Genomic DNA, 112,221 nt, shown 5'->3' with positions numbered 1-112,221 from the left:
TGCCGGGCACCGGCCTCAAAGGCCCGCAGCGCGTTCAGGGGAGGCAGTTCCTTCACCGACCTATACCTTAGATAAATTAATGCATTGGATGAGAAAGTGTCAGTTGTCGAATTCTGAGTAATCTATATTTTATTGATATACAGAAGAAATCAAGTAAGTAGACGACAGAAAACTCCATATCACGATTGATATAAGTGAGAAATTCTATGTCTGAAATCTTGCTCTACAGCATGACCCGGGCCGGCGGCAAGCTGCCGCCACCGGGCATCAGCGATCCCTTCGCGCCCCGAGCTCGGCCGTTGTATCGTCGCCGCAAAAGGCGGCCAAGCCGAACCCTGGCTTGGCTGCGCCGCTTCGCCGGTCGTCGCCTGCTGGGACTGGGCGCCGGTGCCCTGCGGCTCGGCCAACGCTGGGCCACGCCGGTCTGCGAGACCGCCGCTGTGCCTCGGCTCAGGGCCCTACCTTGAAGGAGTTCAGGCCAGCCAGCGTGTCAGGAAGCCGCGCAGCCAGGCCTCCATGGGCGCGTCGAACCGGGCCGCCGCCGCCAACTGCGCGACCTTGGACTGGGCGCCGGGCTCTTCCAGCATGTGGCTCGCTTCGCGCATCCAGCGCTCCATGACCGGGCGCGAAACCTCGGGGTGAAACTGAATGCCGTAGGCATTGGCACCGTAGCGAAAAGCCTGATTGCGAAAGACCGGGCCGGAGGCCAGCAGCTCCGCACAGGCCGGCACCTCAAAGCCCTCGTTGTGCCATTGGTAGACATGCATGGCATCGCCCAGAAAACCTTTCGACGCCGGGGTTGGATCGATCTTCACATAGCCGATCTCGTGCAGGCCCTCGTCGTGGCGCGAGACCGTCGCCCCCAGTGCCCGGGCCAGCATCTGCCCGCCCAGGCAGATGCCGAGAAAAGGGCGTCCCGTCTCCGCCCAGCCGCCGATCCAGTCGGTCTCGACACGCAGATAGGCCTTATCTTCGGTATGGTTCGCACTCTCGGCACCGCCATAGACGATCGCCGCCTTAAAGTCGCTGTCGAGCGGCGGCAGAACGTCGCCGCGCCCGGGCGAACACCATTCGATGGCGTATCCCATTTCCTGAAGCATCCTGGAGGCTCGGTCATCCCGCTGGCCGATGGGATGATCGATCAAGAGAACGGTTTGTTTCATCAAGGCTCCGTCTTCGCAGTCTGTGAGGTAAGAAAAGCACTCATATGAAACGCTGCCTGAGGCGCTTCGTAGCAGAACTCCGCTGCGACCGGACAGGCCCGGCGCGCCAGGCAGCCGCCCGACAGGCAGTCCGCGCCCGCCGGTGTCTGCAGATGAGCCGTGCAGGCCGCCACGTCATAGCCGGCCGCCGTAGAGGCTTTTACCTGGGTAAAGGCGTCTACCGGACAGGCCGTTAGACATGGTTGCCCGGCGCAGGTTTCGCAAGGCGATGCAACGTCAATCGGTTCATCAAGCGCCAGGTGCTCCCCCAAGGCGACAGCGCCGCGGTAAGCGTGCCAGAGACCGTAGTCCGGATGGATCAGCATGCCCAAGGGCGATGGACTGAGCGCTTCCGCGCGGCGCGCCCAACGCAGAAAGGGATGATAAGGCGCGCCCCCGAAGGGAAAAAGCGCAAGACCGTCCAGGCGCACCGCCAGACCGCCGATGATACGGATGCTCCAGCGGTTCATCGGGTCCGGCCGCCCGTCGCCGGCCTCCGGCGATGCAGCGAACTGCTGCCAGAGACTGCCCCCAAGATTGCCGAGCAGGATCAGCGTGCGGCTTTCGCCGCCGTCGCGCTGCGGCGGCACGCCATCGCCGGTTTCGCAGTGAAAGGCGCCGCGCAACCGCAGCCCCTCTTCTCCCGCCAGCCGCGCGATGTCGCTGAGATCGGCTGCCCTCATGCTTCGATGATTTCCTGGCCCGGCCAGTCCACGATATGGTCTTCCAGATCCTCGTCGGCGATCAGCGTCTCGGAGACCACGCGGCCGCGCACCGAAATACCCGCTTCATGGACCGAGTTCGGATCGCCGGACACCAGGGGATGCCACCAGGCAAGATCCCGCCCCTCCGCCAGCCGTCGATAAGCGCAGCTCGGCGGCATGAAGTTCAGTTCGGCGACGTTCTCCGGCGAGAGCTGCACACAGTCCTCAACGACGGCCTTGCGGTTGGCGTAGTCGCCGCAACGGCAAGCCTTTGTATCCAGCAAATGGCAGGTGACCTCGGTATGCACGATCTCGCCGTCATCCGGGTCTTCCAGCTTGATAAGGCAGCAACGTCCACAGCCATCGCAGAGAGCTTCCCACTCCGCCGAGGTCATCTCAAAGAGCGATTTTCGCTGCCAGTAGGGAAGCCGATCCATGGCCCCAGCCTAGAGCAGATCCGGGTTGGATGGAATCGCTGAAAGCAATCCATCCAACCCGGTGAATCTGCTAACTGTTTGATGTCGATCGGATTCACATGTTTTGTCGGAACCACGAAGTGGTTCCGACAAAACATGATCCGGTCTGGCACGAGAAGGATCGCGACAGAGCGTCAGGCCGCGGGACGCATGGCCCTTTCCGGCAGCACGATCTCAAAGCGCCGGCGGATTTCAGCGTCCAGATCCGCCGGAATGGCCTGCGGCCAGTGTTCGGCCAGGACCTTGCGCGCCTGCTCCCGCGCAGCTTCGCGAATATCCCGCGCGCCCTTCATTTCCCAGTCGTCGCGGTTATCGCGGTCCAGCAGGCTGGGATAGAGATACTCGCTGTTCATCAGGGCGAGGGTCTGAGGATGCCCGAGGAAATGCCCGACGCCTTTGCAGACCTCGTCGATGACCGGAATGGAGAGCGACTCCTCCGTAACCTCGATACCTTTGAGCATACGCATGATCTCGCCGTTCACATCGTTGTCGATCACGAACTGCTCATAGGCGACGGTCAGCAGGCTCTCCAGGAAACCGGCCGAGTGATGGATATAGTTGGACCCCGCCAAGGCGGCGGCCAGGCCGGTGATACCCTTCTCAGCGCCGGCCTGGGCGTCGGGCACCTTGGCATCCGATATGCCCGAAGAGTTGTAGATCGGCACATCGAGATACTGGGCGATCTGGGCGCAGGCGGCGTTCAGCAGCGCGAATTCCGACGATCCGCCGACAAAGGCACCGCTGCGCAGATCGGCCTGGGCCGGCACGCAGCCCATCAGCAGGGGATGGCCGGGGCTCAACAGGTTCACATAGACGATGCCGGAAAGCTGCTCCGCGATGATCTGCACCAGGGTACCCGCCAGGGCCGCCGGCGAGGTGGCCCCTGCCTGGGGGGCGGAGGAGATCGCCACCGGCAGGCCCTGGGCGACGATCTGGTCGAGAATCTCCACCGTCTCCGTCGCATAGCGCAGCGGGCTCACCGTCCAGCAGTTGCTGTAGGAAATGATCGGACGGCGGTCGAGCGCCTCGGCGCCGCCGGCCAGGATCTCGGCCATCGCCCGCTGCTCGGCAACCTTCTCCGGCAGATAGGCATTGGCCATGACATGCTTTTCGGTCGCCGCCAGGCAGGCATAGAACTGATTGAGATCGATCTGCTCGTTGGGCAGGTCGCGCGGCACCACCGGGCGCATGTAAAAGTGAATATGTTCCAGGGTATCGCAGAGGCGGCCGATGTCGTAGTTGTCGGAGAGCCTGGTTTCGCGAACCTCGCCGTCAAGATCCAGAATCTTCACCGCCTGCCCGCCGGTGCCCATGTAGACCCTTTGTCCGCCGAGCTTCAGGTCATGGGCCGGGCTGCGGCCGGCCAGCAAAACTTCACGGGCCGCCGTCTGCAACCCGGACTCGATCAGTTTTTGGCCGATGTAGACGCGGTTTGCATCGTCGTCGATACGGCAGCCGGCGGCGCGGAAGACCTCGCGGCAGGGACTGGGCGCAACTTCGATGCCGGTTCGCTCCAGAACCTCTACAGCCGCCGCCACGATCCGCGGGACATCACCTTCTCGCAGAGGGCGGTAGGTCCCGCCGCTCAGACCCGCGGGCGCCACATTGCTATGGGGACGCTCGGCGGCGCGCCCGCGGCCCCGTCTGTTGCCGGCCATCGCTCCTCTCCCGCACTGTCCAATCGGCCGCGGTCGTCGGCCCTCGAACCCCAAGCTTGGCGCCTTCCGGACGAACGGCTTTTCTTAATCCGACCAAAAGTGTCGCAGGGAACGGTCTGGTGAAGGGCCAGAAAAGAAAGAGCCTCGGCGTCAACCGGTCAAACCGGCTGACGGCCAGGGCTCCTGCCAGGACCCATGTGCGGCATCCGGCGTTGTCAGGCCGCGCGAACCTTTTCGATGAACTGCTCCACTTCACGGCGGAGATTCTCGGACTGCTCCGAGAGCTGGCTGGCGGCACTCAGCACTTCGCCTGCCGAGCTGCCGGTCTCGCCCGCCGTTTTGGTCACGGACGCGATGTTGCCGGTCACTTTGTTGGTGCCCTCCGAGGCCTGCTGTACGTTGCGGGCGATCTCCTGCGTTGCGGCGCCTTGTTCTTCCACAGCCGCAGAGATACTGCCGGCGATCTCGTTGATCTGCTCGACGGTTTCACCAATGGTACGGATCGCCGCCGCCGCATCGGTCGTCGCCGATTGTATCTCGCCGATCTGCTGAGAGATTTCCTCGGTGGCCTTGGCAGTCTGGGTCGCCAGCGACTTGACCTCGTTGGCGACCACGGCAAAACCCTTGCCGGCTTCACCGGCGCGCGCCGCTTCGATGGTCGCGTTCAGCGCCAGCAGGTTGGTCTGCTCGGCAATGTCGGAGATCAGGTTCACCACCTCCCCGACTTTTTGCGCCGCATCGACCAGACCTTCGACCTTGCCGTTGGTGCCCCGTGCATGTTCCACCGCCTTGTTCGCCGTCTCCGACGAGCGCGAGACCTGACGGCCGATCTCCTCGATCGAAGCGGCAAGCTCCTCCGCCGCCGAGGCGACAGTCTGAACGTTGCCCGAAGCTTCTTCGGAGGCGCCGGCAGCGGCCTTGGCCTGCTGCTCGGTCTCGTCGGCCGCAGAAGACATGGACTCTGCCGTCGTCTGCATGGTCGTAGCGGTCGATGAGACGGAATCGACGACCGACTTCACGCTGACTTCAAAGCCATCGGCCAGTTGGCGCATGGCCTGCTGTTTTTCCTGCTCCGCGCGCTTGGCGGTCTCCAGTTTTTCCTTTTCCAAGCGGCGCTGCTCTTCAGCATTGCTGCGAAACACCTGGACCGCATCGGCCATATCGCCAATCTCGTCATGACGGCCAACACCGGGAATCTCGACCGCAAGATTGCCGGATGCCAGCTCTCCCATGCTGGCGATCATCCCGGAGATCGGCCGGGTGATGCTGCGCGCGATCAGCATCGAAATCACCGCAATACCCAGTAGAATGGCGGTGATGATACCACCGAGCACCGTGGCCTTCTGCCAGAAGATTGCATCCAGATCATCGATGTAGACGCCAGTGCCGACGATCCAGCCCCAGGGCTCAAAGCCCTTCACATAAGATTCCTTCGATACCGCTTCTTCGCTGTTCGGCTTCGGCCAGAGGTAGGTAACATAGCCGGCTCTCTCGGCACTGACGACCTTGACAAACTCGACGAAGATCTGCGTGCCGGCCTTGTCTTTCAGGCCGCTCAAATCCTTGCCGTTCAGGGCCGGTTTGATCGGGTGCATGATCATGGCCGCCTGCATGTCGTTGACCCAGAAATAGTCGGAGCCGTTGTAGCGGATATCGCCAATCGCGGTCAGGGTCAGGCGCTGGGCCTCTTCGAGCGAAAGCTCACCCGCCTCCGCGCGCTTGTGGTTTGCCTCGGCAATTGCCACCGCGCTTTCCACCAACTGGCGCAGCTCATTGCGCTTCTGCTCGACCAGCGAGCTACGCAGATCGACCAGGATCACACCGGCAACGATAACCAGGCCGACGGCTGACAGCGCAATCAGCGTCAATACACGATGGGCGATCCGAAAGGACCGAAAGGCCTTGAGCCGCATGGGATTTCCTCTTGATGCAACAACTACCCAGAAGCGGAAGCTAATCGCTCAGGCCTTAAACTTTCGTTTAATCTAAACGCTGGAATCCTTTAGTTATTTGGCATCGAGCAAAGCCGATTAAGCTGATTTAAAGTGACCAGCCCCCGACCTTTCGTCAGCGTAAAACCATGGTGCAAGAGTCGATCAGCGTAGGTCTTATACACTTTATAGGTGTATTTTATCAATCTTTTTCTATCAATACTACAGCCCGGAGAAATCGAAGGCGGTCAGCAGCTCCTGCTTTGTGGCCTGCCAAAAGAGTGCTAAAGAGGAATAAAGTTGTATATACAACTTCATCAGAGAGGCACGACAGGTGACCGGAGATCGCTACATACTGAAGGCTGGAACGCTGACGCTGGAGAGGCTCTGCGGGATTTGGCGGCAGGCGCAACCGATCACCCTGGACCCTTCCTGCTACGCGGCCATTAACGCTTCGGCCGGCTGTGTCGCAGCGGTGGTCGCCGAGGGGCGCCGGGTCTACGGCATCACAACCGGTTTCGGCAGCCTGGCGCGGCAGACCATCGCCGCCGACCAGGTCGCCGAACTGCAGAGCCGACTGGTGTTGTCGCACTGCACCGGCGTCGGCGCGCCCTTGGATGACCGCGTCGTCCGCCTGATCCTGCTGATGAAAATCAATGCCCTGGCGCGCGGGCACTCCGGCATTCGCGCCGAGGTGATCGACCGCCTGATCCTGCTTTTGAACGAGGCGCTTTATCCGGTCATTCCGGCGAAGGGTTCGGTCGGCGCCTCCGGCGACCTGGCGCCCCTGGCCCATCTCTCGGCCGTGCTGCTGGGCGAAGGCCATCTCCGCCATGGCGGAGAGGCCCGCCCCGCGCGCGAGGTCATGGCGGAGCGCGGGCTGGAGCCGATCGAGCTTGCCGCCAAGGAAGGGCTCGCCCTTCTGAACGGCACCCAGGTTTCAACCGCCCTGGCGCTCCACGGCCTGTTCCTGGCCGCCGATATCTTCAGCGCCGCCATCACCGCCGGCGCCCTCTCGGTCGATGCGGCCCTGGGCAGCGATACCCCCTTCGACCCCAGAATTCAGGCACTACGGGGACACCACGGCCAAATTCAGGTGGCGGCGTGGCTGCGCGATCTGCTGGCGGACAGCCAGATCCGGCAGTCTCATCTCGACTGCGACCGGGTTCAGGACCCCTACTCGCTGCGCTGCCAGCCACAGGTCATGGGCGCAATCATGGATGTCTTTCGGAACGCGGCCCGCAGCCTCACCATCGAGGCCAATGCGGTTTCCGACAATCCCCTGGTTTTTGCCGACACCGGCGAAGTGATTTCCGGCGGAAACTTCCATGCCGAACCGGTGGCCTTCGCCGCCGACAGCATTGCCATGGCCCTGTCGGAAGTGGGCGCTCTGTCGGAACGCCGGATGGCGCTGCTGGTGGATGCCCACATGAGCACCCTGCCCGCTTTCCTGGTTGCCGAACCCGGCCTCAATTCCGGCTTCATGATCGCCCACGTCACCGCGGCGGCCTTGGCCTCGGAAAACAAAATGCTCTGCCATCCCGCCAGCGTCGACAGCCTGCCGACCTCGGCCAATCAGGAAGACCACGTCTCCATGGCGACCCATGGCGCCCGCCGCCTGTCGGACATCGCCGAGAACGCCGGCTACATCGTGGCCATCGAGCTGATGGCGGCGGCCCAGGGTATAGACCTGCGCCGCCCTCTCAAAACCTCCCCAAAACTCACCCGGGCCATGGACGCCATTCGCGGACGGGCGGCCTTCCTGGCCGACGACCGCTTGCTGGCACCGGATATCGAGGCCCTGGCGGAACTGGTCAACAGCGGCTGGTTCACCACCGAACTTCTGGAGCGCAATTGCCTGACCGACGCTTAATCGCCAAAAGCTAATATGGCGCCGAGGTTTAGCCGCTGGACGCAGGCGGAAAAGCATCTGTATACTGATGGTGGCAGAGGATTTGTTGGCACTCGGACGAACCGCATAAGACGGTCTTCGAGTGGCTTAATCGAGGTTTCGATCTCCTTCAGGGGTGACCAACTTGTCCAGCTTATCCGAACAGACACAACTATCCGATCCGAACGAGAGCGACGAGTCGCAGCCGGCGGAAGGCTTCATCCTGGACCATCAGGTCCAGCATCTGCTGCGCCGGGCGCATCAGCGTGCTTCCTCCATCTTCCTGACCGTGCTCGCCGACGCCCAGCTGACGCCGACGCAGTTCTTCGCCATGGCCCGGCTTCACGAGACCGGCAAGCTTTCGCAGAATCGCCTGGGCCGCATGGCGGCAATGGACCCGGCAACGATTCAGGGCGTCATCCGGCGCCTGCAGGAGCGCGGCTTCATCGTTCGCCTGCCCGACCCCAATGACCGCCGCCGCATGGTTTTGAGCCTGTCGCCGCTGGGCCAGGAGACCGTCTCATCGATGCTGACGGACGCCAGACGCATTGGCGGCGAGATTCTGGCGCCCCTCGATCCCGAGGAGCGCGAGACCTTCATGAGCCTGCTGAAAAAGCTGGTCTGACTGGTCGGCTTGGGGCACCTGGAAGGGGCTTAGGGCACCGTCCAGGTGTTACCCTTCTTGAGCAGCTCGGCCAGGGTGCCGGGATGGGCGCTGTGGGCTGCCTCTACCTCGGCCAGCACGCCGGCTTCGTAGCTGCTGGGTGCCGGGTCGCAGAAGACCACACCCATGGCGACCGGAAGGCTGGGCGGCTGCATGGCCACCAGCAGGGTTGCCATGGCCCGGTCGGTTTCGTCGTGCACCAGAATGTCCGCCTCGGTAATCCCGTCTTCACCCAGCGTCACCGCCTCCAGGGCCAGGCGGCCGGGCTTCAGACGCAGACCCTTGTCGCGCTCCTTGCCGAAGAGCATGGGCTTGCCATGCTCCAGATGGATCTGGGCATCTGCCGCGACCGAGCGGTCGGTGAAACTGGCAAAAACATCGTCGTTGTAGACGATGCAGTTCTGAAAAATCTCCACCAGCGAGGCACCGCGGTGTTCGCGCGCCCGCTTCAAGACCACCGGGAGGTCCTTCTGCTGGGTATCCACCGAGCGGGCAAAGAAACGTGCACCCGCGCCCAGGGCGAAGGCGCCGGCAGACACCGGCGTGTCGAGCGATCCGCCCGGCGTGGAGGGCGAGCGCGTACCAACACGGGAGGTCGGCGAGGCCTGCCCCTTGGTAAGACCGTAGATCTCGTTATTGAACAACAGAAACTGCAGATCGACGTTGCGCCGCAGGACATGCAGCAGATGATTACCGCCGATCGACAAAGCATCGCCGTCGCCCGACACCACCCAGACGTCGAGTTCCGGGTTGGTCAGCTTCACCCCGGTGGCAAAGGCCGGCGCGCGGCCGTGAATGGTGTGGAAGCCATAGGTCGAGAGATAGTACGGAAAGCGCGCGGCGCAGCCGATGCCGGAAATGAAGACCGTCTTCTCGGTCTCGACCTGCAGTTCGGCCAGGGTTTTCTGTACCGCTTTCAGGATCGCATAGTCGCCGCAGCCCGGGCACCAGCGCACCTCCTGGTCAGAGGCATAGTCCTTGGCGGTCTTCGGTGGGGGCGTCGCGATATTCATGTCAGGCCTCCAGGCGGGCGCGCACCGCCGCCTCTATCTCAACAATCTTGAACGGCTTGCCGGTGACCTTGTTCAGGCCCTCCGCCGGCACCAGGAATTCACTGCGCAACAGGGTGACCAGCTGTCCGTCGTTCATCTCCGGCACCACGATCTGCTCGAAACCGGCCAGCAGCTCGCCCAGGTTCCGCGCCAGCGGCCAGATATGGCGCAGGTGCAGATGGGCAACCGGCAGGCCCTCTTCGCGCAGGTTGTCGACCGCCCGGCTGATCGGCCCGTAGGTCGAGCCCCAGCCCACCAGGACCAGCCGGTCATCGGTGCCGCCCTGTTCTAACTGCTGAGGCGGAACATCCTTTGCGATACCCAGAACCTTGTCGCGGCGCAGGTTGGTCATCAGTTGATGGTTGTCCGCGTCGTAGGAGATGTTGCCGCTGTTGCTGGCTTTCTCGATCCCGCCGATACGATGCTCCAGCCCGGGCGTTCCGGGGACCGCCCAGACACGGGCCAAGGTCTCCGGGTCCCGCTTGAAGGGGTGGAAGCCCTCCGTCTCGGTTTCAAAGGCGACCGGAAAACGCGGCAGCGCATCGGCATCGGGCAGCGCCCAGGGCTCCGCCGCATTGGCGATGTAGCCGTCGCTCAACAGGATGACCGGGGTCATGTATTTCGTCGCCAGGCGCACCGCCTCTATCGCCACGTCGAAGCAGTCGGCCGGCGAACGGGCGGCCAGGACCACCAGGGGGCTGTCGCCGTTGCGGCCGAAAACCGATTGATAGAGGTCGGACTGCTCGGTCTTGGTCGGCATGCCGGTCGACGGCCCGGCGCGTTGGGAGTTGACGATGACCAGCGGCAGCTCGGCGGAGATCGCCAGGCCGACTGCCTCGGTCTTCAGGGCGACCCCGGGCCCGGAGCTGGAGGTGACGCCGACGCCGCCGGCATAGGACGCACCGATGGCCGCACAGACCGCAGCAATTTCGTCTTCGGCCTGGAAGGTCACCACGCCGTGGTTCTTCAACCCGGCCAGGGTATGCAGCAGCGAGGAAGCCGGGGTGATCGGATAGGAACAGAACACCAGCTTCAGATCGGCGCCGCTGGCGCCGGCCACCAGGCCCCAGGACAGGGCTTCCGCCCCGGTGATGTTGCGATAGAGGCCGGGCGCGATCTTCGCCGCCGGTATGGAAAAGGCGGCCAGGTCCTCACCCATCTCCGCCGTCTCGCCAAAGGCATGGCCGGCGTTGAGCGCGGCGATATTGGCAGTGGCGATTTCGGGCCGCTTGGCGAATTTGCTGGTCAGCCAATCCTGGGTCGGCTTGCGCTGGCGCCCGAACATCCAATAAACCAGCCCCAGCGCCCACATGTTCTTGCAGCGCAGGGCCTCCTTTTTTGTAAGGCCGGAATCCTTCAGCGCGTCCTGAGTCATCTGCGACATGTCGACTTCGACGATCCGATAGTCGCCGAGGCTGCCGTCCTGGCGCGGATCCGCGCTGTACCCTGCCTTGGTGAAGTTGCGCTCGTTGAACGAACCGGAATCGATGATCAGCAGCCCACCCGACTTCAGCTCCGGCAGATCGACCTTGAGCGCCGCCGGATTCATCGCCACCAGGACGTCCAGGTCATCGCCGGAAGTCTTGATGACCCGGGCGCCGAAATTGATCTGAAACGCCGAAACGCCGAAGGTGGTCCCAACCGGTGCGCGGATCTCGGCCGGGAAGTCCGGAAATGTCGCCAGGTCATTGCCAGCCAGCGCCGTGGACAGCGTGAACTGGCTGCCGGTCAACTGCATGCCGTCACCGGAATCCCCGGCAAAACGCACCACCGCAGAGTCAAGAACCCGGCGGCCTGAGGGCCCGGCCTTAAGAGCCGTCGAACCTTCCATTCCTAGAACCTCTCACTGGATAGGGGCAGAACACGCTTCAGCCTGCCTGCTCGGCGTGAATATGGCCCTGAGGCTCAGGTTTTGCCATCGCCATCTTTGAAAACATCATATTCGGCCGTAAAATTTTTAAAATCACAATTTTTGTATGTGTATAGCTCAATCCGCCCGCCGCCGGGCGGATCGCCCGGAGCGGTCCAGAACCGCCAGCATTTCCGCGACCCGGCTGAGTTTCTTGCGTGGCATGCCCGGGGCGGCGGCATCGACTTCCGCCGCCTCGATCTCCTTCCAGCCGTCATAGCCGATCCAGGCCGCGCCGCGTTCATCCAGCAGGTCCTCCAGGGCCACGCGTCCGGGCTTGGCCGTCTGCGCGCCGGCCAGATCGGTTTCGATATGCCTGGCGATCTCATCCGCGTCGGGCTTGTTGGTCCCGATAACCCCGGTGGGGCCGCGGCGCGCCCAGCCGACCACGTAGAGCCCCTTGGCCACGCGCCCGTGACGGTTGGTAACGACGCCCTTGTTCCGGTCAAAGGGAATGCCCTCCAGCGGCTGTGCCCGCGTTCCGATCGCCGCCATCACAGCGCCGCACTGCAGGTCAAAGGTCTCGCCGGTGCCGACCGCGTGGCCAGCCTCCACCCGGGTCTTTTCCAACCGCAGCGCCTCAACCCTATCACCGCCCAATACTTCAAGCGGACGGGAGAAAAACTTGAAATGAACGCGCTTGCGTTTGCCCGCCGCACTGAGCCCGGCAAAGCCGCGCAGGGTGTCCAGGTTCTTGGCCTGCAGACGTTGTTCCCGCTCGCCCGCCTCCGGGGCGGGACCCTCGGGCAGTTGCCCGGGATCGACCAGCGGCACGCAATCCTCTAGCCGCGCCATCTCGCGCAGTTCGACATTGGTGAACTTGGAATCCAGGGGTCCGCGGCGGCCGATCAGGTAAACGTCGCGAACCGGTGCGGAATGCAGCACTTCGGCGGCATAGTCCGGCAGGTCGGTGGTCGCCATCTCCGCCGGGGTTTTGACCAGAACCCGGGCGATATCCAGGGCGACGTTGCCGTTGCCGATGATGGCAACGCTGTCGGTGTCCAGATCCGGCGCCAGGTCCCGGTGCGCCGGGTGGCCGTTGTACCAGCCGACAAAGGCCGCCGAGCCATAAACGCCCGGCTTGTCGCCGCCTGGAATCTTCAGTTCGCGGTCCAGCGGGGCCCCGACCGCAACCACCACCGCGTCGTAGAGGCTGCGCAGTTCCTCCAGGCGGACATCGCGCCCCACCTCTACATTGCCGTAGTAGCGCACCGCCTCGTCTGCAGCAGTACGATCATAAGTGCGTGCAACACGCTTGGTGGATTGATGATCCGGCGCGACGCCGAAGCGAACCAGGCCAAAAGGGGTGGGCAGACCCTCAATAAGGTCGATCCGGTAGTCCAGGCTGGACTTTAGCAAAGCTTCTGCTGTGTAGAAGCCGCTCGGCCCAGCGCCAATAATCGCCACGCTATATGGCATGCCATCCCCGAAAGCGACGCATCCAACCTCCCTGGGAATTGATCCTTCCATCGGCACCCCGCAATGGCAAGCGGCTTGGAGCCGGGAGCCGGGAGACCGATTAGGAACACAGTCCGCACCGCAACTGCCTGAAGACGCCGCCCTGCCCACTGCCGGCCGGGAATGAGGGGAGAAAGCCTCGGCCCGGAACAGGGAAAGACGACGCAAGTCGTTGACTTCGCTTCTTTTTCTACGATGTCGCGATTCAGACACGATTTGTCGCCGAAGGTGAAGCCGATCAAGGCCCGCAAACGCCACTAATGATGGGGTGGGGCGGCTGGCTGCCCATTTGCCACAGGGCCTTTTGTCACGGGGCCTTTTGCCACAGGGAAACGAGCATGGCAGACGACGACGATCTTGATCTCAACAGCCTTGACGATGACGAACTCGTCAAGCAGATGCACGACGACCTCTATGACGGCCTCAAGGAAGAGATTGAGGAAAGCGTCAACATTCTGCTCGGCCGTGGCTGGACACCGTATCGGGTTCTGACCGAGGCCCTGGTGGAAGGCATGCGTATCGTCGGCATTGATTTCCGCGACGGCATTCTGTTCGTGCCGGAAGTCCTGCTCGCCGCCAACGCGATGAAGGGCGGCATGTTTATTCTGCGCCCCCTGCTCGCCGAAACCGGTGCTCCGAAACTCGGCACCATGGTGATCGGCACGGTAAAGGGCGATATCCACGACATCGGCAAGAACCTGGTCTCCATGATGATGGAAGGCGCCGGCTTCGAGGTTATCGATCTGGGTATCAACAATCCGGTCGAGAACTACCTGGCCGCCCTGGAGGAGCACAAACCCGACATCCTGGGTATGTCGGCCCTGCTGACCACCACCATGCCCTACATGAAGGTCGTTATCGACACCATGAAGGAAATGGGCATTCGCGACGACTATGTGGTCCTGGTCGGCGGTGCGCCGCTGAACGAAGCCTTCGCGGAAGCGGTCGGTGCCGATGCCTACTGCCGCGATGCCGCGGTGGCGGTGGAGACGGCGACCGAGTTCATGAAGCGCCGTCACAACCAGACGCAAGGCGTCGCCTGAGCGCCCGCGCCGCCGGTAAGGGAAGCTGATCATGCCCGCCCCCGCCCTCCAAGCTGTCGCGCACTGCCCGGAACGCACGCTCATTATCGCTTGCGGAGCCCTGGCCCGAGAACTGGTGGAACTGGTGCGCGTCAACGCCTGGCGGCATCTGACCATCTCTTGCCTGCCGGCCGCCTGGCACAACACGCCGGAGAAAATCCCCACGGCGGTGCAAGAACGCATCCAGACCGCCAAGGAACGCTACGACCGCATTTTCGTTCTCTACGGCGACTGTGGAACCGGCGGTGAACTGGACCGAGTCCTGCGGGCCGAAGGGGTGGAGCGGATCGACGGCCCGCACTGTTATTCCTTCTTTGCCGGCAGCCAGGTCTTCGATGCGCTGGCAGAGGCAGAGATCGGGACCTTCTATCTGACCGACTACCTGGCGCGGCACTTCGACCGCCTGATCGTCCAGGGCCTCGGCCTCGACCGGCATCCCGAACTACGGGACCTTTATTTCGGGAACTACAAAAAAGTGATCTATCTGGCCCAGACCGAGGACCCGGACTTGCAGGCGCGCGCCGCGCAGGCTGCGGCCCGCCTGGACCTTGCCTACGAATACCGCTTTACCGGCTATGGCGAGATGGCCCAGTTCCTTGAGCAGAAAGTCGACGTGCCGAAGGAGCCGGCTTCATGGCTCAGCTGACCATCGTCTACTGGCGTGACATTCCGGCCCAGGTCATCGTCAAGGCCGGACGCAAGAACGCCAAAATCCAGCTGACCGAGCGCTTCGAGAAGGCTATCGACCGGGCCGCCATGCGCGCCAAGCTGCACGGCAGCGACGCCTATCTTGAGGAGTGGCGCCGCGGTACGCCGAGCGACTGCGGGGACGACCTGGAAGCAGAGGCCGCCGCCGCCGCCGGCCGGCTGGAAAACGAATACGACGATACCCGCCTGGCCGAACTCGTGGCCGCCGGCGGGCTCAACAGTCTATGATCTGGTAAAGGAAGTTTGGGATGTTTGCCGTGAGCAAGGCTGATGCGGTTGATACGGCCGCCGAAGAGACCCGCCAACAGATCATCGATCTGCTGCAGGGCTTCACCATCGAAACGACGCCGGGATCGGCCGCCAAGATTCCCGACTACCGTGAACACCTGCGCCCCGGCGCCCGTGTGGCCGTCACCTTTCTGCCGGGATCGGACTTCGCCGATACGGTGGCAACGGCCAGGCGCCTGAGGCAAGAAGGCTTCGAGCCGATGCCGCACTTTGCCGCGCGCTCGATCCCCAGCCGTGACGCGCTGGAAGGCTATCTGCAGGCCCTGAAAGACAGCGTCGATATCAAGCATGTGGTGGCGCTGGCTGGGGCGGTGGACTCGCCTCTGGGGCCCTTCGAAAGCTCGATGGATATTCTGGAAACCGGTCTCTTCGATAAGTACGGGATCGAAACCATCGGCATTGCCGGGCACCCGGAAGGCAGCCCCGATATCTCGCCCAGCGGTCTTCAGGAAGCGCTGACCTGGAAGAACACCTTTGCCGAACGCAGCGATGCCAGCCTCTATATCGCTACCCAGTTCTGCTTCGAGGCCGCACCGATCATCGCCTGGGACAAGGCCATCCGGGCAGCGGGCAACCACCTGCCGATCCATATCGGCGTGCCCGGCCTGGCGACCATCAAGACCCTGATCAACCACGCCAAGGCCTGTGGCGTCGGCCCCTCGATGCGCTTTTTGACCCGTCAGGCCCGCAACGTGGCCAAGCTGATGACGGTGAACGCGCCGGACAAGCTGCTGCTCGACCTGGCGCGCTACAAGGCCCTGGATCCGGACTGCGGCATCGCGCGGGTGCACATGTACCCGCTCGGCGGGCTGCGCCGCTCGGCCGCCTGGAGCTATGCCGTGGCCGATGGCCATTTCGACCTGAAGCCCAAGGAAAAAGGCTTCAACGTCACTCTGCACATAGAATAGGCGCACATCGGATAAACGGCGGGAAACGCCGGCCGGATGCCGATCTAGCGCGAATCGGCCAGTCCCTGTCGCCTCTGCGTCAGCCGGGGGAAGCGGAAAAAGCGCTAATCGCGCCTGAGTTACGGCATTCCGGCGCGGATTCCCCGACAAAAGCGGCACACCGCCCGGGTGAACAGGAGTAAGGGAACTATGGCAGATACGGTTGTAAGCTCGGCAACCCGGGAAATGGTGATCGGTTTCGACCGCCCTTTCCGGATCATCGGTGAGCGCATCAATCCGACAGGGCGCAAGCTGCTGGCCGCCGAGATGGCCGCCGGCGATTTCAGCCGGGTCGAAGCCGACTGCCTGGCTCAGGTTGCCGCAGGCGCCCACATGCTGGACGTCAATGCCGGCATCCCCCTTGCGGACGAGCCTGCCATCCTGGCCCAGACCATCAAGCTGGTGCAGTCCCTGACCGATCTGCCTCTATCCATCGATTCCTCGATCGTCGAGGCCCTGGAAGCCGGCCTCAGTGTCTACCAGGGCAAGGCGCTGGTGAACTCGGTGACCGGCGAAGAGGAACAGATGGAGCGGGTTCTGCCTCTGGTCAAAAAGCACGGCGCCGCCGTGGTCGCCATCTCCAATGACGAGACCGGCATTTCCGAGGATCCGGAAGTGCGCTACGCAGTCGCCAAGAAGATTGTCGAGCGGGCCGCCGACTACGGCATCCCCGCCGCCGACGTCGTCGTCGACCCCCTGGTCATGCCCATCGGGGCCATGGGCACGGCCGGCCGCCAGGCCTTTGCCATCGTCCGCAAGCTGCGCGAGGAGCTGGGCGTCAACACAACCTGCGGCGCTTCCAACATCTCCTTCGGCCTGCCCAACCGCCACGCCTTGAACGCGGTCTTCCTGGCCATGGCAGCCGGCGCCGGCATGACCTCGGCGATCATGAATCCGCTGCACCCGGAAGAGTTGACCGGTATCATGGCCGCCGACGTGCTGAACGGCCATGACAAGGACTGCCGCGCCTGGATTAAAAAGTTCCGCGAGCCTGCCGCCGAAGGCACTGAAGGCGAAGGCGCGGGACGCCGCGAACGACGACGACGCCGGGGATAAACCGCCCTTGATCGATCAAGCCCTCGTTGTTTTTACACCCTCGGGAAAGCGCGGCCGCTTTCCTGTCGGGACGCCGCTGCTGAAAGCGGCTCAAAGCCTGGGCGTCGATATCGATTCGGTCTGCGGCGGGCGCGGGCTCTGCGGCCGCTGCCAGGTGGTGGTGGGCACGGGCGAGTTCGCCAAGCACGGCATTACCAGCCGGACCAACCATGTCTCGGACTGGAACAAGATCGAGGAGCGCTACAAGTCAAAGCGCGGCATGCAGGACGACCGCCGGCTGTCCTGTCAGGCGGTCCTCGTCAAAGACGTCGTCATCGACGTCCCGGAGGCAAGCCAGGTCCACAAACAGGTGGTTCGCAAGCGCGCCGAGGTGCGCGACATCGAGCTCGACCCCGCCATCCGCCTGCACTACGTCGTGGTGCAGGAGCCAGACATGCACAACCCCAGCGGCGACCTCGAACGCCTGCTGGCGGCGCTGGAAGATCAGTGGGGGCTAACCGCCCTGGAAGCGGACCTTCGCATCCTGCAGAACCTTCAGCAGTCCCTGAGGGCCGGCAACTGGCGGATCACCGTTGCGGTGCACCGCGGCCAGGTGATAACCGCCATCTGGCCGGGCTTCCACGACCGCTCCTACGGCCTGGCCGTCGATATCGGCTCCACCACCGTCGCCGCCCATCTCTGCGACCTGGCTTCCGGTGAGGTCATCGCCTCCTCCGGTCTGATGAACCCGCAGATCCGGTTCGGCGAGGACCTGATGAGCCGGGTGTCCTACGTCATGATGAACCCCGGCGGCGACCGCGAGATGACCGACGCCGTGCGCCGCGCGATCAACGAACTGGCCGATGCGGTCTGCGAGGAATCGGGGATCGACCGCGAGGAGATCCTCAACGCCACCTTCGTCGGCAACCCGGTGATGCACCACCTGCTGATCGGCATCGACCCGACGGAGCTGGGCGGCGCCCCCTTCGCCCTGGCCGCCAACTCCGGCATCACCCTCTGGGCCAGCCAGCTCGACCTGCGCTTTCATCCCAACGCCAGGGTTTATGTCCTGCCCTGCATCGCCGGTCACGTCGGCGCCGATACCGCAGGCGTGATCCTTTCGGAAACGCCGCACCTGACCGAAAAGATGACGCTGGTCGTCGACGTCGGCACCAACGCCGAAATCATCCTGGGCAACCGGGACCGTCTGTTGGCCTGTTCCTCGCCGACCGGTCCGGCCTTCGAAGGCGCCCAGATCTCCTGCGGGCAACGGGCGGCGCCCGGCGCCATCGAGCGGGTGCGCATCGACCCCGAGACCCTGGAGCCGCGCTTCAAAGTGATCGGCAGTGAGCTCTGGTCCGATGAAGAAGGCTTCGTGGAGGAAACCAGGAAGACCGGTATCACCGGCATCTGCGGTTCCGGCATCATCGAAGTCCTGGCCGAGATGTTTCTGGCGGGGATCCTGGCGCAGGACGGCACCATCGACGGGACAGCCGCAAGCCGCAGCCCCCGCATTCAACCCGACGGCCGCACCTTCTCCTATCTTGTTCACGACGGGACGCCGGAAATCCGCATCGTCCAGAACGACGTACGCGCCATCCAACTCGGCAAGGCCGCGCTCTATGCCGGCATCCGCCTGCTGATGGACCGCCTGGGCGTCGAGCAGATCGAGCAGATCATGCTCGCCGGCGCCTTCGGCAGCCATATCGACACCAAATATGCCATGGTCCTGGGCATGATCCCCGACTGTCCCCTGGAGAACGTCTACTCCGCCGGCAACGCCGCCGGCACCGGCGCGCGCATCGCGTTGTTGAACCAGAATGCGCGCGACGACATCGAAGAGGTTATCCGTCAGGTGGAGAAGATCGAAACCGCGGTGGAGCCGAACTTCCAGGCCCACTTCGTGGAGGCCATGGGGCTGCCTCACTCCTCCGCCAGCTTCCCCAACCTTTCGAAGGCCGTCACCCTGCCCGCCGCGTCCAACCCCTCGGCCGCGAACGATTCAGCCGCCGGCAAGGGCCGCCGTCGGCGGCGGCCCGCCTGAGCCATACCTCCGCCCAACGCAGATCAAAGGACCAAGCCGCCTACTCGGCGACGCGTGACTGATCCTCGTCCGCCTGCAGGGGAAGACCCCGTTCCTTGCGTGGCGTGCGGCCGAAGAAATCGCGATAGCACTTGGAGAAGTGCGAGGCCGAGACGAAGCCGCAGGCCAGCGCCACATCGATCACCGACATATTGGTCTGCAACAGCAGAAGCCGGGCCTTGTTCAGCCGCAGTTCCAGGTAGTAGCGGGCCGGGGAGCGGTTCAGGTATTTGCGGAACAGGCGCTCCAACTGGCGGGTTGAGAGATCGGCCTCCCGCGCCAGCTCGCTGCGGGTCAGCGGCTCCTCCAGGTTCTGCTCCATCAGGGAGATCACCGAGAGCAGCTTGGGGTGACGCACGCCCAGGCGCGCCGGCAGGGAGATCCGCTGGCGGTCGTGATGGTCGCGAATACGCTCGTGCATGAACTGGTCGGCCACGCTGGCGGCCAGCTCGTAGCCATGCTGGCGGGCGATGACGTTCAGCATCATGTCGATCACCGCCGTCCCGCCGGAACAGGTGAAGCGGTTGCGGTCGATCTCGAACAGTTCGGTCGTTACCTCAATGTCCGGGAACTCCTCGCAGAAGCCGGCCAGGTTCTCCCAATGGATCGTACAACGGAAGCCCTCCAGCAGGCCGGCCCGCGCCAGGATATAGCTGCCGGTGCAGATCGCCCCGACATCGGCGCCGCGCCGGTCGACCTTGCGCAGCCAGGCCTGAAGGCTCTTGTCCTGATGGAGGTGCACATCCAGGCCGCCGCAGATGACCACCGTTCCACAGGCCTCCGCCAGGGAGAGGTCGCCCGCGACATCCAAAGTGATCCCGTTCGAGGCCGTGACCGGGCCCCCGTCGCTTGAGACCAGCACCCGGTTATAGAGCTCCTGGCCGCTCAACCGGTTGGCCAGGCGGAAGGATTCGATCAGCCCGGTAAAGGGCAGAAAGGAAAAGCGCGGCACCAGGACCAAGGCGATCTTCTGGGGCACTTCCCGGGGAACATTACCAAACATTGCGCGACGCAAATCCTATGTCACGGGAACCATCGAGAACATGAGGACTTTGGCATGAAAGGCCGTGTCGCGAACAGATAATTTTCCGCCGGGGAACAGCAAGCCGTCAGCTTGCTTATCGAGTGCCCTGGCGCCTTGCCGCTGGCGTTGGGACGTCACTGACAATGCAGCCTGCCGTTGCCAAACAGCAGGCCGGATGCGAGCATGGTCAGAGGCTTAAGGGCGCCTTGGAAAGAGCGCCGGGACAGGGCCTCCGCCAAGGGGCATCGGTTAACAGGGGAAGCCGGACAGGCATGACATCGCGCTATTCAGTCTTCAGCCTTCTGCGTAACGCCCTCTCCTATCATGAGAACTGGCCGCAGGCCTGGCAAAACAAGGAGCCGAAGCCGCGCTACGACGTGGTGATCGTCGGCGGCGGCGGGCACGGCCTGGCGACCGCCTACTATCTGGCCAAGAACCACGGCATCACCAACGTCGCGGTGGTGGAGCGCGGCTGGCTGGGCGGCGGCAACACCGGGCGCAACACGACGATCGTGCGCTCCAACTATCTCTGGGACCAGTCGGCGGCGCTCTACGAACACGCCCTGAAGCTCTGGGAAGGGCTGTCCCAGGATCTCAACTACAATGTCATGTTCTCCCAGCGCGGGGTTCTGAATCTCGCCCACAGCCAGCACGACCTGCGCGAGGTTTCCCGCCGCATCAACGCCAACCGCCTGAACGGCGTCGATTCAGAGTTCCTGACCCCGGCCCAGGTGCAGGAGATGGTGCCGATCATGGACCTGCGCGCCAAGGGCCGCTACCCGGTGCTCGGCGCCAGCCTGCAGCGCCGCGGCGGCACGGCACGCCACGATGCGGTTGCCTGGGGTTATGCCCGCGCCGCCGATGCCCTGGGCGTGGACATCATCCAGGAATGCCCGGTGAACGGGTTCCGCCGTGAAAATGGCCGCATCACCGGGGTCGAAACCGGCAAGGGCTTCATCGAGGCCGGCAAGGTCGGCGTCGTCACCGCCGGCCATTCCAGCGTCATGGCGGAGATGGCGGGCTTTCGCCTGCCGGTGCAGTCCCTGCCCCTGCAGGCCCTGGTCTCCGAACCCGTGAAGCCGGTGATCGATACCGTCGTCATGTCCGGCGCCGTCCATGCCTATGTCAGCCAATCCGACAAGGGCGAGCTGGTGATCGGCGCCGGCGTCGACAGCTACATCGGCTATGGCCAGCGCGGCAGCATGCCGGTGACCGAGGAAACCCTGGCGGCGATCTGCGAGCTGTTCCCCCTGTTTCGGCGCATGCGCATGCTGCGCCAGTGGGGCGGCATCGTCGACGTCTGCCCGGATGCCAGCCCCATCCTTTCCAAGACACCGGTCGAGGGCCTTTACTTCAACTGCGGCTGGGGCACCGGCGGCTTCAAGGCGACACCCGGCTCCGGCTGGGTCTTTGCCCATACCATCGCCCAGGATGAGCCCCACGCGCTGAACGCCGCCTTCAGCATCGACCGCTTTCGCAGCGGCTTCCTGATCGACGAACACGGCGCCGCCGCCGTGGCGCACTAGAGAGTGAGAGCCCCGCCATGCTGCTGATTTCCTGTCCTCACTGCGGGCCGCGCTGCGAGAGCGAGTTCGCCAACGGCGGCGAAGCCCATATCGAACGGCCCAAAGACCCGGAGACGCTGAGCGATGCCGACTGGGCCGAGTTTGTCTTCTTCCGCGACAATCCCAAGGGCCTGGTGCTGGAGCGCTGGAACCACGCACAGGGCTGTCGCCGCTGGTTCAACGCCGCCCGCGACAGCGTGACCTATGAGATTCTGGCGGTCTATCCCATGGGGTCGCCGCCGCCGGCGCTCGACCCCAAGCGCTACGTCTGAGGAGGACGACAGCCTTGTCCGGACGCATGCGCCTGCCGCACGGCGGTCAGATCGACCACAACAAGCCGCTGAGCTTCACCTTCAACGGCCGGGCCTATAAGGGCCTGGCCGGCGACACCCTGGCAGCCGCCCTCTTGGCCAACGGCGTGCACCTTGTCGGCCGCAGCTTCAAGTACCACCGCCCCCGCGGCATCGTCACCGCCGGGCCGGAAGAACCCAACGCCCTGGTCCAGGTCGGCGAAGACCCCCGCACCGACCCCAACATCAAGGCAACCCAGCTGGAACTGGTCGAAGGCCTGAGCGCCCAGCCCCAGAACGCCTGGCCGTCGCTGGAGTTCGACGTCGGCGCGGTCAACACCCTGGCGGCTCGCCTGATCCCGGCGGGCTTCTACTACAAGACCTTCATGTGGCCGGTCAGCGCCTGGAAAACCTACGAGCACATCATCCGCCGCGCCGCCGGCCTGGGCCGGGCGCCCAGCCAGCGCGACCCGGACCGCTACGACAAGACCTATGCCTATTGCGATGTGCTGGTGGTCGGCGCGGGCCCGGCGGGCCTTGCCGCCGCCCTGGCCGCCGGGCGCAGCGGCGCCAGGGTGGTGCTGGTCGAACAGGACCACCTGCTGGGCGGCGCCCTTCTGAGCGCCGCCGAGGAGATGATCGACGGCCAGGCGGCGCTGGACTGGGTACGCGCTGCCGAGACCGAACTCTCCCAGATGGCCAACGTCCGCATCCTGCGCCGGACCATCGCTTACGGCGCCTTCGACCATGGCTTCTTTGGCCTGATGGAGAATGTAACCGACCATCTGGCGGAACCGCCGGCGGAGCTGCCCCGCCACCGGCTGTGGAAGCTGCGGGCAAAGCAGGCGGTGTTCTGCGCCGGGGCCATCGAACGCCCCCTGGTCTTCGCCGACAACGACCGTCCGGGCATCATGACCGCCTCGTCGGTGCAGAGCTACATCAACCGCTATGCCGTCAGGCCAGGCAAGCGCGCGGTGGTCTTTACCAACAACGACAGCGGCTATGGCGCCGCCCTGGATATGACGGCGGCGGGTATCGAGGTCGTGGCGGTGATCGACCTTCGCTCCGCCCCCAGCGGCCCCTTGACCGAGCGGGCCGAAGCGGCGGGCCTGCGCATCCTGGCCGAGCACGCGATCATCGGGACCGCGGGCAGGAAGCGCGTCACCAAGGTGCGGGTTGCCGAACTGGCCGTCGAGGGCGATGCGGTGGTCGGCGCGGTCGAGGAGATCGACTGCGATCTGATCGCCAACTCGGGCGGGTGGAGCCCCACGGTCCACCTGTTCTGTCACGCCAAGGGCAGCCTGAACTGGGACGAGGAGCACGCCTGCTTCGTGCCTGATAAGGCCATGCAGGCGGGCCAGCGTTGCGCCGGATCCGCCAATGGCGCCTTCGGCCTGGGTTCTTGCCTTGCCGAAGGTGCGGAAGCGGGCACCGCAGCCGCGGCCGAGGCCGGTTTCCAGGCCGGCGCGGCCGTGACGGTGGAGAGCGAGGATCGCGACTTCCTGCCCGGCCGCTGGATTTGGCTGGTGCCCTCGGACAAGCCCCTGGGGCAGAAGGCAAAGCACTTCGTCGATCAGCAGAACGACGTCACCGCCGCCGACCTGAAACTCGCCCTGCGCGAGGGCTATGTCTCCATCGAACATGTGAAGCGCTACACCACCACCGGCATGGCGACGGATCAGGGTAAGCTGGGCAACGTCAACGCCATCGGCATCGTTGCGGAAGAATTCGGACGGCCCTTGCCGGAGGTGGGCGTCACCACCTTCCGCCCGCCCTTCACCCCCGTCAGCTTCGGCATCTTCGGCGGGCGCGACGTGGACGACCTGCTCGATCCCCTGCGGCGCACGCCGATGCACGCCTGGCACGAACGCAACGGCGCCCTCTTCGAGGATGTCGGCCAATGGCGCCGCCCCTGGTACTACCCGCAGTTCGGCGAGGACATGCACACGGCGGTGAACCGCGAGGTGAAGGCGGTCCGCCAGTCGCTGGGCATTCTCGATGCCTCGACCCTCGGGAAGATCGACATCCAGGGCCCGGACGCCGCCGAGTTCCTCAACCGGGTCTATACCAACGCCTGGAAGAAGCTCGACATCGGGCGCTGCCGCTACGGCCTGATGCTGGGCGAGGACGGCATGGTGACCGACGACGGCGTCACCACGCGCCTCGGCGAAAACCACTTCCTGATGACCACCACGACCGGCAACGCCGCCGCGGTTCTGTCCCATTTGGAAGACTATCTGCAGACCGAGTGGCCCGACCTGAAGGTCTTCCTGACCTCGGTCACCGAGCAGTTCGCGACCATTACCCTTTCCGGCCCCAACGCCCGCAAACTGCTGGCGGAGCTGAGCGACGCGGAGCTTTCGCCCAATGCCCTGCCCCACATGGGCTACACCGCCGCCCGGGTGGCCGGGGTGCCGGCGCGGATTTTCCGGATCTCCTTTACCGGCGAGCTGTCCTACGAGATCAACGTACCGGCCTCCTTCGGCATGGCGGTCTGGCAGACCGTGATGACGGTGGGGGAGCGTTACGGCATCACCCCTTACGGGACCGAAGCGATGCACGTGCTGCGCGCCGAAAAGGGCTACATCATCGTCGGCCAGGAAACCGACGGCTCGGTGAACCCTCTGGACCTCGACATGGGCTGGGCGGTCTCCAAGACCAAGGACTTCATCGGCAAGCGCTCCCTCACCCGCGCCGACATGCTGAAGCCGGACCGTAAACAACTGGTCGGTATCCTGACCCAGGACCCGCAAGAGGTGCTGCCGGAGGGCGCCCAACTGGTCGAGCAGGTCCTGCCGCAACCACCGATGCCGATGCTGGGCCATGTCACCTCAAGCTACTACAGTCCGAACTGCGGCCGCTCCATCGCCATGGCCCTGGTGAAGGGCGGTCTGGCCAGAAAGGGCGAGACACTCTATGCCCCGCTGGAGGGCGGCAAGACGGTGGCCTGCGTGGTCGCGGAGAGCCCGGTATTCTTCGATCCGGCGGGAGAGCGGCTGAAATGATCGAGACCTATCTGAGACAGAATGCGCTTGCCCATCTGGGCCTTGAAGGCCGGGAGCCTTCATCCGACGCCGCGGTGCGCCTGCATGAAAAGAGCCTGCCGACAGCGGTGAACCTGCGCGGCGAGAAGGACGATCCGACCTTTCTGGAAGCGGTGAATGGGGCACTGGGCCTCGGTCTGCCCGTTGAGCCGAACACGGCGGCACAGAACGAAACCCTGGCCATCCTCTGGCTCGGCCCCAACGAGTGGCTGCTGGTCCGGCATGACGTATCGCCTGAAGCAGAAGCACAACTGTCGGCCAGCCTGCGCGACGCCCTGGGCGACATCCACAGCGCCGTGACCGAGGTCGGCGAGAGCCTGGTCTGCATCCACATTTCCGGGCCGAGGGCCGCCGATGTGATCGCCAAAGGCTGCCCGTTGGATCTGCACCCCAGCGCCTTCGGCGGTGCCGGCCACTGCGCCCAAAGCCACCTGTCGAAAACCGCCATCACCCTGCATCAGCTAAGCAACGAAGATGAAGGCGGGCCGGACTACGACCTCTACACCCGCCGCTCCTTCGCCGACTACCTCTGGCGCTGGCTCAGCGACGCCGCGCGGGAGTATTCAGGCGGCTAGCGAAGCGCTGCGCGGCCGCAAGGCTGTTTTTCCCCGACACCCACGCCCTCAACGCCTGTTTGATCAAGCTCAAGGCCCTCTCTTGGATCCTGTGGCACGACTGCCAGCCAGTCAGCGGAAAGTCACAGCCTTCGCAACAAAGACCGGTGGCCCGCAACCTGTTTTCCAGATGAGGTGACCACTATGGGTATCTCGCCGATGCTGTTCATTTGCCTGTTCCTTGCAGGATTGGGCATTTTCCTAATCGGTGCCGCAGCGATCTGGTGGGTATCGCTTCAGGCACAAGAGTCGAAAAGAAGAGACAGCGCCTAGATCAGACGCCCGGCGCCCGGGGCATCTGCCAACAGCCGACAGATCAGCCTGCAATATCCGAAACGGCGACCTTCATGTGCGGCAGACTGCGGCCCGGGATTGAACCGGAAGGCGCTTCGCCAACGACCTTGAAGCCCATTGCTTCGTAGAAAGGAACGGCGGCGGGGTCGGCATCGAGACGCAGGTCGATCAGGCCCTGTTCCTTGGCGCGCTGCACCAGCTTGTTCCAGAGCAGCCGGCCGACCCCCCGGCGTTGCCAATCCGGGTCGATGAAAAAGGCATGCACTTCGCCGGAGCCGCCATTCGGATCGGCCAGCAGGCAGGCGCAGCCACAGAGTTCCTCGCTCTCGGCAACCCAGTACTCGCCTTCGGCGAGGCGCTGGTCGGTGACCGTCAATTCCTCCCGGCAGGCGGCCATGAAGGCGTCGTCGTAACCATTCGAACGTTTGGACTTCAGGGACAGCGCGGTCAGAGCCTCGGCTTCATCATCCCGGGCGCGGCGGACGGTGACGTTCGATTCCTGCATTTTTGTCAGCGATCCGTATCGTGATCGGGGTGCTGGTTGGAGATGACCTGGGCATTCCAGTCCGCGTCTTCCTGCGCCTGCGCCGGCGCAACCTCCGGCAGGTCGAACAGGCCCTCGGCGCGGTAGCGCAGGGCGCCGCATTGGCACCCGCCGGTAACACCGGTCATCCCTTCACCGCTCAGAAAGAGCGAGCCGCAGACCCAGAGCCCCAAAGGCCCCGGCGAAACCACGCCTCAGCCAGAGCATTGTCAGTGGCTTTGAAATGACGTGATGCCGCGCCGCAGAGGCGAAAGCGCCGTAGCCGACGAAAACGACAAAGGTCAGCGCCATGAAGGTCGCGGCCAGGCCCAGCATGGTAGCGGTCGGATCAGACGCGCCCGCCGGCACGAACTGGGGCAGGAAGGCCAGGAAGAAAAGCGACAGCTTCGGGTTCAAGGTGTTCACCAGAATACCGCTGATGATGATCTTGACTGCGGAGACCGGAGCATTCTGTTCGGAGACCTGCAGAACGCCGCCGTTCCGCCACACGCCCCAGGCCAGATAGAACAGGTAAGCGACCCCGAGATACTTCACGACCTGAAAAGCCATGGCGCTGGTGTGGAGCAGCGCCGCCAGCCCGATGATCGAGGCGACAACGTGAGGCAGAATACCCAGCGTACAGCCGAAGGCCGCGAAAACGCTGGCCCGCCAGCCCCGGCTGAGCCCGAAAGCCAGGGTGTAGAGCACGCCGGTGCCCGGCAGCAGGATCACGATCATCGCGGTCAGCAGGTATTCGACCGTCATGCATAATTCTCCCAAATCAAAGCCATGACTTGAACCATAAGACCAGACTTCGACGACACATTCAAACGGGGGCCCGACGGGGCGCCTATCGCCACCCGTTCGGTCGCGCCGTTTGGACTGGGCCAAATGTCAGACCCGCAGCGCTCGCGAATGGAAACGCCATCACAGTTGGATTGTTTGATGCCTTCACCACCTGAGACTGATCGCGAGTATGCTTACTTTCATGCTGTCGGCCGCGATGATCCGTCCGAGATTACCGAGGCCCTGGGGTTGCAACCGGATGAATGCTGGCGTGTTGGCGATGCCTTCGAACGTCGCGGTCACACACTCAAGCGGAAATCTTCATGTTGGAGACTCAAGAGTGGATTAGAGGACACCCAGAGCCTTGACCGTCATGTTGACGCCCTACTCTACAGACTTCGGCCGCATCGCGATGCGCTTCTGGACATCGGCACCAGATTCCGGACCCAGATCGTCTGTGTGAGCTTCGCCTATCAAAGCTTCAGCTGGGCATTGGATTTCGAGGCCCAGAAAGAAGCCACATCACTCTGCATAGGCTTTTGGTTCGATACCTACAGTTTCGGCGACTTCCACGAGGAAATGGTCGAGTTGCGGGAGCAGTTAGGGTTGCGTCAAGACGTTTAGCGATCCGTTCAGCGCACACTCGCCAGCGTCCGGAAGACGCCCCATAGCCATCGAGGCCCAAGAGCCAACGCCGGCCACAACGGCCACGTGCAGGCCCTAACCCGCGATCAGCCGGTTCACGTCGCCGGCGGCTTCCATATGGGGCATGTGGCCGGTCCGCTCCAACCAGTGGAGCGTCACGTTGTCGGGCAGACCCTCGCCATGCGCGGGGGGGACGATGGCGTCATCACGGCCCCAGATGGCCTGCACCGGCATGGCCAGTGTGGCGAGTTGATCCCGCATAACCAAACCCTGCCGCCCGCCGGGGAAGACCGCATCGGCCAGCGCGTTCAGGGCCGCCGTCACGCCGTCCAGACGTTTGTATTTCTGCACCTCGTTGATCATGTCGCGGCTGACCAGCTGCGGATCGGCAAAGAGCTGCTGCAGCAGGCTCTTGATCTCCTTGCGGCCCTCCGCCCCGGCGAATCCCTTCACATAGGCAACGTTCAATTCCTCGCCCAACCCGGCCGGGGACAAGAGGGTCAGCCGGCTCACCCGCGCCGGCTGATCGATCGCGAGTTTCAGGGTAACGGCACCGCCGAGGGAGTGGCCCACCAAGTGCGCCGCGCCGATGCCGACAGCTTCCATGTAGTCGGCCAACAGCGCGGCCAGTCCCGCCACATCCAGACCGGCCACGTTCTTCTCTGCGCGGCCGTGGCCCGGCAGGTCGAGCGCATAGACGCTGTGGTCTTCCGCCAGGACCGGCTGATTGAACAGCCAGCCGTTGAGGTCGCCGCCGAAACCGTGCACCAGGACGACCGGCGGGCCGTCTTCCGGGCCCATGCGCAGATGACTGAGCTGGCGCCCGGCGACGGTGATCGTCTCAGCCTCTGGGGCCGCCGCAGCGTCGCTGGCTTCGACCACGAAGTTGGCCTGGAAGTCGGTGATGAAGGCCTCGATATCGGCATCCGGGATCTCGGCCCCGGCGGCCACACCGATCAGCGCGCCGACCGGCACGGTTTCACCCTCCACCACCACGCGGCGGCGCAGGACGCCGGCGACCGGGCTCTCGAAGACATTGGTGATCTTCGTGGTCTCGATTTCCAGGATCTCTTCACCGCCGGCGATGGCCGCGCCCTCCTCGGCCATCCAGGCGCTTACCTTGCCCTCCTCCATCGCCAGGCCCCACTTGGGCATGGTGATGGCCTGGATCGCGGCCTCGCTCATGCCTGCGCTCCCATGACGCTGCGCACCGCTTCCTCGATCCGCTCCGGGCTGGGGATGTAGAGATCCTCCAACTCGGCGGCAAAGGGCACCGGCGTGTGCGGCGGCGTCACCATGCGGATCGGCGCCTTCAGGGCGCTGAAGGCCCGCTCCGAAACCAGGGCCGAGATATCGGTGGCGACGTTGCAGCGCGGGCTGGCCTCATCGACGATGACCAGACGCCCGGTCTCTTCGACGCATTCGATAATGGTTTCCTCGTCCAGCGGCGAGGTGGTGCGCGGATCGACCACCGTGCAGCCGATGCCCGCGCCCTCCAGCTTGTCGGCGACTTGGTTGGCGAACTGGACCATGCGGCCGATGGCGACGATGGTGACATCGTCGCCTTCGCGGGTCAGGTTGGCCTCGCCGAAGGGAATGGTATAGGCCTCGTCCGGCACCTCTTCCTCGTCGTCGTACATCACCTTGTGCTCGAAGAAGATCACCGGGTCGTCGTCGCGGATCGCCTGGATCAGCAGGCCCTTGGCCTCGTAAGCCGAAGAGGGAATGACCACCTTCAGGCCCGGCATATGGGTGAACACGGGATAGAGGCACTGGCTGTGCTGGCTGGCGGCGCGAAAGCCGGCGCCGTACATGGTGCGTATCACCAGCGGCGTCACCGCCTTGCCGCCGAACATGTAGCGGAACTTGCCGGCCTGATTGTAGATCTGATCGAGGCAGACCCCCAGAAAGTCGACGAACATCAGCTCCGCCACGGGCCTGAGGCCGGTTGCTGCCGCGCCTGCAGCGGCGCCGATGAAGGCGCTCTCGCTGATCGGTGTGTCCAGGATGCGGTCACGCCCGAACTCCGGCATCAGGCCTTTGGTCACCCCCAGCGGGCCACCCCAGGCATCGTCCTCACCGGCGGCGCCCATGCCGCCCGCCACGTCCTCGCCCATCAGGATCACCGTGGGGTCGCGGCGCATTTCCATGGCCAGGGCTTCGTTGATCGCCTGGCGGAATGATTTCTTCGGCATCTCGGCCTCCCCTAGTACGAAACGTAGACGTCGGTGGTCAGGTCCTCGCGGGTCGGCGGCGGCGCCGCCACGGACTCGCTGACCGCCTCATCCACCAGGGTTGCGACCGAACGGTCGATCTCATCCATTTCAGATACTTCCAGAAGGCCGGTTTCGGCGACCCGCTGACGGAAGATATCCAGGCTGTCGCGCTTCTGGCGCAGGCCGTCCACCTCGCCGTTGCCGCGATAGGTCATGGCATCGCCCTCGAAGTGGCCGAAATAGCGATTCAGCCTCACGTGCAGCAGGCTCGGCCCGCCGCCGTCGCGCGCCTTGGCGATCACGTCGCGGGCCGCTTCATAGACCGCGAAAAAATCATGGCCGTCGACCTCGAAGCCCTCCATGCCGAAAGCCTCGGCCCGCTTCACCTGGCTGCCGCCGCCAACCGACCAGGCAGAAGCGGTGGACTCGGCGTAGCCGTTGTCTTCCACCACGAAAATCACCGGCAGGTTCCAGACATTGGCAAGATTGTAGGATTCCAGCGTGGTGCCCTGGTTGGAGCCGCCGTCGCCGACAAAGGCCACCGCCACCGCCCCGGTACCCAGGGTCTTTGCGGTCAGTGCCGCACCGCAGATCAGTGGCGGCCCGCCGCCGACGATGCCGTTGGCGCCCATCATGCCCTTGGAGAGGTCGGCGATATGCATGGAGCCACCCTTGCCGCCGCAGAGGCCGCCGCTGCGCCCGTAGATCTCCTGCATCATCCCCTTCACGTCGCAACCCTTGGCAATACAGTGGCCGTGGCCGCGGTGGGTCGAGGCGATGTTGTCCTTGTCATTCAGGTTCATGCAGACCCCGACGGCCGACGCCTCTTCCCCGGCGTAGAGGTGGACGAAACCGGGAATGCCGCCGCCGGCGAATTCATCATGCACCCGCTCCTCGAAATCGCGGATCGTGCGCATCTGCGTGTAGGCTTTGACGAGGTCTTCTTTGCTCAACTGAAGCATTGGCGTCGTTCCTCCCATAGATGGCCTGTCGCAGGCCATGACCTGCCACCGTCCGATTGGTCGGGCCGGCTGGCTATCGGGCCGCGCATCGCTTTGGTGGGTCGACGGACAACAACGAAAACACCACGAACGGTCCTGAACAACGTGATCTTGGCGCAGGATCGCCGGAAAACAGTCGACTCACATCGCGACAGCTTGTCGGCACTTTTTTCTTAGTGTGACTGAGGTCCCATCGCCAATCAATGGACATTTGTAAGAAACCTGTTTCATTTGTTGAGAACGGCATTTCAGCGTTTCAACAGAGCCAATCGGCGGCAACGGGTTTCAGGCTGTGACAAGCGGCCCTATGCTGCGTGGCAGCATAGGAGGATCAGAGAATGCGCAGACACTTCTTCGCACTGGCCGTCAGCCTCGCGGCGCTGTGCCTGCAATCCGCGGATGTTTTGGCCGATGACAAACTCACCGCCGGGCAAATCCAGCAACTGCTCGACGGACGCACCGCCCTGGGCAACTGGCGCGGCACCGACACCCGGCAGTACTTCGAAACCTCCGGCGCCACGGTCTATCTTCCCGAAGGCGGCGTGCCCGACGAAGGCAAGTGGAAGGTGGACGAGGCCAAGGACCAGTACTGTTCCTGGTGGCAGCGCGGCGGCTGGGCCTGCTATGACGTGGAAACCGACGGCACCACCTACTACTGGGTGACGCCGGGCGACGACTACCGCTCGCCCTTCACCATGACCGACGGCAGGCAGATGAGCTTTTAAAGCAAGAGAGTGAGATCAGATGGTCAGCGTCTGAGCGACTTCCCCTTTTCGTCGATGCGGGCCTGAAAGGACGCGGCGGTGACGACCACGCGTTCATGCCGGCCCTCACCGATCAGGTCCATCTCGTCGTGGGCACGGACGGCAAACAACAGCTTGCGTCCGTCCACCGAGATCAATTCCGCCTCCGCCTTCACCGTCATACCCACTGGGGTCGCAGCAAGGTGGGAGACGTCGAGGTGCGTGCCGAGCGACTGCTTGCCCTCCGGCAAAAGCTGCTCGACGGCAGCCAGGGCGGCTTCCTCGATAAGATTGATCATCCTGGGTGTTCCAAGCACGGCGATATGGCCGGAGCCGATGCGCGGCGCGGTATCGTTCGTTCCCACAACCATTTCCGCATGGCCGGTCATTCCAAGCTCGATCTTATCCAACTGGGTATCTTCCTCTCTACGTGAAAGCCGTCAGCAAAGGAAAAGTGGCACGCAGAGAACCGCGCCACTCTGTAGACTCGTGGAACGGAACTTAGCCGACATTCACCCTTATGAAAACGTTGGCTTTTTTTGCGGTTTGGATTCGCTACCGCGACAATACGGTTACTGAACCTTGGCGACGAGTTCTTGCACGATCCGCTGAGCCATGCGTTCTCGGCGCTCCTCTTCAACCAGATAGAGAGGGCTCGAAAACCGTCGTAAAGCCGGGTTCTTAAGGACTTCCGCCAGTTCCCCGACATGCCGGGCTGGGGCCGTTGGGTTAAACGAAAAACCGACATCCAAATTCGGAAACAGATTCACCACACCGCCCGTCACAAAGATCACGTGGTTGACGACCGGGCAATCCTGCCAGATGGGAAGCCATTCGCCGGCCCCCTCGCAAACCACCGCATCGACGCCGATGTCCAACAATGCGTTGAACGCATCCCTTTGCTTTTCAGGTGACACGCAAGGCGCATAGGTAATGTCGATATCCGCTTTGAGAACTGAACTGTCAAACGGGAGACCGGTCCTGCCGATTATATGCCGTAAGTCAGAACGCTCCTTCAGCTTAGCGCCATATTCGCTGCAAAAGAATTCGACGTTATTCAGTTGAGTCGTTCCGGTCCTCATCAACAAGATGCTTCGCCAGGTCGGATGGCTTAAGAGTTGGGTCGGAACAACTAAATCTACCAGGTCTGCTCCCGTCAACGGCGACGCAGTACTCAACCTCCATGCGTCCTTGCCAAACAGCTTGCACTGCGACCTCGGATACACCTCAATCATAAAATCAATCAGGTCGTATAGTCGGGATGAGGCATAGGGCTTGAACCCGACAGCCCTCTCTCCATTCCCGTTCAGGGCCCTGATAAGAGCCGTGGCGATAGTGGTCTTACCGATGTTCGTCCCGCTGCCCACGACCCAATAAATCGAAGGAGATGTCGAGCCCTGTCTCACAAAAACTCCCTGGTTAGCTTTCGCTTTTACCCCGGCTTGCCCCGCCTGACTCCATACCGTCGTCTTTCCCATTTCCTGGCCTATTTCACAAGGCTTTGCGCGTGCGTATCGCCGTGGCCGACCAGTTTTACTCATGCCGCCAGGCAGGCCTGATCCGGCGGGCGAACCAAGTCACCCCGTGAGGGGGATAAAGGCGGGAAGCGGGCAAGCCGCCTCATGGGCGGAAGTCGCAGACTTCTGGAATCGCTGCAGCGGGCCTTCAGCCCTTGCCGGACCGATGGACAGCCGCCGGCAGTACAACAAGGTTGTTACAGGTCGGTTCTGTGGACGCGGGTCAGGAAAAGGCGTCGGGCTCCGAGGCCTTGCGCTCGGCGATGAAGGCCTTCAGGGCCTCGTCGATGGAGGGCGCCAGGGCCGGGGCTTCGTAGTCCGCCAGCATCTTCTTATAGATGCCGTTGGCGCGCTGGAAGGCGTCGAGGGCGCCATCGGCCTCCCACTGCTCGAAGGAATTGTTGTCGGCGATGTTCGAGCGGTAAAAGGCGGTCTCGAAGTTGGCGCGGGTGTGGGCGCAGCCCAGGAAGTGGCTGCCCGGCCCGACCTCGCGGATGGCATCCATGGCCTGACCGTTCTCGCTCAGGTCATAGCCGCCGGCGAAGGTCTGCATCATGCCCAATTGGTCCGCATCGATGATGAACTTCTCATAGGACGACACCAGACCGCCCTCCAGCCAACCGGCAGCGTGGAGCACGAAGTTCACCCCGCCGAGGACCGTCGGCATCAGGGTCTGGGTGCTTTCATGGGCCGCCTGGGCGTCCGGCAGCTTGGAGCCGCAGAGCGACCCGCCTGAGCGGAAGGGCACGCCGAGGCGGCGCGCCAGGGCCGCCATGCCGTAAAGCACCAGCGCCGGCTCCGGCGTACCGAAGGTCGGCGCACCGGACTGCATGGAGATCGAAGAGGCGAAGCTGCCCAGCACCGCCGGCGCACCGGGCCGCACGAGCTGCGTAAAGGCGAGGCCCGCCAGCGCCTCCGCCAGGGTCTGGGTCATCACCCCGACCGGCGTCACCGGCGCCATGGCGCCCGACAGGATAAAGGGGGTGACGATGCAGGCCTGATTGTGCCGGGCATAGACCTTCAGCGCCCCCAGCATGGTGCCGTCGAAGGTCATGGGAGAGTTGGCGTTGATCAGATTGATCATCACCGTGTTGTTCTCGACAAAATCGTCGCCAAACACGAGCTTCGCCATGGCCACCGAGTCCTCGGCGCGCTCCGGCGCCGTGACCGAACCCATGAAGGGCATGTCGGAATAGCGCAGGTGGGCGTAGACCATATCGAGGTGGCGCTTGTTCACCGGCACGTCGACCGGCTCGCAGACCGTACCGCCGGAGTGATGCACCGACGGCGACATATAGGCCAGCTTCACGAAGTTCTGAAAATCCTGGATGGTCGCATAGCGGCGCCCACCCTCCAGGTCGCGCACGAAGGGCGGGCCGTAGACCGGGGCGAAAACCGTGTTGTTGCCGCCGACCTCCACCGAGCGTTCCGGATTGCGGGCATGCTGAGTGAAGCTGGAAGGAATGGTCTCGCAGAGCTTGCGGCAGAGCCCGCGCGGAAAACGCACCCGTTCGCCCTGCACATCGGCACCGGCGTCTTTCCACATCGCCAGCGCCTCCGGGTCATCGCGGAACTCGATGCCGATCTCGTTCAGCACCGTTTCGGCGTTCTCCTCGATCAGGGCCAGGTTCTCTTCGGAGAGGATCTCGTAAGGCGGTATCTGACGCTCGATGAAGCGCTTCTTGGCGACCGTGCCACTGCTGCGCAGGGCGCGCCGGGCATCGGCCCCGCCGCCGCTGCGCCGGCCGCGCCGCCCCTCGCCCCGTACCGGCTGGGTCCCGTCAATTTCCGCTATTCGCGCCATATCCCGATCCTCGAAAAGGAAGAACCGGATTATCGGCACCACGGCTTTCGGCGCTCTGTCGCAAGCGCGACCGTGTCGGGTGGAAACGCGCCAAGCAGCCCCCTGGATCGCAGGCTGAAAACCGCGGAATTCCTGAAAGTTCCAGGACCCGGCCCGAAGGGGCCGCCCCCTTGCCGGCTATGTCGGGGATACGACAAATGCGGTCGCCGGAACGGGGTGCGCGCGCCGCCGCTTCGGGAAACAATGGGCACCTTGCCGGGACGGCCCTCCGTCCCGGGATAAGGCATGAGCGAGGCCGGCCCGCAGGCGGGCCCGGGGGCGGCGGCGGGCAGTACAGGATTGCCGGTCAGGTGACGCAACGTTCTTAGACGGAGACGGTATTAATGGCGCAGTTCCACAAGAGCGCGAACGTCGTGATCATCGGACAGGGCGGCATCGTCGGGGCCTCCGTTGCCCATCACCTGATCGAGCGGGGCTGGGACAACATCATCGGGATCGACAAATCGGGCATCCCGACCGACATCGGCTCGACCGGCCATGCGTCGGACTTCTGTTTCAACACGATGCACGACCAGATAACGATCTTCACGACCAAGTACAGCATCGACTTCTTCGAAAAGCGCGGCCGCTACGCGCGCATCGGCGGCATTGAGGTTGCCCGCAAGGGCGACGACGAACGGATGCGCGAACTCGAACGCCGGGTCAGCTCCGGCCGCGCCTTCGGCAACCGGGTCGAAATGATCACGCCCAAGAAGGTGAAGGAGCTGATGCCGCTGGTCGATGAAGACGTCATCCAGGGTGCGCTTTGGGATCCGGATGCGGGTCTGGTGATCCCGCGCTCCCAGGTCGTCGCCGGGGAGATGATCCGCGACGCAGAGGAAACCGGCAAGCTGAAGACGATGGCCAATACAGCCTGTACCGGTCTCGATATCGAGAACGGCCACATCAAGGGCGTCCACACCACGCGCGGCTATATCGAGGCGCCCACCGTCGTCGTTTGCGCCGGCCTCTGGGGTCGCCTGATCGCGGAGATGGCGGGCGAGGACCTGCCGGTTATGCCGGTCGACCATCCGCTGACCTTCTTCGGGCCCTACACGGAATTCGCGGGCACCGGCAAGGAGATCGGTTATCCCCTGCTGCGCGACCAGGGCAACTCCGCCTACCTGCGCGACACCGGCGATCCGAAGACGAGCGAGGGCGGACAGATCGAATGGGGCTATTACGAAGAGAAGGAGCCCCGCCTCGTCCATCCGCGTGACCTGCTGGAGAAGGAGGAGGCCCGCCTCTCACCCTCCCAGCGCGACCTGGAGATGGAGCAGGTTATCGAACCCCTGGAGCGCGCGATGGAGCTGACCCCGATCCTCGGGGAACTCGGCTACAACGAGAAGTATTCCTTCAACGGGCTGCTTCAGGTGACCGGCGACGGCGGGCCCTCCATCGGCGAATCGCCTGACGTGCGCGGCCTGTGGTACGGCGTGTCCGTCTGGATCAAGGACGGCCCGGGCACGGGCAAGCTCATCGCGGACTGGATGACCGACGGCCGGACCGAGTTCGACCATCACAGCATCGACTACGCCCGCTACTATCCGATTCAGAAGACGGAACGCTATATCCACGACCGCTGCTATGAGACGGCGTTCAAGATCTACAATCCGCCGGTACACAATCGCGAACCCTACTCCAAAGGCCGGAACCTGCGATGCAGCCCCTTCTATCTGCGGGAGAAGGAGCTGGGCGGCCATTTCATGGAGATCGCCGGCTGGGAACGGGCGCACGGCTACGCCTCCAACGAGGAGACGCTGCTGGCCAAATACGCCGAGCGCGTGCCGGAGCGCCTGAACGAGTGGGACAACCGCCACTTCTGGCGGGTTTCCAACGCCGAGCATCTGGAGCTCTCCGAGAACGTCGGCATGGTCAACCTGTCCCACTTCGCGATCTACGACGTCTCGGGCCGCGACGCGGAACGGCTGATGGAGTACGTCTCCTCCTCGAAGGTCGCGGGCGACACGCCGCTCGGCAAGGGCGTCTACACCAACTTCCTCGACGCCGCCGGCGGCGTGCGGGCGGACCTGACCGTCCTGCGTCTGGCCGAGGACCGCTTCCGGGTCATCGACGGCGGCGATGCCGGCAACCGGGATGCCACCTACCTGCGCCGCATGACACAGGACAAGGAATGGTCGGTCTTCGTCGAGGACCGGACCGATCATTATGGCTGCATCGGAGTCTGGGGGCCGAACGCCCGCGAGAGCCTGAAGAAACTGGCCGACAATCCGGCCGGGCTCGATCCGGAGAACTTCCCCTTCGCGGCCAGCCGGGACTTCACCCTGCGCGGCGTGCCGGTGAAGGGTTTCCGCATCTCTTATGTCGGTGAGCAGGGCTGGGAACTCCACTTCCCGCTCAGCTACGGCCTGGCGCTGTGGGACATGTTCCGCGAGGTCGGCATCGCCCCGATCGGGATCGAGACCTACGCCAACAGCCGCCGGCTGGAGAAGAGCCTGCGCCTTCAGAACGCAGACCTTCTGACCGAGTACAATCTGGTCGAGGCCGGTCTCGCCCGTCCGAAGGTCAAGGCCGCCGATTTCCACGGCAAGGCCGTCTATCTCAAGCAGCGCGAGCGCGCGCAGCAGCCGGCGATGCTCTGCACGCTCACGGTAACGGACAATAACGACAAGGACGGCGTGGCGCGCTTCCCGATGGGCAACTGCCCGATCGTCAATCCTAAGACCGGCGACGTGCTGATCGACTCGCTCGGCCGGCGCTCCTACACGACCAGCCTGGCCTACGGTCCGTCGATCGGAAAGAACATCGCGCTCGGCTACCTGCCGCAGGACTACTGCGAGGCGGGCCGCCGGCTCGAGATCGAGTACTTCAACCAGAAGTTCCCCGTCCAGGTCGAAGCCGTTGGCATGAAGGGGCTCTACGACCCGACCAATGAGCGGATGAGGTCGTAAAACGCTGACGACCCGGAGAACGTGCGGTTGTGGGCTTAAACCAAAAAAGCCCCCTCACCCCGACCCTCTCCCACGAGGGGAGAGGGAGATGTTGCGAGACTGCCGCATAGACCCTCTCTCCTCGCGGGAGAGGGAGGGCCCCGCGAAGCGGGAGGGTGAGGGGGCTTTTTTTAACGGCTGCGGTGCTATTCTTGCCCTCTTTCATGAGAAACCTTATCGTCCCGCTTTCCGCGGTTCCCGTAGGGAAACACGCGATTATCCAAAGGACTTTTACGCTGATATGGCTGACCGCCTGACTGAACTTCTGAAGACCCGCCCCTGGCTGCTGGCCGATGGGGCCACCGGCACCAATTTCTTCGCCATGGGCCTGCAGCATGGCGACGCGCCGGAGATCTGGAATCTGGAGCGCCCGGACGATGTTGTCCGGCATTACCGCAGCTTCATCGATGCCGGCTCCGACATCGTTCTGACCAACACCTTCGGCGGCACCGCCAACCGGATGAAGTTGCACAGGGCCGAGGACAAGGTCTTCGAGATCAACAAGGCCGCCGCCGAACTGGCCCGTCGCGCCGCCAAGGAGAGTGGCCGCGATGATGTGATCGTCGCCGGCTCCATCGGTCCGACCGGCGATCTCTTCGAGCCGCTGGGGCCGATGACCATAGAGACGGGGGCGGCAGCTTTCGAAGAACAGGCCAAGGGTCTTGCCGCTGGCGGCGCCGATGTCGCCTGGATCGAAACCATGTCGGCGGTCGATGAGGTGAAGGCCGCGGTTCAGGGCGCGACCGCCGCCGGCCTGCCCTACGTGGTCACCCTCTCCTTCGATACCAACGGGCGCACCATGATGGGGATCACCCCGGCGCAGTTCGCCAGCCTGGCCCATGAACTGACCCCCGGGCCGCTCGCCTTCGGCGGCAACTGCGGCACCGGCGCCTCGGAACTGATGGCCGCTCTCTTGAACCTGAAAGACGCGAAAGCGGAAACCGACGTGCTGGTCGCCAAGAGCAACTGCGGCATTCCCCAGTATGTCGAGGGCGCCATCGAGTACACCGGCACGCCGGCGCTGATGGCCGACTATGCGCGCCTTGCCGTCGATGCCGGTGTGCGCATCATCGGCGGCTGCTGCGGCACCTCGCCGGAGCATATCCGTGCCATGCGCGCAGCCCTGGAGACCCATGAGAAGGCTGCGCCGCCGGAGATGGCGACGGTCATCGCCAAACTGGGCGAAATCTCCAAGGGCGCCGAGCAACAGCAGGCCGGACCCCTGGGGGAGATTCCAGCCGCCCCCGCCAGGCGCCGCCGTGAGGGCCGACGGCGCGGTCGCGCCGCCGGCTAAGCCTCATGGCGAACCCCGGCGAAGATCGCCGGGGCTCGCCGAGAAGGACACCGCCATTGCTGCTGATGTCAGGGAACAGCCGCTACTTGCGACGCGAATCCTCGAGCTCCTTCATGAACAGTCCCTTGACCCTCTCGTTCTCCTGCTTGATCTGCAACTTATCGGGCCGCGTGCTTTGGCCCGGCAGGTGGACATGGTCCGAGCAGAAATCCACCGCATAGGCGGCGCACTGTTCCCAGCCAACCGAATCGCCACCATGAATTTCATCACAATAGGATTCCGCATCCAGCTCACAGTCCACGGAATCGTGGGCCATCGCATAGCCGGCGGGCAGGCTGATCGCCAGCATCAGGGCCAACTTGGGCATCAATCGTGAAACGGACATATTTGTCTCCTTTGTCATTGGGACATCAGGCGGAACAGCCCTTGTGGAAATCTCCCCACAGGCCGCCGCTAATAGTGTGAGTCGGTGAAGAGCGGAAAAGGTTCAAACAAAGGATCGCTTTCAAAGGAACAGGCTCATCGGCTAGCCTGTGGCGCTATGCGACAGACTGCAAAATCCATCAGCACTCTGCCCGTCATCGATATGGCGCCGCTGTTCCGGCGTGAGGACACGGCGGGCCGGGCGGGCGTCGCCAAAGAGATCGAGGCGGCTTGTCGGGCCAGCGGCTTCTTCTATGTCACCGGCCACAGCGTTGGCGACCAGACCTTGACGGATCTCGATGCGGCCAGCCGACGCTTCTTCGCGCTGCCGGAAGAAACCAAGCTGCGCATTCCCATGAGCCAGGGCGGGCGCGCCTGGCGCGGCTTCTTTCCACTGGGCGGGGAACTCACCTCCGGCCGGCCCGACGGCAAGGAGGGGCTTTACTTCGGCAGCGAACTGCCCGCCGATCATCCCCGCGTGACAGCCGGCTGGCCGCTGCACGGTGCCAACCTCTGGCCGGCAGAGGTGCCGGAGCTGCGCCCAGCCGTGGAGACCTACATGGCCGCGACGGTCAGGGCGGCGCACCACCTGATCGAAGGGGTGGCCCTCAGCCTCGGCCTCGCCGCCGACTACTTCAACCGGCACTACACCGCCGACCCGACGGTGCTGTTCCGCATATTTCACTATCCGCCCACACCGCCGTCTGACGACGGTGAAGAGAACTGGGGCGTGGGTGAGCACAGCGATTACGGCCTGCTGACCCTGCTGGCACAGGATCAGCACGGCGGCCTGCAGGTGAAAACGCCCGACGGCTGGATCGCCGCCCCGCCCCTGCCCGGCACCCTGGTCTGCAACATCGGCGACATGCTGGACCGCCTGACCGGCGGCTGGTACCGCTCGACCCCGCACCGTGTGAAGAACGTCAGCGGCCAGGAGCGCCTCTCCTTCCCCCTGTTCTTCGATCCCGACTTCGCGGCGGACATGAAACCGCTGCCGCCGGAGGCCATGAAAGGCGACGGCGGCGACGCCCCACGCTGGGACGGCGCCGACCTGCAGGCCTTCGAAGGCACCTACGGCGATTACCTGCTGAGCAAGGTGTCGAAGGTCTTTCCGGCGTTGGGTGGCGAGGTGTTGTAGGCGGCACCTGAAGCCCTCTCACACTCCCGCTGTGCGGGAGGCAGTGTCCCCCCTCACCCTCCCACTGCGCGGGGCCCTCCCTCTCCCCTTGTGGAGAGGGTCGGGGTGAGGGGAAAACTACGCTCTCCGCTTGCCCGCCACGTCGCCGAGCAATGCCTCCAACCCGGCGATGCTGTCCAGCACATGGTGCGAATGCGGGGCGAGGTCGTCGTGGCCGCCGCTTCCGGTGAGCACCCCGACCAGCAGGCCGGCGCCGGCGCGCCGCCCCATCTCCATATCGTGGCGGCTGTCACCGACAACGGCAACCGCCGCCGGAGCGATGCCCATCGCTTTGCAGAAGCCCTGGACCATGCCGGGGCCGGGCTTGGCGCCATGGCCGGAATCGTAGCCGGCGATGAAATCGAAACGGTCCAGCACACCGAAGGGCGCCAGGCTGTTCAGCGCGCCCTCCTCGCTGTCGTTGGTGGCAACGCCGAGGGTCAGGCCGCCCGCCGCCAGGGCCTCCAGCGTTTCACCCAGGCCTTCGACGGCCACAGCGGTCTCGGCGCTGCCGGCCTCGAAGATCCGCGACAGCCGATCGGTCAGTTCCGCCGCGTCGCCGCCGACAACCTCGGCCCAGCAGATCCCAAGATCGTCGTTGCTGCCGGCGACCAGGACCGAGTCGGCGACGCAGGTATCGCTTACAGGGTCGTAGCCGGAAGCCACCAGCAGGCGCTCCGCCAGCACCACGTCACCCCCCGCCGCCGCCAGCGCCGCCCGCCGGTTCAACGGCATCCAGGTGGCGTGGTAGTCCAGCAGGGTGCCGTCTTTGTCAAAGAGGATACCCTGAATGGTCACGAAGCCGCCGCCTCCGCCGGTTTATCCGCAACCTGGCTCTGACGCAGGATGCCGGCATAGATTTCCTCGTCGCCGCAGACGCCCACCAGTTTGCCGTCCTCCATCAGGGCGACGGGATGGCCGGTGGCCTGGCGCAGTTCGATGGCGACCCGCATCGACATGTCGCAGGGTGCAGTGATCAGGGCGGTCGGCGGCAGGTCGGCCATATCCAGGTCCTCGCTGTAGGGCAGCAGACGCCCGAGGTAGCCGTCGAGGGTGACCGAGACCGGCGCGCCCTGGTCATCCAGCTTCACCCGGAAACGGCCCCGGCTGTCCAGCAGTACGCTGTCATCCTCACGCTTCAGTTCCGCGACGGACGTCATGAGAGAGCCGCCGCGCAGCACGTTCAGCGGATTCATATGGGCGACGAACTCGGCGACATAGTCGTTGGCCGGGTTCAGCACAATGGCCTCGGGCTCGCCGTACTGCACGATGCGCCCGGCCTCCATGATGGCGATGTGGGTGCCCAGCTTCAGCGCCTCGTCCAGATCATGGCTGACGAAGATGATGGTCTTTTTCAGCCGGTGCTGCAGTTCCAGCAATTCATCCTGAAGGTGATCGCGGATCAGCGGGTCGAGGGCCGAGAAAGGTTCGTCCATCAGCAGGATATCCGCATCGGTGGCAAAGGCCCGTGCCAGGCCGACGCGCTGCTGCATGCCGCCGGAAAGCTCATGCGCGAACTTGTCCTTCCATTGCGACAGGCCGACCATTTCCAGCTTTTCCTCGACGATGGCATCGCGCTCCGCCGTCGCCATGCCGCGCAGCTCCAGCCCCAGGCCGACGTTCTCCTTCACCGTGCGCCAGGGCAGCAGGGCAAACTGCTGAAACACCATGGCGACCCGGTTCATGCGCAGCCGCCGCAGGGTGGCGGCGTCGCAGGAGGCGACATCGACCATTTCAGCACCACCCGGGCCGCTCTCGTCGCGGACCATCACAACACCGCGCGTCACCTTGTTCAGGCCGTTGACGGCGCGCAGCAGGGTCGACTTGCCGGAGCCGGACAGGCCCATGAGGACGCAGATCTCACCCTCCTCGATGGCCAGGGAAGCACCGGCGACGCCGAGCACGTTGCCGGTCTTGTCCAGAATCTCGTCGCGGGTCGCACCGCCGTCCAACAGGGTGACCGCCGGCCCGGTTTCCTTGCCGAAGATGATGTCGACGTTCTGGAAGTCGACGACTGTTGTATCTTGAACGGTCATGGCCTCAGCCCCCCTTCTTCGCGGCGGGTCCGCGCTGCTTGCAGAGCCGGTCCAACAGGATGGCGACGATGACGATGGAGAGGCCGGCCTCGAAACCCTGGGCGACATTCACCGTGTTCAGCGCCCGCACCACCGGCTTGCCGAGACCGTCGGCACCCACCAGGGCGGCGATCACCACCATGGAAAGCGACAGCATGATGCACTGGGTGATCCCGGCCATGATGGTCGGCATGGCATGGGGCAGTTCGACCTTCCAGAGCAGCTGGCTCCTGGTGGCGCCGAAGGATTCGCCGGCCTCGACCAGGTTCTTGGGCACCGAGGAAACGCCGAGGTAGGTCAGGCGGATCGGCGCGGGAATGGCGAAGATCACCGTGGAGATCAGGCCCGGCACCACGCCCAGACCGAAGATGATCAGGGTCGGGATCAGATAGGCAAAGGTCGGGATGGTCTGCATCAGATCCAGCACCGGCCGCAAGGCCGTATAGAGCCAGGGACGATGGGCCGCGGCAATCCCCACCGGCACGCCGATCGCCGTGCAGAAAAAGGTGGCATAGATGACCAGAGCGAGAGTCTCGACGGTCTCTTCCCAATAGCCGAGGTTGATGATCAGCAGCAGGGAGAGCACCACGCCGACCGCCAGCCAGATCGACCGCTGCAGCCAGTAGGCGCCGGCGGCGATCAGGGCCACCAGCAGGAGCGCCGGAATCGCCTGGAGGACGTCAACCAGACCGTTGATCAGGAAACTCAGAACGCCGGAGATGCCGTCGAAAAACCAGGCCGCGTGGTCGTTGAGGAAATCCACGAAAGCCTTGATCCACTTGCCCAGCGGGATTTTATGATCCTCAAGAAACTCCATCCCAAGCCCCCCTTTTTCTTTGTTCTATAAAGGCACAAAAGCGAAAACGGCCAGACCCTGCGGTCTGACCGTTCCCAGTTTATACGTTTTTCACCGGAAGACTTACAGGCCGAGATGCGCCTTCACGGCCGGCAGGCCTTCGCCGCCGTCCAGCGTCTTCACACCGGCGAGCCAGCCGTCCAGGATCCCCGGATTGGCCTGCAGCCAGGCCGTCGCCGCGTCCTGCGGATCTTTCTCGTCATCCAGGATCGCGCCCATGATGGCGCCCTCCATGGGCAGGGTGAACTTCAGGTTGGCGAGCAACTGGCCGACATTGGGGCAATCGCTGGTATAGCCCTTGCGCACGTTGGTGAAGACCGTGGCACCGCCGAAGTCAGGGCCGAAGAAATCATCGCCGCCGGAGAGATAGACCAGTTCGTGGTTGTTGTTCATCGGGTGCGGCGCCCAGCCCAGGAACACGATGTGCTCCTTGCGCTTTTCGGAGCGCGCGACCTGGGTCAACATGCCCGCTTCGGAAGACTCCACCACCTCGAAGCCCTTCAGGCCGAAAGCATCCTTATCGATCATATCCTGGATCAGGCGGTTGCCGTCGTTGCCCGGCTCGATGCCGTAGATCTTGCCGTCCAGTTCGTCCTTGAACTTGGCGATATCGGCAAAGTCCTTGATGCCGGCTTCCGCAGTATAGCTCGGCACCGCGAGCGTGTACTTGGCGCCTTCCAGATTGGCACCCAGAACCTCGACCGAGCCCTCGTCGCGATACTTGGCCAGATCGCCTTCCATGGTCGGCATCCAGTTGCCGAGGAAGATGTCGATGTCGCCGTTCTTCAGGCTGGCGTAGGTCACCGGCACCGCCAAAAGCTCATCTTCGGGTTCGTATCCCAGTCCTTTCAAAACCACCGAGGTCGCCGCCGTGGTCGCGGTGATGTCGGTCCAGCCGACGTCGGCGAAACTGACTTCCTTACAGGCCGCCGGATCGGCTGCCAGGGCGCTGCCGGCCGCTGTCGAAAGTGCCAGGGCCGCTGCCGCCGCCAGGCCGAAATGGATTCTCCGCTGCATGGAATTAGCCTCCTCTTTCCCTATGTCTTGCGCGTTTGTTCATTGCTTCGCTGCCCCAGCCCGCACAGGCCCGACTGCGCCGAAGGGAAGCGGAACATTCTTTGGAATGATCATGCAAGGCTATGTTTTTTTGATTGAACGTTCAATCAAAATAAAATACCAGTCTAGAGAGAGCCTGCCGGATCGCGGGTTCCGAACCGCGTTGTTCTGGCGAAAGGCTGGCGCTGACATGCCCAAGGTTGGAATGGAGGATCTGCGGCGCCGGCAACTGATTGCGGCGACCATAACCTCGATCCACGAAGAGGGTTTCGCCAATGCCACAATCTCGCGCATAAGCCGCAACGCCGGCCTCTCCGGCGGCATCGTCGCCCACTACTTCGAAGACAAAGCAGGCCTGCTCGCCGCCACCATGCGCTCCCTCGCACAGGACCTGCTGCAGGAAACGCTGCGCCATCTGAGCGCCGCGGAAACACCGCGCCAGCGCATCGACGCGGTGATCGCCGCGAACTTCTCCGACGATCAGATGGACCCGGAAACGGTTTCCGCCTGGCTCGCCTTCTGGTCGGAGGCGCGCTATGCCCCGGCGCTCTGGCGCATCCAGAAGATCAACGAGCGGCGCATGCTGAGCAACCTGGGCCATGCCTTCAAACAACTGCTGCCGGCCGAAGAGGCGCGCACAGCCGCCGCCGGTCTCGCCGCGATGATCGAAGGGCTGTGGCTGCGCTGCGCGCTCTCCAGCGGCCCCCTCACCATGGATCAGGCACGCCTGATCGCCCGCGACTATGTCGACCGACTTTTGGAAACCCCGCTCTTGGAAAGTAAGTGATGCGCAACCTGCCCGAACAAAAACTCTACATCGGCGGCGGCTACCGTGACGCCCTGAGCGGCGAGAGCTTCGAAACCCTGAACCCGGCAAACGGCGAAGTGATCTGCTCTATCCAGCAGGCCGGTGCCGAGGATGTCGAAGCCGCCGTGGCCGCCGCGCAGGAAGGTTTCGCCGTCTGGTCGGCGATGAACGGCGCCGAGCGGGGCCGCATTCTGGGCGAGGCCGCACGCCTGCTGCGCGCGCGCAACCGCGAACTGGCCGAACTGGAGGTGCTGGACAACGGCAAGCCGATCCAGGAGGCCGAGGTGGTCGACATCGCCTCCGGCGCCGAGTGCCTGGAGTTCTTTTCCGGCGTCGCCGGCACCCTGCACGGCGAGCACTACGACCTCGGCGGCGACTTCGCCTATACCCGGCGCGAACCGCTGGGCATCTGCGCGGGCATCGGCGCCTGGAACTACCCCATGCAGATCGCCTGCTGGAAGTCCGCCCCGGCGCTGGCCTGCGGCAATGCGATGATCTTCAAGCCGGCGGAGCTGACCCCCCTCACCGCCCTGAAGCTGGCGGAGATCTATACCGAGGCCGGCCTGCCCGACGGCGTCTTCAACGTGGTTCAGGGCTTCGGCGACACCGGACGCCTGCTGACACGCCATCCGGGTATCGCCAAGGTCTCGCTGACCGGCGAGGTCGGCACCGGCAAGAAGGTCATGGCCGATGCGGCGGAGACCCTGAAGGCCGTAACCCTGGAGCTGGGCGGCAAGTCGCCGATGATCGTCTTCGAGGACGCGGACATCGAAAATGCCGTACACGGCGCCCTGCTCGCCAACTTCTACACCCAGGGCGAAGTCTGCTCCAACGGCACCCGGGTCTTCGTTCACGAGCGCGTCCACGACGCCTTTCTGGCGCGGCTGGTCGAGAAAACCGCGGCGCTGAAGATCGGCGATCCCATGGACCCGGAGACCCAGGTCGGCGCGCTGATTTCCAAGGATCACGCCGAGAAGGTTCTGGGCTATATCGAAAAAGGCATTGCCGAGGGCGCGAAGCTCGCCGCCGGTGGCGGACGGCCCGACGATACCGCGCTGGCCGCCGGCAACTTCGTGCAGCCCACCATCTTCGCCGGCTGTGCCGACGACATGACCATCGTGCGCGAGGAGATTTTCGGGCCGGTGATGACCGTGCTGGCGTTCAGCGACGACGACGAAGTGATCGCCCGCGCCAACGACACCGAGTTCGGCCTTTCCGCCGGGGTCTTTACCCGCGACCTGACCCGCGCCCACCGCGTCATCGCCAAGCTGCAGGCCGGCAGCTGCTGGATCAACACCTATAACATCACGCCGATCGCAGTGCCCTTCGGCGGCATGAAGCAATCCGGCATCGGCCGCGAGAACGGCCTGGCCGCCATCGAACACTACAGCCAGTTGAAAAGCGTCTACGTCGCCATGAACGGCGTCGACTCGCCTTACTAGAAAGTTCTTCCATGGCAGCGAGCGAAAGCTTCGACTACATTATCGTCGGCGCCGGTTCGGCCGGCTGCGTGCTGGCCAGCCGTCTGAGCGAAGACCCGGACGTCAGGGTCCTGGTGCTGGAGGCCGGCGGGCGCGACAACTCGATTTTCATTCATATGCCGGCGGCCCTCGCAAAGCCGCTCGCCAATGACAAATACAACTGGTTCTACCATTCTGAGCCGGAGCCCCATGTAAACAACCGCCAGCTCTACTGCCCGCGCGGGCGGGTGCTGGGCGGCTCCTCCTCCATCAACGGCATGGCTTATGTGCGCGGCCACGCACGCGACTACGACCGCTGGGGTCAATCGGGGCTGAGCGGCTGGTCCTATGCCGATGTGCTGCCCTACTTCCGCAAGGCCGAGACCTACGAGCGCGGACCCGACGACTACCGCGGCGGCGACGGCCCGCTGCAGGTTTCCGCCGGGGCCTGCACCAACCCGCTGTTCCAGGCCTGGATCGAGGCCGGGCGTCAGGCCGGCTATCCGGTAACATCGGACATGAACGGGCGGCAGCAGGAAGGCTTCGCCCACATGGACATGACGGTCCACAACGGGCGGCGCTGGAGCGCCATGGTCGCCTACCTGAAGCCGGCGATGACCAGGCCCGACCTCACCGTCTGGACCCGGGCGCTGACCACCCGCCTGTTGATCGAGAACAACCGCGCCGTCGGTGTCGAACTGGCCAAGGGAAACGAGCGCATCGAGGTGCGGGCGGAACGCGAGGTCATACTCTCCGGTGGTGCGATCAACTCACCGCAGGTGCTGCTGCTTTCCGGCATCGGCCCGGCGGACGAACTGACCGCCCAGGGCATCCCGGTGGTGCAGGACCTGCCCGGCGTCGGCAAGAACCTGCAGGACCACCTGGAGGTCTACGTCCAGCACGCCTGCACCCAGCCGATCACGCTTTATTCGGCGCTGAAACCCTGGAACCAGGCGAAGATCGGCTTCGACTGGCTGTTCTTCAAGAAGGGCCTGGGTGCCACCAGCCACTTCGAAGCCGGCGGTTTCATCCGCAGCCGCGCGGGCGTCGAGCACCCGGACCTGCAGTATCACTTCCTGCCCATCGCCATGAACTACGACGGCAGCAGCCCGGCCGGCAGCCACGGCTTCCAGGCCCATGTCGGGCCGATGCGCTCGCAAAGCCGCGGCGAGGTTACCCTGAAGTCTTCAGACCCCAAGGCACCGCCGCGCATCCTCTTCAACTACCTCTCGCAGGAGGCAGACCGGCAGGAGTTCCGGGCCGGTATCCGCCTGACGCGGGAGGTTTTCGCCCAGAAGGCCTTCGATGAATTCCGCGGGCCGGAGCTGGCGCCGGGCCCGGCGGCGCAGAGCGACGAAGAGCTCGACGCCTTCGTGCGCGAACACGTCGAAAGCGCCTATCACCCGTCGTGCAGCTGCAGGATGGGTACGGACTCCATGGCCGTGGTCGACGGCGCTGCGAAGGTGCACGGGCTGGAGGCTTTGCGCGTGGTCGACGCCTCCATCATGCCCTCCATCGTCAGCGGCAATCTGAACGCGCCGACCATCATGCTGGCCGAAAAACTCGCCGACACAATTCGCGGCAAGACGCCCCTGCCTTCCTCGGACGCCCCGGTCTGGATCGCCCCCAACTGGGACACCGCGCAGCGGTAAGCGATCCCCCTCACCCTCCCGCTAACGCGGGCCCCTCCCTCTCCCACGAAGGGGAGAGGGGTTTTAAAGAGAGCTCTCTTTGTTTCCCCCTCTCCCCTTCGTGGGAGAGGGTCGGGGTGAGGGGGGGACAGCGGTTGCTCCAAACTGCCGCATGTCAGGCATTGACGCCGAATCGCATCCAATGCGATCCGAAAATTAAACCTATTCCAATTTAAGGCTTTGGATCAGCAGCGCCGCCAGCTCCGGCAGTTCGAATTCGGCGCTGAGATCCGGATCGTCGGCCAGCTTCACCAGCTTCTGGGCGTCCGCCAACCGCTCCCTCTCCGCCAGGGTTATGGCGGCAACGTTGAGGAACAACCATTCCATCCCCGGAGACTTCAGCCGCGTGGAAAGCGCAAGGATGTCTTCCGGCGTCTGGCTGGCCGGCAGACTCTGCGCAGTGACGCCGATGCGGGCGTAGCCGTTGTCGAACGCATCGGCTGCGATAAGGTCCAGTCTTTTCTCCAGGGATTCCCTGGCCAGCGCATCCTTACCGCCTCTCGCCGCGGCATCACCCAGGCGGGCCAGCATCGCGAAGCGGGCATCGGCATCCTCCACCCAGCCGACAAGGGCTTTTGCTCTGTCGAACTGCCCGAGCCTCAAATGCACTTCCACAAGCTCGCGAACGATTTCCGCGAGGTAGTCGACCTCGTCCATCTCAAGATTCATCTGAACGGAATCGGCCAATCGGTTCGCACGCTCGCTGTCGCCGTCAACGGCACTGTTGAAAGCAATCCAACTCAACCCAAGAAGCCGAAGACGGTCATCCGCCTTAATGCCGTCGATGATCTGCTCCGCCAGATCGTATTTGTCGGCCATAAGGGCGACACGGCCGACGGCCAGACGGGTCTCGGCGGCGTCTTGAAGAGAGAAGTCCTCGATCCTGTCGGCAACGGCCAAAGCGTCCTCGGCAAGACCCGCGGTCATCATCAATTCGGCCTGCTGTCTCATCGCGTAGGCGCGCTGTGCCGGGTCAGTGAATTCGGCTGTCGCGGCCAGGTTGTTCTGAAAGACATCCCGCGCCTGCTCTGTGTCACCCTGTGTTGCCAGGGTCGTTGCAAGCCGCCCCAACACCGTGAGCCTTTGGTCAATTAGGTTGATGCCTTGGGCAACTTTCAGGGCAGCGCCCAGTTTCCCGGACGTCTCCAGACTGAAAGCAATGTTCCGCCGCAGCGCATCGGTGTCACTCTCGTGCGTCACCTCCAAGGCTTCCAGGGCGGTCATCGCCTGCTCGAACAGCCGGTCCGCCTCCGCCGCCTTTTTCAAGTGATAGGCCTGCATGCCAACCGTCGCAAAGTCCCGCGCAAGCGCCGCCGGATCGTCTATCGCCATCAGAGAGCGCTGAACATCAGCCAGCGGCTGCGATCTGATCTGTGCAAGAGCCAGCCCGAAGTACGCGTTGTTCCGAACGCCCGTATCGCCGATCTCTTTTGCGTTCTCCCATGCCAGGCTGAATCGCTCGTCGATGGCGAACAGCCGGACCAGGCCAGCCTGAAAATCGTCCGACAGGTAGTCATCGCCGACCTCTTTGACGAGAAGCAACGCCGGTTCAACCTCCCCATCCAGCACGAAGCGATTGACGATGGCGCCCAACACCGCACGCTTCGACTGCGGATCGCCGATCAGATCGGCAATATCCCGCGCCTTCGCGTATTCCCGCACATTCGCCCGCATGACGCCCAGCACGGCAAGCTTCGCCTCTTTCACGGGGGTCTGGTCGATCTCCAGCACGACCCTGAGAGCGCTGTCCAGGGAACCGTTGTTTATGAGTTTATCAGCAAGGGCGATCGTCAGTTGACCTCTGTCCGCCTTCTCTTCCTGGTTTATCCGGTCCAACAGGCGATCCAGAAGCGGCCCGGCGCAATCCGCCCGGACCGGCGCCTGGTAGCAGGCAGCAGGTACCGTTTGCGCCTGGGCAGCCGGGGCACCGCCCCCGCAGACCAGAGCGATGCCGAAAAGCAGAGCACTAAAACCCTTGGTGTTCATCTTTGTTTCCCAAATTATGACAGAGGAGAAAATCGATATGGGACAATCTCCGCTCGATCAGGCGTGATCCGGCCGGCGCCATTGGCGATATGTCGCGCGCAGCAGCCCGGGGGTTCAAAGGCCGGCCAGGCGGCAGAGCGATCCATGACCCTAAGGGCTTGAACCTCCCAGCTTGCCGGAACGACTCACGGCCGGCTAACCTTCTTCACGAATGAAAGTGATCCATCGTCTCCTGCCACCCCCAATTACAGCGGCGTTCCCCTGACAATGAAGATCTGCGTCTCAGCCGCCCTGGCCGGCCTCCTGATGATGACGGCACCGGCATCTGCCTATCCAGGCCGCAACGATCATGCGCAGGTTCTGCAGGCGGCTATCGACTTTGACGGTCTGGATCCGTACTACCACGCCGACACGCTGCCGGAACGGACGCCGCTGCGCCTTGCCTGCAAGGTCGATCTCTGTGCCGGCCTGGCGCTGACGAAGTTCGGAACGGATGTCGTGGTTCTCCCCCGGGATCGGATCGACGATGCCCAGATGTTGATCGAAACCCTCGACCTGAAGGGCGCCGCATCGCGGGTAACCCTGACCTACCCGGCAGAAGGCATCCGGGCCGATCTGGCGTTGGAGCGCCATGAAGACATCTGGAGGGTCGTAAGAGGGGAAGTGGCGGAGCAATAAGCCGCTTGCGACAAACCTTCTCAGGGCGGGCCGCCACGCTCTCGGTCAGCAACGGCCACAACAATTGATTAAGCTTCGCACCTTTACAATTGTAACATGGTTTCAATCACACCCATATCGGCGAAAGGCTGGTTCTGGCGGGTCGTAGCAATGCTTCTGCTCCTCCTGCTCGGCGCCTTCCTGATGTGGACAGCTATCACATATGCTTGGTTGGCAGGATTCCCGGAGAAAGCCGCCCTGAAGGAGCTTTACACTTGGCTGGCGAACGGCGGGTTTTGGCTGGGTGTTGCTGCCATCATCGGCGCCGTCGCATTGTTAATCTTCTCTATTCGACGTGACAACGCCGCCACTCGCGCGGCACGCCAACGCAGTAACCAAAACTAGGAGTTCATCATGGCCTATGGTTTCAATCCTCCGGGCATCTGGGGGCCGAACGGGCGGGCCTTTTCGCAGGGCGTGATCGCCGGCGAAGGGGTGACGCTCTATGTTACCGGGCAGGTCGCCTGGGACGCGGAGAGCAAGGTCATCGGCCCCGGCGACTGCGCCGCGCAGATGGAAAAGGCCATCGACAACACCCGGGTGATCCTGGAGGCCGCCGGCGGCACCCTGGACGACATCGTCTCCATGACCGTCTACTTCCTGAACCGCGACGACCTGCCGGCGATTCAGCAGGTGCGCGCTCGACACTTCAAGACGCCGACGGCCCCGGCCAGCATCCTCATCCAGGTGCCGGGCCTGGTAATCCCCGAACTGCTGGTGGAGATCGTCCCCATCGCCCTGATCCCCCACAAGCGCTTCAAGCGGCCGGAGAGCTGATCCCCCTCACCCTCCCTCTTCCTTTGTGGAAGAGGGTTGTGAAGGCTTGGCGAGGCAGCGCCGAGCTTAGCCGAAGCTGGGTGAGGGGTAACCGCCCCGCGCCCGCTTAATCCGGCTCTACCGGCCGGTCATACCCTTCGAACTGCGGCAGGCCGTCGGCGATCGTGTAGTAGTCGCCCTTTTGATCGACGAAGATGTGCTTGGTCAGGGTGACGCCGCTGGGCCCGTCGAGGCTGCCGAGGTTGATGCTGACGGCCTCGCCGCCATCGTCCCAGAACAGCACGGAGCCGCAGTCGCGGCAGAACCCGCGCTGCGCGATTTCCGAGGATCGATACCAGGTCAGGCCCCGCGTCTCTGTCAGGGTGAAGTCCGCGCGTTCGGCATCGCTCGCCACCGCAAAATGGCCGCTCTGCCGGCGACAGAGACGGCAATGGCAGGCATGCGCATCGCTCAGCCCGCCCCTGATTTCAAAACGCACGGCACCGCAAAGGCAGCCACCGGAAAGCGTCATAGTCGAACCTCTTTGGCCATCGCTCACCCAATACAGCAGGTTGGCACGGTTCCGGCACCGGCCGGCTGGTCGGCCCATGCTTTTGCCATAGTCTTGAGTTCTAATGGGTCAGGGTCGGCCTGGATAGTGGGAGATGCAGGACGTGCGACTGTGGCTTTGCAGGATGATGGTTCCGGTTTTGGCGGTTATCTGGGCCCTCGCCCCCGATGCCGGCGCCGACGAACCCCTGCCGCCGCCGACGGACCGGGAAATCTGCTCCCCGAACGGGCTCTATTGCGCGGTGATGGACGCCGCGGCAAACGAAACCACGGTTTTCCACCAGGGCCTGCCCCTCTGGCGGCGGCCCGGCTGGTTCCGCGACGCCTTTCTGGCGGACGACGGAGAGCATATGATCGTCGGCTACAGGGGCCTGGAGCTGCTGCAGTGGGATTACCGGCCGGAAACGGTCATGATCTCCTTCTGGCGGCGCGACCGGCTGATTCGCGCGGTACCGCTCTCCGAAGTGATCGAGGACACGGCAAAACTGGAACTCACAACCTCGCACTTTCTTTGGGGGCGGACCGTCGGAATCGATGACTCCAGCCGCTTCGTCGTGGAAACGGTTGAAGATCGGCGCCTCACGTTCGACATAACATCAGGCGCGATGGTCGGGGTGCAGGCGCACCCTTTCCGGCGCTAGATGCTATAGTTCCGGTTGTCAGCTGGAGGGGAGAATCATGGCCTTCGCCATCAAGAACCTGGATCATGTCGTCGTCTGCGTCGCCGACCTGGAGCGCGCCCTGACTTTCTACACCCAGGTACTGGGCTGCCGGGAGGAACGGCGGGTCGAGTCCATCGGCTTGGTGCAACTGCGCGCCGGCGCCTCGATGATCGACCTCATGCAGACCGCGATGGGGCCGGAGGAAGCAGAAGCCATCGGCGGCGGCCACAACATGGATCACTTCGCGGTACGCATCGAACCCTTCGATCCCCCGGCGATCCGCAGCCATCTTGAAAGCCACGGCGTCGACGTCGGCGAGGTGGTGGAGCGCATCGGCGCCGAAGGCAAAGGCCCCTCCCTCTACATCCAGGACCCCGACGGCAACACCGTGGAACTGAAGGGCCCGGCGGTGGGGTAGCCTACCCTTCTTTCCGCCCCACCAGCACATAACTCAGCGGTAGTTGCTGCGGCTGGTTTTCGAACTGCTCGCGGGTGCCGATGTTGTGAGGGAACTCCTCGAAATCCTCGATGGCGAAGCCTGAGGTCACCAGGGCCATGATCACGTCGCTCATCTTGTGGAACATCCAGAAACAGGGCTTGGCGTCGTAGTCTTCCTTGGCCCAGTAGTCGAGGCCGTCGTCGCTGCGGTAGGGGTCGGAACGGAAATAGGATTCGTCCGGCACCGGCGGCAGCCGTTCCTCGCGGTCTTCGTACATGTTGAGGATCGGATGGTCCTCATAGATGAAGATCCGCCCGCCGGGTTTCAGGATGCGCTGCGCCGTGGCGAAGAAGGCCGCGAGGTCGGGCTGCCAGCCGAAGACGCCGATGGTCACCACCGCCAGATCGAAGCGCCCGTCGTAGTCGCTGGGGATCTTGTTGATGTCGGTCTGCACAAGCTCGGCCTCGATACCGCCGGCGGCGGCCAGTTCGCGGCCCTGGTCGAGAAATTCCTCGGCGAAATCGAAGCCGGTGACGCTGGCGGCGCCGAGGTTCTTGATCGACAGCAGCTCCCGCGCGTTGTTGCAGCAGAGCTGCGCCACCGCCCTGCCCTCCAGGCCGATGGCCTGCAAACGTGCGGCCATGGTCTCGTCCAGTACCGAATGGCCGGGCTGGGCGAAACCCTTCAGCAGCGCGGTCCACTGATCGTGTTCGCGATGGTGCGCCGCCGCCTCGTTCCAGGACGCGCGGTTGGCGGCGACGATCTGGTCTTTAGTCAGGGACATGTCAGCACTCTTTCCGTCGCTGTGTTCTTTTCTCTAGGCAGTCAGGCCTCTGCCGTCAATCATTAGGCGGCGGAACAGGCAGACGGAACGGGCAATGGCATCCTTCAAACAGATCTACGCACGCGCAGCCAAGCGCAAGGGCGGCGAAGCGGCCCTGGAAAAGCTGATCGCGGGCAGCAAGCCCAAGAGCAAGGTGGCGCTGAAGAAGCTGGGCGACGACCGCTATCTGGCGGAGATGACCAAGCGCATCTTCCAGGCCGGTTTCGTCTGGCGGGTGGTGGAACAGAAATGGCCGGATTTCGAGGCTGCCTTCCAGAAATTCGATGTCGGGCGCATGGCGCTTCTGTCCGACGAAGACCTGGATGTGCTCAGCCGCGATTCCCGCATCATCCGACACGGCGCCAAGATCGCCGCGGTGCGCCACAACGCGATTTTCCTGAGCGACTTGGCGAGGGAGCACGGCAGCGCCGCCAGGTTCTTCGCCGACTGGCCGTCAGAGGATATCGTCAATCTCTGGGCGCTGCTGAAAAAGCGCGGCGCGCGCCTGGGCGGCTACACCGGGCCTTACTTCCTGCGCTTCATGGGCAAGGACAGCTTTCTGCTGTCGCCCGATGTGACGGCGGCGCTGATCCGCGCCAAGGTGGTGGACAAGAACCCCACCGGCAAGGCCGACCTCGCCAAGGTGCAGGCGGCCTTCAACGGCTGGCAGCAGGAAACCGGCCGCTCCCTCACCCAGCTCAGCCGCATCCTCGCCAATTCCATCGACGCCCCGCGCGAGAAGTAAGCCCCTCACCCTCCCGCTGCGCAGGACACTGAAGCCCCCTCACCCTCCCGCTGCGCGGGCCCCTCCCTCTCCCACAAAGGGGAGAGGGAAATAGAGCCGACTCGACCTTATTTGTTTCCCCCTCTCCCCTCCGTGGGAGAGGGTCGGGGTGAGGGGGAAATCGGCATCCCGCGCAGCAGGGGGCACTAAACTTGCGGTAACCGCCCCTCCAGCAGGTCGCGGTGGCCGAGGAAGGCTTCTGCCATGAAATCCATGAAGGCGCGCACCCGGGCAGTGGCGCGCAGGTCTTCGTGGGTTAGGATCCAGATGTCCCAGGCCGGTTCCGGCTTGCCCGGCGGCACCCGGCGCAGATCGGCCTCCGTATCGCCCATGAAGCAAGGCAGCATGGCCAGACCCATGCCCGCCTTGGCAGCGGCCAGCTGCACCATGGCGTTATTCAGCCGCCCGCGCACCGAGGCGTTGGGGAATGAGCTGTCGCGCACCCAGCGCGGATGGCGGCTGCGGTCGTCCCAGCCGATCCAGGTGACCGACTCCGGGGCATGCTCCGGGTCGTGGCGGGACAGATAATCGCGCGAGGCATAGGTCGCCCGGGCATAGGTGATGATCTTGCGGCCGATCAGGGGCTCCGGCGGGTCGCGGGTGATGCGGATCGCCACGTCCGCCTCGCGCCGGCCGAGATCAAAAGGGGTATAGGAAATCGCCACTTCGAGATTGATGTCGGGATAGCGCTCCCCGAAGGCCACCAGATCGGGCATCAGCAGCTTCGCCGCCAGCAGATCGGGCATGGTCACACGCAGGTCGCCGCGCAGCCGCGCATCCTGGCCCAGCACCCGGCGTTGGAGACCGTTCACCGCCTCTTCCAGGCGCCTTGCGGTCTGGATCATGTCTTCGCCGAAGGGCGTCAGCACATAGCCGTCGGGCAGGCGCTCGAAAAGGCGCACCCCCAGGGTCTGCTCGAAGGCATCGATACGGCGCGACACCGTGGAATGACTGACCCCCAGCCCGGTGGCGGCGCCACGCACCGACTTCTCCCGCGCCAGGGCCAGAAAGATACGCAGATTGTCCCAATCCATCTCTACAGGCCCATCCGATGCTACCCCACCTCGTGCTCTACGCCATTTGTTGCTGGTGCAAAATTGCACCAGCAAGGCGCAGATGTCGATCTTTCATTCGCCACCCAGTATCGCATATGGAAGAGGGAGAACGGCCGGCGCGAAACGGCGCGGGAGGCGATGCTGAAAGACGGAACACAGATGACCGGGGAACCGCAGCTTGGCCTTTGCCGTTTCAGGCCCGCAGGCCTGTTCCATCATCCGGCGGCCCATCATGCCGCGTCATCGAAGCTTCTTCAAAACGACACAAAGTGGCAAGCGGCCCCGCCCATCCTGTGCTTTGTTCCGATGCGTGAAAGCGCAGCGAACAAGAAATCGGGAATAGGGACCGGCCTGCAGCGTCTCACCACAGACAGGTAAAGGGGGATTTCCATCATGCGGCAGGCAGCGAACACGGCACTGCAAGACAGCGGTGCCCCGGAACCAATGGCCGACAAAGCCGTCGCCGAGTCGCCCGTCACCGAATCGGCGGGCCTGCCTGCCGGGGGGAACGACCCCGATGCGGCGCAGCGCCGCCGTCTGCACGACGCCTTTGTCGCGGTGCGCGCGCGCAGCCTCACCCTGGCCGCCCCGCTTTCGCCGGAAGACATGGTCGCCCAGTCGATGGAGGACGCCAGCCCGGCCAAGTGGCATTTGGCCCACACAAGCTGGTTCTTCGAAACCTTCATCCTGCAGGACCATGATCCCGGTTACCGGGTGTTCCGCGAAGGTTACGGCTATCTCTTCAACTCCTATTACGAAGCGGTGGGCGCCCGCCATGCCCGGCCGCGCCGCGGCCTGCTGACCCGCCCGCCGGTGGCCGAGGTGATGGCTTATCGCCGCCACGTCGATCAGGCGATGGAGAAGCTGGTTGAGGCGGCGCCCCTGGAGGCCTGGCTGCAGATCGCGCCGCTTCTGGAACTCGGCCTGCATCATGAGATGCAGCACCAGGAATTGCTGCTCACCGACATCCTGCACCTTCTGGCGCAGAACCCGCTGCACCCGGCCTATCGCGACAGCGCCCCCGATGAAGGACAGGTCGCCCCGCCGCTGGTCTGGTGCGACTACGACGGCGGCGTTGTGGAGATCGGCCACGACAGCAAGGGTTTTGCCTTTGATTGCGAAGGCCCGCGCCACGAAACCCTGCTGCAGCCCTTTGCCCTGGCCTCGCGCCTGGTGACCAACGCCGAGTGGCTGGCCTTCATGGAAGACGGCGGCTACCGCAAACCGGGCCTCTGGCTTTCCGACGGCTGGGCGCGCTGCCAGGCCGAAGGCTGGGGCGCCCCGCTGTACTGGGAACCGAAGGACGGCGGCTGGACCGCCATGAGCCTGCAGGGCCTGCGCCTGATCGACCCCGACGCACCGGTCTGTCACGTCAGCTTCTACGAGGCCGAAGCCTACGCCCGCTGGGCCGGCCTGCGCCTGCCGCTGGAGGCCGAGCTGGAATTGGCGCTTGGCAACGCCACCCTGACCGGCAACCTTCTGGAAAGCGACGTCCTGGCGCCCCGGGTGGCGCCCCCGGTAACGACGGCGCAGGGCGGTCTGGCAAGGCCTAGCCAGCTTGTCGGGGATGTCTGGGAATGGAGCCAGAGCCCCTACAGCCCCTACCCCGGCTTCCGCGCGCCCGAAGGCGCGGTCGGCGAGTACAACGGCAAGTTCATGTGCAACCAGTTCGTTCTGCGCGGCGGTTCCTGCGTCACGCCCCAAGCGCAACTGCGCGCCAGCTATCGCAATTTCTTCTATCCCCATCAGCGCTGGCAGTTCACCGGCCTGAGACTGGCAAAGGACAGACAATGACAGCAGTGGCAGAAACGGTTCTGGACGCCAAGACGGAACCCCGGCCCATCGACGAGGCTTTCCTGGCCAGTGTTCTGAGCGGCCTTTCGAAGCGGCAGAAAACCATTGAGAGCAAGTACTTCTATGACGCCAGGGGCTCGCAGCTGTTCGATGCCATTACCGATCTTGACGAGTACTATCTGACCCGCGCCGAAACCGCCCTGCTGAAAGAACAGTCGGCTGAAATTGCAACACTGATCGGCACCGGCGCCACCCTGGTGGAGTTCGGCAGCGGTTCATCGGTGAAAACGCGGATTCTGCTGGATGCCCTGGCCGCGCTGCGCCTTTACGTGCCCATCGACATTTCCGGCGAGCACCTGGACGCCGCGGCGAAGCAGGTGGCGGCGGACTTCAGCCTGCCGGTGATCCCACTGCACGCGGACTACACAAGCCGCTTCACCCTTCCCCATCAGGTGTCCCGCGACCGGCTGGTCGGCTTCTTCCCCGGGTCGACCATCGGCAATTTCGAGCCGGACGAGGCGGCGGCTTTTCTCGACCGTGTCCGCAGTCTGCTCGGCCCCGCTGCGCGCTTGCTGGTCGGGGCCGATCTACAGAAAGACCCGGCGCGCCTGGAAGCCGCCTATGACGATGCGCAGGGCGTGACCGCGGCTTTCAATCTCAACCTTCTGGTCCGCATCAACCGCGAGCTCGGCGGCGACTTCAGTCTCGAGGCCTTCCGGCACAAGGCGCTCTACAACGCCGAGGAAGGGCGCGTCGAGATGCATCTGGTAAGCCTGGCGGATCAAAGCCTTTCCCTCGGCGGACGGCAGATCGATTTTACCGCCGGCGAGACCATCCACACCGAGAACTCCTACAAATACAGCCTCGAGTCTTTTCGGGAACTGGCACAACGCGGCGGCTGGCGCAGCGAAGCCGCCTGGACCGACCCGGAGGGCCTGTTCAGTTTCCACGCGCTGATTGCGGAATAATCAGGGGTTTTTCCGGCGCCTAAACGTTGAAGTGCCAGTGGACCGGCGGGCGGCCCATCACCTCCGTGCGGATGGAGGCGATCTGGTCGCCCAGCAGGCAGCCGAGATAGGCGGTGCGCAGGTCGGGCCCGCCGAAGGCCAGACTTGAGATGTTGCGCAGCTTCCTGCCGCTGTTCCGGTCGAGATGCGGGCGGTCCATGACGCCGTCCTGAAAGGCCTTTTCCACCTCGGCCAGGTGGTCGGGGTCGCAATCCTCCAGGATCAGCTTCTGGCTGCCGTCCGGGGCCACCCGGATCACCCGGTTGCTCACGATGCTGGTGACCCAGAGGTGGTCTTCCATGTCAAAGGCAAGGCCGTCCGGGAAGGTCCCGGGGCCGAACTCGGTAACCACCTCCTTGTCGGTCAGGTCGCCGCGCCGGCCGATGCGAAAACGGCTGAGACGGCGGGCGAAAGTCTCGTTCACATAGAGCCACAGACCCTGGCTGTCGATGGCCAGTTCGTTGGTGTAGCCCAGGCCGTCGGCGACGATGCGCGCGCCGTGGCCATCGATCAACACGATGAAACCGTCATCGACGTCCGGGCGGTAGCCCAGCGCCCGCGGGCTGCGCCTTGTCGAAACCGTCACCCAGACGCGGCTGCGGTCATCGATCAACACGAAATTGGTGGCCGGCAGGTCGATACCGTCGACCTGGCGCAGCACTTCGCTCAGCTTGCCATCACGGTCGAGCCGGAAAACCCCGCCGGAGTCGTCGAGGTTGGCGATGAGGAAGGAACCGTCCCGTTGCAGGGCGATGCCATTCGGCTTGATCGTCTCGACACCACCCGGTGCCTGAAACAGTTCCTGCTCACCGAAGGTCCGTGACAGCGCCACCCCGCCGCGCCAATCGGCGCTGAAGATATCGCCGCTTGAGGTACAGAGCAGACACTCCGGGCGCACAAGGCCGCTGCCGAACAAGGTAACGTCATCAAGGCTTAGGGCCGCTTGGCTGTCGGGCAAGGTTTCCTCCTGTGAATCAGCGGCGAACCTACTATAGTTTCGCCCGAGCTGCCCAGCGCGAAGAGAGGCCTTAAGATGATGGATGCCCAAGCCGTTCTCGGCTTCTGGTTTGCCGAAGGACGGGACAAGCAGTGGTTCGGCGGCGGCGAGGCTTTCGACCAGGAAGTGCGCGAGGCCCTGTTAGCGGCCTATGACGTGGCGCTCACTGGGGGTTATGAAGCCTGGCGCGAATCGCCGCAAGGTTGCCTGGCGCTTTGCATCCTGCTGGATCAGGTGCCGCGCAACATTTTTCGCGGCACCCCCAAAGCCTTCGCCAGCGACGCGACAGCCCTGGCGCTGACGCGTCACGCCCTGGACCGCGGCTTCGATTCGCAGCTCAGCCAGGTCGAACGGCTGTTTCTCTATCTGCCGCTGGAACACAGCGAGGATCTTGGTGACCAGGAACGCTGCCTGCGGCTTACAGCGGACCTCACCGACAACCCCGAGTGGCTGACCTATGCCGAAGCGCACCGCAGTGTCATCGCGCGCTTCGGGCGCTTTCCCCACCGCAATGCGATCCTCGGCCGGGAAAACTCGGCTGAGGAAGAAGCCTTCTTGGCCGAACCCAATTCCTCCTTCTAACCCTCGATCAGCTTTTCCAGATCAGGCAGGCGGTCGGCCTCCTCCACCGGTTTGTCCCAGCGAATGCGGTGGATGCGGGGAAAGCGCATGGCAACGCCGGATTTGTGGCGCTTGGAGCGATGCACGGCATCGAAGGCAACCTCCAGCACCACGCCGGGCTTCACCGCCCGCACCGGCCCGAAGCGCTCCGTGGTATTGGCGCGCACCCACTTGTCGAGCTGCAGCAGTTCCTCGTCGGTGAAACCGGAATAGGCCTTGCCGACGGGCACCAGTTCCGGCGCACCGTCCTCTCCGGTTCGCCAGGCACCGAAGGTGTAGTCGGAATAAAGCGAGGAGCGTTTGCCGTGGCCGCGCTGGGCGTACATCAGCACGGTATCGAGGGTGAGCGCATCGCGCTTCCACTTGAACCAGGGGCCCTTGGGCCGCCCGGCAACATAGGGGCTGTCGCCAAGCTTCAGCATCAGGCCCTCGATGGAGCGCGCCCGCGCGGTTTCCCGTAGCGATGCCAGGTCGTCCCAACCGCCGAAGCCGAGCAGGGGCGAGAGGTCGATACGCGCCGGCTGCACCGCGGCGTACCAGGCCTCCAACCTGAGGCGGCGTGCATCAAAAGACTGCGCACGCAGATCCTCGTCACCATCGAAAAGGATGTCATAGACCCGCAGATGGGCCGGAAAGTCCTGCAACATCTTCGCCGTTACCCGCTTGCGGTTGAGGCGCTGCTGCAGATCGTTGAAGGGCGCAATCTCGCCGTCGCGCGCGACCAGCAATTCGCCGTCCAACACGGCATCGAAGTCGGCACTGCCCATCAGATCAGGGAAGGCCTGGGTGATCTCGTCGCCGGAGCGCGAGAAGAGCCGCGCCTCGCCACCGCCGGCGGCCAGCTGCACGCGGATGCCATCCCACTTCCACTCCGCGCGATAGGCCGCGGGATCGAAGTTCTCCAGCTCAGCCTCGTCCAGGGGGTTGGCCAGCATGAGGGGGCGAAAGGCGCGGCGCAGGTCGATGGCGGGGGCTGCCGCCCTGCCCTCCAGCCAGGCGAAAACCTCGGTGAAGGGGGGCGTTACGCCGTGCCAGATCTCTTCGATCTCTTCCAGACCCGCATCGCCCAGCTGCGCCAGGGCGGTCTTGGCGAGACGCGCCGAGACGCCGACCCGAAGACCGCCGGTGATGAGTTTCAGGAAGGCCCAGCGGCCGTTGGCGTCCAGCGCATCAAGCCAACCCTCGACAAGACGCGGCGAGTCCGAGCGGCTGGCGGTCGAGAGCCGCTCCACCACCTCGGCCAGTTCCGGTGGCCGGTTCGCGCCCGGCCGCTCCGGCCAGATGAGCGCAACCGTCTCCGCCATGTCGCCGACGAAATCGTAAGACCAGCCGTAGAGCACCGGGTCGACACGCTGTTCGACCAGGCCGCGGATCATCGCCGGCTTGGCGGTGGCAAAGTCGAGTCGCCCAGTCAGCGCCGCCAGCGCATAGCCGCGGTCCGGGTCCGGCGCCGCGCGGAAGTAGTCGGCCATGAGGGTCAGCTTGGCGTTGCGTCCCGGCGTATAGGACAGGCGGTCAAGCAGTTCGGCGAAGACCCTCACGTCTTGGTTTCCTCCGACGGTGGCGCCTCTTCCTGTTCTTCCTCGCCACGGCCGATGAGGGCGAGCGCACGAGCACGGATACCCTTGCCCGTCGCGTAGTGGACCAGCGCTTCCTCGTTACCATGAGTCACCCAGACCTCCGGCGCAGCCACATCCTCCAGCGTCTGCACCAGTTCATCCCAATCGGCGTGGTCGGAGAGGATCAGCGGCAGTTCGGCCCCGCGCTGCTTGGCGCGGGCACGCACCCGCATCCAGCCGGAGGCCATGGCCGTCAGCGGATCCGGCAGACGCCGCGACCAGCGGTCGTTGAGGGATGAGGGCGGCGCCAGCACGATCTCGCCCGCCATCTCCGCCTTCGGGGTATCGCCGACCGGTTTCAGCAGCCCCAGGTCGACGCCGAGATCACGGTAGAGATCGCAGAGCCCCTGCAGCGCGCCATGAATGTAGAGTGGCCGTTCGTAGCCGGCGTTGCGCAGCAGCGCGATGACCCGCTGCGCCTTGCCCAGGCTGTAGGCACCGACCAGGATCGAACGCTCGGGAAACTGGCGCTGCGCCGTCAGCAGCTTGGCGATCTCGTCCTCGTCCGGCGGATGACGAAAGACCGGCAGGCCAAAGGTCGCCTCGGTAATGAAGACATCGCAGGGCCTGGGCTCGAAAAGCGCGCAGGTGGGATCGGACCGGCGCTTGTAGTCGCCGGAGACGATGATGCGGCAACCCCGCCACTCCAGCACCGCCTGGGCGCTGCCCAGCACATGCCCGGCCGGCAGGAAGGAGAGTTTCACCCCGCCGATATCGCGGATCTCGCCGTAGGCCAGAGGCTCCAATGCATCGCCCGCCTTGTTGGCGTAACGGCTTTTCATGATCGCCAGGGTCTCGGGCGTCGCCAACACAGCGCGGTTGCCGGGGCGGGCGTGATCGGCATGGCCGTGCGTCACTACCGCGCGTTCCACCGGACGGTGCGGATCGACGTAAAAGTCGCCCGGCTCGCAATAGAGCCCGCGCTCGGTTACCTTGAGCCAGGATTCAGGTTTCACGGACACCATATTCAATGACGGATGACTTTGTTCTGCATGAAGGCCTCGCCGCCGATTGTATCACGCTTGACGACTGGCCGCTCTGCCGCGTGCTGCTGATGAACGACGCAACCTACCCCTGGCTGATCCTGGTGCCGCGGCGCCCGGGCCTGCGTGATTTCCACGATGTCGGCGCTGGCGACATGCCCCGCTTCACAGACGAAATCGGCAAAGCATCCCGCGCCCTGCAGTCCGCCTTCAAGGCCGAAAAAATGAACCTGGCCGCCCTGGGCAATATGGTCCCGCAGCTCCACGTGCACATTATCGCCCGCTTCACCAGCGACCCCGCCTGGCCCGGCCCGATCTGGGGCAAGGTCCCGGCCGCGCCCTATGAGCCCGGTGCCTTGCAGGTGCGTGTCGACCTGCTGAAGGAGGCATTCGAGGAGACCTGATCGGGCATGGCCTCGCCCCCGCGACCCTCACCCGACAGCGGCGACAACGCTCAATTAACATTTGCGTGCAATGCTCGACCTTTGGCATGCTCAGCGGTTGAGAGGAGACCCCGTGCCCGACACTGACTCACTTGCTCAGAGAACCGTCCTGCATGTCGGCTGCGGAAGTTGGCGGCCGGGGGCGCTTCATGCAGCCTATGAAGGCGAGGGCTGGCGCGAAATCCGCCTGGATTTCAACCCGAGTACCAAACCCGATATCGTCGCCTCCATGACGGACATGAGCGCCGTCTCCACCGATTCGGTGGATGCGATCTGGAACTCCCATGCCTTGGAACATCTCTACAGGCATGAGGTTCCGGTTGCGCTGCGGGAGTTTTTCCGCGTTCTTCGTCCCGGCGGTCACGTCCTGATGAGAATGCCTGACCTGCAGAAAGCAGCCGCCCTGATCGTTGAGAAAGGACCGCTGTCGACCGCCTATACCTCTCCCTCCGGCCCCATCACCCCGCTCGACATTCTGTACGGGCACGGCGCCTCCATCGCGCGTGGTGAGACCGGCATGGCCCACAAGACCGGGTTTACGATGGAAAGCCTCGCCCACCATCTGACGAACGCTGGCTTCGCGAACGTGAAGGCTACCCAAAAAGGTTTCGACCTTTGGGCGCGCGGCGAAAAGCCAGACCCGACTGCCACGGCCTGACGCCCCTCTCCCGATCTGCGTTCTGCACCGCTTCCCGAAGGGCCGCCGGCAAAGTCGTGAGTTAAATCGTCACTGGCAAGAAAACCCTGGAGGGCCCCCTGGGCTGAGAAGGCCTGATCCGCTAAGGGCGCTTTGAACCGCCGGGGCCGGCGGTGCGACCCAGAAGGGAAACCGCCAGGTAAAGAGTCGAGATCTGCATGCCCGAACATCAGAGAATTCTGCGAAAAATCTTATTTCTTAGCAGCGGGATGCTGCTGGGCTCCGGGCTGATCGCCGGCGACCTCCTGACCTACTTTCAGGAGCCCGGTGTACTCTTTTACAGTGGCTTGGCGGTTCTCGCCGTATCTGGATTTTTAGCCGCCGCCTGGGTGTTCGGGGCCGTCGAAGCCCTGACCTCCACAGCCATCTCCGAGTTTCCACCCCTATGGCTGCTGATCTACAGCCTGGCGGTGATCCTGTTGATCGTCCTGCTGCCGCTGGCGCTTATGATCCTGGGCTTTCGCTATCGGCGCGCCCGGCGGCGCTTCAATCAAGAAGAAGCGGACCGCCCGGCCGCTTGAAGCGGAGCCGCTTACATGGAGATCCTGAGGTTGGAAACCTGCGTGGCGATGTCACGGAAAGCCTGCCTCAATTCAGTCCCGCTCGACGGCAAGTAGACGTGATCCGCGTCTGTCGCGCAGTTGTTCACGAAGTCCGTGGCCCCTGAGGTGCTGGCGACCTCAAGCCCCACGGTATAGACCTCGACGCCTTCGGCCTTCATGTTGTCACAGAGCGCCTGAGCCTGTTCGAAGGCGGAACCGTTCGTGGCATCCTGGTTGATCTTGTGTCGCGCGAAGCCGCTGCTGTTGCCGCCGGTCGAGTTCTGGGCAATCACACCGTCGCTGTAGATGGTGTTGAAATCGCCGTCGGTCATGATCACCACGACTTTCAGCACCTCCCGGCCCAGGTGGATCTCGCCGTAGTCCTTCGGCTGGCTGTCGGTGGGCCAGAGATAGCTGAAGTTCGGTGCTATCAGGTACCACCCCCAGGCGACGCCGATCTGGCCTGCGGTGGACCCTGCGGGTTGCAGTGCATTGATATTGTTTTGCAGGGTCGTCTTGTTGCTCGTCAAGGGAACGATGGTCGGTGTGGGACAGACGTTGCTGGAGCTGGACGGAAACTGCTTGCCCAAGGGTGCGAGGCTCGGCGGGGCATCAGTCGAAAGATGAGGGCCAGGCCGCTCGGTCACGCAGGTACTGATGTCATGCGTGGTCCAATCATTGTCGCTCGCCCTTCTGAATCGGAACTCGTCGCAGGTCGGCGCAGCGGGATAGGTGCAGGTTCCGCTGGTGACGGTGCCGCGCACCTGATCGGCATAGGCGCCGACATTGACGGCGTTGGAATAAGGAACGAGCGCCACCTTCGAATAGAACGGGTCCTGCTGGTCCTGGACGACGATATCGACCAGTTCGTTGGCTGCAGCCCTCAGGGCGACAATCTTCGAACCATCCATCGAACCGGTGACGTCGAGGACCAGGGCAACCTCTACATCACGCGATGAAAGCGTCGCTTCTGCGGTCGCCGAGATATCGGTGGAGTCCGTACCGAGGACACGCATGATGAAGGTCGGAATGGTCGCCTTCGCGGTCACCGTAACCGTTCGTGCCTCGTCGTTCGGTACGATCTGCAGCGGTGCAAGCACCGAGCCCATATAGCCGGCCTGAAAGTTAGCGTCGAAGAATCTCTGGATGTCCGCATCACGGTTCGGACTGGAAAAAGCGCGCGCGCCGGCCAGAGCCGCGGCGTCGACTGCCGCAGCCAACTGCGACCTCACATTGTAGGCAACAGAAGTGTCAATAGCGATGCCGACGCATCCCAGGATCGCGACAACGCTGAACGCGAAAAAGATGCTGAGATTGCCATGGGTATCGCGCCGGAAGCGCGCCCATTGTCGCTGTGCATTTTTCATTGTCTGACCCATCGCGGGGTTGCTCCCCGGAAATTCCTTCGCATCCAGGCTAGGGTAGCGACCGAGCGTCAATAGAACGTTAAGCTTTAGCAAGCACTTACGACGCATTTGTGTAAATTTGCGGGCGCTGTAGAAAGCCCTGTTGGGCCTTTGGCAACGCTCACTTCATTCACCTTCACCCATCTCACCGACCGGTCTACTCTGGCCCCCGTGAACCAGCCAGCCCTTCTCGACGAGTCCAAGCTTTCCGTCCTGCCGCCGGTCTTTGCCGACTGGTTCCACAGGCGCGGCTGGCAGCCGCATCCCCATCAGCTGCAGATGCTGCGGGCGGCCGAGGCGGGCGAGTCCGCGCTGCTGATCGCCCCGACCGGGGGCGGCAAGACCCTGGCAGGCTTCCTGCCCAGCCTGGTGGCGCTGGCGGCCCAGTCTTCCAATGGAGAGCCGCACGAGGGACTTCATACCCTCTACATCTCACCGCTGAAGGCCCTGGCGGTGGATATCCACCGCAATCTGACCCAGCCGATCGAGGAAATGGGGCTGGATGTCACCTGCGAGACCCGTACCGGCGACACGCCCCAATCCAAGCGCCAGCGCCAGCGCCGCAAGCCGCCGGGTATCCTGATGACGACGCCGGAATCCCTGGCCCTCTTGCTGTCGTACTACGACGCCCCCCAGGTCTTCGGAAACCTCAGCTGCGTGGTGATCGACGAGCTGCACGCCATCGCCGGCAGCAAGCGCGGCGATCTGCTGGCGCTGGGTCTGGCACGACTGGAGACTTTGAGTCCCGGCTGCCGCAGGGTTGGCCTCTCGGCCACGGTGCACGACCCGGACTGGCTGGCCGGCTGGCTCTCGCCCACAGCCGATCCATCGGGCGTGCGCCCGATCATCGGCCGCGACGGGGCCAAGGCCGAGGTCAGTATCCTGACCACAAAAGAGTACCTGCCCTGGTCCGGCCACATGGCTGTCCACGCCATCGCCGAGGTCTACGAGAAGATCAAATCAGCCGGAACCACCCTGGTCTTCGTGAACACCCGCGCCCAGGCCGAACTGGTGTTCCAGGAACTCTGGCGGCTTAACGACGACGGCCTGGCCATCGCCCTGCACCACGGCAGCCTGGCGGTGGAGCAACGCCGCAAGGTGGAGGGGGCCATGGCGGCGGGGCGGTTGCGCGCCGTCGTCGCCACCTCCTCCCTCGACCTCGGCATCGACTGGGCCGCCGTCGATCTCGTGGTCCAGGTCGGCGCGCCCAAAGGCTCGGCCCGGCTGCTGCAACGCATCGGCCGCGCCAATCACCAGCTCGACCAGCCGAGCCGCGCGCTGCTGGTACCGGCCAACCGCTTCGAGGTGCTGGAATGCCGCGCCGCCCTGGAAGCGGTGGAGGCGCGCAGCCTTGACGGCGACCCGCCCAAGCCCGGCGGCCTTGATGTGCTCTCACAGCACATCCTGGGAACCGCCTGCGCCGGGCCCTTCGATGCCGACCAACTTTACCAAGAAGTCATCACAGCTTATCCCTATAAGCATTTGAAAAAGAACGATTTCGATCGCACCCTGGACTTCGTCGCCTCAGGCGGCTACGCGCTGAAATCCTATGAGCGCTATCGCCGCTTAGGCCTTGATGCACATGGCTTTTACCGCGTTTCCAACCTTTCGCATGTAAAGCGCTATCGCATGAACGTCGGCACCATCGTCGAGGCGCCGGTCTTAAAGGTGCGTATGAGGAACGGCCGCGTTCTGGGTGAAGTCGAAGAATATTTTGTGAATGCACTGCTGCCGGGCGACAGCTTTATCTTCGCCGGGCAACTGCTCGCCTTTGAAGGCCTGCGGGACAACACCGTACTGGTCAGCCGCGCCAAGGGCGGCGACCCCAAGGTGCCCGCCTATGCCGGCGGGCGGCTGCCGCTCTCGACCCATCTGGCGGAGCGGGTGCGCGGTATCCTGGGCAACCCGGACCGCTGGCGCGACCTGCCCCCGGCGGTGGCCGAATGGCTGCGGCTGCAGCAGTGGCGCTCGGTCCTGCCCAACCCTTCGGGCCTGCTGGTGGAGACCTTTCCCCGCGGCGAAAAAGAGTTTCTGGTCGCCTACTGCTTCGAGGGCCGCAACGCCCACCAGACCCTGGGTATGCTGCTGACCAGGCGTATGGAGCGGGCCGGCCTCGCCCCCCTCGGCTTCGTCGCTACGGACTATGTGATCGCAGTCTGGAGCCTGAAGCCCGCCGAGGATCTGGCCGCCCTCTTCGACGAGGACATGCTGGGCGACGACCTGGAGGAATGGATGGCCGAGTCCTCCATGCTGAAGCGGACCTTCCGCAAGGTCGCCGTGATCGCCGGGCTGATCGAGGCCCGCGCGCCGGGACAGGAAAAATCCGGTCGACAGGTGACCTTCAACGCCGACCTCATCTACGACGTTTTACGCAAGCACGAGCCCAATCACATCCTGCTGCAGGCAACCCGCGCCGAGGCCGCCGGCGGCCTGACCGACATCGGCCGCCTGGCGGAGATGCTGAAGCGGGTGAAGGGCCGGATCGAGCATCGCCGGCTGGACAAGATCTCCCCCCTCGCCGTCCCGGTGCTGCTGGAGATCGGCAAGGAACAGGTCAGCGGCAGCGGCCTGGACGAACTCCTCGACGAGGGCGCCCAGGCCCTCATCGACGAAGCGACCGAGGGCCTGGCCCCCGGCCGGGGCCAGGCGGAACTGCCGCTTTAGCTGCTGAAGGATTCAAAGAGTTTGTTACACCGCCCTTCGAGATGGCCTTTCAGGCCTCCTCAGGGTGAGGCCAGACCTTGGGGTGATTGACCTCATGCTGAGGAGCGCAGCGTCTCTAAGCACGAGGTCAATCATTTGCCCGCATATCAACCGCCAGCCAGCGCATGGACCTTGGCGATCAGGCCGGCCGGGAAGACCTTGCCGTCGAATTCCTCCGCCACCGAAGCGCGGACCCTATCGCGAAACACCGCCCGCTCAGCCTCCGTCAATTCGACGATGGTCATGCCCTTGGCGACCAAGTCGGCCTCCAGGGTCTGCGTGAACTCGACCATGGTCTTGGTGGCGACCGCCGCCGCCTCCGTCGCGGCCTGCCGCAGAACCTGCTGGTCTGCCGCCGAAAGCTTTGCCCAGGACGGCTCGCGGATCAGGAAAGGCAGCGCCGACATCTGATGCTGCGTCTTGATGAGGTACTTCTGCACCTCATAGAAGCCGGCGGCATAGAGCACGGGGATCGGGTTCTCCTGCCCGTCGACAATGCCCTGGCGCAGGGCCTGAAAGGTCTCCGGCCAGGCAACCGGCGTCGGCGCCGCCCCCAGGCCGCGCACCGTGGCCAGCGACATGCTGTTCGGCACGGCGCGGATCTTCAGGCCCGACAGGCCCTCGGGGCTGCGCACCTCGACCTTTGCGGTGGTCAGATTGCGGGTGCCGTAGAAGAAGTGCGAGAGAATGCGCAGGTTCCCCTTCTCAAGCAGCTCCCCGGCCCAGGCCTGACCGAACTCGGCGCTTTCCAGCAGGCGTTGCTGATGCTCCGGGCTCTCGAACATGTAGCCGCCGGTCACGATGGAGAACTCCGGCACGATGTCGGCCAGCATGTTGAAGGGTGTAAAGCTCATGTCCACGGCACCGGACTGCACCTGGGCGAAGAGCTTGCGGTTGTTGCCGAGCTGGCCCGCCGGAAAAATCTTCACCGCGATCCGGCCGTCGCTGAGCGCGGCGACGCGTTCGCGGAAGGTTTCCGCCCCGATGTAGGCGGGATCACCCTCCTTCACCACATGGGCGAGGCGCAGGGTCACCTCCTGGGCAACCGCTGCAATGGGCGAGAACGCCATTGCCGCGGCAAAGGCGGCGGTCAGCAGTCTGCCTGACGGTTTCAGGCCGGATGGCTTCAGGTTGTATCGCATGATGTTCCTCCTCTTGATGTCTTTTGGACCTCTTATGGTGCTTGTGCGGTGCCTCAGAAACCGGCTGCCCGGGGGATGGCGGTGACGATCCAGGGAAAATAGGCCATGAGAAAAAGCGAGATGATGAGGGGTGCCAGAAACGGCAGCACCGCGCGGAAGATCCGCGTCACGCTGAAGCCGGTGATATCGCGCATGACGAACAGGGACAGGCCGATGGGCGGAGTGAACTGGCCGATCATGATGTTGAAGACCATCACCACGCCGAAGTGCACGGGATCGAGCCCGTACTGCTGCTCCGCGATGGGCGCCAGCATCGGCGCCAGTACCAGCAGGGGAATCGCGTTCTCCAGGATCGCCCCCAGGATCAGATTGACGATGATGCAGACCAACAGAAAAAGCGCGACTGATTCGATATGGGCCTCGATCAGCGCGGCCAGCATCTGCGGCACCTCGCCGAAAGTGGCGACCCAGCCGAAGAGAAAGGCCGTCGCAATGACGAAGAGCAGGCGCGAGGCGGAGAGCGTCACGTCGCGCAGAACCTCCAGGAAGGCCGGAAAACTCAGGCTCCGGTAGACGACGGTGGCGATGAAAAGGCCGTAGAGCACGGAAACGGTCGCCGCCTCGGTCGGGCTGAACCAGCCGAACGCCATGCCGCCGACGATAATGAAGGGCGTGAAGAGCGGCGGGGCCGCGCGCAGGAACGATATCCCCAGGGCGCGCCAGCCCGCCCAGACATCCACCCGGTAACCGCGCCGCAGGCCGACAAAGAAGACATAGACCATCAGGCTTGCCGCGATCAGAAAGCCCGGCAGGATACCGCCGAGAAAAAGCCCGGAGATCGAGACCCCCGCGGTCACGCCATAGAGCACCATGGGCAGACTGGGCGGCAGGATCGGCCCGATGGCGGCAGAGGACAGCGTTACCCCGATCGTAAAGTCGGCGTCATAACCCTTGCGGGTCATGGCCTTGTATTCGATCTCACCCAGGCCGGCGACGTCGGCCAAAGTCGATCCGGACATCCCGGCAAAAACCAGGCTGGAGGCCACGTTGACATGGCCCAGCCCGCCGGGCACACGGCCGACCAGGTTGTTGGTAAAGTCGAAGATACGGTCGGAAATGCCGGACGCGGTCATCAGCTTTCCGGCAAACATGAACAGCGGAACGGAGATCATGGTGAAGCTGTTCAGCGACAGCGCGAGTTCGTGCACCATCAGCGAAATGGGCAGGCCGTTGACCAGGATGTAGATCATCGAGCAGAGCAGCATCGCATAGGCGATGGGAAAGCCGAGCACGATGACGACAATCGACACCGCAATCATCACCATCGTGAAGGGATCGGCGCTCATGTGCCGCCGCCCAGCGCGCGGCGCAGCCGCCTGACGGCATTGCGGACGACGAAAACCGCCATCGCCGCCGCGGCCATCGGCGTCACTGCGATCAGCACATTCAAGGGGATGCCGAGCGCCGGTGTTCGCTGGTAGGCCGTCTCCTCCAGCGTCGTCCAGCCGCCGGCCACGATCGCGACGAGGCAGGCCAGCACGGCAATATCGAAAAGGCCGTAGATAATGGCAAGGGGCACTGGCGGCAGGATGCTGTCGAGCAGTTCTACGCGGATCTGGCTGTCGCGGCGCTGCACCGCGATGATCCCCAGGAAGGTCATCCAGATGACCAGCGCCGAGGTCAGTTCTTCGGTCCAGGTCAGCGGCAGGGTCAGGACGAAGCGCACCACGACCTGCAGGCTGCAGAGCACCAGAAAGCCCAGGAATATGATCATGCTGAACAGCAGGTCCGGCTGACGGATCAGCTCCCGGGCAACATGACGCAGGGTTTTGTCGCGGCTCACGGGGTCAGCGCCGCCCGGGCGGCCCGGGCGGCCTCAACCGCGGTGTTGCGCAGATAAAGCGCATCGCTGCCGAAGGTCAGCAGGCGGTAGCCAAGGGCGGCCTTGGCCCGCCCCTCCGCCGCGTCAGCCGCCAGGCCGCCCAGCACTTTGCCGGCCTTCAGGGTTTTGGCCTCGATCTCATGGACCATATCCTGCACATCGGAATGCTGCGGTTCGGCGAGCCGCCCGACGCTGGCGGCGAGATCGGCGGCGCCGATGAAGATCACATCCAGGTTGTCGATCTCAAGCAGGGCGTCCAGCGCCGCGACACCATCCGCCGACTCCACGAGACCGATGGTCAGTGGATTAGCCGCCTGCTGCGCGAGATAGTTGTCCCAGTTCAACCCATAGGCCGCGGCGCGCGACAGACGATGGGTTCCGCGCGATCCCTCGGGGGCATAGCGCGTGGCGTCGACGAACCTTCGACCGGACTCCGCAGTCCGGACATCGGGCAGGACAACACCCGCCGCCCCGGCGTCCAGCGCGCGCTTGATCGGGCCCGCCGTATCGTCGCCGACACGCACCACAACCGGCACGGATTGGGCCGAAATCGCCCGGAGCTGATGATAGAGCGTCTCCACATCGCCGGCGGAATGCTCCATATCAAGGATCAGCAGGTCAAAGCCGGCCAGCGACATCACCTCCGCTGTGACCGGGCTGCCCAGGAAAAGCCAGCTGCCGATCAGCAGCTCCCCCGACTGAAGGCGCAGGCGGACAGGCTCTTTCTGCATGGTGTTTTCTTCCCCCGGTATCGCTTTCCCAAAGGAAAAGGGTGTTCGAAGGGCATCGGCAGCGTCAAAGTCAAAATTTCTTTGTTCCTCATAAATAATTTTTATAGACTACGGAAATACGAGGGAGCCGCGCCATGAATCTGCATCAGCTGGAGACGCTTTACTGGCTGGCGCAGTTGCAGAACTACCAGCGCGTCGCCGACAAGCTGCGCCTCAGCCAGCCGGCGATCTCAGCGCGTATCAATACGCTGGAGGAGACCCTCGGCGCGGCGCTGATCGACCGCAGCAAGGCCCATTTCAGCCTGACCGATCAGGGTTATGACGTCGTCCAATATGCCGAGCGCATGCTGGACCTGCGTGACAGCATGTTCCGCAAGATCAGCGAGACCGACAGTGAAGGACATCGGCTGCGGATCGCCGCGGCATCGCTTTCGGTGATGACCCTGGCGCCACGCCTCTTCGATGCGCTGAAGCAGCGGTTCCCCAACCTGATCTGCGACGTTATCAGTGCCTCCGACCATCAGCTCGCCCAGCATATCGAGGCCGGCTCGGTGGACGTGGCCTTCCTCTCCAACGCCCCGCCGACGGTGCAGGTATCCAAGCTGTTCACCGTGCACTATGAGATCCGCTGGATTGCGCACCGGGACCTCGTTGAGCCCAGGAAGAAAGCCTACGGGGTGGCGGATCTGACAAGACTGCCGATCATTCACTACCCCCGCACCTCGCCTCTCTTCCCGATGACCGAGGCCTATCTGGGTGAAACCCAACTGGGCGCCGCCAGCCGGCATTCGGCAAATTCTCTCGGCACCATCGTCCAGATGCTCAAGCAACGGATGGGGATCGCGGCCATTCCGGCCATCGCCGTTGCCGACGAGATAGAAACCGGCGAACTGGTCGTGCTTCCGGCGGAGCAGCCCTTACGGGTTCTGAAGGTGCGCTGCGCCTATGCCAACATGGCGCGGCGCGAACTGATCGACACCCTGGCCGAGATGGCCGGCGAGGCCGCCATGGCTTACTGCGCCGAGAACCCGAAGTGGACTCGTTTTGTCCCCGGGGAGTGACAAGTCATGAGCGGCCGCCCTGAGCAGTTGAGCGTGAACGGGGTCTCCCTGGTCGCCGACATCTCCGGCGCCCTCCTCTGGCCGGAACGGCGCCTGGCCGCGGTTGCCGACCTCCATTTCGAAAAGGGTTCGGCCTTTGCCGAGCGAGGCCAGTTTCTGCCGCCCTATGACACGGCGGTGACCCTCGACAAACTGGAAGCCCTGCTGGCGCGCCATGACGTAAAGCGCCTGATCTGCCTGGGCGATTCCTTTCACGACCAGGGCGCTGCCGCGCGCCTGCCGGATCAAATCACCGTCCGCCTGCAGGGACTGATCGCCCGCTACGACTGGATATGGATCGCCGGAAACCACGACCCGGCCCCGCCGCAAAACCTGGGCGGCAGCATCGCTGCCGAGTGGACCGAGGGCGCCCTCACCTTCCGCCACGAAGCCGAACCGCAGGCCATGGCCGGCGAGGTCTCCGGCCACTTCCACCCCAAGGCGGCGGTCAGGGTGCGCAACAAGCGGATCACCGCACCCTGCTTCGTGACCGACGGGCGGAAACTCATCCTGCCCGCCTTCGGCGCCTTCACCGGCGGCCTCAACGTCCTCGACCCGGCGATCGCCGGGCTGCTGGGGCGCAGCTTTCAGGTCATGCTGCTCGGCCGCAAACAGGTCTTTGCGTTTCCGCGCAAAGCGCTTTGCAAATGAAGCGGCCGCCTCCGGGCAGGAAGCGGCCGCCTTGTTCCGCAGCCGGCGGGGGAACGACGGGCTGCGGGTCGATGCCTGTCCTCAAGGCTTCCTGGGAAGCTTATTGAGGCAAGACAACCGTATCGATCACGTGGATGACGCCGTTCGACGTTTCGATGTCGGCCTGGATCACCTTGGCCTCTTCGACCAGAACACCATCCTTCATGGCATCGATGGTCAGCTCGCTGCCCTGAACCGTCATCGCCTCGGTCATCTTGCCGGCAATGTCACCGGACATCACCTTGCCCGCAACGACGTGGTAGGTGAGGATCGCAACAAGCTGATCCTTGTTTTCCGGCTTCAGGAGATCCTCCACCGTACCGGCGGGCAGCTTGGCAAAAGCCTCGTCGGTCGGCGCGAAGACCGTGAAGGGACCGTCGCCTTTCAACGTCTCGACAAGACCAGCGGCCTGCACCGCTGCGACCAGCGTGTTGAACTGTCCGGCGGACGCTGCCGTATCGACGATGTCGGCGGCCTTTGCGGCAACGGACGAAAGAGCCAGGGGCGCTGCAACAGCAGCCGCGAAAAGCGCACGCGAAAGGGTCTTCATGAGAGTGCCTCCTCCATAAATGGGAAATCTTGCTGAGGCGATGGCAGCGGCTGTTCGCTTCAGCCTGACCGCTTCGGTCGGTCTTATTGCCGTTCGCTTAATCGGCGAACTAGGGCGCGGCACGACAGCGTCAAGCCGCTGATCGGATGAAGAAAAGTTAAGATTCTGTCGGTGATCCAACAAAACCCCGACAGCGTAAGAAGTTCTTCGGCAAGGCTTCAGAACAGCAGGATTTCGTTGCCCCATAAAGATCACAAAGGCTGTTGCCACGGAGCGCCCCCTCCCCCATGACTGACAGATGAGCAGCCCCTCAATCAGCATCGTCTGGTTTCGTCAGGACCTGCGCCTTGCCGACAATCCTGCCCTGGCCGCCGCCTGCGCGCGCGGCGGCAAAATTCTGCCGGTCTACATTCTCGACGACGAAACGCCCGGCAGTTGGAGGCCCGGCGGCGCGTCACGCTGGTGGCTGCACGAATCGCTGAGCTCGCTGGATCGCGGCCTGGAGGTGCTGGGTGCGAAGCTCTGCCTGCGCCGCGGCAAAGCCGCCGAGGTGATCGGCGCGCTGACCAAGGAGACCGGGGCCAGTGCGGTCTTTTGGAACCGCTGCTATGAAGCCCATGCGATCAGGCGGGACACGAACCTGAAAGCCAACCTGCGCGACCAGGGCATCGACGCCGAAAGCTTCAACGCGAACCTGCTGTTCGAACCCTGGGAGATCAAGAACGGCCAGGGCGGGCCCTACAAGGTCTTCACCCCGTTCTGGAAAGCGCTGCTCGCCGGACCGGCGCCGGCGACGCCGGAACCGCCTCCCGCATCGGTCGACGGTTTGCGCAGCGTTGCCGGCGACAGCCTGGCCGACTGGAACCTGCGGCCCGACAAACCGGACTGGGCAGGCGGTCTACGCAAGCAGTGGACGCCTGGAGAACAAGGCGCCGGCCAGCGTCTCGACGCGTTTCTGGATGAAGCAGCGGAAACCTACAAGACCCGGCGCGACCAGCCGGCGGAGAGCGGCACCTCGCGCCTCTCCCCCCACCTGCACTGGGGCGAAATCTCACCGCGGCAGGTCTGGCAGACCTGTCAGCGCGCCATTGCAACCGGCAGCGTCCGTGAAGACGCCGTCATGGCCTTTCTGCGCCAACTCGCCTGGCGCGACTTCTCACATGTCCTCATCTATCACTGGCCGGACTTCCCTGAGAAGTCTTGGAAGCCTGAGTACGACAGCTTTCCCTGGCGCGATGACGAGCAGGCCTTCACCGCCTGGTGCCGGGGGCGCACAGGCTACCCCATCGTCGATGCCGGCATGCGCGAACTCTGGCATACAGGCTGGATGCACAACCGGGTACGCATGATCACCGCGTCCTTCCTGATCAAGCACCTGCTGATTCCCTGGCAGCGCGGCGAGGCCTGGTTCTGGGATACGCTGGTCGATGCCGACCTCGCGAACAACGCCGCCGGCTGGCAATGGGTCGCCGGCTCCGGTGCCGATGCTTCACCCTACTTCCGCATCTTCAACCCGATCACCCAGGGCGAGAAATTCGATCCGCAAGGCCACTACATCAGGCGCTGGGTGCCGGAACTCTCAAAGCTGCCGAACGACTTTCTCAACAAACCTTGGGATGCCCCCGCCGAAGTTCTGACGGCCGCCGGCGTTACCTTGGGCGAGACCTATCCCTTGCCGATGGTCGATCACAAGGCCGCACGCGACCGCGCCCTGGCCGGCTATCAGGAAATGAAAAAGCAGGCATAGTCAGGAGGGCCAAGGCGGGTACTCCCGATTCCCATCTCGACGAATCCCTGCCTCGGCATTACCTTCAGGGTAGCCTGAAGCCGAAGCGGTCGCTCCGCGAAATTCCAGCCTAAACAAACAGTTGCGACGTATTGTCGAGATAAGGAGAAGCAAAATAGCTACCCCAGATAAAACCCGTGATCCGGTCACCTATTACACGGGGATCGGTGTGGCTCTTGGTGTTTGCTTCGGCTCGGCATTTGGCGCGGCCCTCGGCGATACCGGAGTGGGCCTTGCTCTGGGCATGGCTGTGGGTGTGGCCTTGGGTGCCGCCGTCGGAAGCAACAAAAAGAAGAAACAGGATGTGGAAGACCTGAAAAAATGAACGTCAAATTCTCACTTAAAACGCGCGCGTGCGCCGGCTAGTGTCGAACGATGCACTGGCTGCTTTGCGAAGACTGTTCCCGCCTGATCGAAATCGCAAGAACAACAAGCTTTAACAAAAACAACACCTGTGAGAGAGGGTGACCCGGTCAACGTCGTTAGGTCGACGGGCGTCATGATCTCCAAAGACGAACCAGGAGTCCATCGCGTTGCTGAAACTGGTTGTTTCGATTCTTTTCACGGCTTTAACGCTACCCCATGCCTATGCCGCCGTTGAGTCACCGCCGCAAGGGTTCGAGATACCGCGATCAACCATACATACGCTCGAGTCGGAGGCGCTTGGACGGAGCTATCAGGTCTATGTAAAAACACCGCGCGACTACGACGCGCCGGCGAACAAGGACAAGATCTATCCCGTCATATACCTCAATGACGGCCCCTATACATTTCAGGTTGCTTCTGGGGCTACCCGTGTACCGATGAACTGGAAGCGCTACGAAGATGCGATCCTGGTTGGAATCTCCTGGGCAGTCGGCGAGAAGCCGATGGCAAGCCGGACCCGGGACCTGACGCCGAGCCGTTGGGCGGACTGGACGGCACGAACCGGCCACGAAACCGGGGGCGCCGACGACTACCTCGCCTTTCTGGACTCTCAGCTCATGCCGTTTGTCGAAAGGGAATACCGCATTGACCAGGATCGCCGCACTTTAGCCGGTCATTCTTTCGGCGGACTCTTTGCCGCCTGGGTGCTGTTTACAAACCCGGAACTCTTCAAAAACTATATCATCTCCAGCCCCTCCCTCTGGTTCGACCGGAAAATGATGTTCAAGGTTGAGGAAGACTATGCCGCCAAACATCAAAGCTTGAAGGCGGTCGTCTACTTCGGCACGGGCGAACGCGAACAGAGCAGCCGCAACGACCTTACGGCTGACCAGATCGCCTTCGTCGACAAGCTGCGGAGCCGCAATCATCAGGGTTTGATTATTCGGGACAGAATACTGGAAGACATAGACCACACCACCGCCTTCCCGATCAACTTCACCCGGGCCTTTAGATGGCTTTTTTATAAGCCGGAGAACTGAAGCCGACGATTCCTAGACGGTAAAGGCGTGAGGAGGCAGCGCGCTCATTTCGCCTGCCAAGACGAACAGGACCTAGACATCGCGCAGCGGGTCGACCGGCGCCCCGGCCTCCGCCCAGGCCTGGAAACCACCGACCATATTGGTCACTTTCAGAAAACCCATGTCGTGCAGGGTCTTGGCAGCCAGGGTCGAACGCCCGCCGGAAGCGCAGAACACCACCAGCCGCTTGGCCGGATCGAAGGCCGGATTGTGCATCGGGCTTTCCGGATCAGCGACGAACTCCAGCAGGCCGCGCGGCACATGAGCCGCACCGGGGATCGTGCCCTGTGCCAGCTCCTCGCGCTCACGCAGATCGATGAAAGCGACATCTGCCGCTTCAAGCAGCTGTTCCGCGTCGTGGACCGAGATGACATCGATGACAGCATTGGCTTCGGCAAGCAGGTCTTTAAAACCCTTGGCAAGACTCATGGCAGTCTCCTTTCACCCTGACGGTGGATCTCTTTCAATTGATGGCTCGGCCGGCGCGGCACAAGAGGCACCTAAAGCCGCGGCCCGGGAATATCGAGGGCATAGGACTGCAGTTGCTCGGTGACGAAGTCATAGGCCTCATCCACCGAGTCCGTGCGAAAGAACAGCTCCAGGTCCTCGGCATTGATGGTCCCATAGCGCTCCAGCGCTTCCAGGTTGATCACGTCCGACCAGTACTGGCTGCCGAAGAGAACGACCGGCATGTGCTTGCGGATCTTGCCGGTCTGCACCAGGGTCAGCAGCTCGAAAAGCTCGTCCAGCGTCCCGAACCCACCGGGCATCACGACGACCGCCTTGGCGAGATAAGCGAACCAGAACTTGCGCATGAAGAAGTAATGGAACTCGAAATTCAGCTCACGGCTGATGTAGGGGTTGTCGTTCTGCTCCATCGGCAGGGAAATGTTCAGGCCGACGTTCAGGCCTTTGGCCTCAGAAGCCCCACGGTTGGCCGCCTCCATGATGCCCGGCCCCCCGCCGCTGCAGACCACGAAGCGCCGGTCTTCCTGCTCCAGGCCCTTGGACCACTCGGTCAGGCGGCGCGCCAGTTCGCGGGTGTCCTCATAGTAGCGTGACATCTCCAGCTTTCGCTCGGCCTGTGCCACGTCGCCGCCCTCGGCCTTGACCGCCTTCAAACCGGCCTCCGCTTCTTCGCGGGAGAGAATGCGCGCCGACCCGAAAAAGATGATCGTGTCGTCGATCTTGTAGTGGGTGAAACGGCTGTTGGGCTCGATGTACTCGGAGAGAATGCGCAGGGCGCGGGCCGAGGCGCTCTCCAGAAAATCGAGATTGCGATAGGCCTTCCCGGGGCCGTTGTCTCCCGGGCCGTTATCCGTCGTGTCGGTCATGGATGCTGCTCTTTTCTTGGTCCCCAGAATCTGGGTATCAGGCTATCGCAGTCTCCCGCCGCCGCAAGGTCTATTGCGCAGCCACCTCCACGCTTCAGGCTTGGCCGGAGCGCTAAAAGCCCCGCCCCAAAAGGAAACGCCCCCGCCGGGGAGGGAGGCGGGGGCAGGTAAAGGGAAGCTTGCTTGGGGAAGAGAGCCCTGAACAACAGGCCCTACTACCGCTTTGATAGAAATCCTATCGCGAATTTCGCCGCAGCACAATCCCAAGGTTGTATTTTACAAATATAATCGTCGCTTTGGTGTTATCTTACTGATCGATCTTCCATTTCCGAATGAAGGAGCGGGCGAGATCGCGAAAACCGATGTTGGTCAGCACGACATGATCCCGCTCGCCGGTGACGAAAAGGCCGGATTCCTGCCAGAGCAGAACCTGCCCTGCTCGCTCCGTCCCCGTCTTTCGGTCGAAATAGCGGGTGTTCTGCACTGCCGAGGCCTCGATATTCGATATGCAGGTGGTCTCGGTGTAGATCACCGTGGTTGCCTTCACGATGATGCGGACATGGGCGGATTTCTGCAGGCCAAGCCCTTCCGTGGTCAGGGGCTGCTGAAACGACTCCTTCACCAGGTCGGCCTGCAGGCCGCAACGGGCACTTTCTGCACTCAGCGGCGCGACCACCAGTTGCAGGACGGCGACGCCGGCCAAGGGCCCGCCGCTCGGTCCGGTTGCAGCTGGGGAATTATCCTGCGCCTGCGCCGTTGTAACGAGTAAGGCAGAGAACAGAACAGCCGTCACAAGGCGTGGCAGCGACAAAAACATGAGAGAGCCTCCGGATGGATTGCATATAAGCGACCGGCGCGGAGTATGCCACGGCGCCCCAGGCCGGGCCACAAGTACGGAGCGGCCACCCCAGAATGATCAAGCCGAAAGCGGGGAAGCGGGCTATAAGACCGCTGGGAGACGGGCGCCGGAAACCGGAGGGGTTTATTACCGCGCCATGCAAAAGGGAAACACACATGACCGCAATCCGCAGAAGCACCTTTTTCGTAAGCCCGGCCGCCGGGCATCTTGCCAAGGTCGGCCTGATGGCCCTTTTCCTGCTTCTGCTCCAGGCCTGTGCTGCCAAGCAGCAGGCCCCACAGTTCGAGCCGGCGCAGTCTCCCGAAACGGCGGCGACCAAAGGAACGGCCGCTTCGTTCGGGGGCCGCTTCTTCGCCGACGCCCATGAGTATCCCTGGAGTACGCTCGGGCGGGTCAATCTTGCCGGCCGCGGCTTCTGCAACGGCATTTTGATCGGCCCGCAGCAGGTCCTGACCCAGGCACAGTGCCTCTACGCCAGCCGTGAGGGCCGCTGGTGGACACCTCAGGAGCTGCATTTCATTGCCGCTTATCAGAAGGATCGTTTTCTCGCCGACTCCAAAGTCACCCGCTTCACAACTGCACCGGGCTACAATCCGGCTGGCGGCATAAGCCTGGCGAACCTCACCAACAACTGGGCGGTTATGGAGTTGAGTCAGCCAATCGGTCTGAAAACCGGCTGGCTGGGCCTGCAGTGGAACGACGCCCCCCTGAAAGCGGAGGAAGCGCGCGGCGCGGCGGTCTTTCTGCGGGCCGGCTACCGCGCCGACTGGCCGCACGCCATCTCTCTTTATTTCGGATGCAAGGGCGCGGACAGCGGGGCGGTCAATCTCTGCGAGGCCGGTCCCACCGAATTGGCACTGCCGCCCTTCGTCATGACTGCCGGAGAGCTGCGTGTCGTCGCCGACCACTTTGTTCGCACAGCGGCCCAGGGCGGCGCCTTGGCCAACAGCGCGGCCATGACACAGCGCGGCAGTCAACTCGGCCGGGCCACCCTCCCCAATGCCGGCAGCCCGATCCGCCGTGGCCCGGAGGTTTCCACTTCCGAGTTTCTGACCGCACTCGGCTATACAACGGCGGCGCAGGATCTTGGCGGCGCGGTCCGGCAATTCCTGCAGGACCAAAGCCTGCCCGCGCGCAACACGGCCGATATCGCCGTGCTGACCGCGCTTATCGCAACGGCGCAGAGCGGCCGCTGACCAACGAGGACATTACTGGAAACAAACCGGCGCCCCGAAAAAGGGGCGCCGGCCAGTGTTGCGTCAGTAAGATCGAAGCTACGGCAGAATCACGCTGTCGATTGCGTGGATCACCCCGTTCGAAGCCATAATATCGGCGATGATGACGTTGGCGTTGTCGACCTTCACGCCGGAGGTCGCATCAATATCGACGGTCGAACCCTGAACCGTCGCGACGGAGAGCTTCTTGCCCGCAATGTCCTTGGACAGCGTCTTGCCGGCGAGAACGTGATAGGTCAGCACCGCAACAAGCTGGTCCTTGTTCTCCGGCTTCAGCAGGTTCTCAACGGTGCCGGCCGGAAGCTTGGCAAAGGCGTCGTTGGTCGGCGCGAAGACCGTGAAGGGCCCCTTACTCTTCAGGGTATCCACCAGGTCCGCAGCCTGAACCGCCGCTACCAGGGTTGAAAAGCGATCATCGCCCGCGGCGATATCGACGATATCTTTTTGGGATTCAGCCCCCCGTGATGCGCAAGCTGCAACTACCAGAAGGGTAGCGCAGAGCACCATGAGCCGGCCCACGAATGGGGTACGACGCATTACAGTCCTCCAAATTCTTTCTAGGTTTTCGTTGAACCGGTTCGATGACCGATAGCTTTCTTTACGAAGGGACTGGAGGAATGGTTCACAGAAAAACGAGAGTCGGATGAAGATTAGCAAAGACAAAAAAAGGGGCGGCCTAAGGCCGCCCCTGACAGTGAGAAACATGTTTCTCTAAATTAGTTGCTCCAGCTCTTCACCAGCTCGTCGTAGTCGACGGTCTGGGGTGTCGGCTTCTCGTTGTCGAGCTTCGCCTTCGGCGCACCCGGCTGACCAAGCCAATAGGACACGTCCTGCGGCTCGTTCAACTTGGGACCGATGTCGCCCTGGACACCGGCACGCTCGAGACGCGACAGAACCTTCTCCTGGGCTTCGCAGAGCGCGTCCATGGCTTCCTGCGGCGTCTTGGCACCGGAAGAAGCATCGCCGATGTTCTGCCACCAGAGCTGTGCCAGTTTCGGATAGTCAGGCACGTTGGTGCCGGTCGGCGACCACTGAACACGGGCCGGCGAGCGGTAGAACTCGATCAGGCCACCCAGGTTCGGCGCACGCTCGGTGAAGCTGTCGTGCTGGATGGTGCTTTCGCGGATGAAGGTGAGGCCGACGTGGCTCTTCTTCACGTCCACGGTCTTGGAGGTGACGAACTGGGCATAAAGCCAGGCCGCCTTGGCACGGTCGACCGGGGTCGACTTCATCAGGGTCCAGGAACCGGCATCCTGATAGCCGAGCTTCTGGCCTTCCGCCCAATAGGCACCGCGCGGCGACGGCGCCATACGCCACTTCGGCGTACCGTCGTCGTTCACCACGGGAATGCCCTCTTTCACCATGTCGGCGGTGAAAGCGGTGTACCAGAAGATCTGCTGGGCGATCTCACCCTGAGCCGGAACCGGCCCGGCCTCGCCGAAGACCATACCCGCAGCGGCAGGCGGCGCGTAGTTCTTCAGCCAGTCAATGTACTTGGTAATGGAATAGACCGCAGCCGGGCCATTGGTGTCGCCACCGCGGGCAACGCAGGAGCCGACGGGCTGGCTGTTCTCATTGACGCGAATGCCCCATTCATCGACCGGCAGGCCGTTTGGCTCGCCAGGATCGCCGTTGCCGGCCATGGACAGCCAGGCATCGGTGAAGCGCCAACCGAGCGAAGGGTCCTTCTTGCCGTAGTCCATGTGGCCATAGACTTTTTTACCGTCGATCTCACGGCCGGTGAAGAACTCGGCAATGTCCTCATAGGCCGACCAGTTGACCGGAACGCCCAGGTCGTAGCCGTACTTCGCCTTGAAGTCCGCCTTGATCGCGGGGTCGGTGAACCAGTCGTAGCGGAACCAGTAGAGGTTCGCGAACTGCTGGGAAGGAAGCTGGTAGAGCTTGCCGTCCGGGCCGGTGGTGAAAGACTTGCCGACAAAATCGTCGAGATCCAATGTCGGCAGGGTGACGTCTTTACCCTCGCCCGCCATCCAGTCGGTCAGGATCCGCACCTGCTGATAGCGCCAATGGGTGCCGATCAGGTCGGAGTCGTTGATGTAGGCATCATAGATGTTCTCGCCGGACTGCATTTGCGTCTGCAGCTTCTCGACGACATCGCCTTCGCCGATCAGGTCGTGGTTCACCTTGATACCGGTGATCTCCTCGAAGGCCTTGGCCAGCGTTTTGGACTCGTATTCATGGGTCGTAATAGTTTCGGAAACGACCTTGATCTCCATGCCCTTGAAGGGCTCGGCGGCTTTGATGAACCACTCCATCTCGGTCATCTGATCGTCTTTGGAGATCGCCGCGGGCTGGAATTCGTCCTCAACCCACTTCTTCGCGGCGGCCATGTCCGCTTGCGCGGCGCCGGCGCTGAGCACCAGGGAAAGCCCCGCTGCAGTTGCTAATAGATACCTTCTCATTCCAAATCCTCCCTAAGGTTTCATTCATTGTCACCTGATGCGGCTTTTCCTGGAAGATCGCCGCATCGTACTCTTACAAGCCCTACACAAAGCGGAATACAAACACCGCATAAACCAGACAAAGCGCCAAGGCCCACCAGAGATTGGGGCCAACAATTCCCAACCAGGCCAGACTGATAAAAGCACTGCCCAGCAGCGACAGGAACAGCCGATCGCCCCGCGTCGTCTCGAACCGCAGCAGGCCGATGCGCGGCGAACCGCCGGGGCGGAAATATTCCCACACGCCCATGGCGACCAGCAGGCAGATAATCGTGCCGAAGAACAGCGCCGTCGGCAGCGTCCAGGCCATCCAGGAAAAATCCATGTCGTTCCCTCCTCTAGACCCGGCCCAGGGCAAAGCCCTTGGCGATGTAGTTGCGCACGAAGTAGATCACCAGGGCACCGGGAATGATGGTCAATACCCCGGCCGCCGCCAGCACGCCCCAGTCCAGGCCGGAGGCCGAGACCGTGCGCGTCATTGTGGCTGCAATCGGCTTGGCCGCGGTCACGGTAAGGGTGCGCGCGATCAGCAGTTCAACCCAGGAGAACATGAAGCAGAAGAAGGCGGCGACGCCGATGCCCGAGGCGATCAGCGGTACGAAGATCTTCACGAAGAACTTCGGGAAGGAATAGCCGTCCAGATAGGCGGTTTCGTCGATCTCTTTGGGAACGCCGGACATGAAGCCTTCCAGGATCCAGACCGCCAGGGGCACGTTGAAGAGGCAGTGCGCCAGGGCCACGGCGATATGGGTATCGATGAGGCCGAAGGCCGAGTAGAGCTGGAAGAACGGCAGCGCGAAAACCGCCGGCGGCGCCATACGATTGGTCAGCAGCCAGAAGAAGAGATGCTTGTCGCCGAGAAAGCGGTAGCGCGAGAAGGCATAAGCCGCCGGCAAAGCAACGGAGACGGAGATCACCGTGTTCAGGCCGACGTAGATCATCGAGTTGATATAGCCGCTGTACCAGGAGGCATCGCTGAAGATGACCGCGTAGTTGCGCAGGGTCGGCTCCGCCGGGAACAGCGTGAAGGTCGAAAGGATTTCCTGATTGGTCTTAAAGCTCATATTGATGAGCCAATAGATCGGCAGCATCAGGAAGATGATGTAGATCGTCGGGATCAGCCACTTGAAGCTGCGCTTTGAGGTCTGGCTGCTCATCATCCCGCCCCCGTGCCGCCGTCGGGCTTATCGGTCCCGTAATTGGTCATCACGGTATAGAACACCCAGGACAGCAGCAGAATAATCAGGAAGTAGACGATCGACATGGCCGCTGCCGGGCCCAGGTCGAACTGTCCGATGGCCAGCTTCACCAGATCGATGGACAGGAAGGTGGTCGCATTGCCGGGGCCGCCGCCGGTCAGCACGAAGGGCTCGGTATAGATCATGAAGGAGTCCATGAAGCGCAGCAGCACGGCGATCAGCAGCACGCGGTTCATCTTCGGCAGCTGGATATAGCGGAACACCTTCCAGCGCGAGGCGCCGTCGATGCGCGCCGCCTGGTAGTAAGCCTCCGGGATCGACACCAACCCGGCATAGCAGAGCAGGACCACCAGGCTGGTCCAGTGCCAGACATCCATGACGACGATGGTCACCCAGGCGTCGATGGCGTTCTGCGCGTAGTTGTACTCGATACCCAGGGCCGCCAGGCTGGCCCCCAGAAGCCCGATGTCGGCGCGGCCGAAGACCTGCCAGATGGTGCCGACCACGTTCCAGGGAATCAGCAGCGGCAAGGCCATCAGGATGAGACAGACCGGCACCCAGATGCCTTTGCGCGGCATCGCCAGCGCGACAATGATCCCCAGCGGAATCTCAATCGCCAGAATGATGAAGGAGAAAGAGAGATTGCGGATCAGCGCGTTATGGAAACGGCTGGAACTCAGAATATCGCTGAACCACTCGGTACCCGCCCAGAAGAACTGGTTGTTCCCGAAAGTATCCTGAACCGAGTAGTTCACCACGGTCATCAGCGGAATGATCGCCGAGATCGCGACCAGAAAGAAAACCGGCAGAACGAAGAACCAGGCTTTGTTGTTGAAGGTCTTGTTCATGTCCCCGCCCCCAGGCCCCGTACCAGATGGGAATTCCGGTAGATGTTGATCCGGCTGGAATCGATAACTGCCCTGGCATCGCTGGGCACGGCCGTTCCCTCCGGCAGCACCGCATCGAAGCTGCGTCCGTCGAGTTGGGCGCGGACGATCTTGAAGCGCCCGATGTCCTCAACCGCCGAGATCGAAATCGGCAGGCCCTCGCCGTTGCCCGAAAGCCGAACGAACTCCGGCCGCACACCCATCTCCACCACGCCGTCCAGGCTGTCGTAGCTGCGCTGAAGCACGATCTCCTGCCCGCCGAGGCGAAGTCTGTTGCCGGCCACTTCGCAGGGCAGGACGTTCATGCCCGGCGAGCCGATGAAATAGCCGACGAAAGTATGGGCAGGTTCGTCGAAAAGCTCTTCAGGCGTGCCGATCTGCACCACCTCGCCTTCATACATAACCACCACTTTATCGGCGAAGGTCAGGGCTTCGGTCTGGTCGTGGGTGACGTAGATCATGGTGTGGCCGAACTCGCGGTGCAGTTCCTTCAACTGCGTGCGCAGCTGCCACTTCATGTGCGGATCGATAACGGTCAGCGGTTCGTCGAACAGGATGGCGTTCACGTCGTAGCGCACCAGCCCGCGGCCCAGCGAAATTTTCTGCTTCTCATCGGCGGTCAGGCCCTGGGCCTTGCGGTTCGCCTTGTCGCCGAGGTCCAGCATGGCAATGGTACTCTTCACCCGCTTCTCGATCTCATCCCGGGGCACCTTGCGGTTCACCAGCGGGAAGGCCAGGTTCTCGGCCACCGTCATGGTGTCGTAGATCACCGGGAACTGGAACACCTGGGCGATGTTGCGCTGCTCCGGGGCCAGGGTCGTCACATCCTGATCGCCAAAGAGAATGCGCCCGCTCGAAGGCACCAGAAGGCCGGAGATGATGTTCAGCAAGGTGGTCTTGCCGCAGCCCGAAGGCCCCAGCAGGGCATAGGCGCCGCCGTCCTGCCAGACATGATCGATCTGCTTCAGGGCGAAATCGGCCTCGTTCCGCGGATTGGGAAAATAGGAGTGGGCGAGGTTGTCGAGGGTTATCTGTGCCATGGACCGCCCCTTACCGGAGACCTGAAGGTGCAGCGACCAAGCGGTCGGCAGCGTCGAAAACGAAAAAGGCCGAAGGGTCGAGATAGACCGGAATCCTGTCGCCGATCTCTACCCGGTGGACACCATGGGTCAGTGCGACCCAGCGTTCGCCGTCGCTCTCGACATGAATGAAACTCTCGGAGCCGGTAATCTCAGTGGTCGAGACGGCGGCCTGCACCTCCAGGGCGCTGCCCTCCGGCCGATGCAGCAGCAGATGGTGGGGCCGGATACCGACCTTATAGGCACCGTCGGCAAGATCCTGCGCCGAGGACGGCACTGCAACGGACCCGCCGCCAAAGCTCATCATCCCCTGGGCCTTGACCATGGGAACGAGATTCATCGGCGGATCGGAGAAGGTGCTGGCGGTGATCAGGTCCGCCGGACGGTTGTAGACATCGATGGTGGTGCCGAACTGGGTGATCCGCCCCTCGCTAAGGGTCGCGGTCTTGCCACCGAGCAGCAGCGCCTCATGCGGCTCCGTCGTTGCATAGACGAAAACCGCGCCGGTCCTGGCGAAGATTTTCGGCAGTTCGACACGCAGCTCTTCACGCAGTTTGTAGTCCAGATTGGCCAGGGGCTCGTCGAGCAGCACCAGGTCGGCGCCTTTCACCAGGGCCCGCGCCAGGGCCGTGCGTTGCTGCTGTCCGCCGGAGAGGTGGAGCGGCGTGCGGTCCAGCAGGTCCCCAAGCTTCAGGAGCTCCGCAGCTTCGCGCACCTTGGCGTCTATGGTCGCCTTGTCGGCGCCGGCAACACGCATGGGCGAGGCGATGTTCTCGTAGACGCTCAGGGTCGGGTAGTTGATGAACTGCTGATAGACCATGGCCACGTTGCGCTTCTGCACCGCCATGCCGACCACGCTTTCACCGTCGACCAGAACATCGCCCTCGGTCGGCTTGTCGAGCCCGGCCATAAGGCGCATCAACGAAGTCTTGCCTGAGAGCGTCGGTCCCAGAAGCACGTTCAGCGAGCCCGTTTCCAGATGCAGGCTGACATCGCGGATATGTATATCCGCACCGACGCGCTTGCTGACATTCTGCAGCGTTAGGGCCATCAGGCGGACTCCTGCCGTGGTGCCGCGGCAGCCTGCCGCTCCATCCAGGCCTGCAGTTTCTGCTTGGTCTGGTCGGTAACGTGAAGCCCCATCTTGGAACGGCGCCAGAGGAAGTCCTCCGCCGTTTCGACCCATTCGTGGGCGCGCAGATAATCGATCTCCGCGGCGTAAAGGCCATCGCCGAAGTCTTCGCCCAGGTCCGCCAAAGAAGCCGCACCGGCGACGATCTGCTCCGCCCGGGTGCCATAGTTGCGCGCATAGCGCCACGCCAATTCCGCCGGCAGCCAGGGCCGCTCCTGCTTGAAGCGCTTCAGGTAGCCGTCGAAGTCGGCATCGGCAATGTTACCGCCGGGCAAGGCCGCATCGGCTGTCCAAGGTTCGCCCAGGGGTCCCATGGCCTCGGCCAGCTTCACCATGGCGTGTTCGGAAAGCTTGCGGAACGTCGTGATCTTGCCGCCGAAGATCGACAGCAGGGGTGCGCGGCCGGGGCCGTGATCCAGTTCCAGCACATAGTCGCGCGTCGCCGAGGAAGCGTTCGACGCCGCATCGTCGTAGAGCGGACGCACACCGGAATAGGACCAGGCAACGTCCTCCGGGGCGACCTTGCGCGTGAAATAGACATTCACCGCCGAACAGAGATACTCGGTTTCCTCTTGGGAGATCTCCACCTTCGAAGGATCGTCCGTGAAGTCCACATCGGTGGTGCCGATCAGGGTATAATCCTGCTCATAGGGAATGGCAAAGATGATGCGTCCGTCGGGGTTCTGGAAAATATAAGGGTAGTCGTGATCGAACATCTTCGGCACGACGATGTGGGAACCCTTGACCAGACGCAGCGACTGCGCCTTGTTGAGACCGGCCCGCTGCTCGATGAATTCCGCTGTCCAGGGGCCGGCGGCATTGACCAGGGCCCGCGCCGTAAGCTCCCGCTTCTCGCCGTTCCTGAGGTCGCGCAGCACAACATGCCAGCGATCATCCTGGCGGCGCGCCGAGACACATTCCACGCGGGTCAGCACCTCGGCACCGTGCTCGCGCGCATCCAGCGCGTTCAGCGCGACCAGCCGCGAATCCTGAACCCAGCAGTCGGAGTAGACGAACCCCTTGCGCAGTTCCGGAACCAGAGGCGCCCCCGCCGGATGGCTGTGCAGGTTGACACCCTTCGACCCGGGCAACAGCTTGCGCCCGCCAAGGTGATCATAGAGGAAAAGACCGAGGCGGATCAGCCAAGCCGGGCGCAGCCCCTTGTTGTGGGGCAGCACAAAACGCAGCGGCCAGATGATATGGGGTGCCGAACGCAACAGCACCTCGCGCTCGATCAGCGCTTCGCGGACCAGCCGGAATTCGTAATATTCCAGATAACGCAGACCGCCGTGAATCAGCTTGGTGCTGGCCGAGGAGGTGGCGCTGGCAAGGTCGTTCTTTTCGCAGAGCAGAACCGAAAGCCCGCGGCCGGCCGCATCGCGTGCGATGCCGGCCCCGTTGATGCCGCCGCCCACGACAAGAATGTCGATTGCCTCGGTCATGACCGAATAACAGCCTCCCCAACACCTTTCCCTATTAGCGGGAAAGTTCGCGGCCTGAACGACCTGCGTTTGATTGCTTTCCAGGAACCATAGGCTAGTTGACCGTAGCCTGACAATCGAAAATATTCGAAAGTGAAAATTTTCGAACCCTGAAGCTATGGAGACTCACGAAGGCCCGGAAACAGCCGGGGGAACGACCGGCGGCCTATTCCGGTTCCGTTACGTGCAGTTCAACCTCTGCCTCTGCCAGAATCCGTTGCATCGCCTGCGACGGCAGACGATCGGTGAAAAGGGCATCTATTTCATCCACAGAGCCCAACCGAACCAACGCATTACGGCCGAACTTCGTGTGATCGGTCGCCAGGAAGACACGCCTTGAATTGGCGATGATCGCCTGCGACACGCGGACCTCGCGATAATCGAAGTCCAGCAGCGAGCCGTCGTCGTCGACCCCCGATATGCCGACGATCCCGATGTCGACCTTGAACTGGCGGATGGTGTCCAGCGTCGCCTCGCCCACGATGCCCCTGTCACGGCTGCGCACAAGGCCGCCGGCAATGATCACTTCAAAGTCGGGCTTTGCCGCCAACATATTGGCAACATTGAGATTATTGGTAATCACGCGCAACCCGCGGTGATCGATCAACGCCTTTGCCACCTCTTCGGTGGTGGTGCCGATGTTGATGAAAAGAGAGGCATTGTCGGGAACCTGCGCCGCGACAATAGAGGCGATGCTTGACTTCGCGCCCCGGTTCAATACCTGCCGGGTCTGATAAGCGAGGTTCTCAACCGAAGACGGCAGCCCGGCGCCGCCATGGTAGCGCCGCAGCAGGCCCTGGTCACAGAGCTGATTGATATCGCGGCGGATCGTCTGCGGCGTTACCTCGAAATGATCGGCAAGCGCTTCAATGGCGACAAAGCCGCGCTCACGGACCAGGTCGATGATCCGTTCCTGGCGCTGATTCAATTCGATGCGGTCGCCCTGCGGTACGTCCGTTTCGGTTTCTCTGATCGGATCGCTCACTTTTCACCCCTCATCGGCCAAGCATAAGGCGAAGTTCGTATTTTCGGAACCGAAAATTCGAATTTCACCCCTGGTTTCCCGGAAACCGGCCCTTTCCACCCCTGGGGCCTGCTGCGACCCTTTGCCCCCTGGCGCATCTGAGGGCGTGAAAGCACGAGTCGAAACACCTATATTGATTACAATCCGTCACTTCCCGGCCACGGTGGCGTTTAACGACGCCGTGGTGCCGGTGATTCCAAAGGTTCCATCATCCATGCAAGAGGCCGCCCCCCTCGCCCCGAAACAGCCTGAAACGCTTGATTCCAGCGATTATCGCATTGTCATCGAGCCCAGCGGCAAACGCGTCAAGGTGATCTTCAACGGCGAGACAATCGCCGACAGCAACCGCGCGCTGGTGCTGCACGAGACCCGCCTGCCGGCGATCTATTATCTGCCCCGCGAGGATGTCGCCCTGCGTTTTCTGAGGGCGAGCGATCACCGCACCTACTGCCCCTTCAAGGGGACGGCCAATTATTGGAACGTGGAGGTCGGTGCGAAATCGGCTGAAAACGCCGCCTGGAGCTATGAGGACCCTATCGAGGAAGCCCTGGGTATCCGCGGCTACATCGCGTTTTACTGGAACAAGATGGACGCCTGGTTCGAAGAGGACCAGGCGGTTGAGATCGACCCGGGCGAAGGCCTGACCGAGTACAGTAATCCGCTGGCCGCCTGGATGCTGCGCGAAGCCTGGGAAGCCACGTCTTCGGCGGAGCTGCTCGACCGGCTGGGCCGCCAACTGAACGAGGCCGGCTTCGACATCTCGCGCATGAATGTGATCATCCCGACCCTGCACCCGCAGATGGCCAGCAACGCCTTCGTCTGGCGCCGCGGCGAGACGGTGGTCGATGAGCGCGATTTCCCCCACTACGGCCTGCAGTCCGACGCCTATCTCAAAAGCCCGCTGATGCCGATCTTCGAGGGTGCCGGCGGTATACGCCGCCGCCTAGAGGGACCGAACCCGCCGACCGACTATCCGATCCTGGCTGACCTGATCAAAGAAGGCGCGACAGATTATGTCGCCATGCCGATGCGCTTTTCCAACGGCAAGATCAACATCTTCACGCTCTCGACGGACCGCCCGGGCGGCTTCACCACCGAGCATCTGGGCCAGATCCACGAGATTCTGCCGATCCTCAGCCGCCTGCTGGAGGTGCATGCCATGCACCGCATGTCGCGGACGCTGCTCGACACCTATCTGGGCGCCTACACCGGCCAGCGCGTGCTCAACGGGCTGATCAAGCGGGGCGACGGCGAGGATATTCCGGCAGTCATCTGGTACTGCGACCTGCGCGGTTCGACCGCCCTGGCCGACAGCATTTCGCGGGAGGACTACCTGGATCTCATCAACCGCTTCTTCGAGGCCATGGCCGGTGCCGTGCTGGACCGCGGCGGCGAGGTGCTGAAGTTCATCGGCGACGGCCTGCTGGCGATCTTTCCCATGGAAAAGGCGGGTACGTCCAAGGAAGGCAAGGATATGTTCTGCGGGCGCAATGCCTGCACCGAAGCCCTGGAGGCGGCCCGCGACGCCCTGGCGCGCATGCAGGACGTCAATGCGGCCCTGGCGGAAGAGGGCCGCGCGCCCTTGCGCTTCGGCCTTGCTCTTCATCTGGGCGACCTCAGCTACGGCAACATCGGCTCGTCGACCCGTCTGGACTTCACGGTTATCGGCCCTGCCACCAATGAGGCCGCGCGGATCGACAGCCTGACCAAGGAACTGGGCGTGGCCCTGCTGATCTCCGAGGACTTCGAAAGCTATATCCCCGATAGCCTGGTGTCGCTCGGCCATCACCGCCTGCGCGGGGTGACCGGGGACAAGGAGATCTTCACCCTGCCGGAACTGGCGCCAACGGCCGACGGATAGTCCGTTGCCGGAAGAAACGCCTAGCTCCGGGCCCGGTCGGAACCTCGACGGATTCGCCATGCTGCTCTCGGCAAAGCGCTCGGTGCTGATCCTGCCGGACCCGACAGCTGATCCGGCGCTTGCTGAGCAGAAAGCCAATCTATCGCTCCTGACGGCCGCCGCACAGCGCCTGCAGGTTCCCTGCTGTATCCCCGGCACCATCCCGTCTGCCGCAGCGACGGGCGACGGGCGGGATCAGTTGGTCTTTGCAACCGCGCAACTTCAGCCGGCTGCGGCAGAAGGTCTTCAGCGCTTTCTGGTCGTTGACTGTCTGCCGGCGCAAGACCGACCGGCAACAAACAGCCTGATCGGAGAAGGCGTAACCGCGGTGACCGCCGAGATGGTTGTCTTCGAATGGCTGGAACGCGCCGACACGGCGGACTTTCGGGCTTTGCTGAAGCTCATTCGTTAGCCGGTCACGCTGCTCCGCGATGGCACAGCTCGGTGCAATCGCTTATGCTCCGGGTCAGGAAAGCCACCGGGCCTAACCCCGGAAGTGCAAGGAGCAAGAGATGATCGTCGAGCAGATCTGGACCGGAAACGCCTACCGCAATTTCAACTACCTGATCGCCTGCCCGGAAAGCGGCGAAGCCCTGGCGGTCGATCCGCTCGACCACAAAAAATGCCTGGCGGTGGCGAAGGATCGCGGCTGGGAGATCACCCAGATTCTCAACACCCACGAACACGGCGATCACATCGGCGGCAACAAGCCGATGGTGGCGGCGACCGGCGCGCGCATCCTGGCACACAAGAACGCCAGGAACAGCATCCCCGGCATGGACCAGGGCCTTTCCGCCGGTGACCTGATCAAGGTCGGCAGGACGGTGGAGCTGGAGTCGCTCGACACACCCGGCCATACCATGAGCCATGTCTGCCTGCTGTCGCGCAGCGACCAGCCGGCGCTGTTCTGCGGCGACACCCTGTTCAATGCCGGTGCCGGCAACTGCCACAACGGCGGGCACCCCAATGAGCTCTACCACACCTTCGCCGAACAACTGTCGAAGCTGCCCGACAGCACGCTGATCTATCCCGGCCACGACTATTTCGCGAACAACCTTCGCTTTACCCTGGACCGAGAGCCCGACAACGGCGACGCCGCGGCCCTGTTGCGAGACGTCGACGATCAGGACCCGGACGCGGCGATGATCTCGACCCTTGGGTTGGAAAAAACAGTGAATACCTTCTTTCGCCTGCAGAGCCCGACGGTCATCGCCCGCCTGCGCGAGACCTTTCCCGACCTGCCTGACGCACCCAGTGCCAAGGACGTGTTCCTGAAGCTGCGCGAACTGCGCAACAGCTGGTAGAGGCCAGCAGCGCTAAAGCGGTAACCGAAGGCTCGCAGCGAGACCCGGCGCATTGTCGCTGAGAATCAGCTTACCGTCATGCAGGCGGGCGACCGCCTGAACCAGGCTGAGGCCGAGGCCGCTGCCGGCCGTGCTGCGGCTTTGCTCAAGGCGCACGAAGCGGCGCAAAACGTCCTCGCGCTTGTCCTCTGGGATGCCCGGTCCGCGGTCGCGCACGGTGAGAACGGCCACCCCGTCCTTTTGCTCCACCCCGATGCCGATCCGCCCGCCCCGCTCCGAGAACTTGATTGCATTGTCCAACAGATTCACAAGCGCCTGGAACAACAGGTCGCGGTCGCCTTTGCGCCGGACCGGCTGCAGCGGGTCCACGTCGATCTCAATGCCCAGCTCTTCGGTCAGCGGATCGTAAAGCTCCACCACATCCTGCACCAAGGCCTGCAGGTCCACGACGGCGAAACGATCCCGCGAGGCCCCGGCCTCGGCCTGGGCAATGCTCAGCAAGGCGGTAAAGGTCTTCAGCAGATTGTCGGCTTCGCGGATGGCCTTGGCAATCGCGTCGCGATAACCATCGGACTGCGGATCTTCGATCAACGCCAGTTCAAGGCCGCTGCGCAGACGGGCCAGGGGGCTTCGCAGATCGTGGGCGATGTTGTCGCTGACCTGGCGCATGCCCTCCAGCAGCCGCTCGATCTGATCCAGCATGGCGTTCAGATTTCCGGCCAGCTGATCGAACTCGTCATCGCGGCGGCTGACCGGCACCCGCTGGGTCAGATCCCCGGCGATGATGTCACGGCTGGTCCGGTTGATCGTCTCAATCCGCGCCAGCAGCGCGCGGCTCATGAGAAGCCCGCCCAACAGCGATATGCCCAGGATCGCCAGGAGGCTCCAGGCCAGGATTTCGCGAATGAGCCCGGCGACGCGGTCGCGCTCACGCACATCATGGCCGACCAGCAGCCGCAGTCCGCCGGGTAGATTGAAGGTTCGCGCGCGGCCGAAATTCACCCCGCCGCCTTCAGCCTCCGCAAACTCCAGGCGAAAGGTCAGCCAGCCCTCTTCGTCCGCCGGCTCATCGGGCCAGCGGCTGAGGTTTCCGGCCAGGGCCCGGTTGTTGGGATCGGTCAGAAGGTAGAGCCCGCGCGTCTGGCCCGCCGTTGCGGCGCGGCGCTGGATCGCCACGATCAGACCGGGGGTACCGCGCTGCGAGAACTGCTCGGCCAGCCCCCGAATTTCGGCGTCTATGGTGGTGTCGATCTGGCGCGAAACGACATTCGAAGTGACCCAGAAAATCGCACCGGTCAGCAGCAGAACGGCCAGGCTGAAGAAACAAAGATAGACCAGCGCCAGGCGAAAGATACGCGATCTGAGAAGATCAGCCCTGTTCACGAAGGGAGTACCCCGCACCGCGTACGGTCTGCAGCAGCGCCTTATCGAAATCCTTGTCGATCTTCTGGCGCAGCCGGGAGACATGAACGTCGACGACGTTGGTCTGCGGATCGAAGTGATAGTTCCAGACGTTCTCCAGCAGCATGGTGCGGGTCACCACCTGCCCTGCGTGGCGCATCAGATACTCGAGGATCTTGAACTCCCGCGGTTGCAGGTCGATCGGCTGACCGCCGCGCTGCACCTGGCGCGACAGCAGATCGATTTCCAGATCGGCCAGACGAAGATGGGTTTCGACCTTGCCCGCCATCGGCCGCCGCAACAGGGCCTCCACCCGTGCCAGCAATTCGGAAAAGGCAAAGGGCTTTACGAGATAGTCGTCGCCGCCGGCGCGCAGGCCCTTCACCCTGTCGTCGACACCGCCCATGGCGGAAAGGAACAGGATCGGCAGGCTGCTGCCGGTCCCCCTCAGGGTCTCGACCACGGCAAGGCCATCGATCCTGGGCAGCATGCGGTCGACGATCGCCAGATCGAAATCTTCACTGGCGGCGCGCAGCAGGCCTTCCTTGCCGTCGACCGCGATCTCGGCCGTATAGCCGGCCTCACGCAAGCCCTTGGCGATGTAGCCGGCTGTCTCACCGTCATCTTCGACAATAAGTACACGCATCGAGGTCGGCCTCTCGCGTCTTATCCATGACACGTCAAAACTCTCGCAGAGCGTCATCAGGGTTATGCCTTTCCGGGCCCGCCCGCAACCCCCTCTGGCCCGCGCGGGAGATCAGAATGAGAAAGGGGCGTCTCAGCGCGCTGCGCGGACGCCCCTTTCCGATAAGAAAGCCACCGAGCGCTGTCAGATCTTGGTGAGGCGCAGGGCGAAGAAGCTTTCGGTGCCCTGGCGAACCGCCTTGATTGTCGCCACCGACTCGCCGGCCTCTTCAAGCGCGGCGATGCGGGCCACGGCCTCGTCCGGCGTTTTCACCGGCTCAAGCGTAATGCTGCGAATCAGATCGCCGGGCCGCAGGCCGCTCCGGGCCGCATGACTGCCCGGTGCAATATCGACAATAACGACACCGCTGTCGGCGCCGTTCAGACCCAGGGCCTCGCGGGCTTCGTCGTCAAGGGCCGCGACCGTCACGCCGGTCTCGCCAAGTTCTGTCTTGCCCGGCTTCTGCGCCTCGCCGGATTGCGGCGCCGGCAGGCCCGAGACCTGCTGCTCGGTCGGAACGGCACCGGTGACCACTGTCAGAGCCAGCGGCCCGCGATCCCGCCAGACGCGCAGCTCAGCCGGCTTGTCCACCGGGGTCTGGGCGACCAACTGGCTCAAGTCCTTCACACGAACCACCGGCTTGCCGTCCCATTCAAGCACCACATCCCCGGCCCTCAGACCGGCGGCGGCTGCCGGGCTGCCCGGTTCGACCGCGGCCACGAGGGCCCCTTCGACACCTGCCATACCGAAGCCCTCGGCAATGTCAGGGGTTACCGGCTGAATGCGCACGCCGAGCCAGCCCCGGTCCACTTTGCCGTCGTCGCGCAGATCGTCGACAATCCGGCTGGCCAGGTTCGACGGGATCGCAAAGCCGATGCCCACGCTGCCGCCGTTGGGCGAGTAGATCGCCGTGTTGACGCCGATAACCGCGCCCTCGGAATCGAAGGTCGGACCGCCGGAGTTGCCCCGGTTGATCGGTGCGTCGATCTGGATGAAGTCGATCAGGCTGCCGCCGGGCAGATCACGGCCACGCGCCGAGACGATGCCGGCGGTCACCGAACCGCCGAGACCGAAGGGGTTGCCGACAGCGACCACCCAATCGCCCGGGCGCAGGCCGTCCGACTCGCCGAATTCGACAAAGGGCAGCGGGCCGTCGGCCTCGATCTTCAGGACGGCAAGATCTGTACGCGGATCTGCGCCGATCAGGCGGGCTTCGTAAGCCGTGCCGTCCTTCAGCGTGACCGTGATCTCATCGGCGCCGTCGATGACATGGTTGTTGGTCACCACATAGCCCTCGGGATCGATGACGAAACCGGAGCCGGCGCCCTGCCGCGGGCGCTCCGGCTGGGCCTGGCGGCCGTCAGGGCGGCCGCCGGGACCGAAAAAGCGCTCAAAGAACTCTTGAAGGTTCGGGTCATCGCCGAAGGGTTGGACCTGGGGGGGCCCTTCGGAGCGGCGGCTCTGAGAGGGCTCCGCCCCGCGCTGGACCACCGCGATGTTGACCACCGCCGGGGCAACGTCTTCCACCAGGTCGGCGAAGCTTGCCGGCGCCGGGCGGGCGGCAACCGGCGCGACGCTGCCGGCGATCAGGGCGACCGAGAGGCCGGCTGCGGCCAACAATGTCAGCGGAAAAGGCCGGCGGCCGGAAGACGCCGGGACCGCTGTTTCTCGTGAAAATCGGGTATTTAGGGTAACGACAGAGGCCACGGTGCTCTCTCCTCAGCAGATGCAGGAACTGCTGTAGAGGTGGGGACCGGGCGTTACCATCGCCTTGCCGGCAGATTAAACTTTGTTCATCTTGCCGCCGGGGCTTGTTTCCTGCGGCCTTGGGTCACCTTACGCGTTCGGCGGCGTAGGCGCAGATCACGGCGATCAGTCGGTCGATATTACCTTTGAGAGCGTCGAAACCGCCGTTTCGCTCAATCCGCTCCTCATCCATGTAGAGCTTGCGGTTGATCTCGACCTGCAGGCTATGACGCCCTTTCGCCGGGTCCGAGTAGCGGCGCACCAGTTCGACGCCCTTGTAGGGTTCGTTGATCTTCACTTCGTAGCCCAAGTCTGCCAATTGGTCGGCGACAAAGGCGGTGAAAGCGGGTGCGCAGGTCGTGCCGTCGCGATCGCCGAGCACGAACTCGGCCCGCGCCACCGGCCCGTCCTCAGTACCGCTGTTGCCCATGGCGGGCATGGAATGACAGTTGATGTGCCAGACCTGCCCGAAGCGGCCATGAGCCTCATCGATCGCCTTGGCAACCGCATCGTGATAGGGCTGCCAGCAGGTATCGATCCGGCGGCGCACCTCGGCCACGCTCAGCAAGCGGTCATAGAGCTGCGCATCCGGCGGCATCATCCGCCAGACCAGTCCAACCCCCAGCTCGGTCTTGCGGCTGGGCACCAGCGGTTCCGGCCAGGGCCCGTCCAGCATCGCCGGGTCGAGATCGACCAGATCGCGGTTCGGATCGATGTAGATGCGCGGGAACTCCGCCGCGATCAGCGGCGCCCCATGGTCCGGTGCCGTGTCGTAAAGCTCGTCGATAAAGGCGTCCTCGGCGCGCCTGAGCACCGCCAGCGGCGCGATGGCGCCGAAGTCTTCGGGATAGGTCTTGCCGCTGTGCGGGCTGTCGAAGACCACCGGTACCGGCGCCCCACGGGGGGCGACACAGCGTAGTTTGTCTTCAGAGGTGTTCGCGGACATTCCCAGACTCCGGATCAAAAAGAAGAGATACGAAAAGAAGCGGTGATCCTACACCGCCGGCCGCCTCGATAGGCAGCGATTCTTCGCCTACTCGCGCCAGAGCTCCGGCCTGTCCAGCACATCGCAGCAGACCACCCTGCCGCCCGCAGTATCGATCGCACCCTCGCGGAGCCCCTGAACCATCCAGGCATCCGCATGCTCATCCGAAACAGGGTAAGGGGCGTTTAAGCCTTGCCGGCCGGCGGGCCGAAATCCATGGCGCTGATAGTAATCCGGATCGCCGAGCACAAAGACCAGGTCGACGCCGGATTTTGTGAGCTGGGCCAGACCGCTCTCGATCAGCCGGCCACCGATACCCTGCCGCTGGGCATCGGGAACGACCGCCAGTGGCGCCAGGATCGCAAGGGATTTGCTGCTGTCCGGTTCGCTCAGGCGGGCCCGCGAAAACAGAATATGCCCGACGGGCCGCTCGCCATCGAAAGCGATCAACGACAGCGTCGGTTCCGCGCTGGGATCGCCGAGAATATCCTGCACAAGCGCCGCCTCGTCGTCCTCACCGAAGGCCAGGCGATTGATATCCAACAAAGCCGGCAGATCGGATTCCAAAGTTTCCCTGATGATCATCCCAATGCCCCCTTCCCAAACCGGCCGGGTGGGGCAGCCGCGCTACTCCTTAACCGCGCCGGTCATCGAAGAGACATAATGCTCGACGAAGAAGGAGTAAAGGATCGCCACCGGCAGGGAACCGAGCAAGGCTCCGGCCATCAACGAACCCCAACGATAGATATCGCCGTCGACGAACTCCGACAGCATGGCCACCGGCACCGTCTTGTTGGAGGTCGTGGAGATGAAGGTCAGGGCGTAGATGAACTCGTTCCAGCACAGGGTAAAGGAGAAGATGCCCGCCGAGATGAGGCCCGGCACGGCCAGCGGCAGCACGATCTTCATGAGGATCTGGGTGCGGCTGGCGCCGTCCATCAGGGCGCATTCCTCCAGCTCATAGGGAATGGTCTTGAAGTATCCCATCAGCAGCCATGTGGAGAACGGAATCAGAATCGTCGGGTAGGTGAGGATCAGGGCCATGGGCGTATCGAACAGCCCGTAGGCGTGGACGATGACCGACAGCGGAATGAAGAGAATCGACGGCGGCACCAGGTAGGCCAGGAAGATCAAGCCGCCGACCCACTGCGCGCCCTTATAGCGAATACGCACGATGGCATAGGCCGCCAGGACCGAGGCAACCAGCGAGATGAAGGTCGCCACGACGGAGACCAGCATGGTGTTCCACATCCAGATCGGATAGTCGGTCTCAAGGATCACATGAAGGATATGCGAAAGCGTGGGATCGGCTACCCAGAGCGGACTCGTGGTGTTCATGTCCAGAAGCTCGGCATTGGGCTTCAGGGCGGTCAGCGTCATCCAATAAAACGGGAACAGCAGGATGAAGACAATCACGGAAAGCGGCAGGTAGACAGTGACCCAGCGGGTACGGCGGGTCATCAGGTAGTCCATACCCTCGGAGTCGTCGTTGCCCGCGACCGTCGGGTTCTTGGCCACGTCAGTCATCGGTTTCTCCCTGTTGCCACTTGCGTCTTTGCAGACCGAACCAGGACACCATGATCGCGGCCAGCAGGAAGGGGATCATCGCCGTGGAAATCGCCGCGCCCTCGCCCATGTTGCCACCCAGGATCGCGCGCTGATAGCTCAGCGTCGCCATCAGGTGGGTGGCATTGGCCGGACCGCCACGGGTAATCGCCCAGATCAACTGGAAGTCTGTGAAGGTGAAAAGAACGGAGAAGGTCATCACCACCGCGATGATCGGCGTCAGCACCGGAAAGGTCACATGGCGGAACATCTGCCAACGGTTGGCGCCGTCCAGGGTCGCCGCCTCGTAGAGCGATGCCGGCACGGTCTGCAGGCCGGCCAGCAGGGTGATGGCGACGAAGGGCACGCCGCGCCAGATGTTGGCGAAGATCAGCGACCAGCGGGCGTTCCAGGGATCGCCCAGGAAATCAATATAGACATCGATCAGGCCGAGCTTGGTAAGACCCCAGGAGATGATCGAGAACTGCGCGTCGTAGATCCACCAGAAGGCAATGGCCGACAGCACCGTGGGCACGATGAAGGGCAATAGGATAAGGGCCCGCAGGATGGCCTTGAACGGCATGTGATTGTTCAGCAACAGCGCCAGATAAAGACCGACGGCAAACTTCACGACACTGGCGAAGGTCGTATAGAAAATCGTCTGCCAGACCGACTGCCAGAAGACCGTGTCGCCGAACAGGCCGTAGAGCTCGCAGTCGCCGGGCCCATAGCATTCCTTGTCATAGAAGTTCAGCAGGCCGATAAACTTTCCCGGGTTGCCGATGCTGGCATCGGTCATGGAAAGCCAGATGCCCAGGCCCAGGGGGTAGGTCAGGAAAAGGATGAGAATTGCCGCCGCCGGCATCATGAACCAGAAGCCCAGCCAGTTCCGATCATGGACCAATCGGCTCCAAAGGCCAGGCGTCGGGATCTCCGCCGTTCCGCTGCGAAGCGTCGATTCCGCCATCAAGCTATCCTTCTTGGCGTCATGGGACTCAAACTACCTGCGAACCGAAATTACCGGCTTGCATCACGCCCCCGAAAGCGCAGCGCCTGCGGGGAACGCGTGCAAGCCGGCATCCTTCCTTAGCGGTAAATCCGCCGTGCTTTCTTCGTCGCGTCTGCGACGGCTTCCTTCGCCGACATCTGACCCGTCGCCACATTGGCGAACATGTCGACGACGATGAACTCGGAAATCGCCGAAGCCGACTTCTGACCGACCGAGCCCTTATAGCCCGCGACAAGGGTGCGGTTCGCCGCTTCCGCGAAGATCTTGCGCTTCGGATCGGAGGTCCAGATCGGGTTGTCGTTGAAAGCATTCAACGAATGAGTCAGATAGGCGACCGAACCCTCGAGCCAGCGGTTGTACTGCTCGGCTTCCATCAGGAAGGCCATGAAGGCCTTGGCCGCATTCGGGAACTTGGTGTAGGTCGGCACCAGCATCGGATAGGCGATGTGGAATTCCGTCGGCACACCGACCGGCCCGACCGGATAGTAGGCATGATCCATGTCGTCCTTGATATCCAGACCATCAACCAGCGCCTTCTGATAGATCGAGATGCCGTTGTTGGTAAGGCCGACTTCGCCGGCCAGGAAGGCCTTGTTGTTGGAGCCGTCGTTCCAGGACGCCGTGCCCGGAATGTAGGCGTCATAGAGCTTCTTGACATATTCGCAGGCCGCCACCGCTTCGGGGGTGTTAAGGATGACCTTGTCGTTCTCGTCGACCATCGCCGCATCGTGCGCCCAAAGCGCCCAGTGGACCCAGGCATTGGCGTCACCCGTAGCGTGGCCCAGGGCCATGCCGGCCGGCATGCCGCCGGCCTTCAATCCCTGGCAAAGCGCCAGGAAGCCGTCGAGGTCCTGCGGCACTTCCTTGAAGCCCGCCTTCTCGATGGCGGAGTTGCGGTAATTGATGTAATTGCCGCCGAAGCACACCGGGATACCGATCCATTTGTCGTCGCTCTTGCCGTAGGTTTCCGCCGCCGGGACCCAGCCGCCGTACTTGCCGCCCAGGTAATCAGCCAGGTCGGTCAGGTCGGTACACTTGTTGGGGAAGAGATGCGGCAGGGAATAATAGCCCCAGATCAAATCCGGCCCGGAGCCGACGTTGACCGCGACAGAGGCTTTGGGCTGCACGTCGTCCAGCGACTCGTTCAGAACCTCGACCTCGATACCGGTGGCCTTGGTAAAGGCGGCCACCTGCTCCATGAAGGCGTCTTCCTCCGACTGTATGAAGCGCTTCCAGCGCAGCACCTGAAGCTTCGCGCCGGCTTCCGGCTTGAAGGGCGCGTCGGCTGCCCAGGCGCTGCTCCAATCCATAAAGTCGCTGCTGACCAAGGCAGCACCGGCAACCGTTGCCGCTGTGCCTTTGAGAACTGACCGGCGTGTAAATTTCTTGTCCATGACTATTCCTCCCGCTCCATTTTTTTGCTTCGAAATTCTGATAACGGATTCCCAGTAAAAAAAACTCAGATCAATTGAAAACCTCGGGCCACGGCCGTTCCGGCTTACAGTCTTTGGCCGGACTCCTGGCTGAAAAGGTGCACCTTGGCGAGATCCGGCCGCAGATGGATCTTCTGGCCCGGGTGAAAATCATGACGCTCGCGGAAAGCCGCCGTGATCTCCCGGCCTTCCAGTCGCGCCAGCACCTGGGTCTCGGATCCCATGGGTTCCACCACCACCACGTCGGCAGGGAATCCATCGTTTTCCGACACCAGTTCCAGGTGCTCCGGGCGAACGCCGTAGACCACCGGCTGGCCGTCGCCCGCCGCCGTCTGTTCCCCCAGCGGCAGGAAGGTTCCGTTGCCCATCGCCACCCGCGCCTGACCGCCACGCTCAACCGCGCCTGTCAGGAAATTCATGGCCGGCGAACCGATAAAGCCGGCAACGAAGACGTTGGCCGGATTGTCATAGAGTTCCAGCGGCGCGCCGATCTGCTCGATGATACCGTCATGCATCACCACGATCTGATCGGCCATGGTCATGGCCTCGATCTGGTCATGGGTGACGTAGATCGTCGTCGTCTGGAGCCTTTGGTGCAGCTCGCGGATTTCCGTGCGCATCTGCACCCGCAGCTTGGCGTCCAGGTTCGACAACGGCTCGTCGAAGAGGAAAACCCGCGGGTCGCGAACGATGGCGCGGCCCATGGCCACGCGCTGGCGCTGGCCGCCGGAAAGCTGGCGCGGATAGCGTTCCAGATAATCTTCCAGGTTCAGGATACCGGCAGCGCGGTGCACCGCCTCTTCGATCACCGTCGGATCGACCTTGGCCAGCTTCAGCGAGAAGGCCATGTTGTCGAAGACCTTCATATGCGGATAGAGCGCATAGTTCTGGAAGACCATGGCAATGTCGCGCTGCTTGGGCGGCACGTCGTTGACCACTTGACCTTCGATGACGATGTCGCCCGAGGTGACCTTCTCCAGACCGGCGATCATACGCAGCAGCGTAGACTTGCCGCAGCCCGAAGGACCGACCAGAACCGTAAAGGACTTGTCCGGGATGGTGATATCCACCCCATGCAGGACCTCTGTGGCGCCAAACGACTTGCGAACGTCGCAAATCTCGACGTCAGCCATGCTTCCTCCCCATTCTCAAAAGCCGATGATCCCGGCCTTTATCTTATTTATCAGCGACTAGCATACATCGTATACGTAACCGCGTCCATTATCTTGTGCGTACCTGCCGCGGCAAGCGTCCCGGGCATCACCATGCTTGCTCAAACACCCGGTAGCGAGCCCATAAGTCGGCCCCCGCGAGGCTTTTTTGGGCCAAGTTGTGACCCGGCCAGCAAGACTCAACTTAACCATGATCACCGAGGCCACGCCAGGAATTGACGGTGAATCCGTTCGTTGGCGAATAACGTTACGGAAACATTCCAAGGCGGGAATCGCCATCAGGCGCTATTGTCGCGCCGCAAGAACACCCAGAGGATTGGGAAAACGGGAGGGGCAGGAAAATGGCGGCACAGGATTTCGAAGGGCGCAGCGCCGTCGTCACCGGCGGCGCGCGCGGCATCGGGCTGGCAACCGCGAAGCGTCTTGCCGCAGGCGGTGCCAGGGTCGCGCTCTGGGACATCGACGAAGCCGCCCTCGCCGCCGCCCGGAGCACGTTCGCCGATCCGCAAGCCGTCCTGCCCTGCGCGCTGGACATCACCGACGAGACGGCGGTAACCGAGGCGCTGGCCAAGACCGTGGCAGCGCTGGGCCCGCCCGACATTCTGGTGAACAACGCCGGGATCACCGGCCCGAACCAGAAAACCTGGGAGTACAGCCTGAGCGATTGGCAGCAGGTTCTGGACCTCGACCTGACCGCCGTCTTCCTGTGTTGCCGCGCGATGATCCCCGGCATGCTGGAGCGGCGCTATGGACGCATCGTCAATGTCGCCTCCATCGCCGGCAAAGAGGGCAACCCCAATGCCGCGGCCTACAGCAGTGCCAAGGCCGGTGTCATCGGGCTCACCAAGTCGCTCGGCAAGGAAACCGCCGGCAGCGGGCTGACGGTGAACTGCGTTACACCGGCAGCGGTCGAGACCGACATCTTCAAGCAGATGACCCAGGAGCACATCGACTACATGCTCTCGAAGATTCCCATGGGGCGTTTCGGCCAGGTCGAAGAGGTCGCAGCTCTCATCGCCTGGCTGGCATCAGAGGACTGTTCCTTCAGCACCGGCGCGGTTTTCGATGTATCAGGCGGTCGCGCAACCTACTGAAAGGCTGTTGCGGCCCTTCAAACGGACATGGGTGCCCTGCGGAGATGGGCCTACCGCCCCGCGGCAAGCCCCGCTAGCATGATCTGCCGCTCTGGGCGCCGCCTGTCGCGGGCCGGGCCGGCCGCAACGCAGAGGCTGGCACAGACCGCAGATGCAGACTTCCCGGAACCTCCAGATCCAACCGCTGGTGAACGCGCCGCTGCAGGGTATTGCCCTGATGGTCGCCGCCTTCACCACCTTTGCAATGCTGGATGCGACGGCGAAGTACCTAGTGCAGTTCTATCCGACGGAACAGGTGGTCTGGGCGCGTTATGCCGGGCACTTTGTCTTTGCGCTGATCATCTTCTGGCCCCGTCACGGCATGGGGCTGATACGCAGCCAGCGTCTTGGCACGCAGATTCTGCGCTCCCTTCTTCTTTTCACCGCGACCTGCAGCAACTTCGTGGCCGTCGGCTATCTGCAGTTGGCCGAGACCTCGGCGATCTTCTTTTCGACGCCGCTGATCGTCGCTTTGTTTGCCGTGCCTTTGTTGGGTGAGAAGATCGGTCCCAGGCGCTGGGCCGCCATCCTTGTCGGCTTTATCGGTGTCATGATCGTGGTGCGCCCCGGGCTGGGCATGATCCACTGGGCCGCCGGGCTTTCCCTGCTCACCGCGACCGCCGCCGCGCTCTATCAGATCATCACCCGCAAGCTGGCCGGCGTCGAGCCGGCGGCGACCACCCAGTTCTACACCGCCCTGATCGGCATGGTGATGATCACCCCCTTCGTGCCCTTCGTCTGGCAGACGCCGGACCTGACCGGCTGGCTGTTGATGGCGCTGCTCGGCGCCCTCGGCGGGGTAGGTCACTGGATGCTGATCCTGGCCCACCGCCTGGCGCCGGCGCCGATCCTGGCACCCTTCAACTACACCCAGATCGTGCCCATGGTGCTGCTCGGTTTTCTGGTCTTCGGTGACCTGCCGGATGCCTGGACCCTGGCCGGGGCCGCCGTGGTACTGACCAGCGGCCTCTACCTGCTCTACCGCGAACGGCGTGTCAAGTTAGCGGCGTAACTCGCTATAAAACAACGAACATACACGGACAGCTAATGTCTTACGCGAACCTGAAAGAACGCCTCGACGACGGGGAAATCGTCATCCTCGACGGCGCCACCGGCACCGAGCTGCAGCGCCGCGGCGTCAGCATGGACCCGGCGGCCTGGTGCGGTGTGGCGACCCTGGACAACGACCGGCTGTTGAGCGAGATCCACGGCGACTATATCGCCGCCGGGGCGGAGGTGATCACCGCCAACAGCTATGCCTCTTCGCGGCTGATGCTGACCCCGGCGGGCTACGGCGACCGGGTGGAGGAGATCAACCGCCGCGCGGTGGAAGCCGCCCTGCGCGCCCGTGACGCGGCAGCGGCCAACAGCGGGGTCGTGGTTGCCGGCTCCGTCTCCCACATGGTTCCGCTGACCGGCGGAACGGCCCGGGTCGATCCTCAGGCCATGCCGGGAGAACAACAGATAGCAGAGGCTTTCCACGAACTCGCACAGATCCTGAAGGCGTCAGGCGCCGAGTTGCTGATCCTGGAGATGATGTACCATCCTCTGCGCAGCCGGCTGGCCCTGGAAGCGGCACAAGCAACCGGCCTGCCGATCTGGTTCGGGCTCAGCGCCCGGCGTGGAGACAACGGCAAGCTGCTCAGCTTTCATCACCTGGAGGACCTGCCGCTCGACGCCGTCACGGCCTTGCTGCCGGGTGCCGGGGTCGATGCCGCCGGCTGCATGCACAGTGGCGCCGACCTCATCGCCGAGGCTCAGGCCGAAATCAGGAAGGCCTTCGGCGGTCCCCTGATGGCCTACCCCGACGGCGGTTATTTCGAGATGCCCGACTGGCGCTTTGTGGATGTCATCGAAGCGGATCGCCTGCAGTCTTTCTATCTGGATTGGCTGAAGGCAGGCACGCAGATCATCGGCGGCTGCTGCGGCCTGACGGTTGCCCATACCCAGGCCGCCGTGCGCGCCCGCGACACTTTCCTTGAGTCCGGCCTGCGACCTTGACCCCTAAAGCGTAAAGCCGCCGTCGACGACCATGGCCGTGCCGGTGGTATAGGACGAGTCATCAGAGGCCAGATAGACCGCCATGGCGGCGATCTCCTCCGCAGTGCCGAGGCGGCCGAGCGGCTGACGCGCGATGAAGGCCTTGCGGGCCTCGACCGGGTCATCGAAAGCGGCGATGCGGTCGTCCAGCGAGGGGGATTCGACGGTGCCCGGGCAGATACAATTACAACGCAGGCCCTGTTTGATGAAATCGGCCGCCACCGATTTGGTAAGGCCGATGACCGCCGCCTTGCTGGCGCCGTAGACGCAACGGTTGGCCACGCCGGTCAGCGACGAGGCGACCGAGGCCATGTTCACGACCGACCCGCCGCCGGCATCCAGCATGGGCGGCAGGAAGGCTGAAATCATGCGGTACATGGACTTCACATTCAGATCGAAGGAAAAGTCCCAGTCCTCTTCCGGACAGTCCAGGATCGAGCCGTGGTGCACGAAGCCCGCCACGTTGCACAGTACATCAAGCGGCGGCATCTCCGCGGCCAGGCTATGGATCGTCTGGGTGTCGGTCACGTCCAGGCGCCGTGTCGATATGCCCGGCGTACCGCCCAGTTCCTCCAGCCGGTCGATGTTGATGTCGGTCGCCATGACCGACGCCCCCTCGGCGGCAAAAGCCAGCGCGGTCGCCCGCCCGATACCCTGCGCGGCTGCGGTAACCAGCGTGGTCTTGCCCGCCAGGCGATCCCCCATTGCATGCTTTCCTTCTTGTTGCGCCGGCGCCGGCCGGCCGGCAGATCAGTGCGAGTGCCTGGGCAGCGACTTGACCACCCGGTGATAGTGCACCGCCGGCTCCAGGCAGCCACCGGTGGAGAGCTGGCCCACCATGCCGCGATACATCTCTTGCCAGGGCGTTTCATGCTCCAGCGCCGGCGGTTTGTAGTCCGCCCAGCGGGCCGCGATTTCCGCTTCGTCCACCAGCAGGTCGACGCGCCGCGTATTGAGATCCACCCGCACGCGGTCGCCGGTCTGGATGATCGCCAGGCCGGACCTCGCTGCCGATTCCGGCGAGGCGTTGAGGATGGAGGGGCTGCCGGAGGTGCCGCTCTGGCGCCCATCGCCGATGGTCGGCAGTTCCATAATCCCCGCCTTGATCAACGCGTCGGGCGGCTGCATGTTGACCACCTCGGCGGAACCGGGATAGCCGATGGGCCCGCAGCCGCGCACGAAAAGCAGGCAGGTTTCGTCGATCTCCAAAGCAGGATCGTTGATCCTGTCGTGATAGTCTTCCGGTCCTTCGAAAACGATGGCCCGCCCCTCAAAGGCGTCTTCCTGCCCGGGCGTGGAGAGGTAGCGCTCGCGAAACTCCGGGCTGATCACCGACGTCTTCATGACGGCGGCATCAAAGAGGTTGCCGGACAGCACCACGAAACCCGCCTCTTCCATCAGCGGCTGATCGTAGGGACGGATCACATCCCGGTCGCCGGCCTCGCACGTACTGTGAAGCTCCCCCATGGTCTTGCCGGCCACGGTGATCGCCCCGTCACGCATTTTGCCGGCGCGGATCAGTTCGCCGATCACCGCCGGCACGCCGCCGGCGCGGTGAAAGCCCTCGCCCAGGTGCGCCCCGGCGGGCTGGCAGTTCACCAGCAGAGGAATATCATGGCCGTGGGTCTGCCAGTCCTCGATATCCAGCTCAACGCCCATGTGGCGGGCGATCGCGGTGATGTGCGGGGGGCAATTGGTGGAGCCGCCGATCGCCGAGTTGACGACGATGGCGTTCTCAAAGGCTTCGCGGGTCATGACCTTTGAAGGCGTCAGTTCCTCCCAGACCATGTCGACAATGCGCTTGCCGGTGGCATGGGCCATCTGTCCGCGCTCGCGATAAGGCGCAGGGATCGAGGCGCAGCCCGGCAAAGACATGCCCAACGCCTCGGCCAGGGAGTTCATCGAAAGGGCTGTCCCCATGGTGTTGCAGTGGCCCGCGCTGGGGGCCGCGGCGGCAACCATCTCGATGAATTCCTCGTAGTCGATCTTGCCGGCGGCATGGAGCTTGCGGCCTTCCCAGACCACGGTGCCGGAGCCCACCAGTTCGCCGTCCCAATGGCCATCCAGCATCGGTCCGCCGGAGAGCACGATGGCCGGCAGGTCGACGGTGGCCGCCGCCATCAGGCAGGCGGGCGTGGTCTTGTCGCAGCCGGTGGTCAGGATCACGCCGTCGAGCGGATAGCCGTGCAGAATCTCCACCAGCCCGAGATAGGCCAGGTTGCGATCCAGCGCCGCTGTCGGCCGGCGGCCGGATTCCTGGATCGGGTGAACCGGAAACTCAAAGGCAACGCCACCGGCATCGCGAATACCGTCACGCATCCGTGCCGCCAGATCGACATGGATACGATTGCAGGGGGAGAGGTCGCTGCCGGTCTGGGCGATGCCGATGACCGGCTTGCCGGAGGTCAGCTCGTCCTTGGTCAGGCCATAGTTGAGGTAGCGTTCCAGATAAAGGGCGGTCATGCCGGGATTGTCCCGGTCGTTGAACCAGTTCTGGCTGCGCAGGCGCCGGTCCATCTCGGTGATCTTCACGGGGGGTCTTCCTCCTGATTACTGCTTGGCGCGAAACTAGCAGGCCTCAGGCCCCGCCGCACCGCCTTTGCGGCGAAATCTTTGCACCGCGGCAGATTATCCCAAGTCCCGGGGGCGGATAAAATCTTTCAACGCGGCCTCTTCTTCTCCCAGGGACCGCCACGACGGCAGTTTGAAATGGGCCAGGGCCGCGGTGGGAAATTTCTCAGCCATCCGCCGGGCCGCCGGCGTGGTTGCGTCTTTGGCCAGCCTCAACGCCAGATTTTCCATGCCCGGGTTGTGGGCAACCACCATGATACTCGCGACTTCAGGCGCTTGCTGGCGCAGCAGCGCAATCATGCGGCTCGGCGGGGCAAGGTAAAGCGACTTCAGATAGCGCAGTGACGGCTCGACAGGCAGCTTCGGCAGCACCAGATCCAGGGTTTCACGCGCCCGCACGGCAGAGGAGCAGAGCACCAGCGCCGGCCGCCAGGGCTTGGCACCGATAAAGCTTCCCATAACCGGGGCCGCGCGCCGTCCCCGATCTGCCAAAGGCCGGTCGAAATCGTTCAGAGCGGGGGCGTCCCAGCTCGATTTGGCGTGGCGCAGCAGCAAAAGATGGGGCATCAGACCAACTTCCTAATCATTTGATTATGATGACCAATCGAATGTCGAAAACCCGACGATTTGCCTTGCACAAATGCGTTCTTCTCCACAATTGTACAGGGTCGTAAGAATGCAACGAAAACGTTGCCTCGGCCATGGTCGTGAAGGCGACGCAAAGACAACAGGGCAGGCGCCCGTTCTACGGGTGTCATGAAAAGCAGATGTGAGCGAAATCTGTAAGGCTGAGGGGCCTGCAGCACCAGGGTAAATGTGCCCAGCACAAGCCGCCGACAGCATTTCGCCGATGCAACAACCGCCCGAGTAATGAGGGCGAGTGAAGGGAGACTGTTGTATGGCGAACCAACCCTCCACGGCGACCGAAGTCGAACTGAAGCTTGCGGCAGACCCGGAAACCCTTGAGCGCCTTTGGCAGGCCCCGATGCTGCGCGGACGCGATGGCGCGGCGCCCAAGGTCAAGGAGCTGGAGAACATCTACTTCGACACGGCGGACCTGCGCTTGCGTAAGCGCGGCTTGGCGTTTCGTATCCGCCGCGACGGTACGCGCTTCATCCAGACCGTGAAAACCGGCGATAATGAGGCGGCCAGCCTGTTCAGCCGCGGCGAGTGGGAGGGCCCGGTTCCTTCGCTGGAACCGCAGCTCGATATCATAGATGACCCTGAGATCCGTGCCGCCCTCGGCTTGATCCTGCCCGGTGAGCTGCGCCCTGTCTTCGTCACCCGGGTGCACCGCGAGATCCAGCAGGTGAACGGTACCGACTCCCTGGGCCGTTTGAAGGTCATCGAAGCGGCTTTCGACCGTGGTGAAATTGAAGCCTCCGGCAGCGTTCAACCGCTCTCGGAGATCGAGCTGGAGTTGGTTGAGGGAACACCCCGCGCGCTCTTCGACTTGGCTTTGGCGCTGCAGGACGTCGCACCGACCCAGTTGGAAACCCGCAGCAAATCTGCCCGCGGCTATGCCCTGGCGACCGGCCGCAAGCCAGCCTGGCACCCGGCAAAACCCTTGGCCCTGACGGCGGAAACCCGCACCGACAACGCACTGGCGGCGGTGCTGGAAGCCTGCCTTCTGCATTGGACGGCCAACGAGGCGGCCGCCCTCGACGGCAGCGACCCTGAGGGCGTGCACC

At 63.5% G+C, this 112,221-nt stretch carries 108 protein-coding genes (2 of these 108 only partly in view); 47 read left to right on the top strand and 61 right to left on the bottom strand.

The genetic code is table 11. The features are described 5' to 3' along the window. A protein-coding gene (locus HBA54_RS10120; protein ID WP_167224046.1) for a transcriptional regulator GcvA crosses the window boundary here: on the bottom strand, positions 1-56 show its start. 841 nt of this gene lie to the left of the window's left edge; 56 of the gene's 897 nt are visible here — the first part of the coding sequence; the start codon lies at positions 54-56; its stop codon lies off the left edge, out of view. A 150-nt stretch (positions 57-206) separates the two neighbouring features. Between HBA54_RS10120 and HBA54_RS10115 the strand changes: the two genes are divergently transcribed. Then, complete coding sequence (locus HBA54_RS10115) at positions 207-467, top strand: hypothetical protein (RefSeq protein WP_167224044.1); 261 nt, start codon at positions 207-209, stop codon at positions 465-467. A 6-nt stretch (positions 468-473) separates the two neighbouring features. Here HBA54_RS10115 and HBA54_RS10110 read toward each other — a convergent pair whose 3' ends face one another. From HBA54_RS10110 to HBA54_RS10090, 5 genes are all read right to left on the bottom strand, one after another. Then, positions 474-1,163, bottom strand: a complete 690-nt coding sequence (locus tag HBA54_RS10110) for a glutamine amidotransferase-related protein (protein WP_167224043.1) — start codon at positions 1,161-1,163, stop codon at positions 474-476. Next, complete coding sequence (locus HBA54_RS10105; RefSeq protein ID WP_167224041.1) at positions 1,163-1,885, bottom strand: hypothetical protein; 723 nt, start codon at positions 1,883-1,885, stop codon at positions 1,163-1,165. The genes HBA54_RS10110 and HBA54_RS10105 overlap by 1 nt, the downstream gene beginning before the upstream one ends. Continuing rightward, on the bottom strand, positions 1,882-2,343 hold the full coding sequence (locus HBA54_RS10100; RefSeq protein WP_167224038.1) for a YcgN family cysteine cluster protein: 462 nt from the start codon (positions 2,341-2,343) through the stop codon (positions 1,882-1,884). Before HBA54_RS10100 ends, HBA54_RS10105 begins: the two co-directional genes overlap by 4 nt. Before the next feature lie 173 nt (positions 2,344-2,516). Further along, on the bottom strand, positions 2,517-4,040 hold the full coding sequence (locus HBA54_RS10095) for a trimethylamine methyltransferase family protein (protein WP_167224036.1): 1,524 nt from the start codon (positions 4,038-4,040) through the stop codon (positions 2,517-2,519). A 215-nt stretch (positions 4,041-4,255) separates the two neighbouring features. Then, positions 4,256-5,953: a methyl-accepting chemotaxis protein gene (locus HBA54_RS10090; RefSeq protein WP_167224034.1), complete on the bottom strand. Its 1,698-nt coding sequence runs from the start codon at positions 5,951-5,953 to the stop codon at positions 4,256-4,258. 352 nt (positions 5,954-6,305) lie between these two features. Here HBA54_RS10090 and hutH point away from each other — a divergent pair, with 352 nt between their 5' ends. Together hutH and HBA54_RS10080 are read left to right on the top strand one after the other, a co-directional pair. Continuing rightward, positions 6,306-7,844, top strand: a complete 1,539-nt coding sequence (gene hutH / locus HBA54_RS10085) for a histidine ammonia-lyase (RefSeq protein WP_322096010.1) — start codon at positions 6,306-6,308, stop codon at positions 7,842-7,844. A gap of 163 nt (positions 7,845-8,007) precedes the next feature. Beyond that, complete coding sequence (locus HBA54_RS10080) at positions 8,008-8,487, top strand: MarR family winged helix-turn-helix transcriptional regulator (protein WP_167224032.1); 480 nt, start codon at positions 8,008-8,010, stop codon at positions 8,485-8,487. Positions 8,488-8,516: 29 nt separating this feature from the next. On the opposite strand, the gene HBA54_RS10075 is transcribed toward HBA54_RS10080, so the two are convergent. The 3 genes from HBA54_RS10075 to HBA54_RS10065 all read right to left on the bottom strand — a co-directional run bounded on the left by HBA54_RS10075 (position 8,517) and on the right by HBA54_RS10065 (position 12,906). Then, a complete protein-coding gene (locus HBA54_RS10075; protein ID WP_167224030.1) occupies positions 8,517-9,539 on the bottom strand; it encodes a 2-oxoacid:ferredoxin oxidoreductase subunit beta in 1,023 nt (340 codons plus the stop codon). A 1-nt stretch (position 9,540) separates the two neighbouring features. After that, on the bottom strand, positions 9,541-11,409 hold the full coding sequence (locus tag HBA54_RS10070; protein WP_167224028.1) for a 2-oxoacid:acceptor oxidoreductase subunit alpha: 1,869 nt from the start codon (positions 11,407-11,409) through the stop codon (positions 9,541-9,543). 156 nt (positions 11,410-11,565) lie between these two features. Then, the gene (locus tag HBA54_RS10065) at positions 11,566-12,906 is read right to left on the bottom strand and encodes an FAD-dependent oxidoreductase (protein ID WP_167224026.1); all 1,341 of its coding nucleotides are present in this window, start codon (positions 12,904-12,906) and stop codon (positions 11,566-11,568) included. A 377-nt stretch (positions 12,907-13,283) separates the two neighbouring features. Here HBA54_RS10065 and HBA54_RS10060 point away from each other — a divergent pair, with 377 nt between their 5' ends. The 6 genes from HBA54_RS10060 to HBA54_RS10035 all read left to right on the top strand — a co-directional run bounded on the left by HBA54_RS10060 (position 13,284) and on the right by HBA54_RS10035 (position 19,049). Further along, a complete protein-coding gene (locus tag HBA54_RS10060) occupies positions 13,284-13,988 on the top strand; it encodes a corrinoid protein (protein WP_167224024.1) in 705 nt (234 codons plus the stop codon). Between the two features lie 31 nt (positions 13,989-14,019). Continuing rightward, positions 14,020-14,673 (top strand): DUF1638 domain-containing protein, encoded by a 654-nt coding sequence (locus HBA54_RS10055; protein WP_167224022.1) that lies wholly within the window; start codon positions 14,020-14,022, stop codon positions 14,671-14,673. Continuing rightward, complete coding sequence (locus HBA54_RS10050; RefSeq protein ID WP_167224020.1) at positions 14,661-14,963, top strand: virulence factor; 303 nt, start codon at positions 14,661-14,663, stop codon at positions 14,961-14,963. Before HBA54_RS10055 ends, HBA54_RS10050 begins: the two co-directional genes overlap by 13 nt. Positions 14,964-14,992: 29 nt before the next feature. Beyond that, positions 14,993-15,931, top strand: a complete 939-nt coding sequence (locus tag HBA54_RS10045; RefSeq protein ID WP_205944544.1) for a methylenetetrahydrofolate reductase — start codon at positions 14,993-14,995, stop codon at positions 15,929-15,931. Between the two features lie 189 nt (positions 15,932-16,120). Continuing rightward, positions 16,121-17,026, top strand: a complete 906-nt coding sequence (locus tag HBA54_RS10040; protein WP_167224016.1) for a methyltetrahydrofolate cobalamin methyltransferase — start codon at positions 16,121-16,123, stop codon at positions 17,024-17,026. Between the two features lie 7 nt (positions 17,027-17,033). Next, entirely contained in the window at positions 17,034-19,049 is a 2,016-nt protein-coding gene (locus HBA54_RS10035; RefSeq protein WP_205944543.1) for an ASKHA domain-containing protein, read from the top strand. A 40-nt stretch (positions 19,050-19,089) separates the two neighbouring features. Here the strand turns inward: HBA54_RS10035 and HBA54_RS10030 are convergent, their stop codons facing one another. Next, entirely contained in the window at positions 19,090-20,091 is a 1,002-nt protein-coding gene (locus tag HBA54_RS10030; RefSeq protein ID WP_167224012.1) for a GlxA family transcriptional regulator, read from the bottom strand. A gap of 293 nt (positions 20,092-20,384) precedes the next feature. On the opposite strand from HBA54_RS10030, the gene HBA54_RS10025 reads away from it, so the two are divergent. Genes HBA54_RS10025 through HBA54_RS10010 form a run of 4 tightly spaced genes read left to right on the top strand, consistent with a single transcriptional unit; the run spans position 20,385 to position 25,586 of the window. After that, positions 20,385-21,638 (top strand): sarcosine oxidase subunit beta family protein, encoded by a 1,254-nt coding sequence (locus HBA54_RS10025; protein WP_167224010.1) that lies wholly within the window; start codon positions 20,385-20,387, stop codon positions 21,636-21,638. A 17-nt stretch (positions 21,639-21,655) separates the two neighbouring features. Beyond that, on the top strand, positions 21,656-21,949 hold the full coding sequence (locus HBA54_RS10020; RefSeq protein ID WP_167224008.1) for a sarcosine oxidase subunit delta: 294 nt from the start codon (positions 21,656-21,658) through the stop codon (positions 21,947-21,949). A gap of 14 nt (positions 21,950-21,963) precedes the next feature. Next, entirely contained in the window at positions 21,964-24,972 is a 3,009-nt protein-coding gene (locus HBA54_RS10015; RefSeq protein WP_240932599.1) for a sarcosine oxidase subunit alpha family protein, read from the top strand. After that, positions 24,969-25,586, top strand: coding sequence for a sarcosine oxidase subunit gamma (locus tag HBA54_RS10010; protein WP_167224006.1), 618 nt, complete (start codon positions 24,969-24,971; stop codon positions 25,584-25,586). Before HBA54_RS10015 ends, HBA54_RS10010 begins: the two co-directional genes overlap by 4 nt. Before the next feature lie 355 nt (positions 25,587-25,941). Here the strand turns inward: HBA54_RS10010 and HBA54_RS10005 are convergent, their stop codons facing one another. Genes HBA54_RS10005 through HBA54_RS09995 form a run of 3 tightly spaced genes read right to left on the bottom strand, consistent with a single transcriptional unit; the run spans position 25,942 to position 27,207 of the window. After that, the gene (locus HBA54_RS10005) at positions 25,942-26,424 is read right to left on the bottom strand and encodes a GNAT family N-acetyltransferase (RefSeq protein WP_167224004.1); all 483 of its coding nucleotides are present in this window, start codon (positions 26,422-26,424) and stop codon (positions 25,942-25,944) included. Between the two features lie 5 nt (positions 26,425-26,429). Further along, the gene (locus tag HBA54_RS10000; protein ID WP_205944542.1) at positions 26,430-26,591 is read right to left on the bottom strand and encodes a hypothetical protein; all 162 of its coding nucleotides are present in this window, start codon (positions 26,589-26,591) and stop codon (positions 26,430-26,432) included. 4 nt (positions 26,592-26,595) lie between these two features. Further along, positions 26,596-27,207, bottom strand: a complete 612-nt coding sequence (locus HBA54_RS09995) for a LysE family translocator (RefSeq protein ID WP_167224002.1) — start codon at positions 27,205-27,207, stop codon at positions 26,596-26,598. Positions 27,208-27,333: 126 nt separating this feature from the next. On the opposite strand from HBA54_RS09995, the gene HBA54_RS09990 reads away from it, so the two are divergent. After that, positions 27,334-27,852 (top strand): DUF4279 domain-containing protein, encoded by a 519-nt coding sequence (locus tag HBA54_RS09990; protein ID WP_167224000.1) that lies wholly within the window; start codon positions 27,334-27,336, stop codon positions 27,850-27,852. Positions 27,853-27,948: 96 nt separating this feature from the next. Here the strand turns inward: HBA54_RS09990 and HBA54_RS09985 are convergent, their stop codons facing one another. From HBA54_RS09985 to HBA54_RS09975, 3 genes are read right to left on the bottom strand one after another with little or no spacing between them, the layout of a single operon-like run. Continuing rightward, positions 27,949-29,058 (bottom strand): acetoin dehydrogenase dihydrolipoyllysine-residue acetyltransferase subunit, encoded by a 1,110-nt coding sequence (locus HBA54_RS09985; RefSeq protein ID WP_167223998.1) that lies wholly within the window; start codon positions 29,056-29,058, stop codon positions 27,949-27,951. Continuing rightward, entirely contained in the window at positions 29,055-30,068 is a 1,014-nt protein-coding gene (locus HBA54_RS09980; RefSeq protein ID WP_167223996.1) for an alpha-ketoacid dehydrogenase subunit beta, read from the bottom strand. Before HBA54_RS09980 ends, HBA54_RS09985 begins: the two co-directional genes overlap by 4 nt. A gap of 11 nt (positions 30,069-30,079) precedes the next feature. After that, the gene (locus HBA54_RS09975; protein ID WP_240932598.1) at positions 30,080-31,051 is read right to left on the bottom strand and encodes a thiamine pyrophosphate-dependent dehydrogenase E1 component subunit alpha; all 972 of its coding nucleotides are present in this window, start codon (positions 31,049-31,051) and stop codon (positions 30,080-30,082) included. 377 nt (positions 31,052-31,428) lie between these two features. Between HBA54_RS09975 and HBA54_RS09970 the strand changes: the two genes are divergently transcribed. Then, positions 31,429-31,815 carry a hypothetical protein gene (locus tag HBA54_RS09970; RefSeq protein ID WP_167223992.1) on the top strand — a complete coding sequence of 129 codons (387 nt, stop codon included), beginning with the start codon at positions 31,429-31,431 and terminating at the stop codon, positions 31,813-31,815. Positions 31,816-31,838: 23 nt separating this feature from the next. Here HBA54_RS09970 and HBA54_RS09965 read toward each other — a convergent pair whose 3' ends face one another. The 3 genes from HBA54_RS09965 to HBA54_RS09955 all read right to left on the bottom strand — a co-directional run bounded on the left by HBA54_RS09965 (position 31,839) and on the right by HBA54_RS09955 (position 35,154). Continuing rightward, positions 31,839-32,243, bottom strand: coding sequence for a thioesterase family protein (locus tag HBA54_RS09965; RefSeq protein ID WP_205944541.1), 405 nt, complete (start codon positions 32,241-32,243; stop codon positions 31,839-31,841). A gap of 162 nt (positions 32,244-32,405) precedes the next feature. Beyond that, positions 32,406-33,311 carry a hypothetical protein gene (locus HBA54_RS09960; RefSeq protein WP_167223990.1) on the bottom strand — a complete coding sequence of 302 codons (906 nt, stop codon included), beginning with the start codon at positions 33,309-33,311 and terminating at the stop codon, positions 32,406-32,408. Between the two features lie 262 nt (positions 33,312-33,573). Beyond that, positions 33,574-35,154: a trimethylamine methyltransferase family protein gene (locus tag HBA54_RS09955; RefSeq protein WP_167223988.1), complete on the bottom strand. Its 1,581-nt coding sequence runs from the start codon at positions 35,152-35,154 to the stop codon at positions 33,574-33,576. Positions 35,155-35,537: 383 nt separating this feature from the next. Between HBA54_RS09955 and HBA54_RS09950 the strand changes: the two genes are divergently transcribed. Beyond that, positions 35,538-38,105, top strand: a complete 2,568-nt coding sequence (locus HBA54_RS09950; RefSeq protein WP_167223986.1) for a GcvT family protein — start codon at positions 35,538-35,540, stop codon at positions 38,103-38,105. A gap of 280 nt (positions 38,106-38,385) precedes the next feature. Next, the gene (bmt, locus tag HBA54_RS09945) at positions 38,386-39,438 is read left to right on the top strand and encodes a betaine--homocysteine S-methyltransferase (protein WP_167223984.1); all 1,053 of its coding nucleotides are present in this window, start codon (positions 38,386-38,388) and stop codon (positions 39,436-39,438) included. An 82-nt stretch (positions 39,439-39,520) separates the two neighbouring features. Here bmt and HBA54_RS09940 read toward each other — a convergent pair whose 3' ends face one another. Further along, positions 39,521-39,823, bottom strand: a complete 303-nt coding sequence (locus tag HBA54_RS09940) for a hypothetical protein (protein ID WP_167223982.1) — start codon at positions 39,821-39,823, stop codon at positions 39,521-39,523. Positions 39,824-39,979: 156 nt separating this feature from the next. Here HBA54_RS09940 and HBA54_RS09935 point away from each other — a divergent pair, with 156 nt between their 5' ends. Further along, positions 39,980-40,999 carry an isopenicillin N synthase family dioxygenase gene (locus HBA54_RS09935; protein WP_167223980.1) on the top strand — a complete coding sequence of 340 codons (1,020 nt, stop codon included), beginning with the start codon at positions 39,980-39,982 and terminating at the stop codon, positions 40,997-40,999. A 117-nt stretch (positions 41,000-41,116) separates the two neighbouring features. Here the strand turns inward: HBA54_RS09935 and HBA54_RS09930 are convergent, their stop codons facing one another. The 4 genes from HBA54_RS09930 to HBA54_RS09915 all read right to left on the bottom strand — a co-directional run bounded on the left by HBA54_RS09930 (position 41,117) and on the right by HBA54_RS09915 (position 44,986). Continuing rightward, positions 41,117-41,836: an HAD family hydrolase gene (locus HBA54_RS09930; protein ID WP_167223979.1), complete on the bottom strand. Its 720-nt coding sequence runs from the start codon at positions 41,834-41,836 to the stop codon at positions 41,117-41,119. Continuing rightward, positions 41,833-43,074, bottom strand: coding sequence for a choline ABC transporter ATP-binding protein (gene choV / locus HBA54_RS09925; protein ID WP_167223977.1), 1,242 nt, complete (start codon positions 43,072-43,074; stop codon positions 41,833-41,835). The genes HBA54_RS09930 and choV overlap by 4 nt, the downstream gene beginning before the upstream one ends. Before the next feature lie 4 nt (positions 43,075-43,078). After that, positions 43,079-43,930, bottom strand: a complete 852-nt coding sequence (gene choW / locus HBA54_RS09920) for a choline ABC transporter permease subunit (protein WP_167223975.1) — start codon at positions 43,928-43,930, stop codon at positions 43,079-43,081. Between the two features lie 102 nt (positions 43,931-44,032). Further along, positions 44,033-44,986: a choline ABC transporter substrate-binding protein gene (locus HBA54_RS09915; RefSeq protein WP_167223973.1), complete on the bottom strand. Its 954-nt coding sequence runs from the start codon at positions 44,984-44,986 to the stop codon at positions 44,033-44,035. 229 nt (positions 44,987-45,215) lie between these two features. Here HBA54_RS09915 and betI point away from each other — a divergent pair, with 229 nt between their 5' ends. Genes betI through betA form a run of 3 tightly spaced genes read left to right on the top strand, consistent with a single transcriptional unit; the run spans position 45,216 to position 48,945 of the window. Further along, on the top strand, positions 45,216-45,812 hold the full coding sequence (gene betI / locus HBA54_RS09910; protein ID WP_167223971.1) for a transcriptional regulator BetI: 597 nt from the start codon (positions 45,216-45,218) through the stop codon (positions 45,810-45,812). After that, complete coding sequence (gene betB, locus HBA54_RS09905) at positions 45,812-47,275, top strand: betaine-aldehyde dehydrogenase (protein WP_167223969.1); 1,464 nt, start codon at positions 45,812-45,814, stop codon at positions 47,273-47,275. The genes betI and betB overlap by 1 nt, the downstream gene beginning before the upstream one ends. A gap of 11 nt (positions 47,276-47,286) precedes the next feature. After that, entirely contained in the window at positions 47,287-48,945 is a 1,659-nt protein-coding gene (gene betA, locus HBA54_RS09900; RefSeq protein WP_167223967.1) for a choline dehydrogenase, read from the top strand. 201 nt (positions 48,946-49,146) lie between these two features. Here betA and HBA54_RS09895 read toward each other — a convergent pair whose 3' ends face one another. Continuing rightward, a complete protein-coding gene (locus tag HBA54_RS09895; RefSeq protein ID WP_167223965.1) occupies positions 49,147-50,970 on the bottom strand; it encodes a tetratricopeptide repeat protein in 1,824 nt (607 codons plus the stop codon). 267 nt (positions 50,971-51,237) lie between these two features. Between HBA54_RS09895 and HBA54_RS09890 the strand changes: the two genes are divergently transcribed. The 3 genes from HBA54_RS09890 (at position 51,238) to HBA54_RS09880 (ending at position 52,464) form a co-directional block, all read left to right on the top strand. Beyond that, the gene (locus HBA54_RS09890) at positions 51,238-51,648 is read left to right on the top strand and encodes a hypothetical protein (RefSeq protein ID WP_167223963.1); all 411 of its coding nucleotides are present in this window, start codon (positions 51,238-51,240) and stop codon (positions 51,646-51,648) included. A 150-nt stretch (positions 51,649-51,798) separates the two neighbouring features. Continuing rightward, entirely contained in the window at positions 51,799-52,032 is a 234-nt protein-coding gene (locus HBA54_RS09885; protein ID WP_167223962.1) for a hypothetical protein, read from the top strand. Between the two features lie 9 nt (positions 52,033-52,041). Further along, entirely contained in the window at positions 52,042-52,464 is a 423-nt protein-coding gene (locus HBA54_RS09880) for a RidA family protein (protein ID WP_167223960.1), read from the top strand. Between the two features lie 106 nt (positions 52,465-52,570). On the opposite strand, the gene HBA54_RS09875 is transcribed toward HBA54_RS09880, so the two are convergent. Continuing rightward, positions 52,571-52,975: a GFA family protein gene (locus HBA54_RS09875; protein WP_167223958.1), complete on the bottom strand. Its 405-nt coding sequence runs from the start codon at positions 52,973-52,975 to the stop codon at positions 52,571-52,573. A 133-nt stretch (positions 52,976-53,108) separates the two neighbouring features. Here HBA54_RS09875 and HBA54_RS09870 point away from each other — a divergent pair, with 133 nt between their 5' ends. Together HBA54_RS09870 and HBA54_RS09865 are read left to right on the top strand one after the other, a co-directional pair. Further along, positions 53,109-53,654, top strand: a complete 546-nt coding sequence (locus HBA54_RS09870) for a hypothetical protein (RefSeq protein WP_167223956.1) — start codon at positions 53,109-53,111, stop codon at positions 53,652-53,654. Between the two features lie 37 nt (positions 53,655-53,691). Then, the gene (locus HBA54_RS09865; protein ID WP_167223954.1) at positions 53,692-54,093 is read left to right on the top strand and encodes a VOC family protein; all 402 of its coding nucleotides are present in this window, start codon (positions 53,692-53,694) and stop codon (positions 54,091-54,093) included. 1 nt (position 54,094) lies between these two features. Here HBA54_RS09865 and HBA54_RS09860 read toward each other — a convergent pair whose 3' ends face one another. Beyond that, positions 54,095-54,898 carry a class I SAM-dependent methyltransferase gene (locus tag HBA54_RS09860; RefSeq protein WP_167223952.1) on the bottom strand — a complete coding sequence of 268 codons (804 nt, stop codon included), beginning with the start codon at positions 54,896-54,898 and terminating at the stop codon, positions 54,095-54,097. Positions 54,899-54,992: 94 nt separating this feature from the next. On the opposite strand from HBA54_RS09860, the gene HBA54_RS09855 reads away from it, so the two are divergent. Next, entirely contained in the window at positions 54,993-55,682 is a 690-nt protein-coding gene (locus HBA54_RS09855) for a DNA-3-methyladenine glycosylase I (RefSeq protein ID WP_167223950.1), read from the top strand. 185 nt (positions 55,683-55,867) lie between these two features. Here the strand turns inward: HBA54_RS09855 and HBA54_RS09850 are convergent, their stop codons facing one another. Further along, entirely contained in the window at positions 55,868-56,755 is an 888-nt protein-coding gene (locus HBA54_RS09850; protein WP_167223948.1) for a LysR family transcriptional regulator, read from the bottom strand. A 414-nt stretch (positions 56,756-57,169) separates the two neighbouring features. Between HBA54_RS09850 and egtB the strand changes: the two genes are divergently transcribed. Both egtB and egtD read left to right on the top strand, forming a co-directional pair. Beyond that, positions 57,170-58,570, top strand: coding sequence for an ergothioneine biosynthesis protein EgtB (gene egtB, locus HBA54_RS09845; protein ID WP_240932597.1), 1,401 nt, complete (start codon positions 57,170-57,172; stop codon positions 58,568-58,570). Then, entirely contained in the window at positions 58,567-59,538 is a 972-nt protein-coding gene (gene egtD, locus HBA54_RS09840; protein ID WP_167223946.1) for an L-histidine N(alpha)-methyltransferase, read from the top strand. Before egtB ends, egtD begins: the two co-directional genes overlap by 4 nt. 19 nt (positions 59,539-59,557) lie before the next feature. Here the strand turns inward: egtD and HBA54_RS09835 are convergent, their stop codons facing one another. Then, positions 59,558-60,535 carry an SMP-30/gluconolactonase/LRE family protein gene (locus HBA54_RS09835; protein WP_167223944.1) on the bottom strand — a complete coding sequence of 326 codons (978 nt, stop codon included), beginning with the start codon at positions 60,533-60,535 and terminating at the stop codon, positions 59,558-59,560. Between the two features lie 75 nt (positions 60,536-60,610). Between HBA54_RS09835 and HBA54_RS09830 the strand changes: the two genes are divergently transcribed. Further along, positions 60,611-61,156, top strand: coding sequence for a DUF924 family protein (locus HBA54_RS09830; protein ID WP_167223942.1), 546 nt, complete (start codon positions 60,611-60,613; stop codon positions 61,154-61,156). Here HBA54_RS09830 and HBA54_RS09825 read toward each other — a convergent pair. Both HBA54_RS09825 and HBA54_RS09820 read right to left on the bottom strand, forming a co-directional pair. After that, complete coding sequence (locus HBA54_RS09825) at positions 61,153-62,736, bottom strand: cisplatin damage response ATP-dependent DNA ligase (protein ID WP_167223940.1); 1,584 nt, start codon at positions 62,734-62,736, stop codon at positions 61,153-61,155. The two genes, HBA54_RS09830 and HBA54_RS09825, sit on opposite strands and share 4 nt — an antisense overlap. Beyond that, on the bottom strand, positions 62,733-63,770 hold the full coding sequence (locus HBA54_RS09820; protein ID WP_437126181.1) for a ligase-associated DNA damage response exonuclease: 1,038 nt from the start codon (positions 63,768-63,770) through the stop codon (positions 62,733-62,735). The genes HBA54_RS09825 and HBA54_RS09820 overlap by 4 nt, the downstream gene beginning before the upstream one ends. A gap of 14 nt (positions 63,771-63,784) precedes the next feature. Between HBA54_RS09820 and HBA54_RS09815 the strand changes: the two genes are divergently transcribed. The 3 genes from HBA54_RS09815 to HBA54_RS09805 all read left to right on the top strand — a co-directional run bounded on the left by HBA54_RS09815 (position 63,785) and on the right by HBA54_RS09805 (position 65,458). After that, complete coding sequence (locus tag HBA54_RS09815; protein WP_167223936.1) at positions 63,785-64,201, top strand: HIT domain-containing protein; 417 nt, start codon at positions 63,785-63,787, stop codon at positions 64,199-64,201. Positions 64,202-64,313: 112 nt separating this feature from the next. Continuing rightward, entirely contained in the window at positions 64,314-64,898 is a 585-nt protein-coding gene (locus HBA54_RS09810; protein WP_205944540.1) for a class I SAM-dependent methyltransferase, read from the top strand. A 248-nt stretch (positions 64,899-65,146) separates the two neighbouring features. Beyond that, the gene (locus HBA54_RS09805) at positions 65,147-65,458 is read left to right on the top strand and encodes a hypothetical protein (RefSeq protein WP_167223932.1); all 312 of its coding nucleotides are present in this window, start codon (positions 65,147-65,149) and stop codon (positions 65,456-65,458) included. 11 nt (positions 65,459-65,469) lie between these two features. On the opposite strand, the gene HBA54_RS09800 is transcribed toward HBA54_RS09805, so the two are convergent. Next, entirely contained in the window at positions 65,470-66,846 is a 1,377-nt protein-coding gene (locus tag HBA54_RS09800) for a pilus assembly protein (protein ID WP_205944539.1), read from the bottom strand. Positions 66,847-66,996: 150 nt separating this feature from the next. Between HBA54_RS09800 and HBA54_RS09795 the strand changes: the two genes are divergently transcribed. Further along, positions 66,997-69,549, top strand: a complete 2,553-nt coding sequence (locus HBA54_RS09795) for a ligase-associated DNA damage response DEXH box helicase (RefSeq protein WP_437126180.1) — start codon at positions 66,997-66,999, stop codon at positions 69,547-69,549. Positions 69,550-69,695: 146 nt separating this feature from the next. Here the strand turns inward: HBA54_RS09795 and HBA54_RS09790 are convergent, their stop codons facing one another. From HBA54_RS09790 to HBA54_RS09775, 4 genes are read right to left on the bottom strand one after another with little or no spacing between them, the layout of a single operon-like run. Next, on the bottom strand, positions 69,696-70,730 hold the full coding sequence (locus HBA54_RS09790; protein WP_167223928.1) for a TRAP transporter substrate-binding protein: 1,035 nt from the start codon (positions 70,728-70,730) through the stop codon (positions 69,696-69,698). Between the two features lie 53 nt (positions 70,731-70,783). After that, a complete protein-coding gene (locus HBA54_RS09785; RefSeq protein WP_167223926.1) occupies positions 70,784-72,076 on the bottom strand; it encodes a TRAP transporter large permease in 1,293 nt (430 codons plus the stop codon). Beyond that, positions 72,073-72,573 carry a TRAP transporter small permease gene (locus tag HBA54_RS09780; RefSeq protein ID WP_167223924.1) on the bottom strand — a complete coding sequence of 167 codons (501 nt, stop codon included), beginning with the start codon at positions 72,571-72,573 and terminating at the stop codon, positions 72,073-72,075. The genes HBA54_RS09785 and HBA54_RS09780 overlap by 4 nt, the downstream gene beginning before the upstream one ends. Then, on the bottom strand, positions 72,570-73,343 hold the full coding sequence (locus HBA54_RS09775) for an HpcH/HpaI aldolase family protein (RefSeq protein ID WP_167223922.1): 774 nt from the start codon (positions 73,341-73,343) through the stop codon (positions 72,570-72,572). Before HBA54_RS09775 ends, HBA54_RS09780 begins: the two co-directional genes overlap by 4 nt. Before the next feature lie 134 nt (positions 73,344-73,477). On the opposite strand from HBA54_RS09775, the gene HBA54_RS09770 reads away from it, so the two are divergent. Together HBA54_RS09770 and pdeM are read left to right on the top strand one after the other, a co-directional pair. Then, a complete protein-coding gene (locus HBA54_RS09770; RefSeq protein ID WP_167223919.1) occupies positions 73,478-74,404 on the top strand; it encodes a LysR family transcriptional regulator in 927 nt (308 codons plus the stop codon). A gap of 6 nt (positions 74,405-74,410) precedes the next feature. Then, positions 74,411-75,094, top strand: a complete 684-nt coding sequence (pdeM, locus tag HBA54_RS09765) for a ligase-associated DNA damage response endonuclease PdeM (protein ID WP_167223917.1) — start codon at positions 74,411-74,413, stop codon at positions 75,092-75,094. Between the two features lie 100 nt (positions 75,095-75,194). Here the strand turns inward: pdeM and HBA54_RS09760 are convergent, their stop codons facing one another. Beyond that, positions 75,195-75,683: a fasciclin domain-containing protein gene (locus HBA54_RS09760; protein WP_167223915.1), complete on the bottom strand. Its 489-nt coding sequence runs from the start codon at positions 75,681-75,683 to the stop codon at positions 75,195-75,197. A gap of 298 nt (positions 75,684-75,981) precedes the next feature. Here HBA54_RS09760 and HBA54_RS09755 point away from each other — a divergent pair, with 298 nt between their 5' ends. The 3 genes from HBA54_RS09755 to HBA54_RS09745 all read left to right on the top strand — a co-directional run bounded on the left by HBA54_RS09755 (position 75,982) and on the right by HBA54_RS09745 (position 78,875). Continuing rightward, positions 75,982-77,430, top strand: a complete 1,449-nt coding sequence (locus tag HBA54_RS09755) for a cryptochrome/photolyase family protein (RefSeq protein WP_167223913.1) — start codon at positions 75,982-75,984, stop codon at positions 77,428-77,430. Between the two features lie 121 nt (positions 77,431-77,551). Beyond that, complete coding sequence (locus tag HBA54_RS09750) at positions 77,552-77,794, top strand: glycine zipper domain-containing protein (RefSeq protein WP_205944538.1); 243 nt, start codon at positions 77,552-77,554, stop codon at positions 77,792-77,794. A gap of 208 nt (positions 77,795-78,002) precedes the next feature. Continuing rightward, positions 78,003-78,875, top strand: a complete 873-nt coding sequence (locus HBA54_RS09745; protein WP_167223911.1) for an alpha/beta hydrolase — start codon at positions 78,003-78,005, stop codon at positions 78,873-78,875. 72 nt (positions 78,876-78,947) lie between these two features. Here HBA54_RS09745 and HBA54_RS09740 read toward each other — a convergent pair whose 3' ends face one another. The 3 genes from HBA54_RS09740 to HBA54_RS09730 form a co-directional block, all read right to left on the bottom strand. Then, positions 78,948-79,343 (bottom strand): rhodanese-like domain-containing protein, encoded by a 396-nt coding sequence (locus HBA54_RS09740; RefSeq protein ID WP_167223909.1) that lies wholly within the window; start codon positions 79,341-79,343, stop codon positions 78,948-78,950. A gap of 71 nt (positions 79,344-79,414) precedes the next feature. After that, a complete protein-coding gene (locus tag HBA54_RS09735) occupies positions 79,415-80,248 on the bottom strand; it encodes an LOG family protein (RefSeq protein ID WP_167223907.1) in 834 nt (277 codons plus the stop codon). Positions 80,249-80,555: 307 nt separating this feature from the next. Continuing rightward, complete coding sequence (locus tag HBA54_RS09730) at positions 80,556-81,065, bottom strand: hypothetical protein (RefSeq protein ID WP_167223905.1); 510 nt, start codon at positions 81,063-81,065, stop codon at positions 80,556-80,558. A gap of 197 nt (positions 81,066-81,262) precedes the next feature. Between HBA54_RS09730 and HBA54_RS09725 the strand changes: the two genes are divergently transcribed. After that, positions 81,263-82,303 carry a trypsin-like serine peptidase gene (locus HBA54_RS09725; protein WP_167223903.1) on the top strand — a complete coding sequence of 347 codons (1,041 nt, stop codon included), beginning with the start codon at positions 81,263-81,265 and terminating at the stop codon, positions 82,301-82,303. A 78-nt stretch (positions 82,304-82,381) separates the two neighbouring features. On the opposite strand, the gene HBA54_RS09720 is transcribed toward HBA54_RS09725, so the two are convergent. From HBA54_RS09720 to HBA54_RS09680, 9 genes are all read right to left on the bottom strand, one after another. Next, positions 82,382-82,879 carry a fasciclin domain-containing protein gene (locus HBA54_RS09720; RefSeq protein ID WP_167223901.1) on the bottom strand — a complete coding sequence of 166 codons (498 nt, stop codon included), beginning with the start codon at positions 82,877-82,879 and terminating at the stop codon, positions 82,382-82,384. A gap of 179 nt (positions 82,880-83,058) precedes the next feature. Next, positions 83,059-84,765, bottom strand: coding sequence for an ABC transporter substrate-binding protein (locus HBA54_RS09715; RefSeq protein WP_167223899.1), 1,707 nt, complete (start codon positions 84,763-84,765; stop codon positions 83,059-83,061). 82 nt (positions 84,766-84,847) lie between these two features. Next, entirely contained in the window at positions 84,848-85,129 is a 282-nt protein-coding gene (locus HBA54_RS09710; protein ID WP_167223897.1) for a DUF2160 domain-containing protein, read from the bottom strand. Positions 85,130-85,142: 13 nt separating this feature from the next. Beyond that, positions 85,143-85,964, bottom strand: a complete 822-nt coding sequence (locus HBA54_RS09705; protein WP_322096009.1) for a carbohydrate ABC transporter permease — start codon at positions 85,962-85,964, stop codon at positions 85,143-85,145. Continuing rightward, positions 85,961-86,851: a carbohydrate ABC transporter permease gene (locus HBA54_RS09700; RefSeq protein WP_167223895.1), complete on the bottom strand. Its 891-nt coding sequence runs from the start codon at positions 86,849-86,851 to the stop codon at positions 85,961-85,963. Before HBA54_RS09700 ends, HBA54_RS09705 begins: the two co-directional genes overlap by 4 nt. Next, positions 86,848-87,930 (bottom strand): ABC transporter ATP-binding protein, encoded by a 1,083-nt coding sequence (locus HBA54_RS09695; protein WP_167223893.1) that lies wholly within the window; start codon positions 87,928-87,930, stop codon positions 86,848-86,850. Before HBA54_RS09695 ends, HBA54_RS09700 begins: the two co-directional genes overlap by 4 nt. Positions 87,931-87,940: 10 nt before the next feature. Next, on the bottom strand, positions 87,941-89,020 hold the full coding sequence (locus HBA54_RS09690; RefSeq protein WP_167223891.1) for an ABC transporter ATP-binding protein: 1,080 nt from the start codon (positions 89,018-89,020) through the stop codon (positions 87,941-87,943). After that, on the bottom strand, positions 89,020-90,543 hold the full coding sequence (gene glpD, locus HBA54_RS09685) for a glycerol-3-phosphate dehydrogenase (RefSeq protein WP_167223889.1): 1,524 nt from the start codon (positions 90,541-90,543) through the stop codon (positions 89,020-89,022). Before glpD ends, HBA54_RS09690 begins: the two co-directional genes overlap by 1 nt. A gap of 205 nt (positions 90,544-90,748) precedes the next feature. Then, positions 90,749-91,567 carry a DeoR/GlpR family transcriptional regulator gene (locus HBA54_RS09680; RefSeq protein WP_322096008.1) on the bottom strand — a complete coding sequence of 273 codons (819 nt, stop codon included), beginning with the start codon at positions 91,565-91,567 and terminating at the stop codon, positions 90,749-90,751. Between the two features lie 253 nt (positions 91,568-91,820). On the opposite strand from HBA54_RS09680, the gene HBA54_RS09675 reads away from it, so the two are divergent. The 3 genes from HBA54_RS09675 to HBA54_RS09665 all read left to right on the top strand — a co-directional run bounded on the left by HBA54_RS09675 (position 91,821) and on the right by HBA54_RS09665 (position 94,810). Next, the gene (locus tag HBA54_RS09675) at positions 91,821-93,467 is read left to right on the top strand and encodes a DUF427 domain-containing protein (RefSeq protein WP_167223887.1); all 1,647 of its coding nucleotides are present in this window, start codon (positions 91,821-91,823) and stop codon (positions 93,465-93,467) included. A gap of 58 nt (positions 93,468-93,525) precedes the next feature. Then, entirely contained in the window at positions 93,526-93,918 is a 393-nt protein-coding gene (locus HBA54_RS09670; RefSeq protein WP_167223885.1) for a hypothetical protein, read from the top strand. A gap of 100 nt (positions 93,919-94,018) precedes the next feature. After that, complete coding sequence (locus HBA54_RS09665; protein ID WP_167223883.1) at positions 94,019-94,810, top strand: hydroxyacylglutathione hydrolase; 792 nt, start codon at positions 94,019-94,021, stop codon at positions 94,808-94,810. A 12-nt stretch (positions 94,811-94,822) separates the two neighbouring features. Here the strand turns inward: HBA54_RS09665 and HBA54_RS29640 are convergent, their stop codons facing one another. From HBA54_RS29640 to HBA54_RS09620, 9 genes are all read right to left on the bottom strand, one after another. After that, positions 94,823-96,193, bottom strand: coding sequence for a sensor histidine kinase (locus tag HBA54_RS29640; RefSeq protein WP_205944537.1), 1,371 nt, complete (start codon positions 96,191-96,193; stop codon positions 94,823-94,825). Then, entirely contained in the window at positions 96,180-96,857 is a 678-nt protein-coding gene (locus HBA54_RS09655) for a winged helix-turn-helix domain-containing protein (RefSeq protein WP_167223879.1), read from the bottom strand. Before HBA54_RS09655 ends, HBA54_RS29640 begins: the two co-directional genes overlap by 14 nt. 183 nt (positions 96,858-97,040) lie before the next feature. Further along, positions 97,041-98,603: a DegQ family serine endoprotease gene (locus HBA54_RS09650; RefSeq protein ID WP_167223877.1), complete on the bottom strand. Its 1,563-nt coding sequence runs from the start codon at positions 98,601-98,603 to the stop codon at positions 97,041-97,043. Between the two features lie 124 nt (positions 98,604-98,727). Next, positions 98,728-99,588 (bottom strand): N-formylglutamate amidohydrolase, encoded by an 861-nt coding sequence (locus HBA54_RS09645; RefSeq protein WP_167223875.1) that lies wholly within the window; start codon positions 99,586-99,588, stop codon positions 98,728-98,730. 87 nt (positions 99,589-99,675) lie between these two features. Beyond that, positions 99,676-100,212, bottom strand: coding sequence for a GNAT family N-acetyltransferase (locus HBA54_RS09640; RefSeq protein WP_167223873.1), 537 nt, complete (start codon positions 100,210-100,212; stop codon positions 99,676-99,678). Positions 100,213-100,254: 42 nt separating this feature from the next. Next, a complete protein-coding gene (locus HBA54_RS09635; RefSeq protein ID WP_167223871.1) occupies positions 100,255-101,154 on the bottom strand; it encodes a carbohydrate ABC transporter permease in 900 nt (299 codons plus the stop codon). Further along, complete coding sequence (locus HBA54_RS09630) at positions 101,147-102,139, bottom strand: carbohydrate ABC transporter permease (RefSeq protein WP_167223869.1); 993 nt, start codon at positions 102,137-102,139, stop codon at positions 101,147-101,149. Before HBA54_RS09630 ends, HBA54_RS09635 begins: the two co-directional genes overlap by 8 nt. A 119-nt stretch (positions 102,140-102,258) precedes the next feature. Next, positions 102,259-103,575 (bottom strand): ABC transporter substrate-binding protein, encoded by a 1,317-nt coding sequence (locus tag HBA54_RS09625; protein ID WP_167223867.1) that lies wholly within the window; start codon positions 103,573-103,575, stop codon positions 102,259-102,261. A 104-nt stretch (positions 103,576-103,679) separates the two neighbouring features. Beyond that, complete coding sequence (locus HBA54_RS09620) at positions 103,680-104,747, bottom strand: ABC transporter ATP-binding protein (protein WP_167223865.1); 1,068 nt, start codon at positions 104,745-104,747, stop codon at positions 103,680-103,682. Positions 104,748-105,127: 380 nt separating this feature from the next. On the opposite strand from HBA54_RS09620, the gene HBA54_RS09615 reads away from it, so the two are divergent. The 3 genes from HBA54_RS09615 to HBA54_RS09605 all read left to right on the top strand — a co-directional run bounded on the left by HBA54_RS09615 (position 105,128) and on the right by HBA54_RS09605 (position 107,920). Then, positions 105,128-105,880, top strand: coding sequence for an SDR family oxidoreductase (locus tag HBA54_RS09615; protein WP_167223863.1), 753 nt, complete (start codon positions 105,128-105,130; stop codon positions 105,878-105,880). A 151-nt stretch (positions 105,881-106,031) separates the two neighbouring features. Further along, positions 106,032-106,931, top strand: a complete 900-nt coding sequence (locus tag HBA54_RS09610) for a DMT family transporter (protein ID WP_205944536.1) — start codon at positions 106,032-106,034, stop codon at positions 106,929-106,931. A 35-nt stretch (positions 106,932-106,966) separates the two neighbouring features. Beyond that, positions 106,967-107,920 carry a homocysteine S-methyltransferase family protein gene (locus HBA54_RS09605; protein WP_167223861.1) on the top strand — a complete coding sequence of 318 codons (954 nt, stop codon included), beginning with the start codon at positions 106,967-106,969 and terminating at the stop codon, positions 107,918-107,920. A 3-nt stretch (positions 107,921-107,923) separates the two neighbouring features. On the opposite strand, the gene HBA54_RS09600 is transcribed toward HBA54_RS09605, so the two are convergent. The 3 genes from HBA54_RS09600 to HBA54_RS09590 all read right to left on the bottom strand — a co-directional run bounded on the left by HBA54_RS09600 (position 107,924) and on the right by HBA54_RS09590 (position 111,097). Further along, the gene (locus HBA54_RS09600) at positions 107,924-108,664 is read right to left on the bottom strand and encodes an SDR family oxidoreductase (RefSeq protein WP_167223859.1); all 741 of its coding nucleotides are present in this window, start codon (positions 108,662-108,664) and stop codon (positions 107,924-107,926) included. A 45-nt stretch (positions 108,665-108,709) separates the two neighbouring features. Further along, positions 108,710-110,491: an IlvD/Edd family dehydratase gene (locus HBA54_RS09595; RefSeq protein WP_437126179.1), complete on the bottom strand. Its 1,782-nt coding sequence runs from the start codon at positions 110,489-110,491 to the stop codon at positions 108,710-108,712. A 96-nt stretch (positions 110,492-110,587) separates the two neighbouring features. Then, on the bottom strand, positions 110,588-111,097 hold the full coding sequence (locus tag HBA54_RS09590; protein WP_167223857.1) for a SixA phosphatase family protein: 510 nt from the start codon (positions 111,095-111,097) through the stop codon (positions 110,588-110,590). Between the two features lie 331 nt (positions 111,098-111,428). On the opposite strand from HBA54_RS09590, the gene HBA54_RS09585 reads away from it, so the two are divergent. Further along, positions 111,429-112,221: the beginning of a CYTH and CHAD domain-containing protein gene (locus HBA54_RS09585; RefSeq protein ID WP_167223855.1), read on the top strand. The gene runs 797 nt beyond the window's last position; the window shows 793 of its 1,590 coding nt (coding positions 1-793); its start codon is at positions 111,429-111,431; its stop codon lies beyond the right edge, outside the window.

The sequence above is a fragment of the Pelagibius litoralis genome (genome assembly GCF_011683915.1).
GTDB classification, from domain to species: Bacteria; Pseudomonadota; Alphaproteobacteria; order Kiloniellales; family Kiloniellaceae; genus Pelagibius; species Pelagibius litoralis.
Note: the sequence above shows the minus strand (reverse complement) of the source record. Positions and strands in the feature narration are given on the sequence as shown.

What these genes read in the sequence shown, in the direction of transcription:
- HBA54_RS10115 (WP_167224044.1), top strand. Translation starts at nt 207, where the DNA reads ATGTCTGAAATCTTGCTCTACAGCATGACCCGGGCCGGCGGCAAGCTG.
- HBA54_RS10110 (WP_167224043.1), bottom strand. Translation starts at nt 1,163, where the DNA reads ATGAAACAAACCGTTCTCTTGATCGATCATCCCATCGGCCAGCGGGAT.
- HBA54_RS10105 (WP_167224041.1), bottom strand. Translation starts at nt 1,885, where the DNA reads ATGAGGGCAGCCGATCTCAGCGACATCGCGCGGCTGGCGGGAGAAGAG.
- HBA54_RS10100 (WP_167224038.1), bottom strand. Translation starts at nt 2,343, where the DNA reads ATGGATCGGCTTCCCTACTGGCAGCGAAAATCGCTCTTTGAGATGACC.
- HBA54_RS10095 (WP_167224036.1), bottom strand. Translation starts at nt 4,040, where the DNA reads ATGGCCGGCAACAGACGGGGCCGCGGGCGCGCCGCCGAGCGTCCCCAT.
- HBA54_RS10090 (WP_167224034.1), bottom strand. Translation starts at nt 5,953, where the DNA reads ATGCGGCTCAAGGCCTTTCGGTCCTTTCGGATCGCCCATCGTGTATTG.
- HBA54_RS10075 (WP_167224030.1), bottom strand. Translation starts at nt 9,539, where the DNA reads ATGAATATCGCGACGCCCCCACCGAAGACCGCCAAGGACTATGCCTCT.
- HBA54_RS10070 (WP_167224028.1), bottom strand. Translation starts at nt 11,409, where the DNA reads ATGGAAGGTTCGACGGCTCTTAAGGCCGGGCCCTCAGGCCGCCGGGTT.
- HBA54_RS10065 (WP_167224026.1), bottom strand. Translation starts at nt 12,906, where the DNA reads ATGCCATATAGCGTGGCGATTATTGGCGCTGGGCCGAGCGGCTTCTAC.
- HBA54_RS10060 (WP_167224024.1), top strand. Translation starts at nt 13,284, where the DNA reads ATGGCAGACGACGACGATCTTGATCTCAACAGCCTTGACGATGACGAA.
- HBA54_RS10055 (WP_167224022.1), top strand. Translation starts at nt 14,020, where the DNA reads ATGCCCGCCCCCGCCCTCCAAGCTGTCGCGCACTGCCCGGAACGCACG.
- HBA54_RS10050 (WP_167224020.1), top strand. Translation starts at nt 14,661, where the DNA reads ATGGCTCAGCTGACCATCGTCTACTGGCGTGACATTCCGGCCCAGGTC.
- HBA54_RS10040 (WP_167224016.1), top strand. Translation starts at nt 16,121, where the DNA reads ATGGCAGATACGGTTGTAAGCTCGGCAACCCGGGAAATGGTGATCGGT.
- HBA54_RS10030 (WP_167224012.1), bottom strand. Translation starts at nt 20,091, where the DNA reads ATGTTTGGTAATGTTCCCCGGGAAGTGCCCCAGAAGATCGCCTTGGTC.
- HBA54_RS10025 (WP_167224010.1), top strand. Translation starts at nt 20,385, where the DNA reads ATGACATCGCGCTATTCAGTCTTCAGCCTTCTGCGTAACGCCCTCTCC.
- HBA54_RS10020 (WP_167224008.1), top strand. Translation starts at nt 21,656, where the DNA reads ATGCTGCTGATTTCCTGTCCTCACTGCGGGCCGCGCTGCGAGAGCGAG.
- HBA54_RS10010 (WP_167224006.1), top strand. Translation starts at nt 24,969, where the DNA reads ATGATCGAGACCTATCTGAGACAGAATGCGCTTGCCCATCTGGGCCTT.
- HBA54_RS10005 (WP_167224004.1), bottom strand. Translation starts at nt 26,424, where the DNA reads ATGCAGGAATCGAACGTCACCGTCCGCCGCGCCCGGGATGATGAAGCC.
- HBA54_RS10000 (WP_205944542.1), bottom strand. Translation starts at nt 26,591, where the DNA reads ATGACCGGTGTTACCGGCGGGTGCCAATGCGGCGCCCTGCGCTACCGC.
- HBA54_RS09995 (WP_167224002.1), bottom strand. Translation starts at nt 27,207, where the DNA reads ATGACGGTCGAATACCTGCTGACCGCGATGATCGTGATCCTGCTGCCG.
- HBA54_RS09990 (WP_167224000.1), top strand. Translation starts at nt 27,334, where the DNA reads ATGTCAGACCCGCAGCGCTCGCGAATGGAAACGCCATCACAGTTGGAT.
- HBA54_RS09985 (WP_167223998.1), bottom strand. Translation starts at nt 29,058, where the DNA reads ATGAGCGAGGCCGCGATCCAGGCCATCACCATGCCCAAGTGGGGCCTG.
- HBA54_RS09980 (WP_167223996.1), bottom strand. Translation starts at nt 30,068, where the DNA reads ATGCCGAAGAAATCATTCCGCCAGGCGATCAACGAAGCCCTGGCCATG.
- HBA54_RS09975 (WP_240932598.1), bottom strand. Translation starts at nt 31,051, where the DNA reads ATGCTTCAGTTGAGCAAAGAAGACCTCGTCAAAGCCTACACGCAGATG.
- HBA54_RS09970 (WP_167223992.1), top strand. Translation starts at nt 31,429, where the DNA reads ATGCGCAGACACTTCTTCGCACTGGCCGTCAGCCTCGCGGCGCTGTGC.
- HBA54_RS09960 (WP_167223990.1), bottom strand. Translation starts at nt 33,311, where the DNA reads ATGGGAAAGACGACGGTATGGAGTCAGGCGGGGCAAGCCGGGGTAAAA.
- HBA54_RS09955 (WP_167223988.1), bottom strand. Translation starts at nt 35,154, where the DNA reads ATGGCGCGAATAGCGGAAATTGACGGGACCCAGCCGGTACGGGGCGAG.
- HBA54_RS09950 (WP_167223986.1), top strand. Translation starts at nt 35,538, where the DNA reads ATGGCGCAGTTCCACAAGAGCGCGAACGTCGTGATCATCGGACAGGGC.
- bmt (WP_167223984.1), top strand. Translation starts at nt 38,386, where the DNA reads ATGGCTGACCGCCTGACTGAACTTCTGAAGACCCGCCCCTGGCTGCTG.
- HBA54_RS09940 (WP_167223982.1), bottom strand. Translation starts at nt 39,823, where the DNA reads ATGTCCGTTTCACGATTGATGCCCAAGTTGGCCCTGATGCTGGCGATC.
- HBA54_RS09935 (WP_167223980.1), top strand. Translation starts at nt 39,980, where the DNA reads ATGCGACAGACTGCAAAATCCATCAGCACTCTGCCCGTCATCGATATG.
- choV (WP_167223977.1), bottom strand. Translation starts at nt 43,074, where the DNA reads ATGACCGTTCAAGATACAACAGTCGTCGACTTCCAGAACGTCGACATC.
- choW (WP_167223975.1), bottom strand. Translation starts at nt 43,930, where the DNA reads ATGGAGTTTCTTGAGGATCATAAAATCCCGCTGGGCAAGTGGATCAAG.
- HBA54_RS09915 (WP_167223973.1), bottom strand. Translation starts at nt 44,986, where the DNA reads ATGCAGCGGAGAATCCATTTCGGCCTGGCGGCGGCAGCGGCCCTGGCA.
- betI (WP_167223971.1), top strand. Translation starts at nt 45,216, where the DNA reads ATGCCCAAGGTTGGAATGGAGGATCTGCGGCGCCGGCAACTGATTGCG.
- betB (WP_167223969.1), top strand. Translation starts at nt 45,812, where the DNA reads ATGCGCAACCTGCCCGAACAAAAACTCTACATCGGCGGCGGCTACCGT.
- betA (WP_167223967.1), top strand. Translation starts at nt 47,287, where the DNA reads ATGGCAGCGAGCGAAAGCTTCGACTACATTATCGTCGGCGCCGGTTCG.
- HBA54_RS09895 (WP_167223965.1), bottom strand. Translation starts at nt 50,970, where the DNA reads ATGAACACCAAGGGTTTTAGTGCTCTGCTTTTCGGCATCGCTCTGGTC.
- HBA54_RS09890 (WP_167223963.1), top strand. Translation starts at nt 51,238, where the DNA reads ATGAAGATCTGCGTCTCAGCCGCCCTGGCCGGCCTCCTGATGATGACG.
- HBA54_RS09885 (WP_167223962.1), top strand. Translation starts at nt 51,799, where the DNA reads ATGCTTCTGCTCCTCCTGCTCGGCGCCTTCCTGATGTGGACAGCTATC.
- HBA54_RS09880 (WP_167223960.1), top strand. Translation starts at nt 52,042, where the DNA reads ATGGCCTATGGTTTCAATCCTCCGGGCATCTGGGGGCCGAACGGGCGG.
- HBA54_RS09875 (WP_167223958.1), bottom strand. Translation starts at nt 52,975, where the DNA reads ATGACGCTTTCCGGTGGCTGCCTTTGCGGTGCCGTGCGTTTTGAAATC.
- HBA54_RS09870 (WP_167223956.1), top strand. Translation starts at nt 53,109, where the DNA reads ATGCAGGACGTGCGACTGTGGCTTTGCAGGATGATGGTTCCGGTTTTG.
- HBA54_RS09865 (WP_167223954.1), top strand. Translation starts at nt 53,692, where the DNA reads ATGGCCTTCGCCATCAAGAACCTGGATCATGTCGTCGTCTGCGTCGCC.
- HBA54_RS09860 (WP_167223952.1), bottom strand. Translation starts at nt 54,898, where the DNA reads ATGTCCCTGACTAAAGACCAGATCGTCGCCGCCAACCGCGCGTCCTGG.
- HBA54_RS09855 (WP_167223950.1), top strand. Translation starts at nt 54,993, where the DNA reads ATGGCATCCTTCAAACAGATCTACGCACGCGCAGCCAAGCGCAAGGGC.
- HBA54_RS09850 (WP_167223948.1), bottom strand. Translation starts at nt 56,755, where the DNA reads ATGGATTGGGACAATCTGCGTATCTTTCTGGCCCTGGCGCGGGAGAAG.
- egtB (WP_240932597.1), top strand. Translation starts at nt 57,170, where the DNA reads ATGCGGCAGGCAGCGAACACGGCACTGCAAGACAGCGGTGCCCCGGAA.
- egtD (WP_167223946.1), top strand. Translation starts at nt 58,567, where the DNA reads ATGACAGCAGTGGCAGAAACGGTTCTGGACGCCAAGACGGAACCCCGG.
- HBA54_RS09830 (WP_167223942.1), top strand. Translation starts at nt 60,611, where the DNA reads ATGATGGATGCCCAAGCCGTTCTCGGCTTCTGGTTTGCCGAAGGACGG.
- HBA54_RS09815 (WP_167223936.1), top strand. Translation starts at nt 63,785, where the DNA reads ATGACGGATGACTTTGTTCTGCATGAAGGCCTCGCCGCCGATTGTATC.
- HBA54_RS09805 (WP_167223932.1), top strand. Translation starts at nt 65,147, where the DNA reads ATGCTGCTGGGCTCCGGGCTGATCGCCGGCGACCTCCTGACCTACTTT.
- HBA54_RS09800 (WP_205944539.1), bottom strand. Translation starts at nt 66,846, where the DNA reads ATGAAAAATGCACAGCGACAATGGGCGCGCTTCCGGCGCGATACCCAT.
- HBA54_RS09790 (WP_167223928.1), bottom strand. Translation starts at nt 70,730, where the DNA reads ATGCGATACAACCTGAAGCCATCCGGCCTGAAACCGTCAGGCAGACTG.
- HBA54_RS09785 (WP_167223926.1), bottom strand. Translation starts at nt 72,076, where the DNA reads ATGAGCGCCGATCCCTTCACGATGGTGATGATTGCGGTGTCGATTGTC.
- HBA54_RS09775 (WP_167223922.1), bottom strand. Translation starts at nt 73,343, where the DNA reads ATGCAGAAAGAGCCTGTCCGCCTGCGCCTTCAGTCGGGGGAGCTGCTG.
- HBA54_RS09770 (WP_167223919.1), top strand. Translation starts at nt 73,478, where the DNA reads ATGAATCTGCATCAGCTGGAGACGCTTTACTGGCTGGCGCAGTTGCAG.
- pdeM (WP_167223917.1), top strand. Translation starts at nt 74,411, where the DNA reads ATGAGCGGCCGCCCTGAGCAGTTGAGCGTGAACGGGGTCTCCCTGGTC.
- HBA54_RS09760 (WP_167223915.1), bottom strand. Translation starts at nt 75,683, where the DNA reads ATGAAGACCCTTTCGCGTGCGCTTTTCGCGGCTGCTGTTGCAGCGCCC.
- HBA54_RS09755 (WP_167223913.1), top strand. Translation starts at nt 75,982, where the DNA reads ATGAGCAGCCCCTCAATCAGCATCGTCTGGTTTCGTCAGGACCTGCGC.
- HBA54_RS09740 (WP_167223909.1), bottom strand. Translation starts at nt 79,343, where the DNA reads ATGAGTCTTGCCAAGGGTTTTAAAGACCTGCTTGCCGAAGCCAATGCT.
- HBA54_RS09735 (WP_167223907.1), bottom strand. Translation starts at nt 80,248, where the DNA reads ATGACCGACACGACGGATAACGGCCCGGGAGACAACGGCCCCGGGAAG.
- HBA54_RS09730 (WP_167223905.1), bottom strand. Translation starts at nt 81,065, where the DNA reads ATGTTTTTGTCGCTGCCACGCCTTGTGACGGCTGTTCTGTTCTCTGCC.
- HBA54_RS09725 (WP_167223903.1), top strand. Translation starts at nt 81,263, where the DNA reads ATGACCGCAATCCGCAGAAGCACCTTTTTCGTAAGCCCGGCCGCCGGG.
- HBA54_RS09720 (WP_167223901.1), bottom strand. Translation starts at nt 82,879, where the DNA reads ATGCGTCGTACCCCATTCGTGGGCCGGCTCATGGTGCTCTGCGCTACC.
- HBA54_RS09715 (WP_167223899.1), bottom strand. Translation starts at nt 84,765, where the DNA reads ATGAGAAGGTATCTATTAGCAACTGCAGCGGGGCTTTCCCTGGTGCTC.
- HBA54_RS09710 (WP_167223897.1), bottom strand. Translation starts at nt 85,129, where the DNA reads ATGGATTTTTCCTGGATGGCCTGGACGCTGCCGACGGCGCTGTTCTTC.
- HBA54_RS09705 (WP_322096009.1), bottom strand. Translation starts at nt 85,964, where the DNA reads ATGATGAGCAGCCAGACCTCAAAGCGCAGCTTCAAGTGGCTGATCCCG.
- HBA54_RS09700 (WP_167223895.1), bottom strand. Translation starts at nt 86,851, where the DNA reads ATGAACAAGACCTTCAACAACAAAGCCTGGTTCTTCGTTCTGCCGGTT.
- HBA54_RS09695 (WP_167223893.1), bottom strand. Translation starts at nt 87,930, where the DNA reads ATGGCACAGATAACCCTCGACAACCTCGCCCACTCCTATTTTCCCAAT.
- HBA54_RS09690 (WP_167223891.1), bottom strand. Translation starts at nt 89,020, where the DNA reads ATGGCCCTAACGCTGCAGAATGTCAGCAAGCGCGTCGGTGCGGATATA.
- glpD (WP_167223889.1), bottom strand. Translation starts at nt 90,543, where the DNA reads ATGACCGAGGCAATCGACATTCTTGTCGTGGGCGGCGGCATCAACGGG.
- HBA54_RS09675 (WP_167223887.1), top strand. Translation starts at nt 91,821, where the DNA reads ATGCAAGAGGCCGCCCCCCTCGCCCCGAAACAGCCTGAAACGCTTGAT.
- HBA54_RS09670 (WP_167223885.1), top strand. Translation starts at nt 93,526, where the DNA reads ATGCTGCTCTCGGCAAAGCGCTCGGTGCTGATCCTGCCGGACCCGACA.
- HBA54_RS09665 (WP_167223883.1), top strand. Translation starts at nt 94,019, where the DNA reads ATGATCGTCGAGCAGATCTGGACCGGAAACGCCTACCGCAATTTCAAC.
- HBA54_RS09655 (WP_167223879.1), bottom strand. Translation starts at nt 96,857, where the DNA reads ATGCGTGTACTTATTGTCGAAGATGACGGTGAGACAGCCGGCTACATC.
- HBA54_RS09645 (WP_167223875.1), bottom strand. Translation starts at nt 99,588, where the DNA reads ATGTCCGCGAACACCTCTGAAGACAAACTACGCTGTGTCGCCCCCCGT.
- HBA54_RS09640 (WP_167223873.1), bottom strand. Translation starts at nt 100,212, where the DNA reads ATGATCATCAGGGAAACTTTGGAATCCGATCTGCCGGCTTTGTTGGAT.
- HBA54_RS09635 (WP_167223871.1), bottom strand. Translation starts at nt 101,154, where the DNA reads ATGACTGACGTGGCCAAGAACCCGACGGTCGCGGGCAACGACGACTCC.
- HBA54_RS09630 (WP_167223869.1), bottom strand. Translation starts at nt 102,139, where the DNA reads ATGGCGGAATCGACGCTTCGCAGCGGAACGGCGGAGATCCCGACGCCT.
- HBA54_RS09625 (WP_167223867.1), bottom strand. Translation starts at nt 103,575, where the DNA reads ATGGACAAGAAATTTACACGCCGGTCAGTTCTCAAAGGCACAGCGGCA.
- HBA54_RS09620 (WP_167223865.1), bottom strand. Translation starts at nt 104,747, where the DNA reads ATGGCTGACGTCGAGATTTGCGACGTTCGCAAGTCGTTTGGCGCCACA.
- HBA54_RS09615 (WP_167223863.1), top strand. Translation starts at nt 105,128, where the DNA reads ATGGCGGCACAGGATTTCGAAGGGCGCAGCGCCGTCGTCACCGGCGGC.
- HBA54_RS09610 (WP_205944536.1), top strand. Translation starts at nt 106,032, where the DNA reads ATGCAGACTTCCCGGAACCTCCAGATCCAACCGCTGGTGAACGCGCCG.
- HBA54_RS09605 (WP_167223861.1), top strand. Translation starts at nt 106,967, where the DNA reads ATGTCTTACGCGAACCTGAAAGAACGCCTCGACGACGGGGAAATCGTC.
- HBA54_RS09600 (WP_167223859.1), bottom strand. Translation starts at nt 108,664, where the DNA reads ATGGGGGATCGCCTGGCGGGCAAGACCACGCTGGTTACCGCAGCCGCG.
- HBA54_RS09590 (WP_167223857.1), bottom strand. Translation starts at nt 111,097, where the DNA reads ATGCCCCATCTTTTGCTGCTGCGCCACGCCAAATCGAGCTGGGACGCC.